Consider the following 114941-nt stretch of genomic DNA (forward strand, 5'->3'; position numbering starts at 1 on the left):
GCCCACTGTTATAACTGACCATCAGACTCCCAATAATAGGTGTTGCCTAAACCCCTATAAGAGTCGGACAGTGAATTTTACAGAAAGCGTATAGGAATCAAGCTCTCGCAAGCTTACGCGCGATAATTCTGAAAACGTCGGGTGATATTCCAAGGCCCAGATGTGTGGCGCCAACTTCGATGTTGTCAGCCCCGGGCGTGTGTCTGTCGATGCTCGCCTGCCAGCCGACTATACCGTCTCTTTTCGAGTAGATAGAGGCGACGGGCACAGTGATCGGAGTGTTCTCGCGAGCGGCAATGGTGGCCTCGATGGCATCGACGTCTATACCGCGCCGCTTATACATATTGCCAAATACTGTGTATTTGGGGCCTCCCACTACCGGGCTGCCCATGGTGACCACTTGCCGCACGATGCCAGGATTCTCTCGGGCCACTTCTCGTGCGAGGACGCCGCCCAGACTCCAGCCTACGACGTTTACCTTGCTACCGGTTTGCTGGTGAACCTGACGGACCTGGGCGGCTACCAATGGCAAGAGTTGCTCCACGTTGCCACTGTTACGTCCCAGTTCCCAGCCTTGCACCTGATACCCAAGCCAGGACAGATAACTGCGCAGCAAAATTGTTGATCTGTTACTGGCCCCCAAACCGGGCAGCACAATTACCTGCTGGCCGCTGCCCCGGGTCTGTAAGGCCAGGGCGGGGGCGGCGGCAAAGAGTCGGGTGAATTCAAACGGCGTCAGGCTTTCTCTGGCGATAGCGCTGAACGGAGGAGTAACGGGTTGGTTCATTGTCTTTCGACCTCTATGACCCCGCTAGCGGCGGGTTGTGTTGGAGTAGTCCAAACCGTTCCAATTGGTCTGCGATGTACGCCAATTCTGGTTGGCGTACATCCGCCAGAAAATCTGTATTGTTCCTGAAATAGCGATAGGGCGTGTGAGATCGTAACCTGTGGCGTCCCAGCGCCCTTGCTATCAGTGCTTACCCTGCACCCTCGCTACCAGAAAGTCCACTGCGGCTTTTACTTTCGGCACTAAATAGCGCTGCTTCTGATAGAGCAAATAGACCGCAAGATCGGAGTTCTGAGTAATGTGTAGCACCCGGTCAAAGAGCAGTTCCTGCAAGTCTCCAGACTCAATATAGGAGGTTACAGCCCACCGAGCTGCCATCATTATTCCCTGTCCGGCGACGGCCTTCTCCACCAGCCAGCGGCCACTATTTGATACTGCCACTATCGTGCCTGATACATCGTGCCATTGGCCGTCGATACTACAGAGCCAGGGTGAGGGGCCATTGGGGGTGCGAAAATACAGGCCCTTGTGATGGCGCAGTTCCATGACATTTTCGGGAGTTCCCATTTCTGCCAGGTACTTGGGGGCGGCGACAGGGATAAATTCATTGTCCATCAGCCGTATCGCCAGCACTCGCTCGTTAGGCGCATAGCCACCGCGAATGGCTATATCGACATCATCCCGACCTAGTGTCGATAGTTCATCACTCAAGCTCACATCCAGAACAATCTCGGGGTATAGTTCACTGAATTCGCCCAGCAAGGGCATCAGTATGCGTTCTCCAAACCCAACCATAGAACTGATGCGTAGTTGTCCCATGGGTTTTGCCTGATAGCTGCGCACTGTCTCGCTGCTTTGCTCTATCTGATTGAGTATATCTTCAACCTGACTGTAGTAGATTTGACCTACTTCGGTCAGCTTTACCACCCGGGTTGAGCGTATCAATAAAGTGGCCCCCAGGTGTTTCTCCAAGTCGGCTACCCTGCGCGACAAGGATGAGGGCGGTACCGCAAAAATACTGGCGGCTTTGGTAAAACTGCCGGTTTCTGCCACCTTGCTGAAGTAGCGCATTGCGCGAAGTTGGTCCATTGGCACTCCCTGTCCTGTTGCTTTTGGCTGTAGCTTAACATTATTGCTTTTATGACAATAATGATCGCCACTTTACCTCATATATCTCTACATATAATCCGTTAATAATCCCTCCACTTTTACCGACGCAGTGCCTAATTCAAAACTGGAGAGACAACCATGATTACCTTGCACGGATTTGCCGCCAGCAACTATTACAACCTGGTAAAACACGTACTACTGTACAAAGAGGTGCCCTTTCAGGAGAACCTGATCTACAGCGGGTCGGACGAGTTGCTGGCGATAAGCCCTGCGGGGAAAGTGCCGGCAATTACAACCGCTGATGGGCAGCACTTATCCGAATCCAGCGTGATTTGTGATTTTATCGAGGAGGCCTATCCCGAGAAGCCGCTCTATCCCTCTGATCCCGGTGAGCGCGCAGCAGTGCGACAGATTATGAAGGTGTCGGAACTTTACATGGAACTGCCCAGCCGGCGCTTTATCCCCTATGCGCTGGCGGGCAAAGGCGCCCCCGATCCCGTTAAGGCCGAGGTGCGTCAGGTGTTAGAGCGTGCGGTGGGTGCCATGCAGCGTTTGTGTACGTTTTCTCCCTGGATTGCGGGCGATCAACAGACGATGGCTGACATCTATGTCTATTACGTCAACACGATTGTCACTTCTTATGGCTCCAGGCTACTCGATTGGGATGTTCTCGCTGAGATACCCGGTATGAATGCGTGGAGTGACTCAATGGGCCAGTCCACTATCGCCCAAAACGTGGAGGCAGGCCGAGTGGCCAACACCCCCGATTTTGTAGCCTACATAAAAGCACGGCTAGCAGCAGCGCAGGCCTGATCAGATTTGATTAACCCATTTACCTTTTTGCAGGAGCAAAGAAATGTCAGATACCAACATCCAACTCACTTCAACCATCACCGAAGACAACAAGCTGGAGCTTGCCCTGCGCGAGATTGAAATCCCCCAACCTGGCGAAAATGAAGTGGTAGTACGAATGGAAGCGGTTCCCCTCAACCCCTCTGACCTGGGCGTCATGTTTAGCGTGGCTGATATGACTACCGCTAGCCAATCTGGCAGTGCGGAGCGCCCGGTAATCAGTGCCGATGTTCCGGCCAAATTTATGGCCGCTGTGAAAGCGCGCGTTGGCAAAGCCATACCGGTGGGCAATGAAGGTGCCGGTACCGTTGTCGCAGCGGGTTCCTCGCCTGCCGCGCAAAGCCTGATGGGCAAAACCGTTGCTGTGATTGGCGGTGGCACCTATCGTCAATACCTCTGTGCCAACGTTCAAAGTTGTCTGGAACTCACGCCGGGTACTACTGCAACAGAAGGCGCCTCCAGCTTTGTTAATCCGCTGACGGCATTAGCGATGGTAGAAACCATGCGCGCTGAAGGCCATAAGGCTATTGTGCACGCCGCAGCTGCCTCTAACCTAGGTCAAATGCTCAACCGCATCTGCATTGCCGATGGTGTTGATCTCGTCAATATTGTACGTAAGCCAGAACAGGAAGCCCTGTTGCGTGAGCTGGGTGCCAAGTACATCGTCAACTCTACGAGCGATAGCTTTTACGCCGACCTGACCGCAGCCCTGATCGAAACCGGCGCAACCATCGCGTTCGATCCGATCGGTGGCGGCAAATTGGCCAGCGACATTCTCACTTGTATGGAGGCAGCCGCTTCGCGCAACATGACCGAGCACAGTGTGTATGGCTCCGATACTTACAAGCAGGTTTACATTTATGGCGCGCTCGACCGCGGCCCAATCACTCTGAACCGTAGCTTTGGCTTTGCCTGGGGCGTCAACGGCTTCCTGCTGTTTAACGTGTTGGGGAAACTGGGTACAGAGATCAATGTCGCCATGCGTAAACGCGTTGCCGACGAGATAACAACCACGTTCGCCAGCCACTACACCCACGAGGTGTCGCTGGCCGGTGCGCTGCAACTGGATGCTATCTCTGTTTACGCGAAACAGGCGACTGGAGAAAAGTACCTGATTAAGCCACAGGTATAATGCGTAGTATCTGGCCGTAAGGTTAGTCGAGGAGGTCGGCGCCAGTTTGGCGTTGACCTCCTGCGCCTTACGTCGCCACTATGCTTTAGAGCAGAGTCACAGTGATACCGAAACGTTTTTGCCGAGTTGGAGATTGTCATGTCCAGAGACGCTTCGATTCTGTTACCCAAAGCCCTCGGTGCGCAATGAGACAGGCTTCGCAACAAGTTTGCGTTCGCCTTGAATTTGACCGGTATTTCACTAAGAATAAAGCAATAATTTCCAGTGCTGTTTGAAAGCACAGATTGGGCTTCACAGAATCATTCAAATGCCAAATAAAAGGCAATCTGATTCGCCTGTATGATGTCCAGGTTCTCTAGAGGTAAAACAATGTATTTGCGACTCATCCAAGGCGTGACACTGATGTCGCTGCTTGCTGCATGCTCCCATCCGCTGGAGATTGTGGGCGAGGGCGACATTGTGTCCTCCGATGGGTTACACGATTGCTCGCTGGCAGAACAGCCCTGCGATAACTACGTGATAGACGAGTACAATGTCACTTACTCGGCACAGCCGCACGCCGGCTCAACATTTGTCCGGTGGGACAACTGCGATTCACAATATCCGGATTGCGCTATCCATGTGCCCGCGGCAACTGTTTACAATTATTGGGGCGAGACAGCACCTCCGCTGAGGGCCATATTTACGCAGGACAACTATGGTCTCACCGCCACACCTTACACGGCCCTACAGCAGGTCTGGGCTCCCAAAGAGCCTTCACAGGCAGTGCGCGATTCGATACTGAATCAAACGTTCACCGTGTACGATTTTGATCAGTACGCATCAAATGGGCTAGGTGCGGAATTAAAGGCCGGTATTCCCTGGGTCGAGCAGACGGAATTGGCGCCGAATTTCCCGGGTGAGGGGGAGCTGCGCCGCAGTCTCGCGTACATCTGGGTAGTGGCTGATCCACAACTTATCGATGAAGAGTCGCCCATCAGGCTGGACCGTTATGCCAATGACTACCGCCCTCACGGCCCGCTCACACCCCATGTGTTCGAAGCGCACGTTCGAACAGCACGGCGTATCAGCGATTTAAGTAGCAGGCCTTTTGATTTCACTGTCATCGCAGGCGACCTGACCGATACCAGCCAGAAAAATGAACTCCAGTGGCTGATACAAACACTCAATGGCGGGATAGTTGACCCTGATTCAGGTATAGACGATGACCCTGTTCCCGGTCCGAACAACGATTACAACGATCCTTTTGTGTCGATTGGTATCCAGTCACCCTGGTATGCGGCATTGGGGAATCACGATGTTCTGCACATCGGTGGCTTCGGGCCTATCGACGAGGCTTTGCGCGCCGGCGCAGTGGGTGATCATCTGTACAAGGGCTCTGTGCTCAGTAATATTTTTGCAGGAAGTGTTGCCGGCGACACTGTTGATCGGCAGCTTATTCTATCGCCTGAGGTCTACATTCCAGCAGATGCCAACCGCCTGCCACTGTATCAGGCAGAAGTGATACAAACGCTCCACGATGCGCCTGGAGAGCCTGTCGGACATGGTTTTACGCAGAGCGATGTAGACAACAACAGAGGCTATTACAGTACTTTTCCTGACCCTGCAAAGCCGATAAAAATGATTGTATTGGATACCACCGATGCTAATAACGCCACCATCGGCATTGCCCACTTGGGTTCCATGGATAGTGTGCAGTTTGCGTGGCTGCAAGAGGAATTGGCCGCCGCAGCGACGCAAAAGGAATTGGTTATCGTTGTCTCCCACCATCGATTGGGTGATTTTCACGATCAGAGCGAAGTACCTGCGGCCAATGTTAAGGCGCTGTTAAGCAGCTCAGAAAACGTCATCCTGTACCTCACTGGACACGGACACGGCAACCGCAAGGCGCTGAAGACAGTCAGTGGCAGTAACGGCTATTGGGAGCTGATGACAGCTTCCACCGTGGACTTTCCTTTGCAGAGCAGGGCGGTAGAACTGGTGGACGAGGGCAATGGTCACCTCTCTATTTATGTGACCAACTTTGATCACAACTCACAGGACAATACACTCGCCAGTGAAGCGCGCCAGTTGGCGGCAGGCAGGAAAGTGTTTGGTACGAATGGTACCTACCGTGACATAGCCGCGGTATGGGCAGTTGATAGTCAGGCTCAAAACCTGCTGTTACGAGTTGAGTTACCTGCCGATCTTAGTCAGAACTTACAAGATTACACGTGGCCAACGACTGTAGAATCTGTTGAAACACTGAATAATTTTTGATTCAGCCATAGCTTTGCCAGAACCTCACAGTGAATGGGGCGCTGACATTCGCTACGGTTGGAGCGTGCTTGAGTGTGGTCGCGGACTTACCCCATATAGTTTTCCTGTGCTATAAGGCATAAGCTGCACATAGCAGGTGTCATGGCTAGCACCCATTCACGGCAGCGTCCCCAACGAGGATCCAGATGCGCGCTATCACAGAATCCCAACTTGCACCGTGTATTATTGGCACCGCTCGCAGAACCTGGCACGACAGCACCGAGGTGTTGGAGCCATTGGATATGTGGGAAGAAGTTGCCAGGTCTGCCGCAGACGACGTCGGCGTGCAGCGAGATATTATCGGATCTATTGACCATCTCGGCCTGGTGCACTGCCAATCGTGGGCTTACGACGAGCCGGTTAGGCGGCTCGCAGAACGCCTTGCAACCGACGGTATCTATTTCAGTGAGTCCATACTGGCGGGCACCTCGCCCCAACGTCTGCTTGATGAAGCCGCTGAGCGCATGCTTCGCGGTGAGTGCTCGGTCGCACTCGTGGTTGGCGGTGAGGCGCTTGCAACCCGCAGTGCGATGCAGCGAGGTGGAGAAACACCCAACTGGAGCAATCCCCATCCGTCGCCGCCGGTCCTACCTATCGATTTCGACGAGTGGTACCTGCCTACCGAAAAGGCCCACGGGGTTCTGCCTGCCTGGCTGACGTTTGCCATGCTGGAGCAGGCTAGATGGGCGGCGCGAGGGGCGACTTGCGAGGATCGCAACGAACTCGGCGAAGTAATGGCTAGGCTCAGCACTGTGGCTGCGGCTAACCCTGACGCTTGGTTTCGCACTGTCCGATCAGCATCAGAGATAACGCAGCCATCTATATCGAACAGGATGATCGCAAGCCCTTACACCAAGCTCATGACATCCTTCATGGGCGTCGATATGGCTGCGGCGAACCTCATGGTGACCCGTCGTACCGCCGATGCTTGGGGCGTCCCCGAAGACCGGCGAGCCTACCTTCGAGGTTGGGGGTTCGCGCGAGATGCTATCCATCTAGGAGCTCGCAACGACCTATCATCATCCCAGGCCATGACAGTTGCTACGCAGACTGCTTGCGCTATGGCGTCCATGTCAGTGAGTGACATCGACGTCTTCGATCTATACAGCTGCTTCGGGTCTGCTGTGCAGTTCGCTCGAGATGCTCTCGGACTTCGTCACGATGACCCGAGGCCAATCTCACTCACCGGCGGTCTGCCCTACCACGGTGGCCCCAGCAGCAACTACATGGGACATTCTATTAGTCACCTAGTCGACCACTTGAGGGCAAATTCCTTGCACGCGGGCATGGTGACCGGCGTCGGTATGCACATGACAAAGCACGTTGCGGCGATCTACTCGCCGATTCCCGGACCGATTCTGTGGAAGGGAGATGAACGTTCGACACAGCAGTGGCGCGCACCGTCGACCTCGCCCGATGTCACTGTCGTGGACCACGCCGATGAACGCTGCGTCATTCGTGCCGCAACTGTCGTGTATGCACGTGACGGTTCGCCCGGCCATGCTATCGCACTCTGCGAACTCCCTGATGGCAACCGCTGCTACGCGCGCAGTGACCGGCCGGCAACGATTAGCGCAGTGATGGACGGTTCCTGGGCGACTGCAGAAGCGGCAGTGACACCTGGCGAGAACGGCCAGAATGACTTCGAGCTCTGAGTGGCCGGGATGCATTCAAAATCCAGAATCGTATCTAGCCACGTGAGCTTACTGCTTACACTATTTGTCACTAATCAAATAGCGACAAAAAAGATCATCCAGTTGGTCGATTATAGCGGGATCATCTAGGCGCTTCGGCTCCACCTCAATAATGCGTTGATAGTAGCCTGTTGCCAAATCCATTAGGAATACAGTGGCTGCTTCAATGTCATCTACTCGCAAACGATGTCGATGCGTATTGAGCAAAGTGACCATCCACTCGCAACCTTCGTCGCGCCAGGAGTGTTGATTCTCCGGGTTCTCTCGAAGGGTGAAATCGAACTGTCGATGGTATGCGGCGAAAAATCCACCATGCAGCGACAGCAACTCGCGGTAAAAGCGGTTTGTCAGCACCGCCACTTCATGAATATCTTCTTCCAGAGTGCCGGATAACGAAACGCTGGATGCTGGATCTTGCATAAACTTATCCAGATTGGCGAGCTCTTCATTATAAATATCAGTGAATATGGCTTGTTTGTTGGGGTAGTACCGATACAGCGAGCCAGGGCTGATGCCTGCGCGTTCTGCGATTTTCACCGTAGTTACCGCATCCGCACCCAACTCTGCGATGAGTGCCAGCGTTGCCTCGCGGACTGATTGCATCAGTATCCGCGATCGTGACTGCTTGGCCTGACGCAAGGGTTGCGGTGCTTCGTTTTGCATTTCCGACATCATTCAAACCCGAATAAGAGTCTTTGCGCTCCAGACAGTAATCAATATTACCTGTAGAAACAACACGTTATTCAACTCCAGCCGCATCGGCTAACTGGAATAGTTTGCACTGCGGCTATCGTGACAAAGTGTACGCACTGTATGAACAGCGAAAGAGCAGACGCTCAACACATACTGTTCAAATTCAACCAACGAGACTTTATCGACTATGCATGCAAATACTAGCGACCTGAACCCCTCATCGATCCTCGCGGAGGCATCCGCACGCGCCGGTGGACTTACAGATCTGGGTGACTTGCCGTTTACGGACGGGCTTGAACGCGTAATAGACTCATTGACTACTGAGGCACGTTTGAATGAGATGGGCGTGATCATCGCCCGCGAACGCCTGCTTGGCCATGCGGTTAACCGTTTTCAGTATGTTCACGATAGAAAGCAATTTCCGAGTATTGAGCACGAGGAAATAGCGAGCCCCGTTTTTATCGTAGGCAACCCGAGAACCGGCACAACAATTCTTCACGACATTTTGGCCCAGGATCCTGACAGCCGCGTGCCGAATACCTGGGAGTGTATGTACCCCTCGCCGCCGCCTGAAGAGGAGACCTTTTACACTGACCCGCGTATTGCGCAGTGCCAGTCCATCTACGACGCTATCGGTAATCAGCCTGACGGCTTCAAGGCGATACACCCAATGGGAGCGCAGCTGGGTCAGGAATGTATCTTGTTGTTTGCAGACTCCATGGTGAGCCCGCTATTCCACAATCAATTCAGAGTGCCTGGTTATGAGGACTGGGTTGATAACGGCGCCGACTACGCGGGCGTGTATGAATTCCATTACCGGCAATTACAACATTTGCAATCTCGTTGTGCCAGAGATCGGTGGGTGTTGAAGACGGGTGGGCACAACTGGGCACTGCAAAATTTACTGGCGCAGTATCCTGATGCCAGAATTGTTTTTACCCACCGCGATCCGGTCAAATCAATGACGTCGTACGCAAGCCTTACCGACCAGGTAAGACGAATAAGTAGCGATGAAGTAGACCCGATTGAGATCGCAGCTGATTGGATCCCGCGTCTGGCGCAGATCGCCAATCGCAGTGTGGGCGTCCGCGACGCAAAAATGAGTCCTGACGCAAAAATCTACGATATGTTTTTCCCCCATTTTGTAGAGGATCAGTTTAAGGAAATAGAACGCATCTATGAGGCTCTGGGTTTGGAAATGACCGGCGCAGGAGCCGATGGGATGCGTCGTTATATAAAGAACAACCCCAAAGGGGTGCATGGCGTCCACACTTATACAGCCGAGGATTATGGCATTGATCCCGATAAAGTGCGTGAGCAGTTTGCGCAATACATTGAGTATTTTGATTTGAAACCCGAGTAGGTTTCAGCCCTTAACTACTAAGCGACAAAGGTAAGAGTTATGACGAATGGAAAAGGAACAATGCGAGCCTGGCGTACACACGCGTACGGTCAACCTCTGGAAGCGTTGAAACTGGATACTGTCGATATTCCTGAGCCTGAAGCGGGTGAAGTGAGGGTAAAGGTACAAGGGATCCCCCTGAACCTGGCTGACATGGAGCGCGTTACAGGCGGCAATATGTTCATCAGGCCGGAGTTGCCCTACAGTCCAGGCATGGAAGTGATGGGGGTTGTGGACAGTTGTGGCGAAGGGGCCGATAAGTGGCAAGGCGAGCGAGTCGTCGCAATCACCAAGGGTGCGCACGGGGGATATGCGGAGTATTGCATCTGTCCAACCGCATCTCTCTTTACCATGCCAGACAGCATACCGTTGCCGGGTGCCGCCGCTTTGTATTTTCCTTTTCATCTGGCGTGGCTGGGCTTGTATGAACGGGCAAAAATTCAGGCCGGAGAGACTGTACTGGTAAACGGTGCGGCTGGTGGCGTGGGAGCAGCCGCCGTGCAGTTGGCAGTTGCCGCCGGTGCGCGGGTCATTGCTGTAGCTGGTAGCGATGACAAACTGGCGTACTGCAAGCAGCTCGGCGCAGAAATTACGGTGAATCACAACACCGAAGATTTTGTTGCCGTCGTCAGGGAGGCTACCAATCATAAAGGCGTTGACATCATCTTTGACAATATTGGCGAAGAAGTACTTGAACAATGCCTTGCGAGCGTAGCCTACGATGGCCGCTATGTCGTGATGGGGTTTTCGTCTGACAAATCCGTCGCAGACGAGAAGTTTTATGTGCCTCGAAGATTGGCAATGGCCAATGTCAGCTTGTGCTGCATCATGCTTTATTATGCGGAAGAGCCGATGCTTACCGCGATGAAGGACGGTGCCGGCTTGAACTTTGTGCCGACTGAAATTGGTCGTGAACTTCATGCAAAGTTGGTAGAGATGGTTGAACAGGGGGCCCTCGTTCCTGTGGTCGGGGAGGTGATAGATTTTGAGGATGTTCCTCAGGGTTTGGACGATCTACTTCACAGGAAAACATTGGGCAGGACAATTGTTAAGCTATTTGACTAGGCTGCCCGATGCAGTAACAAGGCGAGGTTAGCCGCGCTAATCCGAACACCTCAGTGTTTGGATTGATGAACTTGGAATCGAAGTGCAGAGAATAAGCTGCGCGCAACAAAATGGGTCTTGGTGCACAGGAACAAGGACGTGACTATGCACCATTTTTAGCTCTCATCACAACCCTCGAAATGAATGGCAAACAAAACGTGGATGACTTAGCAATGTCGATACAACTTTTATGCCATGAGAAAAACTGCATGGCTAAAGGTTAGTGACCCGCTAACCGACTGTAGCCAAAAGCATGCAGGCGGCCTGCAGTAAAACCCGAATAGACGCTCGCTTGTGTGATATAAACAGAAATATTTTCAGTAGAAACAGACTGTTACCCGTCCCCGCTACAATTTGATAACCGGAATAGATTGCCAGCGGGCAATCATGGCAATGTATATACACAATTCGAATTGGGACGAACACTGCGCGAGATTAACGCGCTGAATATAGCCGAGGGGAGAGCCAAACACTGTTGCTGTTCTCTCCCTTTGCGCAAAGCGCTCGTTAGCTCTGAAGAGCGTACTTTAACTATAAGATTAGTAATGTCGCGAAGCTTGCGAAAGCGGCCCGCGACTCCAGGAGAACCGTCATGTCACGAATGAACTTCAGCCTTCGTTTACTCGGCATTGCAGTTATAGGGTTTACTGTTGCCAGTGCCCAGGGTCAAGAACTCGTGCTGGAAGAGGTTATCGTAACGGCGCAGAAAAAAGCAGAGACCCTCGCCGAAGCGCCCCTGACGGTGAATGTGATTACTGGTGAAGAAATCCGGGACTTCAGCATGTTCGACGCCACTGACTTGGGAAAGATAACTTCCGGTGTCGAAGTGCGCAATGAGGGCGATTCCAATACAGGCATGGCAATTCGTGGCGTGGGCACTCTGACACAGCAGACAGTACCGTCGCGCGTTGGTGTCTATGTGGATGACTGGTATGGAGGTGCTCAGACCCAGTTTGCGTACCAGCAAATGTTCGACTTATCCCGGGTGCAGATACTACGCGGCCCACAGGGCACACTGTACGGGCAGCCTTCTCCCGCTGGAGCCATGTTGATCGAAACGGCTCAACCAAACCTCAGCGAGATTGACGGCTATATTTCAAGTACCTACCAGAATCCTAGCGGATATAATATACAGGGAGGCGTGTCGATTCCTCTGATCAAGGACGAGTTGGGGCTACGTATCTCGGGGCTAACGGATGATCGAGACACTGGGCTTGATAATGTAATCCGTGACGAGAACAACAAGATCAACAGCCGCGGTTTCCGGATCAAGGCGCTGTGGATGCCCAACGATGAGTTCTCTGGCAGATTGGGATGGACTTACATGAAGATGGATAACTCCGATACTTATCGGGCGCTGGAATCGATAACCAGTACTGCCACATACCAACTGGACGCCAATGATCGAAACTCTATTCAAGATGCGCCGGACAAGGTGAACAAACGAGAAGATGATTTATACACGCTGCATCTGGATTGGAACCCCGGCCCTGTCGAAGTTAACTTCTTTGCGGCGTATCACAAGCCCAAGGTCGAGAGTGTCAGTGATGAGGATGGCACGGAGCAGCCCGAGCAGACAGTAGCTGTATCCGGCGAAGGTACGGAAGGGCAGCAATACGAGTTGCGTCTGCTGGCGCAGCCATTCGACTGGTGGGATGGACAGATAGGCGCCTATTACGCAGAGACGGGGAACGATGCCACTGCCAACGTTCTCGCAGCGGGGCCCGGCTTAGTGGCGGCGATTGAAATATTTATCCCGACTGACGATAAGGTTACGGCATTTTTCACCCACAATGATTTCTACGTTACGGAATCGATCACTATTACTGCGGGCTTACGCTACAACAAATTCGATAACACGCTTCCCAACAGCCAAACCACAGAATTGTGGCTGGGCTCAGACATGCTGCCCGGTGGTGGCGCCACAATGCCTGACTCAGTCCTGGCAGTGCCCTGCGCAGATGGCAGTGCGCCACCTTGCGTCACAAACTCGGGAGTGAAGGTGGAGGAGTGGACCGGTACGATCAAGGTGTCGTATGCCATCAATGACGACTATAACCTTTACGCAACCTACGATCGGGGCTACCGACCGGGTGCAGCCAATTTCGACATCTCCGGTTCAGTCGGAGGCGAACTACTCTCGTTTGAGGGAGAAAGCGTGGACAGTGGGGAAATAGGTTTGAAGGGCATGCTGATGGGTGGCCGGGCGCAGTACACCTTGGCAGCGTTCTACGCTGTCTATGAAGATTATCAGGTCGACCCGAGCTTCGCGCACTGGAGTCCCAACTCTGGTGGGCCAGAGGACATCAATGTTGTCTACGTGAATGTGGACGAGGCTGAGCAGTACGGGGTGGAGGGCGAGTTCACCATGCTACTTGCAAAGAACTGGAGTGTGTTCACTGCTCTGGGCTGGAACAACGTGGAGTTCACCGATGGTGTAATACCCTGTACTGATCCCGCTCAGCCAGCTCTGAGTCCCACCAATCCCTATAACGTCTGTGATGCGAAAGGCGAACCCGCCGGCAGTCAGCCCAAGTGGTCTTGGGTGTTGCAGAGCGAATACTGGCAACCGCTGGAGATAATCGGTGGCGAGTGGTTTGTTAATGGCTTGTTTAATTATCGTGGCAAAGCCGATGTTCCCGGTGACCCTGACAAGCGCCTTTCGACCGATGACTACACGCAGTTAGATCTCTTTGCTGGTATCCGCAATGATAACTGGACCGCTCGGGTATTTGTTAAGAATGCGTTTGATGAATCCGACATAGTGAGCAAGCGAGCTAAGGGCGACGACTACAACGACCTCACACTCGTCGCGCCACGGACGACTGGGATTACTGTGGATTATCGATTCTAGAGTGAGGCGATCAGGGGTAGGGAGTGAGGGGGGCGTGAGTTCAACTCAATCAGGCAGCACAAGTCCATGAGATTAAGTTACTCGTCAGTACCCTTGCCGGCAGTATAACGCTCCACCAATCCGGAGACCCGACGCAGCAGCCACTTGGGTGTGGCGCGTCCCGCCATCGTCGCCGCGAGATTGATGGCCCCGGGCACGCAGATCACCTCGCCCTTAATGCAAGCCTGATAACCCTGCTCCGCTACCTCGTCGACAGCGCCGATAATAAAACCTGGCAGATTCAGCCCTTCGCTCTTTTGCTGAGCTGAACTCAGCATATTGGTGGCCGTAACCCCGGGGCACAGCGCCGTGATAGTGACCCCGGTACCCTTAAGTTCTTCCGAGAGTGATTCAGTGAGCGAAAGTACATAGGCCTTGCTGGCTGCATACACTGCGAGGCTGGGGACAGGCTGGAATGAGGCAATAGAAGCGACATTAAGCACCCGCCCTGCGCCGCGCTTTACCATGCCCGGCAAAAACACATCCAGCATAGAGGTCAGCCCGGTGATATTGAGATCAATCATCTGCTGATGCGAAGCAGCACCGTTGTCTACAAAATGACCATGCTCCAGCACACCTGCGCAGTTCACCAGTACATCAAGTTCGATATTCTGCGCGTTCAGGCTGGCCGCCAGTTTCTTGGGCGCCCCTCGCTTGGACAGATCCGCTGGCAGCACCGACACCTTCACCGAATGCTGCTTTTGAAGCTGCTTGGCCAGCGTTTTCAGCTTGTCTTCAGAGCGTGCCACCAGGACGAGGTTGGAGCCGCCCTTCGCGAAATGTCCAGCCAGTGATTCGCCTATGCCAGATGATGCGCCTGTGATCAGGGTTGTTTGCATGGGGTGTCTCCGAAATAGAAGCTGAAGCACAGGGTACTCCAACTACGAGTCAAATTCCCGCTGGATATATCCCTGGGTTCAGTCTGCAAGATTGGTCGAAAATCAACAGGGTCATAGCCTGAACTAAAAAGCTCGAGCAATGCTACGCACGGGCACCGAATTGTTGGATATACAGCAGAGCGCTTGGCCACCCGCACGTTTGCTGACAACTACTCAGATAGAAACCGGATAAACGGGGATAGCGTAAGAAACAGAACTGTTGCACTGAGGAGACTGAAAAAAATCACAGTTAGTGGTGATCGCTTGAAGCGGTCACCAAACGTTTCAGGCGGCGCATCGGCCTTCAGTTGTTCAAAATAGTGATAACGCTCAAGTTGGTAAGCGTCGATAAGCCCACGAGCTTTGGTTTTGTCACTTTCATTGACTAACCACAGGCCTGCAACTGACACACCCCAGCGCCCGGCCGATGTCTCATAACTGTCCAGCGCATTGTCCGCCAACAAGTCGCGAACATCCTGCGCTTCCTCATCAGACACGCCATTTAAACGAAAAATGAGTACCGCCATTGCATCGCTCCAGATGGTGGGAGTGGGACGCCTTCCGGCCTTCCAGAGCGCCCTGCTGTCAACCTATTGCTGTGGTGGCTTTTGAGCAACTCTCCAGCTCGGTAAAGCCAATCAAAGTTAGCGAGTTGTCGCAGTAGCCAGTATCGAAACAGGCTGCTATGACTGTGGCGAAGTTATCAGACTCTTGTGCCCGTTGCACTCGCGTGTACTGCCGAGTTAGGTTTCAAAACTCGAATACCCCTTTTACTGCTCCTGCCAGCAGTACCACAAAACCGCCAATCTCTGCGGCAGCCAGCATCCACATAAAGACCATCATCTGCGCATTCGGGATGGTAGAGCGGCCAAGCACATGCGGTTTCTGAAGCTGATTATCTGTGTCGCGCAGGTAGCCGTGTAGAGCATAGGCAAACACTGCCGCTGCAAAGAACACGATCGGTGCGAGTGTGGCCCAGAAATTGACTACAGCAGACCACACCGATAGCTCCACAAACTTGGCCAGGACCAGGCAGGCAAAACTGTACATCAATGAAGCGCGGTGGCAGACATCGACATAAACGGGTGCCTGTGCCGTGTCGCTGCGGGCGATACAGCTGTATTTCCATAGACCCGTAAGCAGGCCTGTGAGAAAGAATATGCCGCAGGAAACAATGGCGAGTTTGAGTGCCGGTTCCATGGAATCTCCACATCGAACATAAGTTGCGCACACACTACAATAGTATTCAGGCCGCGTCCTGACTTGAGTCGACTCTGACTATCTCTTCTTTCTCGGTCTCCTCTGGATGACTGGATCAGCTTGCGCTCGCCGAGCCGTGTTATCGGGATGAAAATTCTACCTTAGGATTTTTATAATGATACCGAGCGCGTTTCATCAGAGGAGACGCCTATCCAGTGCCCGCAAGAGGGCACTGCCAGGTCAGCGCGTCTGTGTCGATACGAAGAGGCTGGCGAGTGCAGATATGCCGCCGGTCAAAAAGACCGTGGCAGCCTCAATATCCGCCTCTAGCTGCAGCGGGTTGTCGTCCCAGTTTGCATTTTGGGACGCAGCGCCTGACATGTTGAGTGCGATGAACTGAAAGCAGAGGTCCAGTTGCTGCTCGTTAGCGCCGGGGAAAAGCGCCGCCAGATGGGGCGCAAAACGCCGCCGCATTGGATAGACGCCTTTTTCGAAGATTTCCGCAGAGAGACTGTGTTGTTCAACAAGGAAGCGAGCTATCAGTTTGGCATAGGCGCTGCCGTATCTGGTGGCGGAAAAACGGATATGCGGCTCGATGAAGGCCCTGATCAATGATTTCAGGGAGATGATCTCGCCGTCAGCATCTGCGACCAATCGGTCCAGTGCCCCGTAACGGGTCTGGTTCAGTTGTTCCAGATACCGCATTATCACCGCAGAATAGAGTGCGTACTTGGAGCCGAAATAGTAGTGTCCGGCGGCCACATTTGCGCCGGCCGAGGTGACAATTTTCCGAATCGAGGCGCCCTCAAATCCCTGCTCTGCGAAGACGACCAGTGCTGCATCCAGAATGCGATCTTTTGTTGGTCGATCATCTGGCGCTTCGTTATCAATAGGTGTGGCTATCATGGCTGCGGTCACTCCGCCCGGATAATGGTGTTGCGCAGAATACCGATCTTTTCAATCTCCAGCTCTATCACGTCGCCTTCATTGAGAAAGCGCTGGTGCTCAAGACCGCAGCCATTACCGACTGTTCCAGAGCCGATAATTTCGCCCGGATACAGCGTCTCACCCAGGCTGATACGTTCTATCAGTTCCTCAAAGGACCAGTGCATGTCCGAGGAATTCCCCTCTCCCCATATTTCACCATTCACGCTTGCCTTCATTTTCAGCTCATACGGATCACCGATTTCATCGGCGGTGACAAGACAGGGGCCGAAGACATTGGCGTTGTCGAAGTCCTTGCCTTTTGCGGGCCCGAGCAGCCCATCCATCTCAGCGGCCTGGGCATCCCGAGCCGACAGGTCATTGAGCACCATAAAGCCGAAAATGTGATCAGTGGCATCTGCCTTGGCGATATCGCGTCCGCCTTTTCCTATGACACAGGCCAGCTCAAGCTCGAAATCCATCAGAAGGCTATAGCGGGGCCAGATAATTGTCTGGTCCGGGTGGCCGACGGCGAAACGGTTGCCTTTGTAATAAACCGGGAGCTCGTGATGGACCTCCGGGACTTCGAAAGTGGCTGCAGCGGCTTCGGCGCTGGCAATGGCCGCGGGATCTCCGGAGAACTTTGCCTTCAGGATAGCCCCGGCGGGAAAGCTCTGGCGAATGTGTTGATGGAAAACCATGGCATCCCGGTATTGCGGCGGCAGGGGGACCGGTGCGCGCAAGGTGACCGTATCCCTTGCGTGCAATGGCCCGGTGGCGCTTTGTACAAGTGCGTTGGCATCGTCCCAGGCGCTGGGGCCTGCCTCAATCAGCGACAGCATTGAGGGCCATTTTGCATTGCCCTGATCGTCGATGAACTCCAGAACCTGGTCATTGACGAGCGCGCCTATGCAGTCCTGCTGCTGGCCGAGATGGCGGAAAGTTACTAGTTTCATAGAAAGCTCCTTAAAGCAGGAAACATATCCGATCCTCTTTTCCAAATCAATAAAACATTTGATTAAAACAAGTGATTTGATTTAGTATTGCTGTCAGACTCGCCCAGCGGGCGGTTTATATGGAGAAATTTGCGATGTCACGTCTAAGTATTGCCCCCGATGAGGTCCTGCGAGAAAACGAACAAATGTTGTCGCTGGCTGAAGCGGCGATGGGTTTCACTCCGAATTCTTTGAAAATCATGGCCCGTAAGCCGGAGCTGCTGACCGGTTTTCTGATGCTTTCCGGCGCATTACTGGGGTCAGAAGCATCACTGTCACCGGGGCTACGCCAGATGATCGCCCATATCACCAGTGCAGCGGCTGGTTGCCGGTATTGTCAGGCGCACACGGCGCACGGTGCCGAGCGTCAGGGGGTGTCGGCAGAAAAAATCGAAGCGATCTGGCAGTACGAAACCAGCGACCTTTTTACAGAAGCCGAGCGAGCAGCACTGGCTTTGGCGAGATCGGCCGGTTCAGTCCCTAATGATGCCAGTGACGAACAGTTTGATGAGTTGAAAAAGCACTTCTCAGAAGACGAGATTACCGAGATAGTCGGTGTGATCGCCTATTTTGGCTTTCTTAACCGCTGGAACGATACGTTGGCAACGCCGCTGGAGGAAAGTCCACTGGCGTTTGCGCAAGCTCATCTTGAACAACACGGATGGATGGCGAGTAAGCATGGCTGAACAATGGAGGTATACCAAGGGCCTTAAAGATATTGGCAACGGTCAGTTTGCTTACCTGCAGCCAGATGGTGGCTGGGGCTGGTCAAATGCGGGCCTGATCGTGGATGGGGAGGCCTCACTGCTGGTCGATACCCTGTTTGATATGCAGCTGACGGATGAAATGTTGCGCATCATGAAGGATGCAGCCGGTGTGGCTGGGCCGGATATCAGGACCGTGGTCAACACCCACGCCAATGGAGACCACACCCATGGGAATGGGTGCTGCAAGAACGCGGAAATTATTTCCTCGAAAGCCAGTCTGTCAGAAATGGAAGCGCTCTCTGCCAGCGAGCTGGCTGAGATAGTGAAGCTGGCACCGTCTCTGGGGGATGTGGGTACTTACTTCATAGATATCTTTGGCCAGTTTGATTTTGCCGGTGTGGAAGAGCGGTTGCCGACCAGAACCTTTTCTGGCCAGCTGGATCTTCAGGTCGGTGATCGCACTGTGGAGCTAATTGAAGTGGGGCCGGCCCACACCAACGGTGACGTGCTGGTGCACGTGCCCGATACGAAAACGGTCTACACCGGCGATATTCTGTTTATTGAATCAACCCCGATCATGTGGGCGGGTCCGGTCTCTAACTGGATTGAGGCCTGTGACAAGATCATCGCGATGAATGCCGACGTTATCGTCCCCGGCCACGGGCCAATTGCAACGAATGACAATGTGCGTGCGGTGCAGGACTACCTGCGGTATATCGACCAGGAAGCGCGCAAACGCCATACCGCTGGAATGTCGGTCAGCGAAGCGGCCCATGATATTGCATTGGGCGACTATTCGAGTTGGGGTGATGCAGAGAGAATCGCGGTGAATGTGATGTCGCTCTACCGGGAGTATGACGGCCAGCTCGATCTAGCACCCAGCCCGCTGGACGCCTTTCAGCTGATGGCCGATGTGCGGCGTGCCCAGCGCGCGGCCTCCTGAATTCCAGCGGCCCATGTTCTAGATGCCCATATTACTGAGTGCATTGATGACTTGGCGGACGATAGCCGCTGCTTGCGGGTAGTCTTCCTCAACTTCCTCGAGCAGGATTTCCGCAGATTCTACAACGCTGGGCGGGGTCGGTTCCGCCTTATCGATATCGTGTGCGTAATTGTGCAGTTGTTGCAGCAACGCCTGTTGCTGCGTGCTGGTTGCGTCATCACCAAAGCTGTCATGTAGATCCTGTATCAGGGATTTGAGATTGTCGATTGGCATAGTGCTGCTCCGCTATACTGGTTGATTGCGCGACGATGATGGCCGTAGCTGAGGATAGCGATGGCCAAGTTCAGAAGTATAACAACGGATGGGGCCGGTATCGCCGAATGGGGTGCGATTTGTGCCGGCAAGCTAATGAATTACAACATAACGGGGTTGGGTGTCACCTATCTGCACGGAATAGTCGGAGGTGCCAAGTGCATATGTCCTGTGGATTGTATGTGAAATGGCGGGCCTAGAAGGGCTCGAACGTGCGAAGCGTTATATGGTCCCGTCGTTAATGTTGAAGCGCATTGTAGTGGCCCACAGACCATTCGAAAAATCGCAGCACTTTGATACGCTGGTGGCCGTAGAAAAGTGCTGGCAGGATAGTAGGCTACTGGCACAATTTTTCTGACCCATACCGGTCCCTTCCGCGTATACACCTCTGCAACAAGAGGTAAGGGTAATGAATTCACTCTCACAATCCAACGATGACCAAGGGCTGGACTGGTTGTTTGCTCGGGCACGCGAATATCCACTGCTGACTTCTATCGAGGAACACGATACCGACGCGAGAAAATGGCAGGCGCGGGATGCATTGCTGGAATTTTTTCTCGCTGATGCTTGCGGCCGGAGATTTTTAGGGCATTGGGTCAGTAATCTGCTGAACCACCCGCCCAGTTTGAAGGACTTTCAGAAACAGGAGTACTACTATCTTTTGCGTCGCGAGCAGGATGAACTGTTGAAGGACGGCAAAAAAGCTGCGCTCTTGAAGAGACTGCTCAAGCAATTGGCCCAGTCCGACAGCGCCAGTGCACGAAGCGCTGGACTGCATACTCTATCGCAATTGAACCTGACGCCGCTGCTGGTCACTGGCTTGGCGGAAGTGCTGCTGGATAGCAAAGAGGCCGCAGAGATTACCACTGCACTGCGCTACTGGCGACAATTCTGGGATGCGTCGATTGAACTCAATACCTGTGAACCACGGGTCACCGAGGTCCATCGCGAAGCATTGCATCGCCAGATACGGGTCTATTTGGCCGCGCGGGATACGCTCGTGAATCACAACCTACGCCTGGTGTTTTCCATCGCCGGTAAACTGCAGAGTGCGACAGTGCCATATTCGGATCGCGTGCAAAGCGGGGTGCTTGGGTTGATAAGGGCTGCTGAGAAATTTGACTACCGAACGGGCCACCGCTTCAGCACTTACGCCTATAACTGGATCAACCAGTCAGCGCGCCGGATGCTGGAAGACCAGCGCGCTATCGTGCGCTTACCCGCCGGAGTCAATGAGCAGGTTAACCGACTGTACCGCGAACGTTTATCGTACCTGAATATCAACGGTGAAGAAGCCGGCGTACAAGTGCTGGCTGATCGCCTGCAAATGGAGCCCGAGGAGGTCAAGCGTCTGCAGCAAATCGGCAATCTTTCGGTTTCGCTCGACAGCACGGTCAATGACGACCCCAGTGAGCCGACACTGGGCGACAAGCTCAGCGGTTGGACGTATTCACCCCCGGCAGCCAGGGCAGAGCAACTGTCTCTCAACCGCTGCCTGATGACGAGCCTGAAAGATTTGACCCCACAGGAACAGAGGGTTATCGCGCTGCGCTGGGGGCTGGACAATTCGCAGCCCCTAAGCCGTCGGGAAATGGCCGACAATCTCAGTGTCTCTACCGAGCGCATTCGTCAGCTTGAAGCGTCAGCACTGCGAAAACTCCGCGATGACGAGAAGGTGGCCCAGGCCTTCCGGGATTATCAAGGTGATCACGCACACGATTGAGTTCGTGGGAAAAACTAACCAAACATACAACCCCCGTATAAACGCGGTAAACATAACTAGGCAAGAGGAATTCCTATGCTACTGGACAGCGAGGCTATTGCGGCCATGACCACGCGCAGGCGCGCGGCCTTCGTCAACTCCCTCAGCGGGTTCAAGTCGGCCAATCTTGTCGGTACTGTCGATGCCAGTGGTGGCACCAATCTGGCCATCATGAGTTCTGCCGTGCACCTTGGCTCCCATCCACCCCTATTGGCTTTGGTGATCAGGCCGGGAGGGGATGATCGACACACGCTGGCCAATGTTCTGCATACTGGTTGCTTCACGCTTAACCATGTGAACACTGCCATTATTGAAGCCGCACATCAGACAGCTGCTCGTTACCCACGGGATATTTCTGAATTTGACGCCACCGGGCTCACCCCGCAGTGGCAGCCAAATTTCAATGCGCCGATGGTGGCTGAAGCGACGGTAAAGCTGGGTCTGCGTTTGCGCGAACACCAGGAACTGGCTATTAATCGAACTCACCTGCTTATCGGTGAAATCGTGCTGTCTGAAGTCCCCGAGGCCCAGATCAACGCGGACGGTAGTCTCGACCTTGCTGGTTCTGACACCGTGGCATTGGCGGGACTGGACACGTATTACAGATCCGTTCCCGTAAAACGCATGGCCTATGCAAAGCCCGACCTGCCGCCGAGAGCGGTCAATAGCGATCCGGTTTAACCAACGGCTAGCGATTAATCACCTCGCCTCTTGGAGGTTCCGGTTATCGCGTGTTGAATTAGTGTGGTCGTTTGCTCTGCCCGGTTGATATGCCCGCCCTGCGAGGTTGCTAGCGTCGCAGTACGGCTAACCAGCGGCCCAGGTTGAGCAGACTCGCCAGGGAAGCTGCGACATAGGTTAGGGCAGCGGCTCGCAGAATGCGGTTGGCATGCGGGAGGTCGCCCTCGTGCAGGTAGTTCCCGGCCTGTAGCAGAGGCAGTGCCTTGTTAAAACTGGCGTCAAACTCCACCGGTAATGTAGAAAGATGGACCAGTGTACCCACCAGCATGGATGCAATGGCGGCGCCGAGAAAGAGAAATGTCATACCCGGAGCCCGGGTAATCAGCATCACTACCGGCGCAGCAATCATGAGCACGCTGCCGATTTTCTGGCCGTGTGCGGCAAACGCTGCCAGTCGCTGCCTGTTGCGGAACAGCGCTTCATTGCGAGCATCCTGTATGGCGTGGCCGACTTCATGCGCCGCCACAGTGATTGCGGTGAGTGAGCAGCCATCGTATTTATCCTGCGTAAGCCTTACCGCTTTTGCCTGTGGATCATAATGGTCACCCGCGGGTGTTACTTCAACGGCAATCTGCTGCAGATCAAGCTGGTCCAGCAGGTGACGAGCAAGTTCGGCGCCGGAGCCCTGCTGCCGGTACCGATCGGCGGGCTCACTGTACTTCTTCAGCACGTGCTTCACCCACACGCCAGGCAACGCAATGACGACGAGCAGAAGTACAATGAGGACAATTGCAAGCACGCGCTAAGTACGCCTGTTATGTCGGTAGCGCACTGCCATTAGTAGACGCTGCTCCAGATATATTGAGACTGCAGCCCCAGTGGTATGCCAAGCCCCCAGTACGCCAGCAAAAACGCCGTCCAGACGATGATGAAGGTGATGGAATAGGGCAACATCATTGCGGTGACTGTGCCGATACCAGCCTTTGCTACATACCGCTGGCAGTACACTACCACCAATGGAAAATAGGGCATCAAGGGTGTGATGATGTTGGTAGTTGAGTCACCCACACGATAGGCGGCCTGTGTCAGGTCAGGCGAGATGCCTAGCCCCATTAGCATCGGCACGAAGATGGGGGCCAGTAGCGCCCACTTCGCCGAAGCCGAGCCCACGAACAGGTTGAGAAGCGCAGTGAGTAGCACGATGCCGGTGATTGTCAGCGGTGCCGGCAGACCCATTGTTTGCAGCGCCGCAGCACCCTCCAGCGCCAACAGCACACCCAGGTTAGATTGGGAAAAAGCGTAGATAAACTGCGCGATGAAAAACATGATGACCAGATAGTAGGCCATACTGCCCATTGCCTTGGTCATCCCGGCGATGATATCGCTGCTACTTTTCACCGTGCCGGCTGCCACGCCATAGACCACGCCTGGCAACAGAAACAGAATAAAGATCAGCGGCACGATGGATGCCATCAGCGGCGCGCCGCTCTCTGTCAGTGAACCATTTGCGCCACGCCAGGCAGAATCGACTGGCCAGGCAGACCAGACCATCAGGGCGCTCGCGACGACCACGCTGCCCAGCGCGTAAAACAGAGCGGCCCGTTCGCGCGGTGCAAGTGCGTTCATTTTGGTCGGCCCTGCGATGTCCTTGTCTATCTCTGTCGCGCGTAACCTTGGCTCCACCACGCGATCTGTAATCAGCCAGCCAAGTGCGATGATCAGTGCCGACGAGGTAGCAGTGAAAAAGAAATTATTGAGCGGATTGAGAGTCACATCCGGTGCAATAATCTGGGCTGCTGACTGCGATATTCCTTGCAGCATAGGATCAATGGCCGAGGGTATGAAGTTGGCAGAGAAGCCACCCGAAACGCCGGCGAAAGCAGCGGCGATACCGGCTAGTGGGTGTCGGCCTGCCGCATGAAAAATAATGCCTCCCAGCGGGATGACAAGCACATAGCCGGCATCTGCCGCCGTGTGACTGACGATTCCGACGAGAATAATCATAGGTGTTAGTAGCCACTGCGCAGTGACTCCCAGCATGGCCCGCAGGCCACTGTTGATAAACCCGGTGTGCTCGGCAACGCCAATCCCCATCATTGCCACCAGCACGACACCTATCGGATGAAAGTGGGCGAAGGTGCTGACCATGGAAGACAGGAACTGTGTCATGGCGCCAGCCGACAATTGATTGACAATGACCAGCGGCTCCTGGGTGCGGGGGTCGATCAGGTCATAACTGAACTGGGACATCAGCCAGGACAAAATCCATACGGCCAGCAGCAGTACGATGAAGAGCATCGCTGGGTCCGGCAGCGCATTGCCGATGCGCTCGACAGCAGCTAACGCGCCGCGTCCCTGCTGCCCGGGCCGTGTATTGGATGTAGCCATCCTGGGAACCTCGATAGGAATATGACAATAGTCTACGTTTGTGTATCCGCAGGTACAAATGCGCGCTTGCCTCAATACCCGGCAGTGTGGGTTGGCGTTCGCCGGTCAGCTGCGGCGCGCGTCGTACTCTACGCTGTCCGGCTCTACCCTCGCTTCAATGTCAGCCACCGGGACATCGAAGATACTGTCGATACCTGTATTAGATAATGCCTGTACAGAGATTATCTGGCCCCCGCTGCGTTGAGTATCGCTGCGGGAATCTCGCTCTTGTCCTGGATAATATGATTGTTCTCGTAGCTCAGGTTAACGGGATAGGAGATGCCGTCTTCCGTAAAGGGGCAGATATCGAAAAACGTGAGGTCTGCCAGGTAGTTCTCCTGATACACGATGTCACCGTAGGTCTGGCAGCCGCCGGTTTCATTGCCGTAGTGGCCTTTGTCCAACACGGCATTGGGCGGGTAGGGTAGCGGATCGCCGCTTTTCGATGGCGGGCCAAAATCCAGAAATCCTATGGGGTTGTCGTAGGAGACATTATTTTTCAGGATCACGTAGCGGCTGCCGCCATCGGTATAGAACGTATTTCCACCTGCAGCAGCGCGTTTGTTAATCGCGACATTTCCCTCAATCAGCAGGGCGTCATCCATGGAGGTGCCTTGCTGGCCGGTGGTATAGATCGCACCGCCATCCCAGACCTGTCCCAGGAACCGCTCGATGCGATTATTCACAATGCGGTTGCCACTGTTTTGAGTCGAGGTAGTGTAAACACCCCACTGGCCTCTTGTGGCTCCGGGTAGCCCGGGAAACATGCCGGGGTCCAGCAGTCCCCAGCCCCAGCCTATGGCGATACCTGTCCAGGGAACATCCGAGATGGTGTTCTGGCTGATCAGCGTGCGCCGTGTGAAGCCGACATAGATACCGGCGGCATCGACAAACTCGCGCCCTACATTGTCGATGTGATTTCCCGAAATGACATTGTCCTGAGTGAACTGTGATTCCATCTGCGGGTGGCTGTCGATGGGGCTTGTCCCACCGAGCTGGATGGCTGCCGAGGAGATGTCGGTAAACATATTGTCCTGCACGGTATTTTGCTGGCTGCCTGTATTGAAATCGAGCCCTACGGCACCGAGGTGCTGGAAGCGGTTGTTTTGGAAGCGAATGTTGTGGGCATAGCGAAAGCGTATACTGCCGGGCGTACGAGTCACATCCTGCACATGCCCGATAGTGTTTGGCGTGTGCCCCGGCCCTACCAGATGAAAGCCGCTCTGGTCACTGACATACCCGTTGTCGCTACTCGGCCCGAGCCAGGTTACATAGGCGAAGGTAAGCCCCTCGAACACCAGATGAGAGAGTGGCTCGTCCTCATCCCCAGCGCCCTCGATCAGCGATTCCAGCACCGGCAGCTGCACCGCCGCAGTATAGATATCTTCATCCTCACGGGGAATGTAGCACACGACACCCTCCCGACTATCCAGATACCACTCGCCCGGTTCATCCAGAAACTGGTAGGCATTCTCAAAGCGGGTCACTTCCCAGAAACTCCACAGGCCGGGCTGGTCCGCTGGCTTGGCCACAAACGAATTGGCGTTACTCCAGGCGGGTTCCTGCAACGTGATAAGCCCTGTCTGGCCGCCCGCAGGCAGCTCGGGCGCGGGGAGAAATACCGGCGGCGTGGTGTGTGTCGGATAGGGGATGACCGATTGCAGTGGCACGGTCATCATTTTCCACTGGGTGATGAGCACAGCCTCAATATCTTCAACATTAGTCCAGCTGGACGGGTCGTTCCAGTGCGCTGGGTTGAGCTCAGTGGGAATAAACTCAATACCCTCGGGTTGCGCTACCCCATCGGCATAGTAAAAAGCCGGTCGGAATCCCGAGGGGTAGGGCGACGTTTGTGCCCGGGTTGCGCGGCGTCCGTTCACATACAGTTGTCGCGAGTGCTGGACATCGACCGGCGCTTTGTAGATACCCAGTGTCTGGTCGTGTAGGATCCAGCCGTCTATGTGCTTCCCGCCGGAAATGATTACCTCCTCGCTCGATGCCGCGCGGTAGGTGATGGGCCTGTCGACACAGCCGCTGTCGCGCCCATCAAGTACCAGCGGTTCAGTGAGCGTGTAGACCCCTCCACGGATATGGATGGTCACCCCCTGGCACCTTTGCTCCGCAGAGAGAGTGCGCACAGTGTTTCGCGCTTGAGCGAGTGTTAGAAAGGGATCATCCGCACTACCGGTGGCGCCGCTGTCGCCGTCAGTTGACACCCAGTATTCAACCCCGCCGCCATGGGTGTTGCTGGAATCACTACAGCCAGGCAGTAACACCAACGACAGCATCGCGACAATAATTGAACAGCCATATAGCCGTTCCCTGGAATTTTGCAATATCATCATAAAACGGTTTCACACGCTTGAAGGAAAGGGCCAGTTTACTGATGGAAAAATGGGACGCATTTATTTCTACGTTTACTCTTTCGTGCTTTTGTCAGGAAACAAAAGCTTTCAAATAACCGCGTACCGGCTTCTCGCTTCTACTGTCATCTCGCTGACGCACTGCATAAGATTACTATGCGTCTCGCGCGATAATCCGCCAGATATGCGTATCCCCCGATTCCTGATATCGCTTGGGTGATCTTTAACAAAATCAACTGTGTTTCAAAGCATCGCAAGCAGGCCTCTGACGATCATGACGGTGAGTACAATACTGCTGATGAGAAACAGCGTAAAACGCACCAGCACGTTATTGACAGTGGCGTGCACCAAGCTATGGATGATACGTAATATGACATAAGCCCATGCCAGTGTGACATTCAGTCCGCTGCCCTGTCCGATCAGCACCAGCAAAAATACGGTGGCGTAAAATAGGGTCGGCTGCTCCATCAAGTGATTGTAGTTGTCCGCTTTCCACTGCACCTGCGCAGGCAGCGCTGTGCCGAGGTCCTGGGTGCGCGGATACTTCTGCGGGTGCATCTTCAATTTACTCATGGTTGGCAGTCGGGTGATTGCCAGCCAGACCAGCATCGCCAGCGTCCAGCAGATCAGTACCGCTACCGGCAGCAGGATAGCTGTGTTCTCCAGGATATTCATCGCGTGTACCCTCAGTCGATCAATTTAGAGTCTACCCAGTTTTCTGTGTGCCTATTTAAGCTGGGATTTGAAATAGTGTCTATAACTGGGCCCCAGCTTTAACCATTCTCAGACTGACTCTATCAGCAACCGGGCCGGCTCGCAGGGATGGAGCTGGCGCGCCTCAATGGCAGACAATATCTTGGTATCGGCTCGCTTCAATGCCATTGGCCGAATTTCTTGTCCCATCAAAGCCAGCGCCTGAGCCCGCTCACTCCGTTATGCCATCGCGAATAACTTTGGTTATCATGGATGATCAATCCACCACAGGGATATTCGACGATGTCTGATAGCAGTAGCGAGAAGTTAGACCAGCAGGGCATTCTGGATGGCAGCCTTTGGGCCGAGTTCTGTGATGAACTGAAAGCAGCCGGCGACGTCGTCCTGCGTGCGCAAACACCGCCAGACCTGTTCAATCGTGCGGAAGGCTTTCGCTACCTCACCCGGTTGCTGCGCGCGGGGCTCGATAGCTATGTGGAGTCCAGCGACCCGCGTTTCCCGCGCTTTTTCCAACTGGCCAATGAGACCATCAAGATCGGCAACGACAACCCGGACAATATCTACCACAACGCCAATGTGGACGGCACGCTGGAGTACAAACTCAAAGGCAACCGCGGCACAGTCGACTACCTGAGCTTTGGCACCAAGGCCGGCAGCTACGCCACCACAGGTTCCATGGAGCCCACCGGGCAACTGGATGCAGCTGATCTGGAGCTAGATGACAATGGTGATTTTGAGATCATACTCAGCAGCCGACCCCACACCGGCAACTGGCTACCCATGAGCGAGGACAGTGAGAGCCTGATCGTGCGACAGACCTTTGGCGATCGCAGCAAGGAGATCGCCGCCACCTATTCCATCGAGTGTATCAGCGCCCGGGGCGACGACAGCCTCGACCCGGCGGCCTTCGCCGGACAATTGTTGCGCAGCGCCGGGTTCGTCAAGAATACCGCAGGCATGTTTGCTCGGTGGATGGACCGCTACAGTACCCATATCAACGCACTCCCCTCCGATGATCAGGCACGCTGCCAGCGCGCCGGCGGGGACGCTGCCATTCACTACCTGCAAAGTTACTGGAAGCTGGCACCGGACGAGGCGCTACTGATCCACGCGCGCGAGGTGCCAAACTGCAAAACCTGGAACTTTCAACTGTCCAACTACTGGATGGAATCGCTGGACTACCGCTACCATCGCATCAGCGTGAACAAACACACAGCGGCCTATAACCGTGATGGGTCTGTCACCGTGGTCGTCGCCCACACTGATCCGGGCGCCGGCTTCCCCAACTGGCTGACGACTACCGGCCATGATCAGGGTGGGATGCTGTGGCGCTGGGTGGAGGCCGATACGCACCCGCCGGTAGATTGTCGCGTAGTGAAGTTCGCTGAACTGCAGGCGGAATAGGAAAGGCACCGTTACCGACAGCGCTCAGGGTTTTAGCGAAATTGACGTGGGTAGTGTTGAGAGGTAATACAACCCTCACCGCTGATAACGCCTGAGCATCCCCTCCAAGCCATTCAGCTTCACCTCATAAATCAGGGCGAGTTGCGTACCCAATTTCCCCTTGGGAAACCCCTTGCTGTGATACCAGACCAAATAGGGCTCAGGAAGGTCGAGCAGTTGCCTGCCCTTGTACTTGCCGTAGGGCATCACCTGATTGATGGCTTCTAACAGATCGTCGCTATCCATGCAGTGTATCAGGCCTCCTTCGCTGATTGTGCCGCAGTCACATTAACCTTGTCGAGAAAAGCCTCGGGCACAGGGACCACGCAGCTCTTCTGATAATCGAAGAATAACAGTGTCGTCACCACCCGAGCCATCTCGCAATCCCTACTCTGGTTGCTGATGCGGTAAACCAGCTCGAAGCTCTTCTCGCGCAAATTACTCATTGCCAGCTCAACCAATAGCTCGTCACCGTATTTCGCCTCGGCCAGGTACTGCACTTCTGAATAGCCCATGATCAGGCCTGCGTCCTCGAATGATGTGGCGTTGTCATAGCCCAGATGGTTGATGAATCGCAGCTGGGTTTCCATCGCGATGGGGAGCACCCGGTCGGCGCCGAGGTGATTGACGGAGTTCACATCTGAATATAGAACCCTGTATTGGCTGGAGAAAATAAACGTCGGTGGCAGTGCTATGGTCTTTCGGGTCATGGATATCGCTTTGGTGTTTGATAGGTTCAGGGTTGAGCGGGAACGGGAAAGCGCTCGGACAGGTAGTCGATGATGTCACTGGACTCATACATCCACTGCGTTTTCCCCTCGTCATCGTCGATGCGCAGGCAAGGTACCTTGAGCACGCCTCCGCCGACCAGCAGTTCTTCGCGTGCATCTAATACCCGCTTCACGTCCCGGGTATCTATCTTCAGCGCCTTACGCTTCATTGACCGACGCACTTTTACACAGAACGGGCAGGCCGCGTACTGGTACAGGGTGAGGTTGGCGGTCTGCAGGTCAATCTGTGCCTGCTGTGCGAGATCCCGCTTGACGCTCCCGGGTGGAAAAACCCAGTCGTAGAATAAAATGAGTCTGCCGAGAATGAAGCGGATGATGGCCATAGTGTATTCCAGTGAGTTGTCGTGATTGAGTCGCCGTCGTCACGATGTTGGGTGTCATCGGTGTTCCCCGGAGGAATCGCTTGCTCAGCGCAGCGATAACCCCATGAAAACTATAAATAATGATAGGGTTCGAAGGATTTGGCTGGATCAGCTGGGCCTTCGGCCTGCAGCTTTAGCGGCGCGACGAGGGTACCGAACTTGGGCTGAAAGTTGAAGGAGAGTAATGAATATTTTCGTCCCTTTCCGGTCTACCCTCTTCAGAATAAGGCCCACGGGGACATAGCGATGTCGTCACGGCTTATTCGTACACCTCTGAGACACAGGCGCTTTAGTAGCTGTGCTCTCTTGGTCGCAAGATGTTGCTGTCTCGTCCCAGCGTCGCTGAGCAGCGTGATCCGTTGATGGCTGCAGAGTGCAGGAGCGAAATGGATAGTTAGCCGTTCTCGTTGCCCTAATTGGTCAATGTGTGATGGAAGAATTTTGGAAAAGCCGGCCAACCTGATTTCAACCGCTTTATCAATTGTCGTTATAGACGGGCGTGCGCCGCTCCATGAAGGCCAGCATTGCCTCTTGCGTGTCGGCGGTTTGAGAACAGAGAATCTGGTTGCGATCTTCCAGCGCAATGGCTGCCTCCAGGCTGCCTATGTCGATATTAATATTCAGTGCTTCTTTTGACAGTCGCAAGCCCAGTGGTGAATTGGTCAGCATCATCTGAATGTCCTCTTCTGCGGCAGCCTCCAGCTGCCCCGGTTCAGCGAGCTGCGATACCAGGCCAACAGCCAGTGCTCGTTCTGCACTGATGAACTTGCCAGTGAGAATCAGTTCCGACGCCAGTGATGCGCCCACCAATCTTGGCAAAAAATAGGATGAGCCCATGTCGCACCCGCCGAGGCCAATACGGATATAGGCGCAGTTCATTCTCGCGGTAGTGTCCGCAATTCGGATATCGGACGCCATGGCGAGCGAAAACCCACCGCCACACGCGGCGCCGTTGATCAGGGAGATGATGGGTTGTGGGCAGCGGCGCATGGCGAGATAAATCTCCGCGATGTTGCGCTGCGAGATCAAGCCTCCCTGCACGCTGGCCATGGAGAGAGACTCCTTGGGCTTGTCGATCGCCTTGAGATCCAGACCGGCGCAGAATGCACGCCCAGCTGCTTTCAGTACCACGATGCGGCGATCCTGGCGGTCAGCGAGGTCGCGAAAATAGGATCTGAGCTCCGACACCATGGTTGGGTTCAGGGCATTGAGTGAGTCGGGACGATTCAGCGTCAGCCAGTCCACCGGGCCGCGTTCCTCCAGCAACAGCGTTTCGAATTGATGGGTACGGGCGTTTGGCATTGGATGTTCTCCTGATGTAGATGTGCCGGGCGAGTCGAATCTATGTCCTGGTCAGGTTTTCCAGTAGGGTAGGCGCAGGCTTTTTCCCAGACCATCGCCCGAGGAGGTTAAGTATAGGGTATATAGATAGGCAGTTCTGCACTGAATCTGCATCGCGCCCAGGAACTATGGATACGGCCTGGGGCATTGCTCGTCCACTGCGGTTCCCAAGCCAATTTGGTATTCGATACAAACCGAATGTCAGCCAATGGCAAAAACCACGAAGTCGGTTCTTTGCATTGAGAACACCGAAAGTCGCGCATTGGTGGTATCACGGTTCATTCAAAGCAGAATATTCGGGAGAATCACATGTCAGGCAGCTCATCCAGGTTCGGTCGCCTAATACCCGGGCAATGGGCACGACGATGCTGGTAGTATTTCTGGTGTCAAAGCCACGGTGCGCGCGCGAGCTGATCACGGTTTGTAATTTTGCTTTGCGGCTCTGGGCTGGTTGGGTCAATTTTGGGCGTAGATCAACAGCCTGCTAGGACTCTTCCGACGTGAAACCCTTGCCCGGACGACGGCCGTGCATTGAATCTAGCTTGGACTGTTGCTCCGAGGTGAGTACCGCGCGAATATCCTCTCGTGAGCCGCCTTCCTGACGAATCTTCTGAATCTCTGTCATCTGCTGCTCCGTTAAACCCAGTGCCTGCTGCATCTGTGCTCCGCGCTCACCTTTGTTTTCTTTGCGCAACTGTGCTGCCTGAGCCTGCTGTTCGGGGGTGAGTACAGCACGCATGTCTTCCATGCTGCCACCGCTCTCGCGGATTTCACGCATTTTCTGCACCTGCTCATCACTCAGGCCCAGTTTGTTCTCCATGCGAGCGAGGTTAGAGAGTTTGCCGCTGGTGGTGGATGTGCCCTCGGTCTCTGCCAGTGCGAGACCGGAAGCAAGTGCCAAAGCGAGTATCATAATTCGTGTTTTCATCTGACATCTCCTTGTTTGCCTGTCGATACCATTCGAACACACCACAGCGTTAACAAGGGCAGAGAAACGTAAAGACTTGTAAATGCAGCTCGAAGAACTGGTCTCTTGTGCGCGTCACTACACAATTCACCCAGTTTTATCAGGGAAATTAACGCTGGACGATCCCGCGAATCTGCGGTTAACTAAACAAAGGTAATATAGGGATATATTTTAGCGATAACAGGGGGAAACCATGCAGAACACCAGACGCCAAGGATCCAGATTAGTCCAGTCGATTTTGACCGGTAGTGTGCTGTTTTTGGGTGCAGTTGCCGCTCAGGCCGGGCCCGGCACCGGGAGCATTACCTTTTCACCGTTGGCTGGCGCGCAATCGATACCTGTGCTCGGTAGCACTATGCTGATTTTACTGGCGGCGCTGCTCGCATTCATTGCGTTTATTTCACTGAGGAAACAAAAGAGTGGTATTGCGCCCGTGGTCGCCGGGGCGCTGGTGCTGGCTTCGCTGGCTAGTGCCGGTGGTGGGGTCAGTTTGCTGCATAAGGCCTATGCGGGCGCTGGGACGGTAATAACGAACCCCGCCGGGGAAACGCTGCCAATATTTGGCGGTAATTATAATAGCTACTTCAATGATTCCGGTGTCGATTTGAGAGTAGGGTCCCTGTCCCTGCCTGAAGGTGAGTGCCCGCTAGACACACTGGAGCGACCCAATGCCTGCAATAGTGGTGATGTACTCGGTGACGGAACCTCATGTAACATCGATTGCTATGAGCGGGAAGAGTGATAGGCCGCCAACGGGGGCTTCTCCCGCCTGTATGCTCGACCTTTAGTATTTGTGTGGATGGTGGTGGTGCAGCAAGGGGCCGGTGTGTTGCGGTGTGAAACGCACCGCATGACACGCCCCCAGACTGGGCCAATCAGCCACTGAGATAGACGTTGTCCAACCAGATAATACTTGCTCCGTCACACGCCAATCCGCTACTCGCCTATCTGATCGACCAGCAGGCGCTTGTACTGTTGGTGTGCACTTTTGGTGGGATGTTGTTATTCATGATGATGGAGCAGCTGTGGCCAAGGCGCCACAGTGAAAAAGTACCCATCGCGCACTGGCTGACCAACTGGTTTTTGGCAAGCCTCAATTTTTTCGTGCTGTTTTGGGTGACCCTGCAGCTGGGGCAATCGGCCCTGATACGATCCTTTTTTCCCGATCCTGGGCTCTACCAGCAACTGCACCCCATGTTGGCGATCTCGATAATGGTAGTGTTGGTCGAATTTACCCAGTACTGGGCACATCGTGCATTCCATCGCGTTGACCTGCTCTGGCGTTTGCACGCGGTGCACCATGTGGATACGACTGTGGATGTGACGACCTCTCACCGGCACCACACAGTAGAGGTGATAATCAATACAATGATCTTACTGCCGGTATTCCTGTTCTTCGGCGCACCAACACTGGTATTGATGGTCTACCAGTTGCTGCGTGTGCTGGCCGTACTGTTCAACCATAGCGATCTTCGGCTGCCGGATGCACTGGACAGCGCTCTGAGCAAAGTTATTGTCACGCCAAACTTCCATCTGGTGCACCACAGCGCTAATTCACAATTCACCAATAGCAATTACGGCACTGTTGTGCCCTGGTTTGACTACCTGTTCGGCACAGCGCGCAGCGTGCCGGCTGCGGAGTCGGATACCATGCGTCTCGGCCTCGAATATCTGCGGGAGGCCCGTGATTCGCGCCCGGATCGACTACTGCTGCTGCCGTTGATGTGGCGACGCTGGGGGCCTTCGGGCGACAGCTAGCCAGATGGAGTCAGCGTGGTAATATCCCTCGCTCTATAAACTCGTAGAGGTAGCCAGTGACACGGTTTGTTATTGTTTTCGTACTCACCTTGGTGAGCCTGTTCGTCGTTGAGATGCTGGTGCCGGTACAGGAACATGTCATCGTTCCGTTCACTAACGGTCTGGCTCGTATCAGCGCAGCTATTATTATGCCCTTTGATAGCTCCGTGCTCGCCTACGGTAAGATCCTGCAAATGAAGGACACGGGTTTTGCCGTGTCTATCGAGGCCGGTTGTAACGGGGTTGAGGCAGCTATCGTCCTGACGGCCGGCATTGTCGCTTTCCCTGCGAGCTGGACGGTGCGCTGTATCGCTATCGTACTCGGCTTTCTGACGATTCAGGCGATGAATATCGCTCGTATCATCAGCCTGCTGTACCTGGGTAACTGGAATATGGAGCTTTTTACCTGGGTACATCTGTACCTGTGGCCCGCACTGATTATGCTGGATGTTCTGATCGTATTTCTTGTCTACCTACGTTATCTTGGCGGCACTGCACCGCTTGCACAGGAAGCTCATGGCCAGTAACCCCCATCTGCGACAGTTCCTGCTGCTCGTTTTCGTTCTACTAGTGCCCTGTTTCGTGCTGTGGAGTATGATCAGCAGCGTGCTGGCATTACCTGCAGTGAGTAGCGTTAACTTCGCGCTGACCCACTGGTTCCCCGATGTCGTCCACAGTTTCTATATACAGGGTAACAATGCTCTGTTGATGACACAGTTCAGTGAGATGAACGGACAGCCCGCGCCATTGTCGGGCGCAGATTACCGCCTCGGGTTTGAAGTAAATACGCGAATTCTGTCGTACTCACTGCCCTTCTTCACCGCGCTGCATTTCGCGACGCCAAGAGAAGATTACCTGTACGACTATCTAATTGGTTTACTGTTGCTCTATCCGCTATTCGCGATAGGGTTGGTGTTTCTGTGCATGAAGGTATTGATGGCTGCCCTGGGGCAACTCTTTCTGGACCAGCCCGGTGTATTCGTCCCCGATGCAAATGTGATTGGTTTGCTGTACCAGTTTAGCGTGCTTATTGTGCCGACGCTGGCGCCGGCCATCGTCTGGTTGTGGCAGAGTCGAAATACGCCGCTTTTACGCTTGGCTGTGGTTGGCAAGAGTGCGTGACTTCTCCGACCCCCAGGCTCTTCAACAGGCAAATATAGTCCCCTGGTGTTTTTTGCACACGTAATTTACTTCCCGAGCCTCTTCCAGAGTGCCATTCTCGGCTGGGTGGCCATATCAAAGTTCAAAAACCCCAGTAGGAGTTGTATTCCAATAACAATTGGCAATGCCGCTAGCATTATCGTTCCTGCGGTTGCCGGGATGCCTGTCTGGATACTCTCCATCCATGCACTGACGCCAAAAATTGCGCCAAATATGAGGCACGGTATAGAGCATAGAAAGAACACGCTGGCGAGGCTGAAGTTTCTGAGGAAATAGCTATAGAAGATTCGCCTGAAAAACAATTTTATGTGGCCTGTGGAAAATTCAACCAGACTTGCTTTCACGCTGAGGTTACTTTTCTCGGAGCGGTAGAGGCTTGGTATGGGTATGTCTTGTACTATTGCTTCTACAGTGCCTAACCAAAACAGCATGTCTGTTTCAAAGAAAAATCGTTGTTCAATGCGATCCACTGGCAGCCAATCGAGTAAGCCTAGATGAAAGGCAGTGTATCCATTGGTAGGGTCCATAATATGCCACTGGCCCGTCGAAACCTTGCTGATGAATGAAAGCGCAGCGTTACCTACGAGCCGCTTTTTTGGCATTTCTATCAGATAACTGGGACGAAAAAAACGGTTTCCCTTGGTATAGTCTGCGGCGCCCGAAGCTATCGGAGCAAGTAGCGCGGGGATCTGTTTTGGATCCATCTGCCCATCGCCATCAACTTTTACTGCTATCTCGAATCCAGCATCACGGGCAGCCGAATACCCTGTAAGAACGGCTCCACCCACTCCCGTGTTGGTCTGATGAAAGAGAACTGTAACCTGTTCGGACTTGCCTATCGAGTCGATCAAATACTGGCCGGACTTTTCCGGGCACGCATCATCGACAACAAAAATATGGTCGACGTAACGTCCTAGCCCCTCTACAACATCAACAATATGATTTCTAACTTTGTATGAGGGTATAACTGCACATGTTTTCATGAGTTCGCCGTGGTTATCAATTTTTTGAGAACACAAAATATTTTGAAAGCAAGTAATTGCAAATAACGACCAGCAGCATGGTCAATATCTTCGCAAAATAGGGTTCGCGGAATGCCTCATTCAAAAACAGTAGGGAATAGTGAGCAAGCAGGAGATTCGTCAGGAATACCGAGAAATAGCGTAGAAACATCGCAGCTGAGCTTGCGGCTCTGATTTGAAACGTCAGGTTTTTGTGGAGGAAGAAACCACCAATAAAACCTGATGTCATGCCAATAACATTAGCCGCAGCTAATCCAACACCGGAAGCGTAAAAAACGCTGAAAAAGCCAAAATCGAGCGATGCAGCTACCAGCCCATTGGCCACAAAACGAATGGATTGCTTTAGATCAATCACTGGGGGGGGTGCCAGTATTGGCGTGAGATGTTAACAGCAAACAGTATGCTGTCAGCAGCGTAGCGCAAAAAACAGATGAGTACAGGTAGCGAAAATCACATGCAATGCTCACCACCAGAAAGCTGGATACATGGATTGTCGTGCACAGGCCATACAGGGATGCGACATAATCTCTACGATAGGCCAGATATGCAGTAGCGAAAATAGTCACAAGTGCATAGAACCAATGAGCGTATAGTGGGTAGTCAACAAAACCGGCGGCGAAGTCTATAATGATTCCTGAATGAGTATTGCTTGTTTCCGCGTATCCCAGATAACTTGAAAGCTCGATTCCAAGCTTAGCGTGGTGATGTTCTGTAATGCCAGCATAAATTGGCAAACATAATCTCCGTTCTCGAATCCCTAAAAGGTATGCAAAGTGATCCAGCCGATGATGTAAGTATGGGACTGGATTATCCAATACCGTAGCGAACCACACACCGCCCAATTCATAGATGGGTAGCGCCCATATCTGTGAAGCTGGTGTGGTAATTGTGTCAATTCGGTAGGGAGAATACACTGTCGCATCAGCGGCAATCTCTCCTCTCATAACGGGCAGAAACTTCCCGGAAAGATGGCCTCCTTTGTTGACGATGCCCGCCAAATCAAACCGGATAAGGTTGCGCAAACCTACTTCACTGCCATTTACACCCTCTCTTGGTGTGATGGTTTTCTGCGTCACTCCGGTAATAAGGAGCACAACAATTACGGTAATTATGAACGCAATTGGTTTCAATGCGTTTCTAATAGGAAGCAGGCACGCCAAGGCTACCGCTGCAGGAAGGAAGTAGAATATGCCCTGCTGACGACTACCCAATGTGATGCACATCAACACAATGGAGAGTGCTGCCGCGCAATAGAACCCTGTAGTCCTGAACCGGTTCAACGAGGCCAGCAGCAGAAATAGGCAGCCTGCTGTATGAGCCAGCAACACATCCTTCCAAACGATGCCCGTATACAACATTACCAGGGGGTTCATGAGTATCAGGAAGGCGAGTGCAAGACGCAGCGAGCTTGGCGAGGGAGAGCGCCTTAAGACTAGCCAGATTGTGAATGATGCTATAGCCTGCATCAATACGACAAATACTGTAGGCGGGCTTCCAATAAGGGAGAACCAGGCCAGCAGTGCCGACATCAATGGCGGGTTAAAGGATATCGACTGGCGAGTATCCGCTTCATAAAGCTGGATGAGTGAATCGGCGCTCAGGTGTCCTGGAAGGCCTAGGGTTAACGCAATTCCTGCCTGAAGAACTATGAACCCTATTATCCAGTAGATTTTTAGGTCAATCTGGGCGGCCCGCAAATTGAGTTGCCTAAGCATTACGAGCGTTTTGTTGTGGGTAAGTTGACAATTGTTTGGCGTGTTTCGGCGCTTGGCAGGCTATTATTGGAGTTGTCGGATTATAAGCCTCAGTGCTATAAATAGCGAGGTAACGTAGGCCTCTTATAGCCTCCGGCTAAAGTAGTCGGGTGGATCGCCTGATCTCGAAGCAGTTGTTGGATGGCCTGGCAAAGGTGAGTTGCAAATACCATACATAACACTAAATTCTGGAGTAAACCCGGTGCCCGGCTGTTGTTCGGCGACAGAACGATGTGGACGTTTACTCGTTTGGATAGGGCTGTTGCCATATGCCTGGTGATACTTCCCGTCTACCTTCTCCGCGCGAAAGCGGTATTGGGTCGCATCCGGAATTGCTGTCCGCCCATGCCCTGCCTGGACTTACCGGCCTTCGAGGTCTGGCTGCCCTGTGGGTATTGATTTATCACGCCTGGGTGTACGCAACACCACGCGAAATACTGCTCCCTATGCTGGGTATAGAGTTCAGGGCACATGTGTTATTTTCGCTGGGTTGGGCGGGTGTTCAGATATTCTTCCTGCTGTCCGCATTTTTGCTAACCATCCCCTATGCCAGGGCTAATGCAGGCCTCGGTCCAAGCCAGCAGGTGATGCCATTTTTGACACGGCGTTTTGCACGGGTGTTTCCCGCTTACTGGGTTCAGCTCTTTGTGCTCGTCCTGCTCACGTGGTTTGCAACGAGGCAATGGATTGTTCAACCTTCTAATGCGCTCGCCTACCTTCTCATGGACTTTGTGCCGCCCCCGATTGGTATAGGGCCGCCACACGCGGTAAATGGCGTGTGGTGGACACTGCCAATAGAGCTTTCGTTTTATCTGTTGCTCCCCTTGATAGGATGGCTTGCCTGTTGGCGCCGTATGAAAACCCTATTATTACTGTCCTTAGCCGCGATGGTCAGTTGGCGCTATATCGTGTTTGCGATACTGGACCCTGCAAAGCATGTGCCTGAGTGGGCTTACCAGCTACCCGGGTCGATGGACTCATTCGGGTTGGGAATGATTGGGGCCGTAGCCTTTGTCCAGTTTTCCGCCACGGGCAAAGATGCCACTACATATAAGCGGTTTTTAACTATTGCGCTCTGCTGTACGCCAATCGTTTTTCTCGGACTTGGTATGTGGATGGATAAGAGCTACCAAAGCTATTGGAGTCTTTCCTGGATAACCTTTCTGTGGACGCCCCTTTTTAATGTCGCAGTACTGGTGGTCGTCCTGAGCTGTGCGCATGGAAACTTCGCTGTCCTGAATGTGCTGGGTAGCAGAGTGCTGTTCTATCTGGGCACGATTAGCTACGGTATTTATCTATGGCACGCGCCAGTAGGCAATTGGCTGTTGAAATCCTCCTTCATTAGCGATTTTTCGGGATACCAGTTCCCCCGCCTGGCACTGTCAATGTTCCTGATCAGCGTGGTTATTGCGAGCCTGTCATGGTTTTTGATTGAAGCCCCGGCAATTGCACTGGGAAAACGCAAAACCTGAGTGAGCAGACGAGGACTGTAGGATGGTGATAATGCCAAATTGGATAGAGTCGGCGCATAAATCCCTTTAAGCGCGATTGATTACCACCCGACACCTGATCCCAAGCATCCCAGTCCAGTAGCATTGGCGTGCCTTTGCTGAAGACTGGCATGGGGCGCCCCTGGAACGTCAGCCAGCCAGCATATCTGTTAATGGTGTCACCTTTATGACGGGAAATCCTGCCGGAGCGCGGTCTTCGGCGGCGTTGCATATTCCCTTATCAAGCGCTGCCTTCTGGCGGTATTATCACTCCGCAGTGTCCAGACCCGGCACTGTTTCGAATGAAGACAATACGGTGATATAAGGCTCAGATGATTGAACATATTACGGAAAGGCTGTTTTCGGTCGCACCCCAAAACACGCTGTACCATTACTCTTCACTCGCCGGTGTGTTGGGTATTGTCAGTAGCGGAGAGTTGCGTGCGAGTGACATACGTTACATGAATGACTCTGCAGAACTACGGCATACCCTGGATATCCTGCGTAACTACATCACCAAGCGTGTCATCTCCGGGTCCGACAACCCCGTACTTCTCAACGAGCTACTGGAATGGCTCTCACATCGGATCGTCAGCGGCCCCATGGTATTCGGTGCTTCTTTTCGAGCCAACGGTAATTTACTCAGCCAGTGGCGGGGTTACAGCGTTCACGGCAAGGGCGTCAGTCTCGGCTTTAACCCCATCAGGATCCAGGCGTGTGCTCGGCGTCAGCAATTTCAGGTGGGTAAATGTGTTTACGACCCATCAGAGCAAACAGCTTTGATGGAAGAACTCGTCAACGCCCTCGAGACCAGGGCCGATGCTTCTGGCCCCCCTGCAGCCAAACGAGCCAAGCGCTATAGCTGGCATCATCTCTTCGAGGAGATCGAAGGCGATCTGCTGCGTATCGCTGCTGTCCTGAAGCACCCGTCCTTCGAAGAGGAGCAGGAATGGCGCATCGTTTCGCCTGTGTTAAGCCGCAATGAAAACGAGCGCATTCGCTTTCGCGAGGGCGCATCGATGCTGGTGCCCTACTATGCATTCGAACTGGGCTCAGTGGACGATGAGCCCATGGTCCTAGATCACGTTTATCTGGGCCCCACCAGCAATATGGAGCTTTCCATGACTTCGCTGGAGCTCTTTCTGGGTCAGCAGAACGTCCTGCCCGAGAGAGGAATCAGCTATTGCGACATCCCCTACAGACAACGCTGAACTCTTATTGTGCAGGCCTGAGCAGTTTGCCTCCGTCGTTATGTCAGCGCCGATGACTCAGTACTGTAGTTTTTCCAGCGCCCAGAAAGCCAGATAGTACTGTTACGGGAAGCTTTTTAGCGGCGTTTTCCATAGTGCTTTTCTCTTTGTTCCAACTGGTTTTTTACTTCTGTGCAGTATTCTGCCGTGGGTCGTATCAGCAGGCGCGGGATGCCTATTGGCTCACCGCTGGCTAAACAGTATCCATAGTCGCCACTGCGAATACGCTCGAGCGCGGTATCAACTTTTCGCAACAGCCTTGTTTCCCGGTCGACAATGCGCAGCGCCATACGTGATTCCTCCTCGTACTGAGCTAAATCGGCCTCGTCCTTTAGCTCTGTTCTTCTCGAGAGGTTTTTTCGTGCGAGGTGGATGTGGTTCAGGGTTTTTTCTTTCAGGGCGAGCAATCTGTCGGAGAAGAACGCAAGTTGATCCGCGCTCATGTACGGCTTTGCTGCCACGCTTGCGGGCAGGTGAGTGTGGCCCATTTGTTGATTCATTGTGTATCCATGAATGGGGGTCTATAATATTTCAATTGAAATGATACAACATATCATAAATGTATTGCCGGAGTGGGGCAAGCACTGGCTATCAATACGATCAGGTGAGGGGAAGCGCGCTATGGGAGACTCAACCATGAAACGAAAAACTGTCATAGTCTATCTGTTGGCGCTATGTGTCCTGCCTGCATCAACGCACTCCATCGCCTGCGGAGCGCATATGTATCTCAATTCCCAGGACATGAGCTTTTTTGGAAGAGCCGCTGCGAGAATGGTCGGCCTGTCGGTCTCAGAGCGGGTATTCAAGGTCAGCCACTCACCCACAGCCCTGGTCAATGTCGGGGAGGATGTGGAAATTCAGGTAGAGTATTCACGGCCCTTCTTTGCAAAGGACGCGCGTATTGAGTTGTCCGGTTCGAAGAATGTTGTGTTTTCAGAGGACGAGCTGTCGCTCGATGATCGTACGGGTTTCGTCACTATTCGTTTCCAGATTAAAGAGAAGGGATACAACACCATCAAGCTAACAGTTCTGGGAGAGTACAGGGATGAGCTTGTCAGCGAACACAGTAGTATTTATGTGGGTTCCAGGGTGAAGCCAGCCTGACGCCCGGTGACCGATAATTGGAACAGCCCGCGATAATGATTCTTCTACCGGTTTCGGGTTGCATCGAATACTGAGCCAACTTCCTCGAAGATTCGCATATTCGACGGACGCACCAAGGCATGAGAGTTTCCGGTTCTTGCAGGGCGCTCCTGGAGTTCGACTTGTCGTTCATTCAGGGTGTGCCATACTGCATTGAGCCTGGCAGGCGAGCCAGAGTGATAGCCGCAAAATGTGCGTCGGATTTCGTGCTATTCAGGGATGCACAGCAGGAGGTGATATGTCCCTTACGCAGCTTCCCAAGGACCAGCAGAAGGAATTTGAAAACACCGGGAAGATCAGTAGCCCTGGGTTTCTGGCTTCTGCGACGCATGATGTCCGCGATTTTCCGTTCAACCCTTACGACTACCAGAAGCTGCTTTCAAGTGGCAAGATCGGTACGGTTCCCAAGAAGGCGCTAGGTACTCGCATCGCAGTTATAGGCGCGGGTGCTGCCGGGCTGTGTGCAGCCTATGAATTGATGAAGATCGGTTTGGAGCCGGTGATCTACGAAGCGTCAGGCCGCATCGGCGGGCGTATCTTTTCCTACTCCATACCAGCTGATCCCGCCAGCGTCCTCGAGTTGGGCGCCATGCGGGTACCGACGGAGCAGGAGGTCTTCGCTTACTACCAGCAGTTATTCAAGATCAATACTGAGCCCTTTCCCAATCCAGGCAAGGTCGACACCATGCTGTGGTGGGAGGACAAGCAGTACCGTTGGGATGAGGGTACGGCGCCGCCACAGATCATCACTGACGTCCAGGGTAAGTTTGTAAAATTCCTGACTGACGCGATGAAGGGGGCGAGTGGAGGCGGTGGCGTCGGCCACCAGGAAAAACGCGATATCTGGGACAATCTGGTAAAGCAGTTCGAAAACCAGAACCTTCTCGGCGCGCTCACCAGCACAGGGACCTGGAGCTACGAGGAATTGAACATACTCGGTATTCTTGGTTTGGGTACAGGCGGCCTCGCCGCGCAACTGCAGGTGGCTGCACTTGAGATGTTTCGAGCCGCGATAGGCGGATGGATATCCGATCAGTTAATCCTTGGCAATGACTACGGAGTAGGGCTGGAGTCGCTGACCAATACGTTCTGGTGTGAGGAGGTAACTACGCCTTGCGGGCTGAGTAGCCTGAAGGAAATGCAGGACAAGGAGATTTGTAGGCCGGGTGTTGTCGCCATTCGCTCTACTGCCAGCAGAAAGGGTGTGGTGGTCGAGGACGCCAGCGGTAGATGCGAGACCTTCGCCGCAACTCTTTTGACCTGTACCACACGGGCGGCGCAACTGGGTATCCACATCGAGGAATCGCTGCTGTCTAATGAGGTTTGGGGGGCGTTGCGCCGCGTACACTACATGAGTTCAACCAAGATAATGTGCAGTTCCAGCACAAAATTTTGGCAGGATGAAAAACTCCCCGTTGTCACGCTCACCGATCGTCCGACGCGATCGACCTACTTTATGGATTACGGCGCAAATGCGACGGGCGGTTCACTGTTGCTTTCCTACACTTGGGGAGACGACTCCAATAAACTTCTGGCGTTGTCTGACGACCAGCTGCGTGCCATGTGCGAGAACGTGCTCGGCGAGCTCTACGGCCCGGCCTTCAGCAAGCAGCAACTGTCGGACTTCCGCGTAATCTCCTGGCAGCAGGAAGCCGGCTACAATGGGGCTTTCCGCTTGAGTTACGCGGGCCAGTACCAGGATCACAATGCCCTGTTCAATCAGGCTCGTAGCAGCGTGAAGTCGGGTAGTAATGACGGCTTCTTCCTCGCGGGTGAGGGAGCGTCATGGGAAGGTGGCTGGATTGAGGGCGGCCTGCAAAGTGGACTGGATGCGGCGTGCTGTACTATTCGCCTTCTAGGGGGAGCGATCAACGCATGATTGCTGTATCGCGGGTCGAATAACAGGATGACCACACCCAGCCATGGCTGTTGACCCAATACTTTGCGCGGGATGCGGCGTCGAGCTTCCTCCGGAAGCAAATTTCTGCCCGAACTGTGGCTGTAAAGTGGATGCACTGGCAGTGAGTCCTCCGGAGCAGAAGACTTCCGGTCCCGAGCAAATGCTCGCTTCGACCGGCAGGGGTGAGCGTCGCCAGATCACCGTGATGTTCTGTGACCTGGTTGATTCCACCGCACTATCGGATCGACTGGATCCGGAGGATGAGCGAGAAACACTCCGGCAGTATCACGCGCATGCTGAGACAGTGGTCGAGTCTTTCGGAGGACTCGTCGCCCAGTATCGCGGTGATGGAGTGCAGGTATATTTTGGGGCCTTGCACGCCAATGAAGATGATGCAGAGCGGGCGATACTGGCTGCGCTGGCGATACTTGACGGTATGCCACAGGTCAATGAGCGCCTCGCGCGATCCATCCCCGAGCTGGTGTCGGATCCCATCCGTGTTCGCATAGGTGTGCATACCGGGCCGGTGGTGGTCGACGGTGCGCATGTCGGTGATCGCCAGGACAGACTTGCCTGGGGCGTGACCATCAACGTCACTAGCCGTCTGGAGGCCGTGGCACCCGCGGGTACGTGTGTCATCAGCAGTGACACACACAAACTTGTAGAGGGCCTGTTTGAGCTGGAACCCCTTGGCTTAAAGGAGCTCAAAGGCCTGGACCGGCCCCTCGAGGTGTACCAGGTCCTGTCTCCCATCAGTCCCCATCTTCGTCGCAGCGATGCGAGCGTTCATCGCGTGCAGGCTTTTATTGGTCGGCGGGATGAGCTGGACCACTTGTTGTCTCTGTGGAGAGAGACAATCAGCGGACGTGGTTGTGCATTGCGGATCACAGGTGAGCCCGGAATGGGCAAGTCCCGATTGATGGAGAGCCTGAAAGCGGAATTAAGGGAGCCCTATGGGTGGGTTGATATGCACTGCTCTCCCAGCCACAGCTTTAGTCCATTTTTCCCAGTGGTTGAGGCCATACGCCACGTGCTCAGATTCCGCGCGGGCGATAGCGCCCAAACTCAACTTGGTGCGCTCAATAGGGCAATCGCACACCAGGCCCTGTCTGTTGACGATCAGGAGACCCGAAATCTGATCGCTGCGCTGCTGGGAATCCCGTTGCCGGAAGGCTCGCCCACCATGGCGGGTGACTCTGAGTTACTTCGCAAGAAGACCATGCGCGCGCTCTGCGAATGGATACAGACGTTCTCGCTACAGCGGCCGCTTGTTTTGCTGGTTGAAGATATCCAGTGGATCGACGCCTCGACACAGGAACTGCTCGAGACACTGGTCGATGGCATTGCGCAGACACGGATACTGCTCATTAGTACCCATCGCAGCGACTACACGCCAGGTGCGTCTTGCTGGACAGGTCTTCCGGAGTTGCGACTTACCGCGTTAAGCCCGGCGGATATCACTGATATTGTGCGCGATGTCAGGGGTGCTGAGCAGTTATCCGAATCTGTGCTGAAAGGCATCGTCGCGCGCAGCGACGGCGTACCGCTGTATGCCGAGGAGTTTACGCGCAGCGTGCTCGAAGCGGGCGCTCATGCTGAAGATGCCGACGTTGATGTGCGCATCCCCGCTACACTGCAGGACTCGCTCACCGCGCGTCTTGATCGTTTGGGAGATGCGAAAGAGGTGGCGCAGCAAGCTGCAGTACTCGGCCGCCGCTTCAGGCTTGATCATCTGGCTGCACTCACATCAATTGGAAGCGACTCGCTCTCGAAAAGCCTCGAAAAACTGGTTGCTGCCCAGTTGTTGCAGCCATTGGACGGTGCGGAGCACGATAGTTTCTTCTTCCGACACGCACTGATTCAGCAAGTGGCTTACGACGCGCTTCTCAGGCGCCAGCGGAGTGAACTGCATACCCGGATCGTCCGCATACTGGAAGAGCAGTTTCCTGCGGTCCTGCAGCTTACGCCGGAGGTGGCCGCACGCCACTGTGAGTCCGGCGGCCTCCACGAGGCAGCGCTCGGCTACTGGCGTAACGCCGCCGACCTTGCGCGCATGCGCATGGCACAAACTGAGGAGATCGACCACTTGCGGCGCGCGATATCGATTTTGCAGGCGCATATTCCCGAGAGCAACGAACGTGACGAGCAGGAGTTGGAACTGCGGCTCGCCCTGGTCGTACAGTTACTGAGTTCCTCCGGTATCGCGTCCACCGAGGTGGAGCAACAATCAATGCGGGCCAGGAAACTCTGCGAGAAGCTGGATTCGCCGGACAAGCTCTTCATCGCCCTGCTCGGCCGGGCGCTGGTGGATCTCGGCAGGGGGCGGAGTCGCGCTGCTTTGCAGCTATCGCGAGAGCTCGTCAATATCGCCTCCCGCATAGGCTCGGCGGATGTCAAAGCTCAGGCAGCCCTGCCATTGGGTGGTGCGCTGGGCATGTTGGGAGATCCGAACGCAGCGCTGCAGGAGCTGGAGTCAGGTATTGCCGCTGCCAAGGAGGCTGCCGGGCACGGTGTCGATCGCGATATTGTGGACGGGGTGCTTATCACCTGTATGACCTGGGCCGCCGATAACCTCTGGTTGATCGGCATGCCGGATCGAGCGCTCGCCGTGAGCGAGCAGGCTCTCGCAGCGTCGCTATCAAACGACATCCCTCCACCCATCCGTGCCCAGGCTCTTGTCGGCGCGTCCACCATTGCTGTGCTGCGCGGTGAGAGCGAACAGGCGGCTGAGTACGCGGATCAACTCATTGCGATCTCCGAGCAACATGACCTGCCTTTTGGTATTGCACATGGAACCATAAGCGCGGGTTGGGCCCAGACACAGCGGGGCCGTGCGCGCGAAGGTATCTGCGCAATGCAGAATGGACTGGATCGACTGGCGGAGGTTGGTACCGGCATGAAGCGCAGCTTTTATTTATGCCTACTCGCCGACGCGAGTATCGAAGCGGGTATGCTGGACACGTGCGAGGCAGCACTGCGAGAAGCTGCTGACTACGCGCGGGAGTATGAAGAGGTATTCTTTCTCGCGGAGATACAGCGTCTGAGTGGCGGACTGGCTCGAGCTCATGGGTACGAGGAAGAGGCCAGACGATTGTGTGAGCAGGCCATCGAGACTGCAGCGCAGCAAGGCGCAGTGATGTTGCAGCAGCGAGTTACTACGTTTTCAGTGTGGGCCACACATACCTCAGTGTCATAGTGACTGTCGTGCGTGGTGCAATTGCCCTGGTGTTTCTCGCAGATGGTCTATACTTAATCGGTCTTGCGCGAGCTAGCTGAACAGGGAGGGGAAAGACATGGCAGGGATAGAAGCTATGGAGGGTATTGGCAGGCTTTCACCAGAAGGTGTCAACAAGATTGCCGACTGCTTTCGTGATGACCAATTGAGCGATAGCGCAATGGCGGATCTCAAGCAGCAACCGGGCACCACTTTGCAGCCGCTTTTCGACTTGAGTGATGGCGAAGTGAAGATGTTGAATGCAATGCCGCCTGAGAGCATTGAGACGCTACTGCATGTTTGCTCCCGCGCAGTGACATCGGGGGGCAAGATCGAATATGAGCGCTTTGACACCGGCGGGCCCAAAATGGAGGTCGGCTACACCGAGCATATTGATCACAAGCCTGCCGGTGGTGGTCCTGCCAATGCGGTCAGCCACGCCAAGATAAGGTGCTTCAAGTAACCCAATATCGCATTCTCCTGCGAGCGAGCATCTTTGCAGACCATAGCAATGTTGTGATGGGCCGAATTGGTTCAAGCGAGTCGCGCACCGTGCCAGGGTAGCAGCAACAGGCGAGCATGGCGTCGGCCTGCTCCGTGACCCCTCCGCGAATTTTTCCACCCGTGCGTGCCCGGTTGGTGGAATACAATATTATCCTTGGTTGGGCCACCCCAACAGACGCTCTATCTTCTCGTTAAGCAACGGCAGTGACTCCTCGTTGCACCAAGAGCAATGAGTATCATTCGCGCCAATGGTCACGCCGTCCTGTATTTTCTGGCCGAGTGAAGAACCCTCCTTCAACACGGTTACGGTTATGTCGTGAATTTTCTGCCCGTAGTCGCGAGCCTTGTCACTTATGGTCCTCTGGTCATCCGCAGCAAGTGTGCACATGGAAGTCTCCGTTTCGCCCGCGCTTAGTGGCCTGTTGGTAGGTCTCCTCTCAGCCCATATTGCTAGGGTAGAGCGACTAGCGTCCCCTTTGTATTAACGTATCCATCTCTTATCCAGATATTACATATATAAACAAGGTTGACATTTTTAGTAACATTACTATTATTGTCATATATCCACTATTAGTGTAATAAGTATGTATCGTTTTCGCTATCAACCAAGTCCCCGGAACATTCTGCTCGACCTGATGGGAGTGCACCCGGAGCACCAATTGGCCACCGGCCTGTTGGGTGTTATTTCAGATGCGTTCGACCTGTCAGTTAACAATCTGCGTGTCACGCTCAGCCGGTTGGCGGCGGCGGATTTCGTGCGCAGTAACGAACGGGGTGTTTACTCCCTGACGGAGAAAGCACTGGCCAAGCGGAGCTTCATGGATCGCTGGAAAGAATCCTCGCTCACTATTCCCGAGTGGGAGGGCAACTGGTTGGCGTGTCACCTGCCCAAAGGGGAAGAGCGCGGCGCCCGCAAAAAAACATGCCAGGCGCTGGAGTTGAATGGCTTTAAAGTCGGCCTCGACCAGCTTTGGGTAAGACCGGACAACTTGACCACGCCGCTGCCTGAACTGCGACAGCGTTTGGGAGGGCTTGGGCTCGAAGACGGCGCCAGTTGTTTCGTGATACATGCAATTGAAGACCGCGTAGCGAGTGAGTGGGCTGCAAGCCTTTGGCCAGTGGCGACACTAAACCGGGAATACGAAGAACTGATCAGTTTGTTGCATCAAAGTGAGGACGAACTCACCGGTAAATCCTCCGGGGCGTCGCTGGCTGAAACCTGCCGCCTTGGCGGCGAGGCCATATACCGGCTGGCTATCGACCCACTGTTGCCGGAGGCCATCCGCCCAGGGAACTGCTATGAAAAACTGCAGGAGTCTGCACGGCGCTACGATTGCATCGGTCGGGAAATCTGGCTTGAGCAACTACAAGCACTCGGCGTTGCCTCCTAAACGCGCATCACGATACCTATTTTGAGGTGAAAGCAATGGACATCCCAATCACACGAGAAGAACTGAAACCCTTCCTGCAGCGCAGTGACGCCAAGGGCTTTCGTATTGTCGTCACCGCTTGGTTTGGCGTGGTTCTCGTGTTCGTGTTTGCCGCCCTGCTCCCTCACTGGATAACCTATGTAGTCGCGGTATTTCTGCTGGCAGGGCGCCAACAAGCGCTGGCTGCCATCATGCACGAAAGCGCCCACAACACCTTGTTCGCGACCAGGAAGTACAACGAATTTGTCACGACCTGGCTGAGTTCTCCATTTCTGCTCATGGATGGAAAGACCTACATTAAGGGGCACCTCGAACACCACCGCAACGCTGGTACAAAAGACGACCCCGATCTGCCCAACTACCAGAACTACCCGATAAGCAAAGGCAGTATCGCCAGAAAGTTTCTTCGCGATTTGACCGGCATCACAGGTATCAAGGCCAATCTTTATCTATTCCTCAGCGGGAACGATCTGCTTACGCGCGAAAAGCGCGCGCCGTGGGCACTCACTCGCGGTCTGTTCGTCAACGGACTGATGTTTGCCAGCCTCTGGGGCTTTGGCGTGCCCGAGCTTTATGCGCTATGGGTTGCTGCCTATCTCACTGTTTACATGGCAATCATTCGCATGCGACAGATTTCTGAACACGCCGGCGTCCCGGACCTGTATGCACCGGAACCAAAGTACAATACGCGCTCCCTGCCACGTGGCATTCTGGGCCTGCTGTTTTTCTCTCCGACCGACGGGCTGAGCTATCATTGTGAACACCATGCCTACATGGCGGTGCCCACCTACCACCTGCGTGCCCTGCATCAACTGCTGCGCGTGCGCGGCTACTACGATGACATCGACACGGTAGGCAGCTATACCGGGGTATTTCGACAGGCTGTACGCTGAGCAAATTCAGGTATCATGGGTTGTCACGACAATAAAAGGAGTAATCCATGCGCACACTAATCAGTGGTCTATTGGCCGTCACCTCCCTGTCAGCCATCGCCGGCGACAAGCAGTTACTCTGGGGTGACACGCACCTGCACACCAGTTATTCCTTCGACGCCTACACAAACAACAATTTTACCGCCGACCCAAACACGGCCTATAACTACGCCAAGGGCCGTCCGGTTATCCATCCCTTCAATCGCACGCGTGTCCAAATTGGTACGCCACTGGATTTCCTGGTGGTTTCAGACCACGCGGAATACTTGGGTGTCATCCGCGAGATTCACAGCGGCGACGGGGTGGACACCCGTGACATGGGGTTGTGGGATAGCCTTAAGGCGAAAGCCGCAGCCTGGTATCTGAGTTACCGGCTGGATGAGGGCACGGCACTGGAGTTGTTTCGCGATATACTGCCACCGCCGCTGCCCGTGCGCGAGGCAGCAAAAAGCGTACAACTGGGAGGCGACGCGAACATCTTTCCGGACATGATGGATGTACAGATCAATGCCTGGCACTCCTTGACCAATATCGCCGATGAACACAACCAACCTGGTCAATTCACCGCATTTATCGGCTGGGAGTGGAGCTCTATTCCAGGGGGTGCCAACCTGCACCGCGTCGTGATGACCGATGGTAATGCACAACAGGCGCAACAGTTCCAGCCTATGAGTCTGTTGATGAGCCAGTACCCCGAGGACCTGTGGTCCTGGCTGGAGGAAACTGCGCCCGCTGTGGGAGCCAACTTTCTCGCCATTCCACACAACTCCAACCTGTCCAAGGGCTTTATGTTCGATGACACGAGGCTGCGAGGAACGCCCTTTGATGCAGCCTACATAGCGCTGCGGATGAAGTGGGAGCCCATCGCAGAGATCACCCAGCTTAAAGGTGATGCTGAAACCCATCCCTCCCTGTCGCCGGAAGACGAATTTGCTGACTTTGAGGAATTTCCCTATTACCTGCAAAGCACTTACAGCGAGTACAAGCCAAAGCCAGGTGACTTTATTCGCTCTGCGCTGAAGCGAGGCCTGTCGCTGGAGCAGGAGTTTGGCCAGAATCCCTACCAGTTCGGTGTGATTGGCTCTACGGATGCGCACACAGGCCTGGCTACGGCGGAAGAGGATAACTTCTGGGGCAAGATGGCTACCGACTCTATTCCAGAGAACAAGAACAGTCAGTGGGACGAAGACGAACCCGCTCCCAACGGTTGGGCGTTCTCCGCAGCCGGGCTGGCCGCAGTCTGGGCCGAAGAAAATACGCGGGAATCCATTCTTGCTGCGATGCAACGCCGGGAGACTTACGCCACCAGCGGCCCGCGGATAAGCCTGCAGTTCTTCGCCGTCCCGAGAATTGATGAAGGGGAGCTTCCTGAGACTGACCTCTACACCCAAGCCAGAGTCAACGGTGTGCCCATGGGCGGTGAACTGCGCGCCAGCGAATACTCGCCGGTGTTCCTGGTGCTTAGCAGCAAGGATCCAAAGGGCGCAAACCTCGATCGCATACAGATAGTAAAGGGCTGGCTGGACGACAAAGGAGAGCAGCAGGAAAAAGTGTTCAATGTCGCCTGGTCGGGTGATCGCAAGCTGGGGAGCAATGGCAAACTTCCCCCTGTTGGCGATACTGTAGACCGGGCCAACGGGAAAGTCGTCAACAAGATAGGCGCGCCCCAGCTCAGCGCAAACTGGCAGGACCCAGAATACCAGGCTGATCAAAATGCCTTTTATTATGCTCGTGTTCTGCAGATTCCCACAGCGCGACATTCATACCTGGACGCATTGGCGCTCGGTCAGGATAAAGCGGCCCACCATCCGGATGTTATTCAGGAACGTGCCTACTCCTCGCCGATCTGGATCAAGCCGTAACTGCGGTGCTGGCCTGGAGCGAGCTATTCAATGGCTTAAGCTGCAACAGGTTGCTTGCCCTGAGAGCAGTTTGTGAAGAAAGTGCGTAAGCGCGCGAATAAATCACAACCCGACAACAAAAAGATACTTGAGAGGTACTCCTGATGCTGTTTAGTCAAACCAGGCCGGGTTGCGCTAATTTCTTGCTACTTCTTTGCACTTCACTGGTATTGGCGGGTTGCAGCAATAGTGACAACAATCATCCCGACCAGTATGTCCCGCGGGTAGTAAGTATAGATCCGGATGATGATAGCTGCTTGCCTGCAGATACACGCTATGCCAGTTGCGCCGATGCGTGTGAAATGGAGCCGCTAAATTGTGCAGCTGATATATTGCAGCATATTGAGAGCGAGGGGTTCGTAGCGCGACGCGCTCTGAACCCCGGCTTGTCTGATTCAGGTGAGGTAACTGATGGTGTTGAACAGAAGCCGAACCTCCAGACGCCCATGCATGGATTGTTTGTGCCGATATGGAATAACCCTCAGTTGAACAATGCCATCATCGCAGAGTTAGACAAATCAATGCCCGAAATGCCATTTGTGGCGCCGGACTGGTCGATCTCAGCGAAATTGAATAATGCGGTCGACCCAATAAACCAGAGTCCCTCGGAACTGGAGTGGTCTACTGTCATGTACAAAATTCCTGGGTACTGCCCCGAGCGGATATTTCCTGATGATCCCGACGCCGCTTGCCTGGGTGGCGAGTGGTTCTGGTTTCTCAATAGAGGCGGCTTTTTGAGCTTTGACTTCGATCCGGCAGACGACAGCAGTGTGCCGGCGTTTGGCAAAGCGACTGATTTTTGTCTCGATTGTCATGGGGCAGTGGCCGACGCTGATTGGCTGTGGCTCACGCACGACCTGATACGTCGTAAGCAGCAGTTGGCGAACAATGGCTTTAGTGATGGCCACTCGCCAGGTACTACAGGCGCTGCGCTTTGCGATGATGTTACCGCACTTAGCCCGCAACGACCGGCTGATGTGTTGTTTGACCCTGGTTCCCTGCCCAACGCTGAACAGAGAAACAGAATGTTCAACTGCTATGCATGGAAGACGTTTGTCGGGATGTTCTGGCCTGCCAGTTCCACTGAGCGCGGTATTCCCGATACCGGGCGCAGCATTGCCGATAGCGGGGCACGTGTCTGGGGTACCTATAAGCAAACTTACGAGATTTTCCAGCCAGGTGACCCCAATTGGACGCTGGAAGACAAACAGTGGAATGACCCGCAACCTCTCCCTGAGGTTTGTCGTGGCGCACTGGAGACCGCCGGGCTCTCCACGGAAACTCCCACATTCCAGATTCTGAACGAAACCCATCAGGCTTTTGGTAGCCAGTTCAATAACCTGGTGGATCAGAATAATAATATCGTGCACTACAACGTGCGCGTAAACCGCGATGAATTTGAATCGATCAAAGCGCATGGCTATGCAGATACAGGCGCCTATGATTTCAATGGCCCGCTGGGTATCGATAAAATGCAGTTCCAGATGCCCGATAATACCGTGGGCGCAACCGGTGAAGGTGCGACCGAGGTAAAATCTGCCTGGAAGATTCTCTGCACCGACCCCCAGACCTGTAAGCAAGTGGACGATCCTGCACGCTACTACACCGAAACGGCGCTGGTGTATTCGCCGCCGGAAACTAAAGTGATAAACGCGCTGGACCCCTCGGTTGTTCCGCAGGAAACCATCACCAAGCCTGCAACCTGTGAGGTTGCTGATGTCGGTTTGGTGGGATTCCATATCGGCGTAAAAACCTTCTGGGCTCCCCAGTGGATCTGGCCAACCTTTGAGCACATTGACAACGTGCCTGGAAATACCTCCAGCGATGAGCCTGCGCCAACACAATTCAGCTTCCATAACACCAGTTGCGCGAATGTGGATTTGATGCAATGTGTACAGCAGAGGCCAGGCGTTGTACCGCAGTCTCTTCTGGATTCCCCGGAGCTTGCCTGTTGCACCAACCAGATGCAGATTACTAATGCACATGGAGATCCTGCAGTTTCTGAATCCGACCTCATTGGCCTTGTGCCACAGCAGTTGGTTCCTATCCAGGTGGGTCGACTCGATGCCATTGGTCAGGACAACCCCAACCAGGTTTCGGTGCAGGAACTCAACGCGTTGTTTCGAGGCCTGTTGAGGGCCGAGGGCTCGCCGCTGCAGAATTACATATTGGTGAATACCCAGTGGCCGGCCAATGGCCGTTCATCAACCGAGGTTGATCCGCCACACATTGTTCATACACGTCTCTGTCTCGAAGGTGACAAGCCGTCGCAGTGCTTTACCCTGGCACCAAATAATCTGCGTCTGAGAAACTCTGTTATTGAAACGTATGATATGGCGTACTGTCAGCCGACCGATGAAAATATCAGTAATGATGGTGGGCCGGAGTGTGTAGCGAGTGATGTCAGTGAAAACCCCCATCAGTACAGCAGTGGCGGCTGTATGAACTGCCACTTCAGTTCTGGTACTGATTCAAGTTTCATTTGGGCAGATGGAATCGAAGAGCAGGTTCCGCTTAGATTCTAGGTCGCGCGTGCTCTTTCACTGAGACATTCATCGGGGTCGATGTTACCGGAATCAAAAGCGCGGTATTCTCGCAAGTCGTCCAGACCGACATGATGTGGCTGTTTGATAATCTTATCTACGTTGGTGGCTGAGATGCCCGCTCTCTCAAACCCTTACGTCCGTTGCTCGCCCCTCTCGCTAGCGTCTTTGGAGTCCGCTTTAGACACCGGTTAATGTCTCGGTAGGCTTTACTATCAGATAAACTGCAACGTATAGTTCAGTTTCAAAGAATAAATGACAGGATATCCTCTTTGAACCCTGCCTGGTGTAGAAAAGGAGTTTCTATAGTGTCGATCACAGGCACTACCGAATTTGGAAGGAGGCCGGTCAGTATGTGTTCGACTACATTCTCGTCACGGATGCGAATAGTATGAAAATATCTCTTATTACCTTAGTGTTTACGGTCGTTCTTAGTTGTATGCCCGTTCATGCCATGCCAATTGTCGGTACCGTGGTGGTTGAAGGGAAGGAATGGGCGCAGCCTGCAGATTTCGTTAATCTATCCTGGGAACAGATCAATACGGAATGTCCCGCTGGAACCTGTGCTGTAGGTAGCGAGCTCAATGGCTTTTCCCTAACGGGATGGATGTGGGCCGACCAAGTTGCGGTTCGGGATTTGTTTAATTCTTACCTTGAAGATGCTGGCGTACCCGAAGTTGACTGGTTGGTCGACTACAATACCGTGCTTGGTGCTGGTAGCACATGGGCTCCTGCGTTTTTTGATGACTTCAGCCCCACCTCTATATCTTCGACCGGAAACCTGAATCGTGGATGGATGGCCGATCCAACCGTTACCAATTATTTTCTCGGTGCACAGATAGAAATGGCTTTCTTTGGGTCAATGTATGACGCCAACGATTCAACCACTGATGACTATGTTATAGCGGAGGGTGGTGGGCTTCCGAGTTTATTGGTGACTCCAACTATAGGAGCGTGGTTCTACCGTGAAGAGCGGGCAGCCCCTGTCCCCATTCCATCCACTTTGTTTCTATTGGCTTTGGGCCTGTTTAGCCTTCGGCTGGGAAGTCGACGGACGGCCTAACAGGGCCTATCCAGTATCGCCAGACAGTAAGTGATCGACAAACCCCGCCGTGCGATTAAACACGCAGGTTCGGATCTCGAACTATTCTGCTGGAGATGGGCGTAGGTAGTCTCGTAAACAGCAGACTCAAACATCACCTTGATAGGACTGGGAGCTGCATTGCATGCGAGGCCTTCTGCGATGATTTTTGCCAGCACCACTGTTTAGCTGTCTCTACAAGAACCGTGAGGGCTTCACGGTCTGTTCAACATTACCGCTGACAGCTGTTCCCGGAACCAGGCATGTGCAAGATCATTATTGAAACGGTTTGCCCAAATCAAATACATCGGTAACTCAGGCGCAGACAGCGGCAGCGGGTAGATCGTTAAAGGATAGTGCATAGCGAACCACTCAGCGAGCCGTTTCGGCATTGTACAAAAGTAATCGGTGTTGAGTATCACCGGAATCATGCCGCTGAACTGATTAACCTTAGCCCCTACCTTACGTTCTACCGTTTGGTCGCTCACAAAAAGTTCAAGGTGACTGGTATTGTCCGTTACTGGCATTAACGTCACATGCTTCTCCTGATAATAGATTCTGGAGGTGAGATTGCGCCTGATTCTCGGGTGATTACGCCGCGTAACAACAACCAGCTGGTCACCCAGAATGTGTTTGAACTGCAAGCTATGATCACCGGGTTTCACATAGTGGATTGCCATATCCACTTCCCCTTGCCTTAACAGCTGTGTTGCTTTCATCACCTCAACAGGCTTCACTTCACTGGTGATATCAGGCGCTGCTGCATTTACTCGGTTTAGCAATGGACCGTAAAAAAGTATCTCCATATAGTCGCCCCCCATCACTGAAAAATGACGCTGGCATTGTTTCGGGACGAATTGCTTGCCGCTTTGTAGTTCATTCCGTATTAGATCCAACGATGCCTGTACTGTGTTATAAATTTCTCGCGCACGGGGTGTGGGCGACAATCCTGCGCGATATCGAAGGAACAATTCGTCATTCAAGGTTAACCGTAATCGTGTCAGTGCTGCACTCATTGCTGGCTGGCTCATGCCCAACTGCTCGCCAGCACGCGAGAGTTGCCCCGTCTCCATAATGGCCTCAAATACTGTAAGCAGATTAAGATCGACAGATTTTAAATTCAGCTTCATGGATATAACTCATATTATTTATTGATTTGAATTATGTAATGGTAGTCGCTAGCCTTCAGCTTAACCAGTGATGACCAGCACCCATTCAGCACAATAACGAAGGAGTAGCGAATCAATGGGTATCAAACTCAAGCAGGCGGCCGCTTCTGAACGGGGTATCGGCGATCTAATCTGTATGCTCGGAGCACTGTTGGTATTTATTACCCTGCCGGCCCGAGCGTCACTGATTGAAGTTGTATTTGATGTGCCCGATGGGTATGAGCTGTCTCTGAACGGCTCGGCTGCAGCGCCCAGTGGGCGAGTCGTTGCCACGGCCTATCTGGATAATACGACACCGAATCGAATCCCCAATTTGGGACCAGATTATGGAGACTTCGCTGTTGATCAAATCTTTCTGACCATAGAAGGTTTTAATATTTTCCATCAGCAGGTAATTCCTCAGGATGAGAATTACCCCTCACTGTATGCCTATCCTGGTGGCTTCCACTTAAAAATGTCTGGACTTTTCGATGGAATTGGCTGGAACGGCTACTCACCGAGCTCCGCTGCACTCATGACTGACCCAAGCGATTTGACGAGCTTGCCGATTGGCACCACAGCAGCTTTTGTATCTAGTTTCTTTGGTGGGCCACTGCAGCTGGCATCCGGTGCTGAGATTACCGGGGGTATCGGCGCCAATGGCCCGGATGGCATTTTCACTGTGAACGCATCACCCGTACCGCTACCGGCTACCTTATCCTTGTTCGCTTTGGCAATCGCTATTCTGATAGGGCTGGGAAGGCGAAACGGAAATGCCCGGCATGCCTTGCCGAATGCAGGGCGGTCATTCGGGTAAGTCAGCGCACAAAACCCACTATCCGGTGACCACTAGGCGACCTCCCCCAACTAGAGGTGGCTGCGCTGTCTACGATTGTCCGACTACTGTTTTGTAAGCAACAAACAAGCACCGACAGATCAATTGCTAGCGTCGACAGCTCCCGCATTTGCGCGTCAGGTACTTGGAATCATAAACGCCAGAGTGCCCGAAATTTTCTATCGACGCCGGAACACCCTTTGCAATAATTTGGGAGTTGCCAGTTTAACTCCCCGAAACGGATAAAACCGGCTCTTGAGTACTTATAGGCGCCATCGATTCTCCTGAACAGCCATCTTGGCCATCTCTTTCTGCCGAGGTGGCTTCACCACTTTTTTGCCATAGCCTCCTTGACGATCTCCGCCTCCAATTTACTCTCCGCATAGATCCTCTTAAGAAGATGGTTCTCTTCCTCCAACTCCTCCTTGGGTTGGCCAGCATATGGGTTAGTCGCCGGGGGGGGCTCCAACAGAAGTGTCGAGGCTGCAAACTAGGGTGCAGACTATCCCAATACCAGGGTGTGCGTCCGGTTATGGGCTATACTTTCTTCCTACCGGCTTTGCGTCGGCAAGCTCAATTTTAGGAGATTAATAATGAGAGTACACCGGCCATGGAAACGCCCGCAGATTTTGCCAGTTTGTGTTTTGCTTTTCCTGCTGTTGCCAAACCATGCAGCGGCGACGTTGATCGGTGATCAGGTAGACTGCTCATTCGACTCAGTTGACGATTTTGGTTTCAATTTTAGTGGTCCGTGCTCCACTTCCAGTAGTGATCTTGTTCTAGGTCCCGCCACCGTGGATGATAACGGCCTGGCGAACCCGGAATTCCACCTCGGTGCGCTGTTGAACTTTGGTAACGAAAAACGTTTTATACCCGGTGCAGATATCGATATCGGCGCTAACTCAATTATACTTGTACCCCGAGGCATACTCACGCTGCCTGGCCTTTTCGGTAGTTTTTGGGTCGAGGTAGTGTCACTGGACTGGCAAGATACACCCGACGCGTTTATCTCACGCACCACCACGTCGGCGGAGAACGTGGATATCAATTCCCTAACCGTCACACATACCGATCATTCAGTCATGATAGCCATGCAGGATTCGGCTCTGTAACCAGATAGCCGGATTCGCATTGACCTCATTACATCGCAGTCTGTTTCTGCACCTATTAGTCCAAGCCTTTTTGTTCTCGGTCTGGGAATGCTCTGGTTGCAGAGAAAAATCTTGCAAGATGGCTTCGGGCTTACATGAAGAGCTCAACATCACCGTGACCTTAGGGTAAGTGCGTTTACAGCGTAGAGTAGGGCGATGCCTGAGGGTCGGAAGCCTACACTCATGCAAGCTCACTACGCTGCTCGTCGCTGCGAATAGCGAAACGCGAGTCCCACGATCAGGGCAACCAGGAACAACAGCGCCCACTGTGGCAGAGTAGGAATGGCAGCGGCACCCATTGGCGCAGCAGTAAGCGCAGCAGACCATATGCCTGTCAATCCAAGACCACTCCAGGTTCCGTCCAAGCTACCCGGGCCTGTCACCGAGCCCGAAAATGTTGCAGTTCCCAGACCGCTGACGCCAACACCTATGGTAAGCGCACTACCATTGATCGTTCCTGTGATCCCGCCACTAAAGCCAGGGCAGGGTCCACTGACCGGCGTGAGTGATGCCGTCCCTGAAAATGGCCCTGGGTTACCGCTTGACTGCACCAGCTCCAGGTCACCTGTCCAAACACAATCATCTGCGCCTGGGTTCTGGCTCACACTGAGCGTGTAAATGCCCGATACATCCTGTGCATAGAGTGCCGATGAGGAGATTATCGCCCACAGAAATACTAAACTACTTAATACCTTTATCACGCATCGCTCCTTGAATGATCGTCAAATGGGTGACCAATTCGACGAGGTCATCCGTTACTGGCCAAGTACATGCATGCCAGTATGGCAGCCTGTGTCGACGACAAATATTGCCATTTTGAGACAGGCTTGAGAACCCGAGTACAAGTACTCATATCTTCCTCAGTGGAAAGCGAGGTACACGTGTATGCAATTCTCCAGACGGTATCGCCAAGTTAACTCGCCGGAATGAGATGATCTGGCGATGAATACCTATAAGTGCCACCGATTTCCGCCAGGTATCATCAGCTACGCAGTGTGGCTGTATTATAGATTCAACCTGAGCCACCGCGATATCGAAGATCTCCTCGCCTAGCGCAGCATCACTGTTACCCGCGAAGCGGTTTTTCAAGCAATGACTACGATCCTATAGCGGCGAGCCCAGGAAGATTGTCACCGATAAGCTACGCAGTTAACTGGTGGCGCACCGAGAACTGATTCCTGAGGCGGTTCACTCAACCGAGCATCATGAAATTAATCGGGCAGAGCAAAGCCACGAGCAGACTAGGGTGAGGGAGCGAGGGATGCGCGGCTTCAAATCAGTGAGACAAGCCCTGCGATTCGTGACTGCCCATGCTGCTGTTCAGAATCTATTCAATCTGAGCAGGCATTTGGTTCGTGCTCAACATTACCGGGATCTGAGGGGAGCTGCGTTCGATGGGTGGAGCATGGCAGTTGCCTGAGGCCTGAGCTGAAATTCCTCAGATCTCAGAAAGTTAATTTGTAAGTACCCGCAATCAAGTTAAGCGGACATTAGTGATGATCTTATAGTGTCAGATTTCTTTACAATTTCATTTCCAAAGACGCATTCCCACCCGCTGAAAGTCACTCTAGACAAGCCTTTCATTATACTGGCATAAATATTGCGTATCCGCGTGGGCCCCCTACCAATATCCAATGCTCAACCTGCGCGGTAGATAAGTGCGCCATGTAAGGGCATTAGTATGTTTAGAGAAAATCTAGGAGACAAAATGCGTTTATCGAAACTGGCGATGATTCCACTATTGCTTGGAGTAACAATCAGCTCCGCTCACGCGAGTTTGATCGGAGTGGCGGCAGATTACAATGTACTTGTTTTTGGTGACTTCACTAGCTCCAATTCAGATACTGAAGGGAATTTAGCGGCAGGTGGTAACGTGAACCTGCAAAATTATTCAGTAGCTAGCAACATTTCCGGTAACTCGGCGCGATTAGTGGCATCCGGTAACGTAACGGCCTCGAATGGCGGTGTAGGCAATGGTCAAAACGGTACTATTTATACTGATGGAAGCTCTAACCTGACCAGCTTTACTGCGACAGGTGGTATTTTTCCGCAAAGCCTGGTGGATTTTTCCCAGGAGCAGAGTCTAGCTCAAATCCTATCTACAAGTTGGGGAAGCTTGGCTGCGAACGGTTCCACTACCAATAATTATGGCACACTAAACTTGAGCGGTTCGGATAGCGTGTTGAATGTATTTACGGTTAGCGGTATCGAGTTGACTAACACCAATGCCGTCAACATCAATGTTACTGGAGGCTCAACTGTTTTGATCAACGTCACAGGGTCCGGACAAATATTCCAGAACGGCCAAGTGACCTTAACCGGCACTGATGCTGCGCATGTTCTCTATAATTTTAGCGAGTCTACCGCTGTAACCCTGGCGGGCAGTAAAAACCCATTTGGCTCGCTGTTTGCTCCTTTTGCTGACGTGACAGGCGGTTATGGTGCGCTAGACGGCCAATTAATTGCACAGTCATTTTCTGGAAATACCGAATTTCACAATTCTCTGTTTGCCGGTAATCTGCCATCTGGTACTGAGGTGCCAGTACCGGCGACAGCGTGGCTATTCGTCTCTGCATTAGTGTTGTTAGGCAGTGCAGGAAGGAAAAAACGTCTGTTGTAATAAATATCGGGGGCAGTTTGAGCTTCCCTCGATACCATCTAAATTCCAAAATATCTTTTACATTTTTAGATACCAAGCGATTCGCATCACTCCACCACACTCGCTTTCACTGGGTTTGTTGGTTTTGGCCTAAATCCTGTATGCGGGATGTAGGTCGTGGTGACTCAAATTAAGTGCAATGCCGCGCACGTTTTCACACGAAGAGTTATTATCTAAACGAGAGGAAATTTTTATGCTTCGACATGTCTTTCAGTCAACAATCCTCATCCTGACCACATGTTTGAGTAGTGCTGCAGCTAATGCTGCTCTAATGCTGGATATTACTGGTGGCGCAGCGACTCCGTGCGGCGGGTGTCCTGCTGCCGGTATCACTAGCGGATGGGCCTTTACCACCACTTCAGCGATCACAGTGGATGGGATTGGAGTATGGGATGCAGGAGCAGATGGTATCGGCCCTGATGTATCAGTAGGTCTATGGATCGACAATGGGGCTCTCTTGGCGTCCGCGGCAATATCGAGCAGTAGCTTACTGGTGCCTTCTACCGCTGCTGGAGGCTGGCGATTTGAAGATATTGCACAAATTATTTTGGCACCTGGGAGCTATGTTATCGGGTCTGTTTTTTTTGCGGACACCCCTACAGCTCAGCTTGGAGCAGTAAGCTCCCCGATTGCCGGAGTGAGTTTGACCGGAGGTAGACTTACTATAAACAGCACTGGACTTTCTAGACCAGATACGGTCTATCAACAGGAGGAATTGTTTGGGCCAAACCTGCGCCTGGCAGAGAACGCTATCCCGGCACCTGCCACGCTCGCGTTATTCGGTTTTGGACTCGCTGGCCTTGGCTGGTCGAGGAGAATCAGCCGCCTCCATGATCCGGCTCCTGCCTTAAACACAGCGCGATTTTCAACGTCTGACTAAACTATAAGCGCGATAAACGGTGTTGCCAACTTAACTGCCTGAAATTGAAAGAATCGTAGGACGAATACCTACAAACGGCATCGATTCCCTTCAGATATCATCAGCCACGCAGTATGGCTGTACTACCGTTTCAATCTCAGCCATTGAGATATCGAAGACCTCCTAGCTGAACGCGGCATCACGGTCAGCCGCGAATCAATTCGCCTCTGGTGTATCAAGTTCGGTGCCATTTATTTGCGCCGGTTGAAGCGAAGACACCGAGGCTATGGCGCCACCTTCTTCATCGACGAGGTTTTCGTCAAGATCAATGGTAAGCAGCACTAGCTATGGCGGGCTGTGGATCAGGATGACGAGGTTGTTGATGTGTTTCTACAGGCAAATCGAGATGGGGCTGCTGCAAAGCGTTTCTTCAAGCGACTTATGTGCAGTCATGGCGGCCAACCGAGGAAGCTCGTGGCGGACGAGTTACGCAGCTATGGTGTTGCGCATCGGGAAACGATTCCTGGGACGATTCACAGCACTAAGCAGTATCAGAACAATCGCGCGCAGCAATCGCACGAAGCGATCAGGGTGCGAGAACAAGGGATGCCGAAGTTCAAGTTGATGAGACAGGCACAGGGATTTCTGGGTCCCCATGCTGCGGTGTCCAACTTGTTTAATCTGGGTAGACATAAAGTCGGCACCCAGCATTGCCGTGATCTCAGGACGAGTGCGTTTGGAGAATGGGGTAGAGCTTTTGCTTGTGATCAGGATGTAGTTGCCTTTGACCTCAAAAAGCTAAGTTGTCGATACCCAATTGGTCTATAATGATCTAAAAAACCACCTTGAGTTTCCTTGCGGGCACCATTTTACCGCGCTGCTCTCTAGCAGAATGGCTTCAAAAAGGAAAAATATAAAAGGGAAAAATATGTCTATCATCCACTCCCTGAAGTGCCTTATTTGTTGCCTGACCATAGGCTCGACCGTCACAGGCTGCGATTGGATCAGTCGCGTGAACACGACTGCAGACGGTGCTAACGGCGCTCCTTCAGAGGGTAATTGGGGGGCCAATAGCATCACGTTGTCTGAAGATGGCAGATACGCTGTATTTGCTTCCGCCGATGCGAACCTGGTGCCTGGCGACACTAACGGTTACCAGGATGTCTTTCGAAAGGACACCCGAACTGGCGCAATTATCCGCGTGAATGTTGCCTCTGACGGAACACAAGCAGATAGGCCTGGTTCCCGCCCCAGCGTGTCGGCTGATGGCCGCTACGTGCTCTTCTCGTCAAGGGCGACCAATCTTGTTTCGAATGACTACAACGGGGTTCAAGATGTATTTCTCCACGACACGCTAACAGGAATAACTACCCGGGAAAGCGTTGCTACCGATGGCAGTGAGGGGTCAGAAGACTCTAACTGCCACTATCAACAAGGTCTTAGCGCTGACGGGCGATGGATTGCTTTTCACTCTGAATCACCGGAATTGGCACCGCTGGAATTTGATGACCTTAGAGACAGGGTCTTTCTTCGGGACAGAGTCAGCGGGTCGACAATCGCTTTAGGGCTGAACGGAGCAGACACCGAAGCGCCGATCGTACCGCCTGGAGCCAATGTAATCGACAGCTATACGTTTGTCTCGGGCGGGAAAATGAGCTCCGATGGACGATACATTCTGGTTAACGCAGGAGCAGTCAAGGTCATTGCGACAGGTGGGTATCCCATGACCGCCAATATCAATAACTACCAGCAGTACGTCTATGATCATCAGGCGCAAGAGATGACTTCTATCAACAGCATGATTGCTGACGGAGAGCTCCCGGAAGAAGCCTACCACACTACTTACACGCTTTCGCCGGATGGGAAGTTTCTGCTGCTCAGCATACTCCACCTGGAACCTGGCAGAGTCCTGGGATTGCTAAGTGTACAAACAGGTACTATCGAGATTGTTAGCCAGGTACCTCCTGGCACAACCTACAATACTTCTAGTGACCCCATCATTTCTGCGGACAATCGCTACGTAATGTTCTCTGGACGCAATGAGACTGGGTTTGACCAGGCGTATGTACGAGACACCCATCAGAACAAGACATCTCTAGTAGGAGCTTCTGCCTCTGGAACACCAGGGTCAACACCCCAGATAAGCTACTCCTTCTCAGCAGATGGTCGGTATACCGGTTTTTGTACTTACTTCGGTGATACGATAATTCCCGGCAATATTCCTTCGACTAACTCCTGTTACATTCGCTCTTTCCCTGGTTTGGCTATCAGCGCTGTAACGCCGAGCCATCTTCCAATCGGTGCAGTCAGTCAAGTTACCATCACCGGTGACAACTTTCTAACCGGAGCGGTGCCACGCATTGAAGGCGTCGTCATTAGCAACATCGTGAATGTAGACGAAAGTACCATCACGGCTGAGATTCATGTGCCACCCCATGCGTCCCCGGGCAATCAGTCACTGCAAGTGATTTTAGTGGGCACTGGCCCAGGTGCCATTGCGGGTTCGACCGCTGCGTGTCCTGACTGCGTGACCTTCTTTTAACGTAAAATCTAGCATCGATGCCATCTAAGTATTACAGCCTGAATCGATTTTGGCGGCGGCCCTTGTTTGGCTTCCAGCAAAGCTGAGCTTAGTTCGTTCAAGCTCGACTGCTGACGAAAATCTCGGCAACCGGGTGATTCTTCACTATCAAGACCAGCTTCGATAGCTCCCATTCTCCGAGGTCATTCGTAAGGCGATCTAAACTGTGGGAAGTCCAGCCTGCAATTCATGTTCCCGCCAGCCGCGTGTGTCGGTTTTTTTTACACTCTCTCCGCCAACACTGGTTTGTCAATGAAAGTGCCGGTTGCTGCCCTTGCCAAGTACTTGAAATATTAGCCTTTCTCAGTTCTGGCTCTAATCTTGTATATCAAGCGATTATAGTTATCGCATCAGTGTCCGGGAGTGTGTAATTCCCGTCCTCTGAGCAGTAAGGACCACAATTGCATCAAGGAGAAGCCAAGTGGCTTTAGGTCGTAAAACGACAATGGCAGCGATGGGGCTGGCGCTAGCATTCACTTTGGGGGTCGCTACCGGCGCCCGAGCGACCACCATCGTTCTTTACGACAGCGCGTTGGGTGGTCTGCCGAGCGATCAGGGCATGGTTTTTGGCAGTTTTCCGTCAGGCCAAGTGGTACCCAACGTAATAGGCGGCGCGACTAACCTGAACACTACAGGTATGAATCTACTGCAGGCTGGATTTGGAACGATCAGTCCCCTGGCACTGGACAGCACATTCGGTTATGCACTCGAATTCAGCGCTGAGGTCGTGGCTGAAAGCCATTCCGGTAACCAGGTACGCGCCGGATTTAGCGTGCTTATGGTCGGTGCCAACCCCACCTCCAGTATTGAAATCGGATTTCAGGATGGCAGGCTGTTCGCGCAGAATGACGCCCCGCTGTTTGGCAATCCGCCGGCTGATGAGAACTCCGGTTTCAATCCGGTGGGCATGGGGTTTGTCGACTATAGCCTAGCCATACTGGGAAGCTCTTACACCCTGTGGGCAGACAGTGCTGCGGTACTCAGTGGTAGCTTGCGGGACTATACCGGGTTTGGTCTGCCGCCTTATATCCTGCCAGGCACCATCTTCCTGGGAGATAATACAAGCTCAGCCCAGGCCGATGTGAATATTTCACGCGTGGCGCTGGTTGCCCCGGTTGCCGCGGTTCCAGAGCCAGGCACACAGTTTCTCCTGGCCCTGGGTATTGCAGGTATTGCGTTCTATAGCAGGCGCGGAGGTGCTGCCAAGTTAAGTCGCCGAACTTGGTAGAATCCTCTTCATGAATACCTATAAGCGCCACCGATTCCCGCCAGATATCATCAGCTACGCAGTTATCCGGTTGCGCACCGAGAGGTGATTCCTGAGACGGTTCACTCAACCGAGCATCATGAAAATAATCGGGCAGAGCAAAGCCACGAGGAGACTAGGGTGAGGGAGCGAGGGATACGCAGATTCAAATCAGTGAGACAAGCCCAGCGATTCGTGACTGCCCATGCTGCCGTTCAGAATCTATTCAATCTGAGCAGGCATTTGATCCGTGCTCAACATAACCGGGATCTGAGGGTAGCTGCGTTCGATGAGTGGAGCGTGGTAGTTGCCTGCGCCCGGTTTTATGACGTCGCACCCCAAAGCAGGCCTCTAAGCAGCTAGGGCGTGGGAGACTGCCGTCACCTCGGAGTGGACCAAACTTTCGTTTATTGAAATACCCCATCGCTTTATAAATACTATCGATACGCGGCCAAGGAAGGCTGCATTTCTAACAAAGCGGATGGGGCTAAGGATGAGTGTAGTGAATTTCATGATGGCTGTTGTGATCACCGCGTTTATGCTCCTTGTCTCTCTTGTTTTTGTACTCTCCTCGATCATTTTTTCTCCAAGGGCTATATTCCGGATTAAGTATCTTTGTCGGGCTTGATACGGGCTGAACACCTCCCTGGTTATCTCTTTGTGAACTCCCGGTGAGTATGAATACAGCTATCAGACACCTCGTCCTGGCGCTCGCAGGCCTTGGATTTTTGAGACGTAAGAACGCTTAAACTAAACCACATTCGAAGCCACCTATGGCAATGAAAAATCCTGTAGCTGACAATTTTCAGGTGTACCGAATGCGCCCCGGGCTATGCAGTCGGCCGTATAGGTATTGGACAGCTGTCAGGCAGTTCCGCTAGAGTCATGTCCTCTCCAACACGGCAACAGAAGCGTGCTCTATGACCAGCTTGAACTATGTTTCTGCCGCAGAAGCGGTACAAAATATCCAGTCCGGTGAGCGTGTGTTTTTGCACAGCGCGGCGGCGACGCCACAGTTGCTGGTGGACGCCATGACCGCGCGCGGTGATGAGTTGCGCTCGGTAGAGCTGGTTAGTATTCACACAGAGGGCTCTGCTCCCTATCTGGACCCGCGCTACGAGGGCGTTTTTCACCTGAACACGTTTTTCGTCGGGGCGAATACCCGCGAGGCAGTGGGCAACGGGATGGCAAGCTATGTGCCGGTATTCCTGAGCGAAATACCGAAGCTGTTCCGTTCCGGCATTATGCCGCTGGATGTGGCGATGGTGCAGGTGAGTCCGCCGGATAAGCACGGCTACTGTTCCGTCGGTGTCTCGGTGGATATCACCAATGCCGCAATCGAGACGGCAAAGCACGTTATTGCCCAGGTCAATAGAAATATGCCCCGGGTGCATGGTGACGGCATAATCCACGTGTCGGCCATTGACGCGCTGGTCGAATGTAATGAACCCATCTTTGAGATTCCACCGCCGGCACCTACCGCGACAGATGAAAAAATTGGCGGGTTTATCGCCGGGCTGGTTGAGGATGGTGCAACCCTGCAAACGGGCATAGGCGGCGTTCCCGATGCGGCCCTACGCGCGCTGCGGGGGCATCGTAACCTGGGGATGCACAGCGAGATGTTCTCAGACGGTGTCATGGAGCTGGTCGAATGTGGAGCCCTGAACGGGCACAACAAGGTGCGGCAGTGGGGCAAGATTGTGAGCGGGTTTTGTATTGGCTCGCGGGCATTGTACGATTGTATCGATGACAACCCGATGATCGAGATGCGCGATATCTCCTACGTGAATGATACCGCAGTCATTCGCACCAATCCGAAGGTGACTGCGATCAACAGTGCGCTTGAGGTGGATATCACCGGACAAGTGTGCGCGGATTCACTCGGCAGCAGGCAGTACTCAGGTGTGGGCGGCCAGGTGGATTTTATCCGCGGTGCTGCGCTTTCGGAAGGAGGGAAGCCAATCATCGCGTTGAACTCGGTCACCAGCCGCGGGCAGTCCCGAATTGTGACCCAGCTGAAGCCCGGCGCCAGCGTTACTGCCAGTAGGGCGCATGTGCACTACGTGGTCACCGAGTATGGAGTCGCCTATTTATATGGTAAAAACCTGCGACAGCGCGCCTCAGCCCTGATAGCGATCGCCCATCCCGACCATCGTGAACAGTTGGAGCGGGAAGCGTTTGATATATTCCATCGGCACTAGGCTTTAGCCGGTGTGCAGGACTATTTGCATCAGGAGTAGACGGCACAACCTTGCGCTGTGCGACGGTTGTCAGCAGATGGAGGAGAAGATGGTTGGTATATTTTCTACGACATCAACCTACCCTGACGCAGTCCTGAGTTGAATAACTTCGTGTATATCTTCAGGAGATTTAGACCGTGAATAGCCCAGTAAAAAGCGAGTTGCCGTTTAGCGAAATCGTCAGGGTAAGGTTTAGCGACCTGGATGCTCAGGGACACCTCTACTTTGCTAACTACATGATCTACGCAGACGAGGTGCTCGGTGCTTATATGGAACAACTTGGGTTTGTTGCTTTGAACCCGCTTAAAGCGCCCTGCCTAATCTTTACTGTCAACATTCGCTGCGAGTACCTCAGCGAGATAGCTGGGAATGGCGAGGTCAATGTCTGTGTGGGCTATTCCCGCCTGGGGAATTCAAGTGCCGATGCCGTTTTCGAGCTTTACAATAATACCAGTGGCGTACTTTTAGCCAAGGGCGGATTGACGCAAGTCTTTGTCGACCATGAATCTCGAAAATCTATACCCATCCCGCCATTTTTCAGGGCAGGTATCGTCGAGCAGCAGCCGGAACTGGGCTAATAGTAAGCCGCCGCAGCATAGGACAAGCGGCGTGCTGGCTGCAGTCGAGCGTACCGGCAACGCCCTGCCGGACCCGGCGATACTCTTCATTGTGCTGCTGGCGCTAGATGAGGCGACTCGGGTGGAAGCGTATGGGAGCCGCTTTAATAGGCTACATCCAGTTTGCGATGGTCCCAGCTCATCACCTTCTGCGGCCTCACCCGGATCACGGTTTTCTTCTTGCTCATCTCCCGGGTGAATTCCTCGGCCTGCTCCGGGGTAACACCGGGCTGGTTGCGCACCACCACATCCACGTGCAGTGCGTGGACTGTATCGTAGTCTTCCACCAGCTCCGCCTCGCAGTTGATCGACACGCCGCGCAATGCGTTATAGGTGTCGCCATCCTCCAGCAGTACGGCCATCTGCGGGTTGCGCTTCAGGTTGACGATTTTTTGGGACTTGGTGAAAGTCTCCAGCACGATGGCACCGTCGCGCACGGCGAACCACATCACGGTCAGATGCGGTGTGCCGTCCTTATTGAGGGTGCACACCTGGATGCTTTTTTGGGTTTCAATAAAATCCCACATTTCCTGTTCGCTCATGGCGATCATTTCACGGCGGCTGGGCATAGCTATTACTCCATTGGTTATTATCCGGTTGGGCGATAGACTATAGAGTATCCGGCCCGCGACTTGGCCGCCACCAGAGTCTGTTACAGGCGGTGCTGAGTCAATGGACACCCGAGGTGCCGGGTGTGTACCTGGTCTATCCCAGCATTTTGCCCGCATACGCAATCAGGAGTGCGGTTTTCGCGCCGTGATGCGCAAACAATCTACTACTTGTTGCATAAACCGGAGGTTCGGGTATTGCTTGAAGCACTCCATGAGCTGTACTGTGCTGAAACATATGTATAGTAAAAATGCGTGGAAGAATACTCCCCAATCCCCGTAGCTGTTAGTTGAGATGAAATTGAACAATCCTGAAGCGTCTGCACTGTCATTGCCTCCTGTTAACCGACAGGCCTTGTGGCTCTATGTTGTCACAGCGATTGGCTTTGTCGCATCGATTTCATTTACCCCTTACCCAGGGTCGATGATATTGAAGGCTGTGCCAATAATCACACTGATGTTTATAGTGTGGGAAACCCTTAGCGGGACACTGCGGGCTGCGATGTTAGTGGCCTTGTTGTTCTCTGCAGTTGGGGATGTCTCTTTGGAAATGGGCTTTTTTGTCGCCGGGCTGAGCACATTCCTGGTGGCTCAACTGACCTATGCGTGGGTTTTTATTCCTAGGCGTAACATCAATACACGATCATTGATTCAAGCCACAGTGCTTGTGTCGACGCTGATCCTGATCAGCGGCTATGTTCTGGCCCACACGGGAGACATGAAAATCCCTGTAGCGATTTACATGACAGCCATCGCCTTAATGGGACTGGGCGCCGCGTTGCATGCGAGGCCTTCAGCGATGATTTTTGCTGGCGCGGTCTTGTTTATCACATCGGACAGCCTCATTGGTATCAATCGGTTCGTGCATCCCGTAGAGAATGCTCGTGAATGGATTATGGTGACGTACTATCTAGCCCAATTCCTGCTGGTGTATGGTGTTATCTTCCATCAAGAAGCACAAAAGACAACAAGGAGCTAAGACGTTTGGTGCTGTTTCCGCAATCTTGGGCGCTGGCTAACTGGCCCGCATAATTAGCAGTTCTAACCCAAATTCCCTACGCAAAAAAATACAGAGTTGAAGGCGAACAATGTTAGGTTTTTTTAGAGTAGCAAGTTTACTAGAGGGTATTTCCTTCCTTCTGATACTGAGTGTATCACTGGGTTTTATCCCAAGAGAGCTCGTGTATCCCATCGGCATGGCACATGGTGTTCTATTTCTCCTGTACCTGGTGTTGTCGCTGCTATCATCACACCGGCAAGGCTGGTCGATAATTGTCTGGTTGCTGATCGCACTGGCCTCAATTACGCCATTTGCGTTTATAGCTGTTGAGCTATTCATAGAAAAAGAGCTGAAGAAGAGCGCTTCATAGCTCATCGTCGTATGGCTTGGTCAGCATGCCTGCCGGCCACCGACGCAGTGAGTGCGTTCAGCGCTTGGAGCATGGCGGATGCTTGAGCCACACGGGGAGATTTTGCTGTTGTCTGCGTGAGTTAAGTTGCCGGAAATTGCCAGTACCTTGTGATTGCCTGCAAGTGGTGTTTTAGTTCCGGAAAAGGCTATTCATGTTTCCGCACAAACTCCCCAATATGTCGATATACCTTAGCGCAAGCATCCGGCACCAGCGATTCCAGGTTTAGAAAGGTGTGAATCATGTCCTCGAGATGGAGGGTTTCCAGTGGGACATTTACCTCTCGTAGTTTTTTCCCGTAGGCAATACCCTCATCACGCAGCGGACAGAACTCTGCTGTAATCATCAGAGTTGACGGCAGGTTTTTAGTAAACTCTCCGTGCAGCGGCGAACAACTTAATCGATTCTCGGCGCCCTGAAAATTATTGTCGAAGTACCAGTCGATTTTGTCCTTCTCCAATAGATAGCCAGACCCGTTTTCCACGATAGAAGGCATTGACAGGGTGTAGTCGAGGCTGGGGTAAATGAGCACCTGTGCGGTAATATTGTGTTGTTCGTGCTGTAGGAGTCTGGTAACGGCGGCTGTGATGGCGCCGCCCCCGGAATCACCCATCAGAATCCAGCGATTTTGGTGCGCGACAGATTTTCTGTCCAGCGCAGGTCCCAGACCACGCACTACTGCCATCAGGTCTTCAACCCCGGCTGGATGTGGATTTTCCGGTGAGCGCCGATAATCCACAGAAACCAGATTACGCGCGCAGGCGTCCGCTATGCGGCGACAAATGGGGTCGTAAACGGAGACGCTACCAGACATCTGGCCTCCGCCGTGGCAAAAAATTATCGTGGAATCCGTTGCTGCATTTTCAGGCAAGTAGATCCGCACCGGCACATTGTACTTATTGCCAGAAACCAGTGTCTCGCTAGCAGGCATCTCCGGGCCCGGCTCGACATACGTGCGCGTGAGATTGGCGAGACCTTCGCGCGCGCTGATAGGGGTAGCTTCAAACCCCTGTGCTTTGTGTAGCGCTACCTGTTCATTAACAGTTTCCAGCCATTCGCTCAGATTTACGTTCAACTGGCGCATTGTCCACCTCTATTCTATATCGACTATTCGGGAGAAGGGGCTGTAGAAACAATCGCTTGCACGCACTGCCGCCCCTGAGATATAGCTTACCGTAAATACCGGGGAGATGGCTCATTACATTAGTAACAGGGGTATTGCCAAATTAACTCACCTTAATGAGATAATCTGGCGATGAATACTTATAGAACGTCACCGATTCCCGCCAGATATCATCAGCTACGCCGTTTGGCTCTATTACAGATTTAATCTCAGCCATCGAGATATCGAAGACCTGCTGGCAGAACGAGGTCTTACTGTCAGCCGCGAATCGATCCGCCTTTGGTGCCCAAAAAACTCGCTGCGCTCGCGGGGCAGGCTCTGTATCAAATTCGGTGCCCTCTACGCCAGAAGATTGAAACGCAGCTGCCGAGGATACGGAGAGACTTTCTATGTCGACGAAGTATTCGCCGGTGTGGCGGACCATTCAGATCAATGGCAGGCAGCACTACCTGTGGAGAGCCGTCGACCAGGAGAGCCTGCCCCACGAAGTGCTTTGGGTATGGCGAAGTGGTTGATGTTTACCTGCAAGCCAAGCGCGATGGGGCAGCGGCAAAGTGTTTCTTCAAGCGGCTATTGCGATCCCACGGAGACGAGCCCAGGAAGATCGTGACTGACAAGCTTCGTAGCTATGGTGTCGCCCATCGAGAATTGGTTCCTGAAGCAATCCACAGTACCCGACAGTATGAAAATAATCAGGCTGAGCAGTCGCAGAGTCTGCCCCGCTTTATGGGTATGAATCTACCAGGGTTCGTGAGCGAGGGATGCGACGGTTCAAGTCCGTGAAACAGGCCCAGCGATTCGTAACTGCACACGCCGCTGTATCGAATCTCTTCAATCTGGGAAGGCACCTAATCGGAGCTGAACACTACCGGAATCTCAGGATCAGTGCGTTCAGTGAATGGAGTAGGTCAGTTGCTTGAGTCCGGCACGAAAAATATTCTCGGTCTGGATGAGTTAACTTGTCGATACCGATCTTCGATATCACGGTGGCTCAGGTTGAATCTGTGGTAGAGCCATCCGGCGTAGCTGACGATATCGGGAGAAAATCGATGGCGCTTGAAAGTAATCATCTGACGATTCTACCAATATCGGTAAGTTAACTTGGCAGTACACCTATGAATGCTAGCGCAAGAATATTCCCTAAACGGTCCCTGATTTCTTTCGTCTCACGGTGGTCGCCAGACAGCTAGCGCAATGCCATCGCAGTAAGACGAGACCCAAGCCCATGAGGTAGATTGATGCTGGTATCGGCACCTGCCCGCCCATCAATGTCCATACGGCATAAACGCTGCCGTCGTGAAGCGCTGTATCGAGCGTGGTGTTCAGAAAGTTATGGCCAGCGAGATTGTCAACCGCGCAACAACGGAAATTTACCGCGGCACGGTACCCGGGGACACCCGTTGTAGCGAATACTGCATACGCGCTTATCGCCCAGCAAGAAGACGGACGGGTACATCCGTACGTAAGAGCGGGATTTGAATCAAACTGTGTTTCGGGGCTGAAGCTATCGAGAAATACAAAATCCAGAAGCGCCTGACTGGCCGCTTCAGCTTCATTGGCGGTCTTTAAAGTGTACATTCCATTGCTATCGCACGAGCCATAAATATCAGCACAGGTACCTTCCACAAATTCAACTGAATAAGTCCTGCCGAGGAACTCAACACCACTGGCACCCCGCAAGTGACCATCGGGAGAAATGTTTAAAATTGGCAGTGCCTGTACCCCGGTGGCGATACCGAGCCATATTGTCGCAATAACGATCGCCATCGTTTTTTTTATTATGCTCATGCCTGAAAATCCTCAAAGTTATAGAGTAGGCGAAAAAGATAGGCGGGAGCCATATTCTCAGCATTGGTTTAAGCGACATGCAAGATTCAAACCAAATAGAAAAATGCCCCAATATTAGGCAACTTTATCGCAGGTGTACAAGTGCACTCATGGGCTATTGTAAAGAATTCCGACACTAGTATGTGACTTCACCCTCACCGGTTCCCACCAGATATCATCAGCCACGCAGTGTGGCTGTATTATAGATTCAACCTGAGCCACCGCGATATCGAAGATCTCCTTGCCGAGCGCGGGATTATCGTCACACGAGAATCGATCCGCTTGTGGTACCCAAAGAACTCGCTGCGCTCGCGGGGCAGGCTCTGCATCAAGTTCGGAGCCCTCTACGCCAGAAGACTGAAATGCAAACATCGTGGGTATGGCGATACGTTCTTTATCGATGAAGTCTTTGTCAAAATCAATGGCAAGCAGCTTTACCTGTGGCGAGCCGTGGATCAGGATGACGATGTCGTTGATGAATACCTTCAGGCCAAGCGGGATAGGGCTGCAGCTAAGCGCTTTTTCAGACGCCTATTGCGGAGCCATGGGTGTGAGCCTAGGAAGATCGTGACAGACAAACTTCGCAGCTATGGTGTCGCTCAACGGGAATTGATCCCTGAGATGATCCACAGCACTAAGCAGTATGAGAATAATCGGGCCGAACAATCCCACGAGGCGACCAGTGTGAGAGAGCGTGGGATGCGGAAGCTTAAGTTAATGAAGCAGGCGCAGAGATTTTTGGGAGCCCATGCAGTGGTCAGTAGTTTTTTCAATCATGGCAGGCATCTGGTCAGGCCGAGCCCATCTTTTTCGCCCACTGAAAGTCGCTGCTAACTGGCGGGGTTAGCCTTGAGTTTGACTTTTCCGGCGGCTGAAGCCAAGACCGGCGAGGCCCAGGCCGAGCAGTAGTGCTGTTGCCGGAGCCGCAACCGGTTCTCTGGGCTCCTCCTGGCGTTTATACACTGCTAGTGTGAGTCGCGGGTTAGACCAGGATGAAACAGTTGGGTTTAACGAAACAAGGTACTCGTTGATCCATTCGTACCCGTTCAGCGTTGCCAATATGTCCCCGTCAATGTAAAGGTAGCCCCAGAACCAGCTATAGGATGAGGGCATAAAAATGTCGCAGCGATTGGGCCGGTCACCCTCGGGGTTATATTCGCACCCTGCAATATCGGTATTGATTACGCTCAAGCTATTGAGTGCGGCGGCCGTCGCCACCGACACGGCGTTGCTTTCCGTTGCGCGTGCCGCGTCGAATGTGACGTCCGCATAAACGTCCTTGACGATGCCATCACCGAACATCACATCGTACAATATGCCGTCGACATCGACACCGGTGAGCAAGCTGCCATCGGGCGATAGCATTGGAGTCGCCCACGATGATGCAGCGTGGAACAGTATGGAGAGTGTGAAAAGCCTCAATCTATTTTTCATAGTTCTACTCACAAAATGGGCTAGTTCGTTAAGACTGATGGGGTCAGAGTAAAAATACATGTGGTTGATTTATTGTGATTTTAATCACCCCAATAACGGCGCTCTGAATCCTTGAACCCTCTCCAGTTCTAGCGGAAAGTAATCCGCCTAGAGTACTAACATTGAACATGACGAAAGACTGTAGCCAAGCCAGTTTTTTGCTTCTGGCATAGCCACAAAGTGTACATGGTTGGGCATAAGACGATACGTCCAAATATCAACACCTGCATCTACCTTGGCATCCTCGTCATACTGCGTTACTCGGTGTCGTCCTTGACACCTTCAGACTAGTCGCAATACTGATTAAAGCAAACTGTCCCCGGAACCCGCTAGCTGTTCTTGCCTTTTCCACGCACCAAGAGTAAATAACCGCCCTCCCAAGAGATGGTCCCGTTCAAATCAGGAAAGGCGGATCATTAACTCCATGATCAATTATTTCGCATTCTTACGTCTTGTCCATACAAGGCCAGCATATCCCATCCCAAATAAGGCAAGCGTAGAGGGGCTGGGGACTTTATAGAACCATGCCCCGTAGTTCTCATAGGGTATATCTCTTCCGAAGGACTGCGGAAGCCTTGCAGTATCTGCCCGAAACGTTCCTTGAGTGGCAAAAATTACTGCTTCGTCATAGTCAATTATTGTTGCCTGGTAATATCGATAAGCATTGACCTCAGTGGAGAGCATTCCTCTGGTGTACCTCTGACCCTCCATGTAGGAAGCGGTTTGCACCCAGCCGTCGTCGTAAAACGCAGGCGCCCAACTCGAACTGTGCTCATCCAGAATATCACCGTACCCCGCTATGTATTCGATGGGTGAACCGATGTAATAGGCAAAGAGATTTTGAATATCTGCTAACGATGCCCATCGCCAACCTTCCATGTCAAACCCGTTGAGGGTAGCTGCAGTACAAGTTCCAGAGGGACAGACTTGATTAACTTCATTCCACGACAGGCTGGAAAACAGGCCGACCTGTGCCCAGGTTTTGCCATCCACGGTCACCGTATCAGTGATTGGCAATGCCTCGACGCTCAGCGTCCATCCCGCAAGTGTCAGTACAGCCAGTACTCTTGTTCTTATATTCATCTGAACTTTCTCCCTGACTATCTATGTGTTGACTTGCATTTCAAACCACCCCCCACTGCCTGACTATCCACTCTTTAGTCCATTGCGGTGGGTCACTATAGCACGCCAGACTCAGCTCAATTTGGATCAGTACTCAATGCAATTCAACACGTTCTGTTCCTTCTTCTGGTTCCAGGGACAGTTAACCTAACTCCTCCTTTTCGGCCCCGGCGTCTTCCGCCCGATTTCTCCCTCTGTTAGTGATTCCAGCGTTGCCAAAAATACCCTCCTCAACGGCTGGCTGACCGCTAGTTGCTGCGCGCCGAATGGGGTCGACCTCCGCTGGGGTTTGGGCTTGCGACAGATAGCCGCACCAGTTCAGAACACGGTATCGCCAACTTAACTGGCCCAAATTGCTAGAATCAGCCCATGAATATCTACAAACGTCTCCAATTCCCATCCGGCATCATCAGCTACGCTGTCTGGCTCTACTATCGCTTCAACTTGAGCCATCGGGATATCGAAGATCTGCTCGCCGATCGAGGCATTACAGTCACTCGCGAATCTATTCGTCTGTGGTGCATAAAATTCGGTGCCATTTATTCCCGCCGGTTGAAGCGAAAGCACCGAGGCTATGGCGATATGTTCTACATCGATGAAGTATTCATCAAAATCAACGGCAAGCAACTCTATTTGTGGCGAGCAGTGGATCAAGACGGTGAGGTGGTGGATGTGCATCTCCAGAGAAAGCGTGATGGTGCTGCTGCAAAGCGCTTCTTCAGGCGTTTATTGCGATCACTGTTGATTTGCACCGAAATTTGACCCGCCTTTTGCACTGAAAATTGACCCGGGCAAGGCACACAGACCCACCGGAAGATGTATATTTGTGGCCAGCGAAGTGGGTCAGCACAACCTGCAAATAGTCGGCTGAAATGGTTCAGATTTCAGTGCAAATCAACAGAAAGGCAACAGATAGTGGATGTCGAACACTTTATCAAAACTTATCCGCGCCTCTACCACATGGCGGAGTGCGGGAGTTGGGAAAGTATTCGTAAGCATGGCTTGTGCAGTACCTCTGCCTTGTTGGACTACTTCGGCATAAGTGGCGAAAAACGAAACGCGATTGAAAGCAAGCATCGTCCGGAAATCCTAAAGATCACCAGCCCGAAGAAGGGAAACGCGAATATTAGGGATCAGAAGCCAATGGATGACGCCGGTCTGAATCGCGCACTTGCGGGCTCAAATATGACACCACAGGATTGGTACCGATGCCTGAACTCAAAGGTCTTCTTTTGGACATCAAAACAGAGGCTACACCGATTACTGAATGCGAGAGCCTACATGGATTCGGAACACGATGTCCTGACCATAAACACGCGTACTTTGGTAGACGCACTCGAGGACAGTATTCTCCTTTGCCCAATCAATAGTGGATGTACCAAGCCGAACGCTGCACCAAGGGGGCCAGGCACGTTTACTACAATAGTAGATTATCCATGGGAGTATTGGCACAAAATAAAGCGACGGCCAGAATGGGACGCTGTAGTAGAAGTTTGCGTCGAGGGTGGCATTCCCGATATCGAAAGTCATATTGTCTCTGTTTATCGCATGAAGGGTAGTGATCCGACAGCCACGATCCTACCGCCACCTGAAAATAGGTAATCGGCAGTCTGTGGCCCCATTCGTAAGCTTCACCATCGGACAGACAGGACAGAACTAGAGCCTTCTGTCAAAAGGCCCAGTCAAAGAACACAGTCAGTTTACCGAGTTCCAGGCAAATTTCGGCCAATGAGTTTCCGGTGACTCGCGTTGCCACCCATCCCCCCGACATAGTCGGATGCTCAAAAATTTATAACTCTATGAAAATTATTGACCATATCGGCACATAGGTTGCAGTTTATACCGGGCACATAGGTTACACAATTGAGCATTTGGAGGAGGACTCCAGATGCCTTGGAAAGAGTGTAACCGTATGGATGAGCGCCTCAGATTTGTCGCCAAACTCCTGGATGGCGAGAAAATGTCAGCAGTTTGCCGAGAGTTTGGAATCTCTCGTAAGACCGGCTACAAGATATTTAATCGCTATAAAGACTTCGGCCTTCGGGGCCTGGAAGATAGAACCAGAAGCCCGTATCGACACCCGAACGAAACCCCATTCCAGGTCGAGAAGGCCATCTTGCAGATCAAGCGAGAGCACGATAGCTGGGGCGCTCCAAAAATTCGAGACAAGCTGATCAAGGTGCTGCCCATTATCAGTCCGCCGGCTGTAAGCACCATCCACTCAATCCTTGACCACCATGGTTTGGTCAAGCGACGCAAGCGCCGGCGCTACAAGGCCAAGGGTACGGGCCTGAGCACTGCGACCGCTCCTAACGCGCTGTGGTGTGCCGACTACAAGGGCCCGTTCATGCTGGGGAATAAGCGCTACTGCTATCCGCTGACGGTCACAGACCAATTCTCGCGCTACCTGCTGGCCTGTGAAGGCCTGGAATCTGTGAAGGAATCAGGCGCTTTCCCGGTATTTGAGCGTGTGTTTAAGGAATTTGGGCTGCCTGCAGCCATTCGCACTGATAACGGCGTTCCCTTTGCCTCCGCTCATGCGTTGTTTGGATTGAGCCGTCTTGCTGTTTGGTGGCTACGCTTGGGCATTGGCATTGAAAGAATCAAGCCAGGTCGCCCACAGCAGAATGGTCGGCATGAGCGCATGCACCTAACGCTGAAAAAGGAAGCGACCAAGCCCCCCAGTTACAACTTCCTGCAGCAGCAATCTCGCTTCGAAGAGTTTATCGAGGGTTACAATAATGACCGCCCCCATCAATCCCTGCAGGGCCGCTATCCCGGCGAGGTGTATACACCTTCAGCTCGAGAGTACTTCCATCCAGAGCCGCCTGAGTACCCGTTTCATGACCGTTCAATTCAGGTCACACAGTGTGGCAGGATATGTATCGGGCGACGGAAAGTGAACTCCAGTACGGTGTTTGCAGGCCAGTATGTAGGCATCAGAGAGATCGCTGACCAGATCTGGCTTGTCAGTTTCATGGATTATGATCTAGGATTCTTCGATCAGGACGTAAACAAGGTGGAGCCAGTGGGTGAAAACCCCTTTGCTCCAAAACTGTTACCTATGTCCTCGGAATGAACTGTTACCTATGTGCCCGGAAAGGACAGATGAAAAATGGTGGGCCCAGAAGGACTCGAACCTTCGACCTGCCGATTATGAGTCGGATGCTCTAACCAACTGAGCTATGGGCCCCCGTGAGGAGGTGCGCATTATAGATAAGAATGGCGCTCTGTCCCAGCCCCGGATGCCTTCTTTTCTCTCGGGCCGATTCACTATAGTGTGTGAAGCCCACGCAGGCATACTAAGGCGGCGCCAAGGGGCCGGAAGATTCCATGGAAGCGGTTTTTCAGCATGTATTCAATGTCGTTTTGCCGATATTGCTGTGTATTTCCGCCGGATTCGCGCTGGCGAAGCTGAAGCAGCCGTTTGATAACAAAATGGTCACCAGTGTGATGGCCAATGTGGGCTATCCCACGTTGATACTCTCTCATTTGCTGGGGCATCCGGTGAATCTACCGGTTTTTCTGCAGATGATGGCGGCGGCCTTGGCTGCTGTCGTGTGCCTCGGTGTCATTTGGGCGTGTTTGCTGCGTGTCTTCGGCTTGTCGATAAAGGTGTTTCTCTCGACATTGAGCCTGAATAATGTCGGGAACGTGGGCCTGCCGGTCTGTGTATTGGCGGTGGGCGCAGGGGGTATCACTTACGGCCTTGCGTTTGTGGTGGTTACGATCGTGACGACATTTACTGTGAGCCAGTGGGTCACCTCAGGCAATTATTCGATCCGCAAAGTGCTGACGAGTCCGGTGGTATACGCCTCGATTCTTGCGGTTGTCATGTTGCTGAACGGGCTGTCGTTTCCCAAGCCCATCATGGACAGCCTGAACATTATGGGTGGGCTGGCGATTCCATTGATGCTGCTGACATTGGGTGTCAGTTTGGCAACGTTGCAGATCGGTCGACTCGGTCTGGCGGTGAAGTTGTCGCTGTTGCATATTCTGGTGGCTGCCATGGTGGCGTATGCGCTGGTGACGTTATTCGGCTTCACTGGCGTCGCGCGCAGTGTGTTTATTCTGCAGTGTATGATGCCGGCGTCGGCGGCCACCTATTTGTGGGTAGAGATGTACTGCCCTGACGATGCACCTGCGGTCGCAGGCGTGATTTTGGTAACAACCCTGTTGACGATTGTCGTGCTACCGCTGGTGTTGGCTTACTGGATATAGGCCTGCGCGGAAGGCCTTAACTGTGCGACCCGAGGCCGTTCCAGCAGGAACGAGCCTCGGGTATAAGGCAGCTGTCTATCAGGTTTCGTCGAGGAAACTGCGCAGGTAATCGGAGCGCGTGGGGTGGCGCAACTTGCGCAGTGCCTTGGCTTCGATCTGGCGGATACGCTCGCGGGTCACATCAAACTGCTTGCCGACTTCCTCAAGGGTGTGGTCGGTGTTCATATCGATACCGAAACGCATACGCAGTACTTTGGCTTCTCTGGCGGTGAGGCCTGCCAGCACTTCCTTGGTGGCTTCCTGCAGGCCCTGGCCGGTGGCGGCATCCACGGGTGAGTGGATGGTGTGGTCTTCGATGAAGTCGCCGAGATGGGAATCTTCGTCGTCGCCGATGGGCGTCTCCATGGAGATGGGTTCCTTGGCGATCTTCAGCACCTTGCGCACTTTGTCTTCCGGCATGTCCATGCGTTCGCCCAGTTCCTCGGGCGTGGGCTCACGGCCCATTTCCTGCAGCATCTGGCGTGAGATACGGTTGAGCTTGTTGATGGTCTCAATCATATGCACGGGAATACGGATGGTGCGCGCCTGGTCGGCGATGGAGCGGGTGATCGCCTGGCGAATCCACCATGTGGCGTAGGTGGAGAACTTGTAGCCACGGCGGTATTCAAATTTGTCGACCGCTTTCATCAGGCCGATATTGCCTTCCTGAATAAGGTCGAGGAATTGCAGGCCGCGGTTGGTGTACTTCTTGGCGATGGAGATAACAAGGCGCAGGTTGGCTTCCACCATCTCTTTCTTGGCGCGCCGGGCACGGGCCTCGCCCATGGACATGGCGCGGTTGATCTCCTTGATCTCGGTGACGGTCAGCCCGCACTTCTCTTCTATCTGGGCGATGCGGCGCTGCAGGCGCTGGATCTCGTCTTTCTCAGCGGCCAGTTTGGTACCGTAGTCTTTTTTACGTGTGAAGCGGCTAACCCAGCGCGGATCGGTTTCTGAGCCCCGGAACGAGGCGATGAATTCCTTGCGCGGCATGCCGCAGACACGGATTGCCAGACGCATAATCTCGCGCTCCTGGTCGCGCACGGCGAGCAGGATATTGCGCGGTGAGTCGGTCAGCGGGTCGGATATGCGCGGTGTGAACTTGAAGTACTTGAACAGTTCGCCCAGCTTCTCCATTTCCTTGATCGAGGTTTTGTCCAGGCGGCCCTTGGCGGCGATCGCCTTTTCAGTTTTGTTGTACTGGCGGCGAAGTGCGGTGAAGCGCTTTTTGGCTTCGACTGGATCGGGCCCGGTATCGGCCTCTTCGTCATCATCGTCGCTGGCTGAAGGGGCGGCCGCTTCGGCGGCTTCTGCGACTTCTGCGGCGGAGGGTACGTGCTCTGCCGGGTCCAGATAGCCCACCATGATGTCGGCCAGGCGGCGCTCTTCCTTGGCGACAAGGTCATATTCGTCGAGAACGGTTTTTACTGCGCCGGGGTACAGGGCGACAGCAGCGAGCATCTCGCGGATGCCCTCTTCGATGCGCTTGGCGATAACGATTTCGCCCTCGCGCGTGAGCAGTTCCACGGTGCCCATTTCGCGCATATACATGCGCACCGGATCTGTGGTGCGCCCGGCTTCTGTTTCAACGGCAGCCAGTGCGGCGGCGGCCTCAGCGGCAGCGATATCGTCGGCGGAGGAATCGCCCTCCGTCATCAGCAGTTCATCGGCATCAGGGGCAGATTCGAACACCTGTATGCCCATGTCGTTGATCATCTGGATGATGTCTTCAACCTGGTCCGGATCGGAGATATCCTGCGGCAGGTGGTCGTTTACCTCAGAATAGGTCAGGTAGCCCTGCTCCTTGCCCTTGGCTATGAGGTCCTTGAGGCGTGACTGTTGTTTCGCGACGTTTGTCATTGAGGAGAAACCCTGAAAAGTGGGGGAAAAAATTTAGCCGGCGATTATACCCAGAAAGCCGCGACTTACCTACAAAAAGTCGCGAAAATTCCGGATTCTGAGGTCATTTGACCCGCAAACACCCAGAAAGTTGCAAACATTATATGGGGTTGCCCCGGGTATTTTTCAACCCGGGCGAAGTGAGGGAAAAGGGAGGGTCTCCCGCCCTGCGGCAGCCGGTGTTGCTCACTCCCGCGGTTTGTTGCGTTGTGTGTCGCGCTGCAGTTTTTCCTGCAGAAGCTCCCGGAGTCGCTGTTTTTCCGATTCACTCACCTCAGCGTAGTTGGTGAGTTTCAGTTTGTCGACTTGGGCACTCAATTTAGATTGGTGTGGCAGGCGCGCCAATGCGTGGATGGTGTCCATGAACTCGTTTTCAATGCCGGTGGCGGGAATGAGGCGCTCCTGTCCGGCCAGCCGGTTGAGCAGTTTGCCTTCATCGGTGCCGTACCAGTGGCCCAGCAGCATCGCGGTGCTGGAATCGGGCCTGCGGTGTAACAGTAGCAGCAATTCGCGCAGCAACTGACCGTCCTCGCCTTCAATCTCCTCCAGTAGCTCGGTGCTCACCAGGCGAGCGATATCCGGCTGGTGCAGCAGCAGGGCGATGGCCGCCTGCGCGAGGTTGGAGTAGCCCCGGGCAGGTACCTTGTGCTTGAAATGCTGTTCTCGTCGGGGCGGCGGCGCCTGCGGTTCCAGCTCGGCCGGTCCGTCGTAACCGTCGTAATCGGGCGGGGGCTCATAGTCGGGCTCCGTCCCATAATCTGGCTCCGGGATAGGGGGTGGCTCCGGCGGCGGTGTCTCCAGTTGCATCAGGCTGTTCAATTCAAGGCCGGTGCGCTGCGCCAGCGCCTGAAACATCAACTGGCGATAGACTCCCTCGGGCAGCTGCCGGATATGCGGTAGGGCCAGTTTGCTCATGCGCGCGCGGCCGTCGAGGCTGCTCATGTCCAGCCCGCGCTGAACGGATTCAAACAGAAAGGTTTCCAGCGGCACCGCCTCGCCCAACAGGGCCTCGAACTGCGCCTGGCCGCCGGCGCGCACCGCGTCGTCCGGGTCCTGACCCTCGGGCAGGAACAGAAATCTGGCCTGTCGACCATCTTCCATGCTGGGCAGGGCAGCCTCCAGCGCCCGAAAAGCCGCCTTGCGGCCTGCCTCGTCGCCGTCAAAGCAGAACACCACCTCCGGGCAGAAGCGGTAGACCCGGTCGAGGTGGGTGTTGCTGGTAGCCGTACCCAGTGTGGCCGTGGCGTAGGTAATGCCGTGTTGGGCCAGCGCGATCACGTCCATATAGCCCTCAACCACCACAATGCGCTCCAGTTTGCGGGTCGACTGGCGCGCCTCGTAAAAGCCATACAGTTCGCGCCCCTTGTGGAATATCTCGGTTTCCGGGGAGTTCAGGTACTTTGGTTTGTCATCGCCCAATACCCTGCCGCCAAAAGCGATCACGCGGCCACGGCGGTCCCGAATTGGGAACATGATGCGGTCGCGAAACCGGTCGTAGATTCTGCCGTTCTCATTTTTCACCAACATGCCGGCCTTGATCAGCAATTCGCGCAGCGCATCGCCACCGCCCAGTGCCGTGTGCAGGTTGTCCCAGCCCGGCGGCGCATAGCCCAGGCCGAAAGTCTTGGCGATCTGCCCTGAGAGGCCTCGCCCCTTGAGGTAGTCCACCGCGCGCGATGCCTGTGGGTGGCTGCGCAACTGTTGTTGGTAATACTTCGCCGCCTGTTCCATCAGTGTATACAGCGGCTTGTTACTCTCCTCCCGCTGCGCCGGGTCGCGGCCGCCGCGACTGGGCTCGCGTGGCACTTCCATGCCGGCGCTGCTGGCCAGCGCGTCCACCGCCTGGGGGAACTCCACGTTCTCGTATTCCATCAGGAAAGTGAGCGCGTTGCCCCCCGCGCCGCAGCCGAAGCAATAATAAAACTGTTTGTCGGGGTTTACGCTGAACGAGGGTGTGCGCTCCTCGTGGAAGGGGCAGCACGCCGAGTAATTTTTGCCGGTCTTTTTCAGTTTGACGCGCCGGTCTATCACATCGACGATATCGACGCGATCTAGCAAGTCATCCAGAAAAGCTTGGGGTATCCGTCCGGCCATACGTGATTTCTTGGTGGCGTGGTGGGGTATTGAACCACGCTCTGGGTTAAAAGTTTAGGTTCGTTGTGTCGTGATTCTTAATCCGTATTACTAGTGGCAATTTGATAACCACGCTGACGGCATGCAGGGACCGGGTGAACCCCGTACGCTCAGAGGGCTAAGATATTCGCTACGGGATTCACCCGGTCCCTGCATGCCTCTTTCTGAGTGAGCCCGGACATTTGGCGCTGTAACGGGAAGTTTGTTTGGGGAATACGATGCGGTGTTTGGCGTCGCTATCGGGTGCTTCTCCGCGCTCTGATACGCGCAACACGGTGCCTCCCAACTCTGCCTAGCTGGACGGCAGTGAAGTCGTTACATAAAACGTTCCAGGCTTTTTCCAGCAGTATGGCAGGATCTCTGAGGGCTTGGTGCGGACGGTCCCCCGAAGCGAATATCTCAGCCCTCTGAGCGCAGGGGGACCGTCCGCACCAAGCCCCGGCACGCCCCAATCTCACAAAACTAAAAGGTAATTCTAACTAACCGGCACTAAGCCGCTGCTTGACCAACTTGCTGACTGCCCCAACATCAGCCCGCCCCTGCACCTGCGGCTTGAGCTGTCCCATCACCGCACCCATGGCGGCCATGCCCTGGGCATCGCTGGCGGCGATGGCGGCGTCTATCATGGCGTCGAGTTCGGCGTCGGAGAGTTGCGCGGGCAGGAATTCCTGAATGACCTCGATCTCAGCATTTTCCACGTCAGCCAGTTCCTGGCGGCCGGCGTCGGTATACTGGGTGGCGGAATCGCGGCGCTGTTTGACCATTTTATCCAGCACGGCCAGTGCTCGGGCGTCATCGACTTCGATGCGCTCGTCAACTTCTATGCGTTTGAATTCAGACAGAATCAGCCGGATGGTGGACAGGCGATCTTTGTCTTTGGATCTCATGGCGGCCTTCATGGCCGCCTTGATGGTTTGCGCGAGTGTTTCTTCGCTCATTAGGCAGGGATGCTCTAAAGCGCAGGTGCTAGTAGAGACGTACGCGTTTGCGGTTCTCGCGGGAGAGCTTCTTCAGGTGGCGCTTGACGGCAGCAGCACCGGCACGTTTGCGCACAGTAGTCGGCTTTTCATAGTGTTCGCGCTTGCGTACTTCGGCCAGTACACCGGCTTTTTCACAGGAGCGTTTGAAACGTCGAAGGGCTACGTCGAAGGGCTCGTTTTCCTTGATCTTGATATGGGGCATGTATTACCAACCTCGGTTACTGTTTTGGGACACCGGGCGCGTGAGCGGGTACCAGTGGCATTAAAGGGCGCGCATTCTATCTCGATAGCGGCGCTTTTGCAAAGTCCCGCAAAGTGGTAATTTGGGCCGTGGTCGCGAAACTGCGGCTGATCGGGCCAGGGTATGAGCTGGAGGGCCACTCTGGCATCTCGCCTGTTTTTTAGTACCATGCGCCCCCTGTTTTAATGGGATACCACCGATGTTAGTTCTGGGCCTGGAAACCTCCTGCGATGAAACCGGGGTCGCACTCTATGACACGACGCGCGGTCTGCTCGCTCACGCGCTGTTTTCCCAGGTGGATGTGCACGTGGAGTACGGCGGCGTGGTACCGGAGCTGGCCTCGCGTGATCACGTGCGCAAGGCGCTGCCGCTGGTGGAAGAGGTGCTGGCGGAATCCGGCTGCGCTGCCGGTGATATCGATGCGGTGGCCTATACTGCGGGCCCCGGCCTGGCGGGCGCGCTGATGGTGGGGGCCACGCTGGCGCGGGCGCTGGCCCTGGGGTGGGGAGTACCGGTTCTGGGTGTACACCATATGGAAGGCCATCTGCTGGCGCCGATGTTGGAGGAGGATGCCCCCGCGTTCCCGTTTGTCGCACTACTGGTATCTGGTGGCCACACGCAATTGGTGCGGGTGGATGGCATTGGCCAGTACCGCCTGCTGGGAGAATCGCTGGATGATGCGGCCGGTGAGGCCTTCGACAAGGTGGCGAAAATGCTGGGCCTGCCATACCCCGGCGGGCCGCACATCGGGCGCATGGCCGAGCGCGGCGATGCGGGCCGGTTCGATTTTCCACGCCCGATGGTCAATCGCCCGGGTCTGGATTTCAGTTTCAGCGGCCTCAAAACCTACACCATGAACACGATTGCGGACTGCCGCGAGGGCGACAGGACACTCACGGAGCAGGATCGCTGCGATATTGCGCGCGCATTCGAGGAGGCGGTGGTCGCTACACTGGTGATCAAGTGCCGCCGGGCGCTGGAACAGGAATCGCTGAAAACCCTCGTCATCGCCGGTGGGGTCAGCGCCAATACTCGATTGCGCGAGGCTCTGGATAAAGCATTGGCTAAACTCGGTGGCCGGGTATTCTATCCGGCGCCGATGTTCTGTACCGACAATGGCGCGATGATTGCCTATGCCGGGGCCCAGCGGCTGCAGGCCGGGCAGGTGGATGACGCCGATACACGGGTCCGCCCGCGCTGGCCGATGGAAGAGCTGCCGCCGCTGTCGGGCGCAGCGCAGACAGGGGCGCCGCAGTGAATATCGTCTATATCAAGGGCTTGCGAGCTGAAGCTGTGATCGGCGTCTATGACTGGGAGCGCGATATTCGCCAGCCACTGGTGCTCGATCTGGAAATGGCCAGCGATACTGCCAAGGCGGCGGCCAGCGACGACATCGCGCACGCGCTGGATTACGCCGCCATTTCACAACATGTGATAGCGCTGGTGGAGGGCAGTGAGTACCAGTTGCTTGAATCCCTCGCCGCCGCCGTAGCCGAGCTGATCCAGCGCGACTTCCATGTCCCCTGGCTGCGCCTGCGTCTGGGCAAACCGGGGGCGGTGTCGGAGGCGGATGACGTCGGCGTGATTATCGAAGCAGGCGAGCGGCCCTGAACATGGCGTTGGTCTATCTGGGCATTGGCAGCAATATCGAGCGCGAGCGCTATATCACAGCGGGTCTGGACGCGCTGCAGGGGCTGTTTCACGAGCTGGCGCTGTCTTCTGTTTACGACAGTGCGGCTGTCGGGTTTGAGGGCAAGCCTTTCCTCAATCTGGTGGCGGGGGTGCACACAGCGCTGCCGCTGGCATCGCTGGCTAAGCAATTGCGGCATATAGAGGTGGAGCACGGACGTCCGGCCAATGCCACGCGCTTCAGTCCCCGCCATCTGGATATCGACATTCTCACTTACGATGACATCGTGGGTACTGTAGAGGGTGTGCAATTGCCGCGCGATGAAATTCTGGAAAATGCGTTTGTGCTGTGTCCGCTGGCGGAGCTGGCGCCTGAGCAGGTGCATCCCGTTGTGCAGCGCAATTACCAGTCATTGTGGGCCGCCTACACCCGTGCCGACCAACCGCTGAGCAAGGTGGATTTCAGCTGGCGTGGCCGCCTGATTTCCACCGCGGACTGACGTTACGTCGGGTGGTGCCATACTGGGAGCGGTGTGGCGTCAGCGTGGGCGCAGTGCCTCAAGCAGTTTCACGCGCTGGCCGGCAATCGCATCACCAAGCGCCTTGCCAGTCACGCCACTATCCTTGAATTGTTCGGCGTTGACACTCTGTGCTACTTCACGTGCCCGTCGCAGATAATCGGCCTGGGGGTAGTCGCGCTTCTCAAAGCCGAGCCTGCCCCGAGCATCGGCTTCACAGGCCAGCAGGAAACTCTCGAAGCGGTCGGGGCGGCGCAGGGCATCGGTGGCATTTAATAGTTTCAGTATCGTCTTGCCGCGCAGTTCCAGTGCGCGGTGGCAGAGCGTGTGTTGTGCGCACACGGTGCGGGCCAGCTCGCTGTGGCGTTTTGGCACGCGCAGGCGTTTACAGGCCTGCTCTATGAGCGCAATACCGCGCTCCTCGTGGCGGATATGGCGCGGCCACTCCTCAGGCGGTGTCGCGGCCTTGCCCAGATCGTGCATCAACACGGCAAAGCGTACTTCAGTGTCTTCGCTCAGCACAGCCGCTTGTTGCAGTGTCATCAGTACGTGTTCGCCGGTGTCGATTTCGGGGTGATGCGCGGGTGGTTGCGGCACTCCGAACAGCGCGTCGACTTCGGGCAGTAGCGCCGCCAGTGCGCCGCAGTCACGCAATACCTGTATAAACACCTCCGGATTGCGTTCACCCAGTGCTTTCTCTGTTTCCACCCACACGCGCTCGGACGGCAGGTGGGCCAGTTCGCCCTGCGCGACGATGTCTGCCATCAGTGCCAGCGTCTCTGGTGCCACGGTGAATTGCAGGTGGGCATAGCGCGCGGCGAAGCGAGCAGTGCGCAGCACGCGCAGTGGGTCCTCAACAAAAGCATCAGAGACGTGACGCAGCACCCGCTGGTCCAGATCGGCTTTACCGCCGCAGGGGTCGATGAGGGTGCCATCTTGATCGCGGGCGATGGCGTTGATGGTGAGGTCGCGTCGCTGCAGGTCGTCTTCCAGCGTTACGGTGGGATCGTAATCCACCGCGAAGCCGGTATAGCCGTGTCCCTGCTTGCGCTCGGTTCGCGCCAGCGCATACTCTTCCTTGGTTTGCGGGTGCAGGAATACGGGAAAGTCCTTGCCGACCTGTTGATAGCCCTGTTGCTCCAGCTCTTCCGGGCGGGCACCGACCACGACCCAGTCGCGTTCGTGCACCGGGTAATCGAGCAATGCGTCACGCACAGCGCCGCCAACCAGATAAATTTTCATGCGGGCAGTTTACCGCTGCTTGCTCGCGGCGTCATGATTGGCGGCTGGTCGATGGGTCCTGACAGCGCCCGTCCTGGCAGGCGCAGCGCGTCCAGGTCTCACTCTCCAGATGGTAGAGCGACATCGCGCCGTTCCAGACACAGCCGGTATCCAGTGCGATTGCATTGGGTTCGCCGGATGCCCCGGCAAGTGTCGCCCAGTGGCCGAACAGGATGCGTTCGTTGGCGCTTTTGCGCTGCGGGTGGCTGAACCATGCGGCGACTTTCTGGTTTGCGAGATTCGCCACACCCGGTGTCGGGCTGCTGTCCTTGCTGATCAAATCCAGCGTGCCGTCGGCTGTGCAATAGCGCATGCGCGTGAGGTAGTTGGTGATGCACCGCAGCCGTTCCATACCGCGCAGATCGTCGGACCAGCGCGCCGGTTCGTTGCCATACATGGCTTTGAGAAACGCCACGCAGTCTGCGCTGCGCAGTGCGGCTTCCACCTCACTGGCATACCCCAGCGCCTCCAGCACCGTCCACTGCGGTGGAATGCCCGCGTGTACGAGGGTGTGGCCGTGCTCGTGGTGTATCAGCGGTTGCTGCACCAGCCAGTTCAGCAACTCCTCGCGGTCGGGGGCCTCCAGTATCTTGTCCAACGTATCGGAGCGGCTGGGATTGCGCACACCGGCAGCAACCGCCAGCAGGTGCAGGTCGTGATTGCCCAATACCACCACCAGGCTGTCTCGCATTTTGTACAGAAAGCGCAAGGTCTTTAGCGATTTCGGGCCGCGGTTAACGAGATCGCCCACCGACCACAGCACATCCTTGGCAGGATCGAACTCAACCGCGCGCAGCAGGCATTTCAGCGGTTGCAGACAGCCCTGGATATCTCCAACGACATAGGTGCTCACGGCTTGTCCTTCACGAATCTAATTGAGCGCTGTCGGCGTGTGCAGGGAAAACATACGCACCGGCACCTCGAAGGTGGGAAGCTCGGCTGGGTCAATTTCCATCGGCTCGCGCACGACCATAGAGTAACTGCCCTCCATGCATCCCACCGGCGTGGTCAGCGTAGCGCCACTGGTGTAGCGAAACGAGGAACCGGGCTGTATCACGGGCTGCTCCCCGACCACGCCTTCGCCGCGCACCTCCTGCACGTCGTTGTCGGCGTCGGTGATAATCCAGTGGCGCGATAGCAGTTGCACCGGAAAATCCGATTCATTGCCAATGGTGATGGTGTAGGCGAATGTGTACTGATTGTCCTCCGGGCTTGAGTGGCTCGGCAGGTAGGTGGTGAGGACGCTGACACTCACCAGGGACGGATCAAACGGCATTCTGGGCATGGAGGGCGTTGGATATCTCTATAAATTGTGGCAGTTCCAGGGTCTCGGCACGGGCGCCGGGGTCGATGCCCAGCGCTTCCAGCCGAGGACTAGATATAATCTCTTTCAGGTTGTTACGCAAGGTTTTGCGACGGTGCGCAAAAGCCGCCTTGACCAGCGCGCGCAGATGCGCCTCATCGCACGCTGGCCAGGGGGACTCCGCCCACGGTGTCAGCCGCACAATGGCGGACTGTACTTTGGGCTCTGGACGAAAAGCCGTGGGCGGCACATCAAACAAGTGCTCTACCTGACAGTGATACTGCGCCATGATGCCGAGTCGGCCCCAGTGTTTGGACCCCGGTGTGGCCGCCAGGCGCTCCACGACCTCGCGCTGCAGCATAAAGTGCATATCTGCAATGATGGCGCAGTTCTGCAGCAGTTTGAAAATCAGTGGTGTCGAGATGTTATACGGCAGGTTGCCCACTACCCTCAGCGTGCTGTTGTCGCCGGTCCCCTCCCGGGCTTTATTGAGTAGCGCATTGAAGTCAAAATCCAGCGCATCGGCATTGTGCAGCGTAAAGCCGGGCTTGGTGCAGAAGGCTGCCAGTAACCCCGGTACCAGATCCCTGTCCAGCTCAATCACATCCAGTTTGCAGCCGCTGCTGATCAGGGATTCTGTCAGTGCGCCCTGTCCCGGGCCAATTTCCACCAAATGCTGTTCAGGGCGGGGCTGCACAGCCGCCGTGATGGCATCGATAATCGACGCATCGTGGAGGAAGTTCTGTCCGAAACGCTTGCGCGCGCGATGTTTTTGCTGAGGCCGGTTCATGTCTGCCATTGTAACGGTTGATGCAGGCTTGTGAACTGTGCACTGGTTCAATTGCGCTGGTTTTTGTTACACTCAGCCACCTTTCGAATACTAAGACAGGACTGTCTCCCCCTTCATGTCCTTTACACAATATTTACGTCTGGCCGATACAATGGCCCGCATGGCGCTCAGAGCCGACGCTGCCCGCTATTTTCTCGGCTATATATGGTGGGTGCTCGAACCCCTATTGTGGGTAGGCGTGTTTTATCTGGTCTTCGTGGTGTTGCTGGGTTCGCGCGAACCGAACTTCCTGATATTTCTCGCTACCGGTAAGTTGGCCTTCGTCTGGTTTTCAAAAACAGTGTCGCAAGCTTCCAACAGCATCATCAACGGTCGGGGGCTTGTCGGCAAAATCAACGTGCCAATGACGCTGTTTCCGATGGCGGTTGTGCAGGAGGGCCTGTACCGCCAGATATCCGTGTTTATCATGCTCGCAGCACTGCTATTGAATGACGGTTATGCCATCACACCCACCTGGTGGTATCTGGCACCGCTGTTGCTCGTCTATTACATTTTGATTGTCGCCTGCTCGTTTGTCGGTGCCTGCCTCGTGTGTATTGCGCGCGACTTCAGCCAGCTGATCACACTGGGTGTGATGTTCCTGCTGTTCATGTCGGGTATATTCTGGGATGTGCGCAATTTGGAACCGGACAAGGCTCAGATGGTGATGGACTTTAACCCGCTGGCTTTTATTCTGGATGCATTCCGTCAGATCATGATGCATGACACCCCGCCAGACATGGTACATCTGGCGACGATAGGCGTCGGCTTTGGTGCCCTGCTCTGTCTGATGGTGCTGCTCATGCGTGGCGGTAGCCATTATCTCGCATTGAAGGCGCTGACTTCATGAGCAACGAAAACAAACCCGTTCCGGCTGTGCCCGATGACGACATACCGGCTGTGGCCGATGGGGCCGTTGAACCGGATCCCGTCGACAGGCTCGCCATGCTCGAGCTGGATAATGTTTCGCTGAGCTACCACGCGAAGAAACAGTCGTTCGACCATGGCACACATCACGTATTGAACGAGGTGACGCTGCAACTTTACGAGGGTGAAACCCTGGGTATTATCGGTCGCAATGGCGTGGGCAAAACCACGTTGCTGCGCCTGATGGCAGGTATTATCGGCCCCACCCACGGCAAGGTGCGTATACATCCCGGCAAGTCGGCGTCGTTGCTGACGCTCGGCCTCGGCTTCAAGGCGGATTTATCGGGCCGCGACAATGCGCTGCTGGCGGCTATGCTGCAGGGGTCCTCGCGCAAAGAAGCTAAATCCTTTCTGCCGAACATCAAGGAATTCTCGGAGTTGGGTGACTCCTTCTACGAGCCGGTAAAAGACTACTCTTCGGGCATGCGCGCCAGGCTGGCGTTCACCACCGCACTGATGACGCATGTCGACATTTTGTTGATCGATGAAATTCTGAGTGTGGGCGATGCGCATTTCAGGGAGAAGGCAGAGAATGCGATGAAAGGCCGTATCACCGGTGGCCAGACTGTGGTTTTTGTGTCGCATATGGCCGAGCAGGTCAAAAAATTGTGCACCCGGGTGGTCTGGCTGGATAAGGGCCGGGTTGTCGCTATGGGTCCTGCGGCAGAGGTGGTTGACGCCTACGTCGCGCATATCAAAGAGGCGCGTCTGGCAGCGAAAGAGAAAAACGTTATCGCCAATAATTAGCGCGTGATATTCCGGCTCATTTGGCAGGCGATAGTGAGTGCCTGCTCCAGGCTCTGCCAGTCAGCTTTGCCGGTACCGGCCAGATCCAGCGCCGTTCCATGATCCACTGATGTGCGGATGATGGGCAGCCCCAGCGTAATATTGATCGCCCTGCCAAAGCCGGAGTACTTCAAGACCGGCAGCCCCTGATCGTGATACATCGCAAATACGGCATCGCAGTTATCCAGCACTTTTGGATTGAAAGCGGTATCTGCCGGTAGCGGCCCCTGCAGCTGAATGCCCTGTGCGCGCAGTTGCTCCAGCACCGGAATCACGATTTCGATTTCCTCGCGCCCCATGTGGCCGCCTTCCCCTGCGTGGGGGTTGAGGCCCAGCACCGCGATGCGCGGTTGCGGGATGCCGAATTTATCCTGCAGATCACGGTGCAAAATAGTTAGCGTCTGCAGCAGTAGTTCCGGTGTAATGGCCGCGGGCACATCCCTGAGCGCGAGGTGAGTGGTGGCCAGCGCGACCCGCAGTTCCTGCGTCGCCAGCATCATCACTACCTGATCTGTTGCCGTCTCCTCTGCGAGCAATTCGGTGTGCCCGATAAAAGGGATGCCCGCGTCATTGATGACGGACTTTTGCACAGGACCGGTTACCATCGCCTGCCAGATGCCCTGCATACAGCCCCGTACAGCCTGCTGCAATGTGGCGATGACATAGGCGGCGTTGGCCGGATTGAGTGTGCCTGCGATCGCCGGTGTGGACAGCGACACCGGGTGGACTTTCAGTGTGCCGGCGCGCTGTGCCTGTGCCGGTTGATCCGGTATCCAGGGCTGCAGATCTATGGGGATTTGCAGGGCCTGCGCGCGTTGTTGTAACAGTGCGGGGTCGGCGATCACCACCAGTTCGGCATCCCAATCCTGCTGTGCTGCGCGCAATACGATATCTGGGCCGATCCCCGCCGGTTCACCACTGGTGATGACGATGCTGGGAACGGTCATTCGCAGTCTGCCTATTTGATATCGACGAACGCTTCATCGCGGATCTGGCGCAGCCAGGCGTCCAGCTCCTCCTGATACTTGCGATTGTGCACATGGTCCATGGCTTTGGCGCGCGAGGCCTCGTTGGTCATATCCTCGTCCCGACGGCCCTCTACCTTGATGATATGCCAGCCGAACTGCGTGCGCACAGGTTGCGAGATCTGGTCGACGGCGGTGTCGTCCATCGCCACTTGAAATTCCGGTACCATTTGTCCGGGCGTTGTCCATCCAAGTTCGCCGCCTTCCTGTGCAGAACCGATATCTTCGGAATACTCCCGGGCGAGCTCGCCGAAATCATCACCTGCCAGCGCCCGCGAGCGCAGCTGTGCCACCAGTTCGCGCGCCTGTTCGTCTGTCATGATTTCTGAGGGTTTTACCAGAATGTGACGCGCTTTGGTCTGGGTGACGACCTGATCCATACCGCGTTCGCCCTCCAGATAAATAATGTGGAACCCGCTCTCCGAGCGCACCGGATCAGCGGTTTGCCCGGGTTTCAGTCCGGGCACAATGTCGATGAATAGCGAGGGCAGGTCATCCAGTTTGCGCCAGCCCAGATCACCGCCGCTGAAAATATAGGGCTGATTGCTGGACTGCACCACTTTCTGGAAACTTTCCCCTCTGCGAATGCGGCTCATAACCGCGTCGACCTGGGCGGTAGCGGCGGCGATGGTTCGGTCGGAGGCGTCGGCATCGATTGGCATCAACGCGTGCAGCACGTGAAATTCAGGTTGGTTCAGCGCCTGGCCTTCCTTGGTGGTGAGGAAATTCCCCACTTCCTGCTCTGTGATCTGAATGCGTTGATTGACGTTACCGGCCTGTACACGCTGAATGATCATTTCCCGCCGCACCTGCTCGCGCACTGCCTCATAGGACTGCCCTTGTTGCCCAAGTACCTGCTGGAACTGATCCAGCGACATACGATTCTGGGCGGCAATGCGCTGCAGGGACTGGTTGAGCTGTTCGTCGGAGATGCGCACACCGGCGCGCGTGCCCATTTGGATCTGGATGCTTTCGAGTATCAGGCGGTTCAGGGTGTCGCGGATCAGTTGATCCTCTGGTGGCAGCTCCATCTTCCTGGCTTTGAGGTTGGCGCTCACGGCGTTGACGCGCTCGCGCAACTCGCTGGCCATAATCACGTCGTCATCGACAATGGCCACTACCTGATCCACGATCTCCGTTGCCGCCTGCAGGCTGGGCGCGATAAGCATGGCACCTGTCAGGGCGGCAGATAGTAGTAGTGTCCTAATATTCACGATCGCTGAAACCTCGAATCATTTCTTGCATGACATTGGTAATCCGGTTGCCAAAGCCCCCCATGCCTTTCAGCAATATTTGAAACTGTATGGATTTTTGTCGTTCCAGATCGGGGTCGCTGAAGTCAATGAACGCGGCACCGTTCACGTTATTGTAGTAGCGCAGGTGTACCAGGCGCATTCTCCAGCAGCAGCTATCATATTCGACACCGACCAAATCCTCCACGCTGAGGTCATCCTCCAACGAGTAGTTGATCGAGCCAAAAATACTCCAGTTGTTGTTCAGAGGCAGATAAGTGCTTGCGTTGACTTCGTCTGTCTGCGGTTGCGCCTCCGAAACCAGGTTACGGCGATAGGCATAGCCCAGGTTGAAGAGGGCGTCATTGTCTGTCTTGTAGCTGGCGATAATAAAGCCGGACTCCGCATTGTTCTCGCGGTGATCCCAGACCAGGCTGGAGCGTATGCCAAAGTTCTCATTGGGAATAAAGCTCAGCTCTCCGGCAATGCCTGAGCTGGAATCGGTTTCCGGTTCTGTATTAAATCCCAGCAGGACCTCGCGATCTTCGAAATAGTAAATCTGGCCGATACTGGCACTCAGCAGGTCGCGGCCTGTCTCAGGGTCGATGTAACGGGTGGTCACGCCAAGTGAGACCTGGTTGGCGTCATCGATCCTATCGTGCCCGGAAAAGCGGGTGTCGCGATACAGCGATGAATAACTGAATGTGAGGTCTGCGGTGTCGAAATCTGGCTGGCCAAGTTGTTCTTCTTTTTCGCTGTAGAGGTAGTACAGCCGGGGCTCCAGTGTTTGTATAAGGCCTTTCCCGACAATGCTGGTTTCGCGTTCGAACACCAGCCCACCATCCAGGCTGAACAGCGGTGCGCCGGCTGAGGGGCTGTCGTCGGGGTACCGATTTTCGTTCCTGTCGTCGCTCAGATCGTAGTTTACCTGTCTGTATTTTGTGGTTGGCGTGAGGAAGCCGAACGCCCACAGCATGGGGTAGCTCATTCCGGCCTCAGCGTACAGGCGCTCACCGGTGACCACATTTTCGTCGGAGCCGAAATTGGAGTACTGCGTGAGGAAAATTGGCTGCAGCTCGAACGGGGTGCCAGAGGCCCGGTACATTGTCGTGAGTTGCGGCAGTTCCTCGTAGTCGTTGTTGATGTCGTCGGCCAGTGACTGGAACTGCTGAGCGCGCAATGTGGTCAGCCAGTTGTCGCCCAGATAATCCATAGAGGCCATCTGCAGCAGGCTGGTTTTGCGCTGCGCGGTTATATTGGCGGTGTCCAGATCCTTCATATAATCGGCATCGCTGGCCTTGCTGTAATCGATTTGCGAGCGCCAGCGCTCCTGAAACAGGCCGTTCTGCTTCAGAATACCCAGCCACCGGTCGGCGCTCTTATTGTCCGGGATGTCATCGGCATATAGCGAATCGTCGTTCAGGTAGGCACCTGCGGCCAGCCACTGGCCAACCAACGGGTTCAGGTAGCGCAACTGCAATTCGTGGTCCAGCCCGCGCTCCTGAATATAGCGGGGGGCGTAGAGCGCGTCGTAATTCGGTGCCAGGTTCAAATAGAGCGGTACGCTGATGTCGAGGCCACCGTCACTATCGTTGCCAAAATCCGGCCACAGCAGCCCGGTACGGCGCCGGTCATCCAGTGGCAGGCGCAGCCAGGGCGTATAGAAAACAGGTACACCCTCCACTTCCAGCGTGGCGTTGTGGGCGGTAGCCAGGCCCTCCTCGAGGTCAACTTCCAAATCATCAGACCGCACGGCCCAATCGTGTTCGCCCGGTGGGCAATACGTGAACTTGCCATCGTGAACATGGATGATATCGTCATCGTCTCTTTCCAGGATGTCAGCGTTGCCCCGCAGGTGAGACTCATAAAACACGAACTCGGCGTCGTACATCACCGCTTCGCCAGTTCTGGAGTATATCTTGGCTTTGTCGCCCAGCAGCAAAATGCCCGGCTCGCGCATTGTGATATTGCCGATTAGTGTGGCGGTTTCATCCTTCTTGTCGAAGATGGCCTCATCACTGCGCATCTGGCGGTAACCCTGAATGGCAGTCACGTCACCGGTCAGTATCGCCTCATCTTCACGCATTTCACTGGTGTCCGCGCGGGCGTGGATATCGTTTTCTTCCGGCGCTGTGCGTTTGCTTTCCGATGCCAGCGGGTCGATGTAGCGGCCCTCGCATATCAGGCATTCGCGGTCGCGCAGGTCTTCCGGCACGGATTCCAGCGGATACCAGTCAAATGCCAAAGCCGGCACAATGGCGGCAGCCTTCTCTTCCGTGTCGCAGGCGACAGGCCTGTCGGTTTTATTGTTGGCGGAACAGTACTCTGCATTGTTATCCTGTGCCTGAGCTATCGCTGAGAGCGACAGGAGCAATCCCAGTGCAATGGCTGATGGCCGCGCCAGAGCGCGGGCAGGATTAAAATGAGGAAGGGCGTGAAAAAGTGTCATTAATCTCTGGTTGGTTCAGCAAGTCAGAGGCGAAGTCTAAAGCATCCCCTCGCTAATGTCCGTCAAATTTTGAAGCAGGAGGATAGTGTGTCACCGCGCCCGGCGCCTGAGCAACTATTACCCTGGGCGCTGTCAGTGCTCAGTATATCCGATATCGATGCCTCGTCAGCCCTCGCAGCAGTGGCTGGAGACGCCAGCGCGCGGCGCTATTTTCGTTTTGTAGCCCAGGGGCGCAACTATGTGTTGGCAGAGGCGCCGCCGGCGACAGAGAAAAATGAGGCGTTTGTCAGTGTGGCCGAGCTGTTGCGTGCTGCCGGGGTCAGGGTGCCGGCTGTGGTGGGCGTAGATTTTCAGCGAGGTTTCCTGTTACTGGAGGATCTGGGTGACCAGGTGCTATTGCCTCTACTGGACAACCATACCGCCGATAGCTACTACCAGCAGGCTTTTGAGGTTCTGGCGCTCATGGCGGCGGTGCAGGCCCCGGACGCGGGTCTGGGTAGCTACGACCGGGCACTGCTGGGCGAAGAACTGGGCCGTTTTCAGACGTGGTTCGTGCAGGAACTACTCGGCTATACCCTCGATGCGCCCGAGCAGGTGCTGCTGGATAATTTGCATACAGCGCTGATCGACAGTGCTCTGGCGCAACCGCAGGTGCTGGTGCACCGAGACTTCCACAGCCGCAACCTGATGCTCACCGGCGCCAACGAGTTGGCGGTGATCGATTTTCAGGATGCGGTGCTGGGGCCGATAACCTACGATCTCGTGTCCTTGCTGCGCGACTGCTATATTCAATGGCCTGCTGCGCAGGTGCGGAACTGGGCACTGGCCTACCGTGAACTGCTGTATTCACGTGGCCTTGCGACAGATATCGAACCTCAGCAATTCCTGCGCTGGTTCGACTGGATGGGCCTGCAGCGGCATATCAAGGTGTTGGGTACCTTTGCGCGCTTGTATCTGCGCGATGGCAAGTCTGCTTACCTCAAAGATCTACCTCTGGTGATTCATTACGTGGTGGAAATGTCGCAAAAATACGCCGATGAAGAGCCTGTATTCGCGGAATTCTACAACTGGTTCTGCCTGCGACTGACGCCGCTTATCGCGCAACAGGCATGGAGTAGAGCCGCGTGAAAGCCATGATACTGGCAGCCGGCCTGGGTGAGCGAATGCGCCCGCTGACTGACCGTACCCCCAAACCACTCCTGCGCATCGCCGGTACGCCGCTGCTGGAGCACCATATCCGTCGGCTGGCGGCAGCGGGCGTGAATGAGCTGGTGATTAACGTCTCACACCTCGCCGAGCAGATCATCGCATACTGCGGCGATGGCCGGGCCTGGGGCGTCAGTATCGAGTATTCGCAGGAGGAAATGCCACTGGAAACCGCCGGCGGCATTATCCAAGCGCTGCCCCTGTTGGGGGATGAGCCCTTTTTGGTCGTGAACGGCGATATCTGGATAGACTACCCGTTTGAGCGCCTGCTGCGGTATGCCCTGAGGCCGGACGAAACGGCCCATCTGGTGATGGTAGAGAATCCGCCGCAGCACCCGGCGGGAGACTTCGCGCTGGATGGCGGGCAGTGGGTAAGAGTGCTGCCACCCGCGGCTACGGGTTGGACCTACAGCGGTGTCGGGCTGTATTCCCCGGCGTTTTTTGCCGCAACACCCCCGGGTAAGATGCCGTTGCGGCCGCTGCTGGATGCGGCGATCGCCCGGGGCTTGTTGGGTGGTGAATCCTACTGCGGCCAGTGGCAGGATGTGGGTACGCCTGAGCGCCTGCAAGCGCTCGATCGTGCGGTGCGCGAGCAGGCCTGATGGCAGCAGCGCTGCGCCGCGCTCGATCATTGCCGATATCCAGGTGTGCAGGCGGCGTTTAGCCGCTAGAATAGCGCGCTCTAAATAGTGCCCAGCAAACTGTACGGAGTCACCGATGCCCGAATACCTGATAGCCCCCTCTATTCTCTCTGCCGATTTCGCCCGCCTGGGAGAAGAGGTGGACAACGTGCTTGCCGCCGGCGCCGACATCGTGCATTTCGATGTGATGGACAACCACTACGTCCCCAACCTGACCATCGGGCCGATGGTGTGTGCTGCGTTGCGCAACCACGGCATCACCGCCGATATCGATGTGCACCTGATGGTGAGCCCCGTCGACCAGCTTATCGGCGATTTCGCCAAAGCCGGTGCCAGCTATATCACCTTTCACCCGGATGCCTCCACACACGTTGATCGTTCGCTGCAGTTGATCCGCGATGCGGGCTGCAAATCCGGTCTGGTGTTCAATCCGCACCAGGGGCTGGATGCGCTGCGCTACGTGCTCGACAAGGTGGATATGGTGCTGCTGATGTCCGTTAACCCGGGGTTTGGCGGGCAGTCTTTCATTCCCTCGACACTGGAGAAGCTGCGCGAAGCGCGCGCGATGATCGATGCCAGTGGGCGTGATATTCGCCTGGAAGTCGACGGTGGCGTTACCCCTGCGAACATTGCAGAGATTGCGACGGCCGGTGCGGATACCTTTGTCGCCGGGTCGGCGATTTTTAATCAGCCGGATTATGCGGCGGTGATTGCCAAAATGCGGGAAGAGTTGGGGACTGTTGCGGGGCGTTGACCGGTTCTGGGACGACTGTGGGGCATGGGCGCTGTTGTCGGGCTCGATACCCCGAAGGGCCCGATCGCTCAGAGGGCTGAGATATTCGCGCTCGGACCCTTCGGGGTATCGAACCCTGGAGCTACGCGTGATTCTGGTCAAGTGCGTTTGTTCAGATGTACTCGGATCGAGTTGGGTGCGGTTCTGGGGTGTAGTCTGAGAGCGAATATCTTAGCCTTCTGAGTGAACAGGCTACACCCCAGAAGCGTACCCAACGGCCCGCAACGGCCATTTCGCCAGCTCAAGTCCGAATTACCGCTTGCCCATCCTGTCGTTATAGGAACGTGAGACTGGCTGAGAATGACGGCGCTGTTGTCGGGCTCGATACCCCGCAGGGCCCGATCGCTCAGAGGGCTGAGATATTCGCGCTCGGACCCTGCGGGGTATCGAGCCCTGGAAACTGTGCGAGATTCTGGTCAAGTACGTTTGTTCAGGTGTACTCGGATCGAGTTGGGTGCGGGTCTGTGTGTAGTCTGAGAGCGAATATCTTAGCCTTCTGAGCGAACAGGCTACACACAGACCCGTACCCAACGTCACTCAATCGCTCCCCGCAGCAAACTTCCAACAGACCCAGCAGGGCAATAATGTCGCCCCCACGCGTTGCCAACTGCCCCTCGATATGTAAAATAGACACCCCCACATCCTGGAGAACGCTGTGAAAACAGCAATGCGTAATAGCATCGGCCTGCTGTCGATGCGTGAGGTCACCCGCTGGCGATGGTAGCCAGGGCTTTTTCACGACTTTTTTACGTACCGTAGTTCTTCGAGGACCTCCCATGAAACAGCAGGATTTTGCTGCGCTTGCAGCGCAAGATTACAACCGTATCCCCGTTAGCCGCGAAGTGTTGGCTGATATCGAAACGCCGCTCAGCGCCTATTGCAAGGTCGCAGAAGGGCCCTATTCCTATTTCTTTGAGTCGGTGCACGGCGGTGAGAAATGGGGCCGTTACTCCATCATAGGCTTGCCTTGCCGCACGATGCTCAAGGTGTTTGGGCACCGCGCTGAAATCTGGGTGGATGGTGTGCTGACGGAGAGTGAGGAGGTCGCTGATCCGCTGGCGTACGCCGAGGCGTTCCAGCAGCGTTATCGCAGTGCGCCGCGCGATGATCTCCCCGTGTTTCACGGTGGTCTGGTGGGCTATTTTGGCTACGATACGGTGCGCTATGTGGAGCCGCGCCTGATGGCGGGGATGCCGCCGGATCGGCTGGGAACGCCGGATATCCTGCTGATGGTGTCCGAGGAAGTGCTTGTATTCGACAATTTGTCGGGCTCCATTCGCCTGATTGTGAACGTGGATACAGCACAGGATAACGCGCTGGAAGCAGCTGAAGCACGCCTGTCGGCGCTGGTGGCACGCCTTCGCGAGCCGATGCCGCCTTTGCCGGAAATCGCGTTGGGCGCGGCGGACAGCGTGACACTGGAGCAGCAGGCGGAATCGGATTTTACGCAGGAGATGTACGAGGCCAGCGTGGAAAAGGTCAAGGAGTATGTGCTTGCCGGTGATGTGATGCAGGTGGTGCCGTCACAGCGTATGAGTATTCCCTTCGACGCCCCGCCTCTGAATCTTTACCGCGCACTGCGCAATCTCAACCCCTCGCCGTATATGTTCTTTCTCGATCTGGAGGATTTCCACATTGTGGGATCGTCCCCGGAAATACTGGCCAGACTCGAGAAAGGCGTGGTAACGGTGCGTCCCATTGCCGGTACGCGGCGACGCGGACACACGGAAGAGGAAGACCAGGCCATGGAGGAGGAGTTGCTGGCCGATCCCAAGGAGATTGCCGAGCACCTGATGCTGATTGATCTGGGGCGCAATGATGTAGGCCGCATAGCTCAGACTGGTTCAGTGGAACTCACCGACTCGATGGTGGTGGAGCGCTATTCTCATGTGATGCACATCGTCTCCAATGTGACCGGTAAGCTGAATCCCGGCAAGTCGGCCATCGATGTGTTGCGTGCCACGCTGCCTGCGGGAACCCTGAGCGGTGCGCCCAAGATTCGCGCGATGGAAATTATCGATGAACTGGAACCAGTGAAGCGCGGTGTCTACGGCGGTGCGGTGGGGTATATTGCCTGGGCGGGAGATATGGATACCGCCATCGCTATCCGCACAGCCGTGATCAAGGACAAAAAGCTGTACGTACAGGCCGGCGGTGGCGTAGTGGCCGATTCCATTCCCGCACTGGAGTGGAAGGAGACCCACAACAAGGCCCGCGCACTGTTCCGTGCGGCTTCTATGGCTCAGGCGGGGAGGGGTGACCATGCTTCTGATGATTGATAACTACGACTCCTTCACCTACAACGTTGTGCAGTACCTCGGTGAACTCGGCGCCGACGTGCATGTGGTGCGCAATGATCAGATCACCGTGGCCGATATCGAGGCACTGGCACCGGAGAAAATTGTGGTATCACCCGGCCCCTGTACGCCGAATGAAGCGGGCATCTCCATGGAGGTGATCCGCCAGTATGCCGGCGTGGTGCCGTTGCTGGGTATCTGCCTGGGCCACCAGAGTATCGGTCAGGTATTCGGTGGCAAAGTAGTGCGCGCACGCCAGGTGATGCACGGCAAAACCTCGGCCATCTACCACAATGGCCAAGGCGTTTTTCGCGATCTTAGCCGGCCGTTCGAGGCAACGCGCTACCACAGTCTGGTAGTGGAGCGGGACAGCCTGCCGGATTGCCTCGAAGTGACCGCCTGGACACAGACAGAGTCCGGTGAGGTCGATGAAATCATGGGGCTCAGGCACCGTGAACTGGCGGTCGAGGGGGTGCAGTTTCACCCCGAGTCCATACTCACAGCGCACGGCCACGATTTGTTGCGCAATTTTCTGGAACAGTAGGGGGTCGTCATGGATATACAACAAGCCCTGGGCAAGGTCGTGGATCACATCGATCTCAGCCGCGAGGAAATGCAGGATGTCATGCGTCAGATCATGACCGGAGACGCGACCGAAGCACAGATCGGCGGCTTTCTGGTGGGCCTGCGTATGAAGGGTGAAACCACCCAGGAGATTGCCGGTGCCGCCCATGTGATGCGTGAGCTGGCCATTCCGGTGACTGTTGAGAGCCCCAATCTGGTGGATCTTGTGGGCACCGGCGGCGACGGTGCAAACCTGTTCAATGTGTCGACAGGCGCCTGTTTTGTTGCGGCGGCAGCCGGAGCCGTGGTGGCCAAGCATGGCAACCGCGCAGCCTCCAGTTCCAGCGGCATGTCGGATGTGCTGGAAGCCTTTGGTATGCCGCTGGATCTAACGCCTGATGAAGTCGCGCGATCGATCAACGAAGTGGGGCTGGGATTTATGTTTGCGCCAGTGCACCACAGTGCGATGCGTCACGCTATCGGCCCGCGCCGTGAACTGGGGATGCGAACCGTGTTCAATATCCTCGGGCCTCTCACCAACCCCGCCGGGGTTAAGCAGCAGGTGATCGGCGTCTACTCCGCCCATCTGTGTCAGCCGATGGCAGAAGTACTCAAGATGCTCGGCGCCGAACACGTGATGATCGTGCACTCCGAAGACGGACTGGACGAAATTTCCATTGCTGCCAGCACTCAGGTGACCGAACTCTGCGACGGCAATATCGAGAGCTACCAGGTTTGTCCCGAAGATTTTTCACTGCCGCGCTCCAATCTCGATGGCCTGAGCGTAACGAGTGCGACCGCCTCCGCGGAGTTGATTCGCCAGGCGCTGGCTGGCGAAGAGAACGAGGCGGCGCAGAAAGCCGCCGGCATGCTTGCCCTGAATGCCGGCGCCACCATTTACGTTAGCGGTATCGCAGCTACCCTCGCCGACGGCGTGGCCATGGCCGAAGATGCACTGGCGAGCCGTCTGGCACAGGAAAAGCTGAAGCAGTTTATTGATTTCACACAGTTGATGCGCGGGCAGGGCTGAATCGATGGCACGCAAGCCCCCGACTATTCTGCGCGAAATTCTGGCGCGCAAAGCCGAAGAGGTTGCCGAGCGCCGCTCTGCACAGCCGATGAGCAGTCTTGAAAGCCGTATCAGCGAACAGAGCGCCGCTCGCGGATTTTGCGCCGCCTTGCAGCAGCGCACCAGCCAGGGTGAGCCCGCCGTCATCGCCGAAGTCAAAAAGGCCTCGCCCAGCAAAGGCATCATCCGTGAGGATTTCCATCCCGCGCAAATCGCTGTGAGCTATCAAGACGGCGGCGCCAGTTGCCTCTCCGTGCTCACAGATAAGGATTTTTTCCAGGGCAGCGAAGCTTATCTGCAGCAGGCGCGTGAGGCCTGCGAACTGCCAGTGTTGCGCAAGGACTTCACCATCGATCCCTATCAGGTCATCGAGGCCCGAGCGATAGGCGCCGATGCCGTACTGCTGATCGTCGCCGCGCTGGCGGATGACCAGATGCAGGAGTTGATGCATGCCGCCACCGAAGTCGGCGTCGATGTTTTGGTAGAAGTTCATGATCGGGCCGAACTGGAGAGGGCCCTCGAGTTGCCGACCTCGCTGATCGGTATCAACAACCGAAACCTGCACACCTTCGAAACCTCTCTCTCAACGACCCTGGATCTACTGCCGCATATTCCCGATGATCGACTCGTCGTGACGGAAAGCGGTATTCACACTCCGAGTGATGTCGCGCTGATGCGCGATGCGAATGTGTTGTCGTTTCTGGTAGGTGAGGCGTTTATGCGGGCGCCGGAGCCGGGTGAGAAATTGCGGGAGCTGTTTTTCTAATCTCTGTTGCTTGATTTGCGGATTTGGACTTGGTGTTGTTTGCTGGCCGTTGGGTGCGGCTCTGCGGTGTAGCCTGTTCGCTCAGAGGGCTAAGATATTCGCTCCCAGACTACACCCCAGACCCGCACCCAACTCGATCCGAGTACATCTGAACAAACGTACTTGCCTGGAATCTCGCACAGTTTCCAGGGCTCGATACCCTGAAGGGTCCGAGCGCGAATATCTCAGCCCTCTGAGCGATCGGGCCCTTCAGGGTATCGGGCCCCACAACAGCACCGCGATAATCATTTTGCTCGTTTTTGAAAAGGTACAGACAAACAGGAATGCGAGAGATTGGTGTGTGGGCTGGCCGTTGGGTGCGGCTCTGTGTGTAGCCTGTTCGCTCAGAGGGCTAAGATATTCGCTCTCAGACTACACACAGACCCGCCCCCAACTCGATCCGAGCACACCTGAGCAAACGTACTTGCCTGGAATCTCGCAAAGTTTCCAGGGTATCGGGCCCGACAACAGCATCGCGATCCACGCCTTTCTCAGGAACTGGAAAGAAGGTTTCGCTAGCGGGTACCGAAAACCACCATGGTTTTGCCGGATACCGAAACCAGCCCATCCTGTTCCAGCGTCTTGAGTACACGACCGGCCATCTCGCGAGAGCAGCCAACGATTTTACCCAGCTCTTGTCGCGTTATCTTGATCTGCATGCCATCCGGGTGCGTCATCGCGTCGGGCTCGCGACACAAATCCAGTAGTGTGTGAGCGATGCGTCCGGAGACATCCACGAAAGCCAGGTCGCTCAGCTTGCGAGTAGTCTGTCTCAGCCGCGTACCCAGTTGTCTGGATACTGCGTATAGGATGTCGGGAAATTGACCGCGTATCTGGTGGAAGCGCTCGTAACTAATTTCCGCCACCTCACACTGCGTTTTGGCGACAACCATAGCGCTTCGAACCGATTGTTCGGCATCGAAAAGCCCCATCTCCCCGACAAAATCGCCAGGGTTCAAATACGCTACTACTAGCATATGGCCGGGCTCAGATTCGTCCTCTACCATCACAGAAACGGAACCGTCGAGGATAAGGTAAAGAGAGCTCCCCAACTCCCCCTGTTTGAGCACGACGCTCTTGGCCCGATAATCCTTGCGCTGACAGTGTCGCAAGAAATTTTCTACGTTGGGTAGATTTTTGGTTATATGTGGCTTGAGCAAGTGACTAACCTCCTATAATGCCATTTATTTTGCCTCATACTAACCTTATCGCGCGCTAAGTAAAATGTAACTTGTTGTGCTAAGCTGCGGCGGCTTTTTTAAGAGGAAAGGTCGGTCAATGAAAGCGACAGTAAAGTGGACAGATGGCGCGATGTTCGTCGGTGAATCCGGCAGTGGACATACAGTGGTGATGGATGGCCCGGAAGATCTCGGTGGCCGTAACCTGGCAGCAAGGCCGATGGAGATGCTGCTGTTGGGCACAGGTGGGTGTTCTATTTACGATGTCCTGAGTATGCTAAAAAAATCGCGGCAGCAGGTGGTCGACTGTCGCGTAGAGATCGACGCAGAGCGGGCCGATGCAGTACCGGCAGTGTTTACCCGTATCAACATGCACTTTATCGTCACCGGGGTCGCGCTTAAGGAAAGCCACGTTAAACGGGCGGTGGAACTCTCTGCAGAAAAATACTGCTCGGCCTCCATCATGCTGGGTGCAGCCGGCGTGGAAATAACCCACAGTCACGAGATCGTCGAGTTCACGACTTCGCTCTGAAGTTTTCCGCGGTGCCCGTCAACAGCCCTGCACTTCACTGCAGTTCCCAATCCAGACTAAAGCACCATCATGGTGCGCGGCTGCTTGCCAAATCTGCTGCGATTTTTATTGGGGTGGGAGTCATGGCTTAGTTTATTTCTGGCCGTTGGGCGCGGGTCTGCGGTGTAGCCTGTTCACTCAGCGGGCCAAGATATTCGCTCTCAGACTACACCGCAGACCCGCACCCAACTCGATCCGAGTAAACCGGAACGAACGCACGGCAGTGGAATCACGCGCAGTTTCCAGGGCTCGATACGCCGAAGGGTCCGAGCGCGAATATCTCAGCCTTCTGAGTGATCGGGCCCTTCGGGGTAGCGGGCCCGATAACAGCGCGACACTCCGCATCAGTTCCTTACCCAGACAAAAGTACCATCATGGTGCGCTGCTGCTTGCCAAACATGTTGCGATTTAACTACGGGTAGGAGTCATGCCTTTGTTTTTGCTGGGCGCGGGTCTGCGGTGTAGCCTGTTCGCTCAGCGGGCCAAGATATTCGCTCTCAGACTACACCGCAGACCCGCACCCAACTCGATCCGAGTAAACCGGAACGAACGCACGGCAGTGGAATCACGCGCAGTTTCCAGGGCTCGATACGCCGAAGGGTCCGAGCGCGAATATCTCAGCCTTCTGAGTGATCGGGCCCTTCGGCGTAGCGGGCCCGACAACAGCGCGACGCTCCGCATCAGTTCCTTACCCAGACAAAAGTACCATCATGGTGCGCTGCTGCTTGCCAAACATGTTGCGATTTAACTACGGGTGGGAGTTGTGGCTTTGTTTTTGCTGGCCGTTGGACGCGGGTCTGCGGTGTAGCCTGTTCGCTCAGCGGGCCAAGATATTCGCTCTCAGACTACACCGCAGACCCGCACCCAACTCGATCCGAGTAAACCGGAACGAATGCACGGCAGTGGAAGCACGCGCAGTTTCCAGGGCTCGATACGCCGAAGGGTCCGGGCGCGAATATCTCAGCCCTCTGAGTGATCGGACCCTTCGGGGTAGCGGGCCCGACAATGGCATCACCAGCCCGCCAGCTACACAAATTCACCGCCAGAAAAACGCCAGGGACAGAGAGCGTCAGATCTTGTAACTGGTGCGCGTCATAAACTTGGAGACTTTACTCATCGCTTCTTTCGCGCGAAGCGGAAAGTCGGTACCTCCAGCCGCCAGTGCTTTTTCGCCATGCCGCTGCTCGTCCACCAGCATTTGCTGCAGGATCAACTGGGACTTGCGGTCCTCGTCGGGCAATTGCTTGAGGTGGTCGTGGAGGTGGCTGCAGACTTGCTCTTCTGTGGCGGCAACAAAGCCGAGGCTGACCTTGTCACTGATGGCGCCAGCGATGGCGCCGAGCGCGAAAGACATACCGTACCAGGCCGGGTTCAGGTAGCTGGTGTGGCTGCCCAACTCGCGCAGGCGTTGCTCGCACCACACCAGATGGTCAATCTCTTCCTGCGCGGCCTCCGACATTTCCTTGCGTACGGTGGGTAGCTTGGCCGTCAGTGCCTGGCCCTGGTACAGCGCCTGCGCACAGACTTCCCCTGTGTGGTTGACCCGCATCAGGCCCGCTATGTGTTTGCGTTCAGATTCCGAGAGCTCAGCATCGGTATGGTCTTGTGCCGGTGAGGGCCGGCGCGCGTGGTGGCCGCGGTTGGTGATGGTTTTCATCACTGAGTCCGCTTCGCTGATCAGTTTGTCCAGCAGGGAGAGGCGGCGCTTTGGCATAGTGTGGCTCCTGCGCGAGTCCTTGTATTGACGATTGCGACCCTAACTATAGCGCGCTATAGCTCGCCAACCAATGTCCCGCCGTAGGGTCATACCATCCCAACTGATTTTGTCCGCAGCGCGGTAACAGGCGGCCTGGGCACTGGCGATGTCACTGCCCAACGCCGTCACACACAGTACGCGGCCGCCGCTGGTGACGATGTCATCCCCGGAGCGAGCGGTGCCGGCGTGGAACACCTTGATCGCTTTATCCTGCTCGGCGTCCAGCCCATGTATCGGCAAGCCCTTGGCGTAGTCGCCTGGGTAGCCGCCGGCGGCCAGCACCACACCAATGGCGCAGCGCTCATCCCACTGCGCTTCAACCTGATCCAGTGTGCCGTCCAGTGCGCTGTTGCATAGGCTCACCAGATCAGACTGCAGGCGCATCATGATGGGCTGGGTTTCGGGATCGCCAAAGCGACAATTGTACTCGATAACGCGCGGCTGACCCTCGGCATCTATCATCAGGCCGGCATACAGGAACCCGGTGTAGTCATTGCCTTCGGCAGCCATGCCGGCCACCGTCGGCAGAATCACCTGATCCATGACCCGCTGGTGTACAGCGGCATCGACCACTGGCGCCGGGGAATAGGCGCCCATGCCGCCAGTGTTGGGGCCAGTATCGCCTTCACCGATACGCTTGTGATCCTGGCTGGTGGCCATCGCGAGGACATTTTTACCGTCAACGATCACGATGAAGCTGGCCTCCTCTCCCGGCAGGAATTCCTCGATAACAACCCGGCATCCCGCCTTGCCAAAGGCGTTGCCAGACAGCATATCGGTGACGGCCGCTTCTGCCTGTTCCAGTGTCACTGCCACAATCACACCTTTGCCGGCGGCCAGGCCATCGGCTTTTACAACGATGGGAGCACCTTGCTCGCGCAGGTAATCCAGCGCCGGTTGCAGTTCTGTAAAATTGGCATAGCTGCCGGTGGGAATATTGTGGCGCGCGAGAAAGTCCTTGGTGAAAGCCTTGGAGCCCTCCAGTTGTGCAGCACCCTTACTGGGTCCGAAGCAACGCAGGCCGCGTGCCTGGAAAAAATCGACAACACCTTCCACCAGCGGCGTCTCCGGCCCGACAATCGTCAGGCCCACCGCATTCTTCTCGGCAAAATCCGCCAGCGCCGAAAAGTCCATCGCGTCGATGGCCACATTTTCCAGTCCGGCATCTCCCGCAGTGCCGGCGTTTCCGGGTGCGACGTAAACCGTTTCAACGTTTACCGATTGCGCGGCTTTCCAGGCAAGCGCGTGCTCGCGCCCGCCGCTGCCGATGATCAATACATTCATACTAATCCCCTGTTATGAACGGCACTCAATTTCTCTCGATAGTGGTGAGGAGGCTGTTGCGTGGTTTTGGCCCGTTGGGACCGAGCGAGGCAGGAAGCCGGGGGCGGCCTCCCGCAGCTCGAGCCCCCATGGAGGGCCCGCCCCTGTTTATGGGCATGGGTTTACGGCGTGTCCCGCTGTGACACAGCCACGCATCTGCCGGGCATCCAGCAAGAGTAGACACCACAATCCTTAATGTCGGAAATGGCGCATGCCGGTAAACACCATCGCCATGCCATGCTCATCTGCCGCCGCAATAACCTCTTCATCGCGAATCGACCCACCCGGCTGAATCACCGCTGCGATACCTGATTCGCCGGCACTGTCGATACCGTCGCGAAATGGGAAGAAGGCATCGGATGCCATCACCGAACCCTTCACCTGCAACCCGGCATGATCAGCCTTGATAGCCGCAATACGGGCTGAATTGATACGGCTCATTTGTCCTGCGCCGACACCGACAGTCTGGCCGTTAGCCGCATAAACAATGGCGTTGGATTTAACGAACTTGGCAACCTTCCAGGCAAACAGGAGGTCCTGCCACTGCTGCTCGGTGGGTTGCAGTTTGCTGACCACGCGCAAGTCCTCGCGGGTAATCATGCCGAGATCGCGATCCTGCACCAGCAGGCCGCCGTTGACCCGCTTATAGTCCAGTGCCGGGCTGCTCGCCGTCCACTCGCCACAGGCCAGCAGGCGGACATTCTTCTTGTCCGCGACCAGTGCAGCGGCCTCATCGCTTACGCTCGGAGCGATAATCACTTCGACAAACTGGCGCTCGACAATACTCTTGGCCGTCTCGGCGTCCAGTTCACGGTTGAATGCGATGATCCCGCCAAAAGCAGATTCCGTATCGGTGGCAAAAGCCAGGTCATATGCCCGGCTGATAGTCTCGGCAACCGCCACACCACAGGGGTTGGCGTGCTTGACGATCACACAGGCTGGCTGCTCAAAGTTTTTGACGCACTCCAGTGCCGCATCGGTATCGGCGACATTGTTATAGGACAGTTCCTTACCCTGAATCTGGCGGGCGGTGGCGATACCGGCCTCAGTGGGGTTAGCTTCCACATAGAATGCGGCCTGCTGATGCGGGTTCTCGCCGTAGCGCATTTCCTGCATCTTGTGAAACTGGGTATTGAAGGTGCGCGGAAAGCTGGCTGAGCCGCCGGGTACCAATGTGCCGAAGTGGTTGGCGATAGCACCATCGTAGGCTGCCGTGTGCTCATAGGCCTTTATCGCCAGATCAAAGCGGGTTGCCAGAGAGGTGCTGCCGTCATTGGCCTGCATTTCAGCGAGGATGCCGCTGTAATCGGTAGCGTTGACGACGATATTGACGAAGCGGTGGTTCTTGGCCGCCGCGCGCACCATGGTGGGGCCGCCGATATCGATATTCTCGATGGCATCTTCCAGCGTGCAGTCGGGTTTGGCGACGGTGGCTGCGAAGGGGTAGAGGTTGACCACGACCATGTCGATGGCGGCGATACCGTGCTCTGCCATCACGCTGTCATCCTGCCCTCTGCGACCGAGTATGCCGCCGTGCACTTTGGGGTGCAGGGTTTTTACGCGGCCATCCATCATTTCGGGGAAACCGGTATAGTCCGCCACTTCGGTGACGTCCAACCCGGCCTCCTGCAGCAGGCGATAGGTGCCGCCGGTGGAGAGCAGTTCTACGCCCATCTCGCGCAAGGCAGTAGCGAATTCGGTTATGCCCGATTTGTCGGAGACGCTGATAAGGGCGCGATTGATCTTTACCAAATCATGTTCGTTCATTGCAATATCTACCCTAGTTCCGTTCGGAGATCAGGTTGTACTGCTTGAGTTTTTTGCGCAGCGTACCGCGGTTCAGGCCCAGCATGATCGATGCTCGGGTCTGGTTGTTGCGGGTGTAGGCCATGATCTCTTCCAGCAGCGGTGCTTCAACTTCCGCCAGAACCATCTGGTATACGTCGCTGGACAGTTGGCCGTCCAGCTGCTCCAGATACTCGCGCACTGCTGATGTCACGGCCTCGCGCAAGTTGCTGGCTGCCGGTGTCGGCGGTGTGTTGATATCGTTGGCGGCGGTCAATTCGCCAGCCGCGCTGGTTTGGAGGGATTCGGCCCTGATCATGCTGCGAGTTCCTTTTCGTATTCGATTTCTGACAGCTGTTGTATGAAGTGTAGCTGCTCTTGTGGATATGCAAGTCGATTGAACTGTTTTCGCTGTGAAAGTGCGTCGCCTCTGGCATTCAGGTACCAGCTGACATGCTTGCGCGCGATACGTACGCCCATGAAATCACCATAGAATTTATGGAGCTCAGTGACGTGGCGGTGGAGAATTCTCATCTGCTCATCAGCGCTGGGCGCCGCTGGTGTTGTGCCAGACTCCAGGTACGTCGCAATCTGACCGCACAACCAGGGCCTGCCCTGGGCGGCCCGACCTATCATCACTCCGGCCGCGCCGGTATGTGAGATGACAGCTGCGGCCATCTCGGGCGAATCGATATCGCCATTGGCGAATACCGGAATATCGGCGGTGGCAACGATCTTTGCGATGGTGTCGTATTCCACCTCGCCGGTGAAGGCACAGGCGCGGGTTCGACCGTGCACAGCCAACGCCGCGATACCGGCATCTTCTGCAATACGGGCGATGGTCGGGCCGTTTCTGTGAGCGGGCGAACTGCCGGTGCGGATCTTTAGCGTGACAGGCACGTCTACCGCAGCGGTAACCGCTTGCAGGATGGATGCCACCAGCGACTCATCTGCCAGTAGGGCAGAGCCGGCAGCTTTGCGGCAGACCTTCTTGGCCGGGCAGCCCATGTTGATATCGATAATCTGTGCGCCGTGTTCAACATTGTAGCGGGCGGCCTCGGCCATCTGCATTGGATCGTTGCCGGCGATCTGTACTGATCGCGGTGCGATTTCATTATCGTGTTGGCTGCGCCATTGGGTCTTGGGCGAATTGCGCAGGCGGGGATTGGCGCTGATCATTTCCGACACTACCAGGCCCGCACCGAATTCGGCACACAGCCGACGAAACGGCAAATCGGAAACACCCGCCATCGGCGCCAGAGCGACGCGATTGGGCAATGTGTAAGGTCCGATACTGAGCATTGGATGCCATCTGAAGAAGGTAATGAAAAAGAGGCGGTATGATACTCGCTCGCGGGAAAGTGTGGAAGGAAAGCCGCATAAAAAACCAGCGGAGCAGGGTATAGAGCGCTGCCTGGTATATGAATACGCCCAGCCGTCGCGGCGGTGGTCAGTTTGAAATGGCGGCTGTCGCGTCCGGTTTCTGTATTAGTAGGGGATTACTGTCCCGGGTATATCCCGCGCAGGCACACCCAGCCATCCTTTTCTGCAACGATGGCAATGGGCATACGATCAGCGTAGTGCTCGCACAGCACCTGCGCCTGATTTTTCAGCAGGCCAGAGAGCAGTAAGGTGCCGCCCGGCTGTAGAAAATTGATCAGCGTTCCCGAAAGTTCCATCAGCGGGCCGGCCAGGATATTGGCAATCACCAATTCGGCCTTTCCTGTCCAGTGCGCCTGGTTCACATCCTGTGGCAGCTTTACCGTCAGTCGCTGCGCGGCAATCGCATTGCGGGCAGCATTGTCGGCACATGCCGTCAGTGCCTGGGGGTCATTGTCGACGCACAGTGCGCGTGCGGCGCCCAGTTTGAGTGCGGCGGCCGCGAGTATGCCGGAGCCGCAACCGTAGTCAACGATAGTCTGGTTCTGGAGGGACATACCCTCGAGCTGAGCGAGACACAGGGCGGTGGTGGGGTGTGTGCCGGTGCCGAAGGCGAGGCCGGGATCCAGCATCAGGTTGACTGCGCCGGGCTCTGGTGGCTCCAGCCAACTGGGGCACACCCAGAGGCGCTCGCCAAACTGCATGGGCTGGTAGCGCTGCATCCACTCCCGTTCCCAATCTTTGTCCTCCAGGATCTCCACGCGCGCGTTTCCGGTTTTGCGCAGGTGTTCGGGGAGTGCCTGCAGGACACGTTTCATATCGGAGTCTGCAGGGTAGAGGCCGGTGATGCGGGTCAGATTCCACAGGGGCGTTTCACCCACACCTGGTTCCAACAGTGGCTGATCGGCATTGTCCTCCAGTGTGACGGCCACGGCGCCGCTGGCGAGCAGCTCATCTTCCCATTCGGAGATCTCGGCGCGCTGCGCGTCCACGCGCAATTGCAGCCACGTCACAATGGCGCTCGCAGCGTATGCGAGAGACAGACGACAATTATGGTGCTACTCCTGTAAACGCTTTTCGAGATAGTGGATACTCACTCCGCCTGCCATAAATGCCGGATCACGCACCAACTCGCCGTGCAGAGGGGTGTTGGTGCGAATCCCTTCCACCACTAACTCGTCCAGTGCCTGGCGCATTTTTGCCAGCGCGGTCGCACGGTCATTGCCGTAGCAAATAATTTTGGCAATCAGTGAGTCGTAGTAGGGTGGCACGGTGTAGCCGTCGTA

Annotated in this window: 103 protein-coding genes, 1 tRNA gene and 9 pseudogenes (1 of these 113 cut by a window edge); 61 read left to right on the forward strand and 52 right to left on the reverse strand. The window is 54.8% G+C overall.

The features are described from left to right. Positions 1–97: 97 nt before the first annotated feature. Both AC0L6S_RS19845 and AC0L6S_RS19850 read right to left on the reverse strand, forming a co-directional pair. Complete coding sequence (locus tag AC0L6S_RS19845) at positions 98–787, reverse strand: alpha/beta hydrolase (protein WP_473425854.1); 690 nt, start codon at positions 785–787, stop codon at positions 98–100. A gap of 183 nt (positions 788–970) precedes the next feature. After that, a complete protein-coding gene (locus tag AC0L6S_RS19850) occupies positions 971–1876 on the reverse strand; it encodes a LysR family transcriptional regulator (RefSeq protein WP_473425855.1) in 906 nt (301 codons plus the stop codon). A 159-nt stretch (positions 1877–2035) separates the two neighbouring features. Between AC0L6S_RS19850 and AC0L6S_RS19855 the strand changes: the two genes are divergently transcribed. The 4 genes from AC0L6S_RS19855 (at position 2036) to AC0L6S_RS19870 (ending at position 7834) form a co-directional block, all read left to right on the forward strand. Continuing rightward, the gene (locus AC0L6S_RS19855) at positions 2036–2710 is read left to right on the forward strand and encodes a glutathione S-transferase family protein (protein WP_473425856.1); all 675 of its coding nucleotides are present in this window, start codon (positions 2036–2038) and stop codon (positions 2708–2710) included. 43 nt (positions 2711–2753) lie between these two features. Continuing rightward, positions 2754–3881, forward strand: a complete 1128-nt coding sequence (locus AC0L6S_RS19860) for a zinc-binding dehydrogenase (protein WP_473425857.1) — start codon at positions 2754–2756, stop codon at positions 3879–3881. Positions 3882–4250: 369 nt separating this feature from the next. Continuing rightward, positions 4251–6140, forward strand: a complete 1890-nt coding sequence (locus AC0L6S_RS19865; protein WP_473425858.1) for a metallophosphoesterase — start codon at positions 4251–4253, stop codon at positions 6138–6140. A gap of 185 nt (positions 6141–6325) precedes the next feature. Next, positions 6326–7834, forward strand: coding sequence for a hypothetical protein (locus AC0L6S_RS19870; RefSeq protein WP_473425859.1), 1509 nt, complete (start codon positions 6326–6328; stop codon positions 7832–7834). A gap of 60 nt (positions 7835–7894) precedes the next feature. On the opposite strand, the gene AC0L6S_RS19875 is transcribed toward AC0L6S_RS19870, so the two are convergent. Continuing rightward, positions 7895–8536, reverse strand: coding sequence for a TetR/AcrR family transcriptional regulator (locus AC0L6S_RS19875; protein WP_473425860.1), 642 nt, complete (start codon positions 8534–8536; stop codon positions 7895–7897). Between the two features lie 217 nt (positions 8537–8753). On the opposite strand from AC0L6S_RS19875, the gene AC0L6S_RS19880 reads away from it, so the two are divergent. The 3 genes from AC0L6S_RS19880 (at position 8754) to AC0L6S_RS19890 (ending at position 13926) form a co-directional block, all read left to right on the forward strand. Then, positions 8754–9929, forward strand: coding sequence for a sulfotransferase family protein (locus AC0L6S_RS19880; RefSeq protein ID WP_473425861.1), 1176 nt, complete (start codon positions 8754–8756; stop codon positions 9927–9929). Positions 9930–10034: 105 nt separating this feature from the next. Further along, the gene (locus tag AC0L6S_RS19885) at positions 10035–11033 is read left to right on the forward strand and encodes a quinone oxidoreductase family protein (RefSeq protein ID WP_473425862.1); all 999 of its coding nucleotides are present in this window, start codon (positions 10035–10037) and stop codon (positions 11031–11033) included. A gap of 631 nt (positions 11034–11664) precedes the next feature. After that, the gene (locus tag AC0L6S_RS19890; protein WP_473425863.1) at positions 11665–13926 is read left to right on the forward strand and encodes a TonB-dependent receptor; all 2262 of its coding nucleotides are present in this window, start codon (positions 11665–11667) and stop codon (positions 13924–13926) included. A gap of 77 nt (positions 13927–14003) precedes the next feature. Here the strand turns inward: AC0L6S_RS19890 and AC0L6S_RS19895 are convergent, their stop codons facing one another. From AC0L6S_RS19895 to AC0L6S_RS19915, 5 genes are all read right to left on the reverse strand, one after another. Continuing rightward, positions 14004–14804: an SDR family NAD(P)-dependent oxidoreductase gene (locus AC0L6S_RS19895; protein WP_159168060.1), complete on the reverse strand. Its 801-nt coding sequence runs from the start codon at positions 14802–14804 to the stop codon at positions 14004–14006. A 209-nt stretch (positions 14805–15013) separates the two neighbouring features. Then, positions 15014–15370, reverse strand: coding sequence for a DUF6164 family protein (locus tag AC0L6S_RS19900; protein ID WP_473425864.1), 357 nt, complete (start codon positions 15368–15370; stop codon positions 15014–15016). Between the two features lie 223 nt (positions 15371–15593). Beyond that, positions 15594–16043: a hypothetical protein gene (locus tag AC0L6S_RS19905; protein ID WP_473425865.1), complete on the reverse strand. Its 450-nt coding sequence runs from the start codon at positions 16041–16043 to the stop codon at positions 15594–15596. Positions 16044–16283: 240 nt separating this feature from the next. Continuing rightward, entirely contained in the window at positions 16284–16949 is a 666-nt protein-coding gene (locus AC0L6S_RS19910) for a TetR/AcrR family transcriptional regulator (protein ID WP_473425866.1), read from the reverse strand. Between the two features lie 8 nt (positions 16950–16957). Then, positions 16958–17923 carry a fumarylacetoacetate hydrolase family protein gene (locus tag AC0L6S_RS19915; RefSeq protein WP_473425867.1) on the reverse strand — a complete coding sequence of 322 codons (966 nt, stop codon included), beginning with the start codon at positions 17921–17923 and terminating at the stop codon, positions 16958–16960. Positions 17924–18057: 134 nt separating this feature from the next. Between AC0L6S_RS19915 and AC0L6S_RS19920 the strand changes: the two genes are divergently transcribed. Both AC0L6S_RS19920 and AC0L6S_RS19925 read left to right on the forward strand, forming a co-directional pair. Further along, positions 18058–18648: a carboxymuconolactone decarboxylase family protein gene (locus AC0L6S_RS19920; RefSeq protein WP_473425868.1), complete on the forward strand. Its 591-nt coding sequence runs from the start codon at positions 18058–18060 to the stop codon at positions 18646–18648. Further along, on the forward strand, positions 18641–19612 hold the full coding sequence (locus AC0L6S_RS19925; RefSeq protein WP_473425869.1) for an MBL fold metallo-hydrolase: 972 nt from the start codon (positions 18641–18643) through the stop codon (positions 19610–19612). The genes AC0L6S_RS19920 and AC0L6S_RS19925 overlap by 8 nt, the downstream gene beginning before the upstream one ends. Positions 19613–19630: 18 nt before the next feature. Here the strand turns inward: AC0L6S_RS19925 and AC0L6S_RS19930 are convergent, their stop codons facing one another. After that, on the reverse strand, positions 19631–19885 hold the full coding sequence (locus AC0L6S_RS19930; RefSeq protein ID WP_473425870.1) for a DUF4404 family protein: 255 nt from the start codon (positions 19883–19885) through the stop codon (positions 19631–19633). A 448-nt stretch (positions 19886–20333) separates the two neighbouring features. Between AC0L6S_RS19930 and AC0L6S_RS19935 the strand changes: the two genes are divergently transcribed. Next, positions 20334–21647, forward strand: a complete 1314-nt coding sequence (locus AC0L6S_RS19935) for a sigma-70 family RNA polymerase sigma factor (protein ID WP_473425871.1) — start codon at positions 20334–20336, stop codon at positions 21645–21647. A gap of 75 nt (positions 21648–21722) precedes the next feature. Next, positions 21723–22367 (forward strand): flavin reductase family protein, encoded by a 645-nt coding sequence (locus AC0L6S_RS19940; RefSeq protein ID WP_473425872.1) that lies wholly within the window; start codon positions 21723–21725, stop codon positions 22365–22367. Positions 22368–22476: 109 nt separating this feature from the next. On the opposite strand, the gene AC0L6S_RS19945 is transcribed toward AC0L6S_RS19940, so the two are convergent. The 4 genes from AC0L6S_RS19945 to AC0L6S_RS19960 form a co-directional block, all read right to left on the reverse strand. After that, a complete protein-coding gene (locus AC0L6S_RS19945; RefSeq protein WP_473425873.1) occupies positions 22477–23166 on the reverse strand; it encodes a zinc metallopeptidase in 690 nt (229 codons plus the stop codon). Positions 23167–23204: 38 nt separating this feature from the next. Next, positions 23205–24755: an AbgT family transporter gene (locus tag AC0L6S_RS19950; RefSeq protein ID WP_473425874.1), complete on the reverse strand. Its 1551-nt coding sequence runs from the start codon at positions 24753–24755 to the stop codon at positions 23205–23207. 221 nt (positions 24756–24976) lie between these two features. Then, a complete protein-coding gene (locus AC0L6S_RS19955) occupies positions 24977–27139 on the reverse strand; it encodes a right-handed parallel beta-helix repeat-containing protein (protein WP_473425875.1) in 2163 nt (720 codons plus the stop codon). A 261-nt stretch (positions 27140–27400) separates the two neighbouring features. Beyond that, positions 27401–27832 carry an MAPEG family protein gene (locus AC0L6S_RS19960; protein ID WP_473425876.1) on the reverse strand — a complete coding sequence of 144 codons (432 nt, stop codon included), beginning with the start codon at positions 27830–27832 and terminating at the stop codon, positions 27401–27403. 321 nt (positions 27833–28153) lie between these two features. Between AC0L6S_RS19960 and AC0L6S_RS19965 the strand changes: the two genes are divergently transcribed. Beyond that, on the forward strand, positions 28154–29275 hold the full coding sequence (locus AC0L6S_RS19965; RefSeq protein WP_473425877.1) for a DUF1214 domain-containing protein: 1122 nt from the start codon (positions 28154–28156) through the stop codon (positions 29273–29275). A 75-nt stretch (positions 29276–29350) separates the two neighbouring features. Here AC0L6S_RS19965 and AC0L6S_RS19970 read toward each other — a convergent pair whose 3' ends face one another. From AC0L6S_RS19970 to AC0L6S_RS19990, 5 genes are all read right to left on the reverse strand, one after another. Beyond that, a complete protein-coding gene (locus AC0L6S_RS19970) occupies positions 29351–29560 on the reverse strand; it encodes a DUF3820 family protein (protein WP_473425878.1) in 210 nt (69 codons plus the stop codon). Positions 29561–29568: 8 nt separating this feature from the next. Next, on the reverse strand, positions 29569–30024 hold the full coding sequence (locus tag AC0L6S_RS19975; RefSeq protein WP_473425879.1) for a thioesterase family protein: 456 nt from the start codon (positions 30022–30024) through the stop codon (positions 29569–29571). A 26-nt stretch (positions 30025–30050) separates the two neighbouring features. Beyond that, on the reverse strand, positions 30051–30428 hold the full coding sequence (locus tag AC0L6S_RS19980; RefSeq protein WP_473425880.1) for a glutaredoxin family protein: 378 nt from the start codon (positions 30426–30428) through the stop codon (positions 30051–30053). Positions 30429–30944: 516 nt separating this feature from the next. Then, positions 30945–31769 (reverse strand): enoyl-CoA hydratase/isomerase family protein, encoded by an 825-nt coding sequence (locus AC0L6S_RS19985; protein ID WP_473425881.1) that lies wholly within the window; start codon positions 31767–31769, stop codon positions 30945–30947. Between the two features lie 523 nt (positions 31770–32292). Beyond that, the gene (locus tag AC0L6S_RS19990) at positions 32293–32736 is read right to left on the reverse strand and encodes a hypothetical protein (protein ID WP_473425882.1); all 444 of its coding nucleotides are present in this window, start codon (positions 32734–32736) and stop codon (positions 32293–32295) included. Positions 32737–32968: 232 nt separating this feature from the next. On the opposite strand from AC0L6S_RS19990, the gene AC0L6S_RS19995 reads away from it, so the two are divergent. From AC0L6S_RS19995 to AC0L6S_RS20010, 4 genes are all read left to right on the forward strand, one after another. Next, on the forward strand, positions 32969–33517 hold the full coding sequence (locus AC0L6S_RS19995) for a midcut-by-XrtH protein (protein ID WP_473425883.1): 549 nt from the start codon (positions 32969–32971) through the stop codon (positions 33515–33517). 152 nt (positions 33518–33669) lie between these two features. Next, on the forward strand, positions 33670–34533 hold the full coding sequence (locus tag AC0L6S_RS20000; RefSeq protein WP_473425884.1) for a sterol desaturase family protein: 864 nt from the start codon (positions 33670–33672) through the stop codon (positions 34531–34533). Between the two features lie 56 nt (positions 34534–34589). Then, on the forward strand, positions 34590–35099 hold the full coding sequence (xrtH, locus tag AC0L6S_RS20005) for an exosortase H (RefSeq protein WP_473425885.1): 510 nt from the start codon (positions 34590–34592) through the stop codon (positions 35097–35099). Continuing rightward, entirely contained in the window at positions 35089–35694 is a 606-nt protein-coding gene (locus AC0L6S_RS20010) for an exosortase H-associated membrane protein (protein ID WP_473425886.1), read from the forward strand. Before xrtH ends, AC0L6S_RS20010 begins: the two co-directional genes overlap by 11 nt. A gap of 65 nt (positions 35695–35759) precedes the next feature. Here the strand turns inward: AC0L6S_RS20010 and AC0L6S_RS20015 are convergent, their stop codons facing one another. The 3 genes from AC0L6S_RS20015 to AC0L6S_RS20025 are packed head-to-tail and all read right to left on the reverse strand — an operon-like array spanning position 35760 to position 38470. Continuing rightward, entirely contained in the window at positions 35760–36716 is a 957-nt protein-coding gene (locus AC0L6S_RS20015) for a glycosyltransferase family 2 protein (RefSeq protein WP_473425887.1), read from the reverse strand. A 16-nt stretch (positions 36717–36732) separates the two neighbouring features. Continuing rightward, entirely contained in the window at positions 36733–37110 is a 378-nt protein-coding gene (locus AC0L6S_RS20020) for a GtrA family protein (protein ID WP_473425888.1), read from the reverse strand. Continuing rightward, a complete protein-coding gene (locus tag AC0L6S_RS20025; RefSeq protein ID WP_473425889.1) occupies positions 37103–38470 on the reverse strand; it encodes a hypothetical protein in 1368 nt (455 codons plus the stop codon). The genes AC0L6S_RS20020 and AC0L6S_RS20025 overlap by 8 nt, the downstream gene beginning before the upstream one ends. Before the next feature lie 308 nt (positions 38471–38778). Between AC0L6S_RS20025 and AC0L6S_RS20030 the strand changes: the two genes are divergently transcribed. Further along, positions 38779–39981: an acyltransferase family protein gene (locus tag AC0L6S_RS20030; protein WP_473425890.1), complete on the forward strand. Its 1203-nt coding sequence runs from the start codon at positions 38779–38781 to the stop codon at positions 39979–39981. A 350-nt stretch (positions 39982–40331) separates the two neighbouring features. Beyond that, positions 40332–41210, forward strand: a complete 879-nt coding sequence (locus AC0L6S_RS20035; RefSeq protein WP_473425891.1) for a DUF2971 domain-containing protein — start codon at positions 40332–40334, stop codon at positions 41208–41210. Positions 41211–41262: 52 nt separating this feature from the next. On the opposite strand, the pseudogene AC0L6S_RS20040 reads toward AC0L6S_RS20035, so the two are convergent. Next, positions 41263–41343: pseudogene (locus AC0L6S_RS20040) on the reverse strand (GTP-binding protein); the annotation flags it as partial. Then, positions 41327–41749: a TraR/DksA family transcriptional regulator gene (locus tag AC0L6S_RS20045; RefSeq protein ID WP_473425892.1), complete on the reverse strand. Its 423-nt coding sequence runs from the start codon at positions 41747–41749 to the stop codon at positions 41327–41329. The pseudogene AC0L6S_RS20040 and the gene AC0L6S_RS20045, both read right to left, overlap by 17 nt. Before the next feature lie 136 nt (positions 41750–41885). Here AC0L6S_RS20045 and AC0L6S_RS20050 point away from each other — a divergent pair, with 136 nt between their 5' ends. From AC0L6S_RS20050 to AC0L6S_RS20090, 9 genes are all read left to right on the forward strand, one after another. Next, a complete protein-coding gene (locus AC0L6S_RS20050) occupies positions 41886–42353 on the forward strand; it encodes a hypothetical protein (protein ID WP_473425893.1) in 468 nt (155 codons plus the stop codon). A gap of 277 nt (positions 42354–42630) precedes the next feature. Beyond that, entirely contained in the window at positions 42631–44271 is a 1641-nt protein-coding gene (locus tag AC0L6S_RS20055; RefSeq protein WP_473425894.1) for a flavin monoamine oxidase family protein, read from the forward strand. A gap of 43 nt (positions 44272–44314) precedes the next feature. Beyond that, positions 44315–47488 (forward strand): AAA family ATPase, encoded by a 3174-nt coding sequence (locus AC0L6S_RS20060; protein WP_473425895.1) that lies wholly within the window; start codon positions 44315–44317, stop codon positions 47486–47488. Positions 47489–47585: 97 nt separating this feature from the next. Then, the gene (locus AC0L6S_RS20065; RefSeq protein ID WP_473425896.1) at positions 47586–47969 is read left to right on the forward strand and encodes a hypothetical protein; all 384 of its coding nucleotides are present in this window, start codon (positions 47586–47588) and stop codon (positions 47967–47969) included. Between the two features lie 625 nt (positions 47970–48594). Continuing rightward, on the forward strand, positions 48595–49401 hold the full coding sequence (locus tag AC0L6S_RS20070) for a hypothetical protein (RefSeq protein ID WP_473425897.1): 807 nt from the start codon (positions 48595–48597) through the stop codon (positions 49399–49401). Between the two features lie 35 nt (positions 49402–49436). Then, positions 49437–50333, forward strand: coding sequence for a fatty acid desaturase family protein (locus AC0L6S_RS20075; protein ID WP_473425898.1), 897 nt, complete (start codon positions 49437–49439; stop codon positions 50331–50333). 47 nt (positions 50334–50380) lie between these two features. Then, positions 50381–52234 (forward strand): DUF3604 domain-containing protein, encoded by a 1854-nt coding sequence (locus AC0L6S_RS20080; protein ID WP_473425899.1) that lies wholly within the window; start codon positions 50381–50383, stop codon positions 52232–52234. A gap of 296 nt (positions 52235–52530) precedes the next feature. Then, the gene (locus AC0L6S_RS20085; protein WP_473425900.1) at positions 52531–54798 is read left to right on the forward strand and encodes a hypothetical protein; all 2268 of its coding nucleotides are present in this window, start codon (positions 52531–52533) and stop codon (positions 54796–54798) included. A gap of 373 nt (positions 54799–55171) precedes the next feature. Next, positions 55172–55879: a hypothetical protein gene (locus AC0L6S_RS20090; RefSeq protein ID WP_473425901.1), complete on the forward strand. Its 708-nt coding sequence runs from the start codon at positions 55172–55174 to the stop codon at positions 55877–55879. Positions 55880–56112: 233 nt separating this feature from the next. Here AC0L6S_RS20090 and AC0L6S_RS20095 read toward each other — a convergent pair whose 3' ends face one another. Next, a complete protein-coding gene (locus AC0L6S_RS20095) occupies positions 56113–57027 on the reverse strand; it encodes a LysR substrate-binding domain-containing protein (protein ID WP_473425902.1) in 915 nt (304 codons plus the stop codon). 115 nt (positions 57028–57142) lie between these two features. Here AC0L6S_RS20095 and AC0L6S_RS20100 point away from each other — a divergent pair, with 115 nt between their 5' ends. Continuing rightward, positions 57143–57862, forward strand: a complete 720-nt coding sequence (locus AC0L6S_RS20100) for a hypothetical protein (protein ID WP_473425903.1) — start codon at positions 57143–57145, stop codon at positions 57860–57862. 305 nt (positions 57863–58167) lie between these two features. Here the strand turns inward: AC0L6S_RS20100 and AC0L6S_RS20105 are convergent. Next, positions 58168–58304: pseudogene (locus tag AC0L6S_RS20105) on the reverse strand (IS3 family transposase); the annotation flags it as partial. Between the two features lie 169 nt (positions 58305–58473). Here AC0L6S_RS20105 and AC0L6S_RS20110 point away from each other — a divergent pair. Beyond that, positions 58474–58992, forward strand: a complete 519-nt coding sequence (locus AC0L6S_RS20110) for a hypothetical protein (RefSeq protein ID WP_473425904.1) — start codon at positions 58474–58476, stop codon at positions 58990–58992. A 233-nt stretch (positions 58993–59225) separates the two neighbouring features. On the opposite strand, the gene AC0L6S_RS20115 is transcribed toward AC0L6S_RS20110, so the two are convergent. Next, positions 59226–59732: an IPTL-CTERM sorting domain-containing protein gene (locus AC0L6S_RS20115; protein WP_473425905.1), complete on the reverse strand. Its 507-nt coding sequence runs from the start codon at positions 59730–59732 to the stop codon at positions 59226–59228. Between the two features lie 241 nt (positions 59733–59973). On the opposite strand from AC0L6S_RS20115, the pseudogene AC0L6S_RS20120 reads away from it, so the two are divergent. From AC0L6S_RS20120 to AC0L6S_RS20170, 11 genes and pseudogenes are all read left to right on the forward strand, one after another. Then, positions 59974–60081, forward strand: a pseudogene (locus tag AC0L6S_RS20120) (IS6 family transposase); the annotation flags it as partial. Between the two features lie 106 nt (positions 60082–60187). Then, entirely contained in the window at positions 60188–60451 is a 264-nt protein-coding gene (locus tag AC0L6S_RS20125; protein WP_473425906.1) for a DDE-type integrase/transposase/recombinase, read from the forward strand. 288 nt (positions 60452–60739) lie between these two features. Further along, entirely contained in the window at positions 60740–61651 is a 912-nt protein-coding gene (locus AC0L6S_RS20130; RefSeq protein WP_473425907.1) for a choice-of-anchor A family protein, read from the forward strand. Between the two features lie 326 nt (positions 61652–61977). Further along, positions 61978–62121, forward strand: a complete 144-nt coding sequence (locus tag AC0L6S_RS20135) for a hypothetical protein (protein WP_473428684.1) — start codon at positions 61978–61980, stop codon at positions 62119–62121. A gap of 206 nt (positions 62122–62327) precedes the next feature. Next, the gene (locus tag AC0L6S_RS20140; protein WP_473428650.1) at positions 62328–62570 is read left to right on the forward strand and encodes a PEP-CTERM sorting domain-containing protein; all 243 of its coding nucleotides are present in this window, start codon (positions 62328–62330) and stop codon (positions 62568–62570) included. A gap of 96 nt (positions 62571–62666) precedes the next feature. Further along, positions 62667–63311: pseudogene (locus AC0L6S_RS20145) on the forward strand (IS6 family transposase); the annotation flags it as partial. Between the two features lie 55 nt (positions 63312–63366). Next, positions 63367–65091, forward strand: a complete 1725-nt coding sequence (locus AC0L6S_RS20150) for an IPT/TIG domain-containing protein (protein ID WP_473425908.1) — start codon at positions 63367–63369, stop codon at positions 65089–65091. A 460-nt stretch (positions 65092–65551) separates the two neighbouring features. Continuing rightward, positions 65552–66358 carry a choice-of-anchor Y domain-containing protein gene (locus AC0L6S_RS20155; protein WP_473425909.1) on the forward strand — a complete coding sequence of 269 codons (807 nt, stop codon included), beginning with the start codon at positions 65552–65554 and terminating at the stop codon, positions 66356–66358. Positions 66359–66409: 51 nt separating this feature from the next. Next, positions 66410–66739 (forward strand): annotated as a pseudogene (locus AC0L6S_RS20160) (DDE-type integrase/transposase/recombinase); the annotation flags it as partial. Between the two features lie 557 nt (positions 66740–67296). Beyond that, positions 67297–68577 (forward strand): acetyl-CoA hydrolase/transferase family protein, encoded by a 1281-nt coding sequence (locus tag AC0L6S_RS20165; protein ID WP_473425910.1) that lies wholly within the window; start codon positions 67297–67299, stop codon positions 68575–68577. Between the two features lie 176 nt (positions 68578–68753). Continuing rightward, on the forward strand, positions 68754–69194 hold the full coding sequence (locus AC0L6S_RS20170; protein ID WP_473425911.1) for an acyl-CoA thioesterase: 441 nt from the start codon (positions 68754–68756) through the stop codon (positions 69192–69194). A 143-nt stretch (positions 69195–69337) separates the two neighbouring features. Here the strand turns inward: AC0L6S_RS20170 and AC0L6S_RS20175 are convergent, their stop codons facing one another. After that, complete coding sequence (locus AC0L6S_RS20175; RefSeq protein ID WP_473425912.1) at positions 69338–69802, reverse strand: pyridoxamine 5'-phosphate oxidase family protein; 465 nt, start codon at positions 69800–69802, stop codon at positions 69338–69340. 334 nt (positions 69803–70136) lie between these two features. On the opposite strand from AC0L6S_RS20175, the gene AC0L6S_RS20180 reads away from it, so the two are divergent. Further along, the gene (locus AC0L6S_RS20180) at positions 70137–70820 is read left to right on the forward strand and encodes a lysoplasmalogenase (protein WP_473425913.1); all 684 of its coding nucleotides are present in this window, start codon (positions 70137–70139) and stop codon (positions 70818–70820) included. 109 nt (positions 70821–70929) lie between these two features. Beyond that, on the forward strand, positions 70930–71211 hold the full coding sequence (locus AC0L6S_RS20185) for a DUF3817 domain-containing protein (RefSeq protein WP_473425914.1): 282 nt from the start codon (positions 70930–70932) through the stop codon (positions 71209–71211). A gap of 187 nt (positions 71212–71398) precedes the next feature. Here AC0L6S_RS20185 and AC0L6S_RS20190 read toward each other — a convergent pair whose 3' ends face one another. Continuing rightward, positions 71399–72334 carry an alpha/beta hydrolase gene (locus AC0L6S_RS20190; protein WP_473425915.1) on the reverse strand — a complete coding sequence of 312 codons (936 nt, stop codon included), beginning with the start codon at positions 72332–72334 and terminating at the stop codon, positions 71399–71401. 175 nt (positions 72335–72509) lie between these two features. On the opposite strand from AC0L6S_RS20190, the pseudogene AC0L6S_RS20195 reads away from it, so the two are divergent. Beyond that, a pseudogene (locus AC0L6S_RS20195) lies at positions 72510–73293 on the forward strand (IS6 family transposase). A gap of 51 nt (positions 73294–73344) precedes the next feature. On the opposite strand, the pseudogene AC0L6S_RS20200 reads toward AC0L6S_RS20195, so the two are convergent. Then, positions 73345–73443: pseudogene (locus AC0L6S_RS20200) on the reverse strand (IS6 family transposase); the annotation flags it as partial. A 70-nt stretch (positions 73444–73513) separates the two neighbouring features. Then, on the reverse strand, positions 73514–74161 hold the full coding sequence (locus AC0L6S_RS20205; protein ID WP_473425916.1) for a hypothetical protein: 648 nt from the start codon (positions 74159–74161) through the stop codon (positions 73514–73516). Between the two features lie 195 nt (positions 74162–74356). On the opposite strand from AC0L6S_RS20205, the pseudogene AC0L6S_RS20210 reads away from it, so the two are divergent. After that, positions 74357–75034 (forward strand): annotated as a pseudogene (locus AC0L6S_RS20210) (IS6 family transposase); the annotation flags it as partial. A 9-nt stretch (positions 75035–75043) separates the two neighbouring features. On the opposite strand, the gene AC0L6S_RS20215 reads toward AC0L6S_RS20210, so the two are convergent. Beyond that, on the reverse strand, positions 75044–75634 hold the full coding sequence (locus tag AC0L6S_RS20215) for a PEP-CTERM sorting domain-containing protein (protein ID WP_473425917.1): 591 nt from the start codon (positions 75632–75634) through the stop codon (positions 75044–75046). 471 nt (positions 75635–76105) lie between these two features. Next, the gene (locus AC0L6S_RS20220; protein ID WP_473425918.1) at positions 76106–76756 is read right to left on the reverse strand and encodes a PEP-CTERM sorting domain-containing protein; all 651 of its coding nucleotides are present in this window, start codon (positions 76754–76756) and stop codon (positions 76106–76108) included. 408 nt (positions 76757–77164) lie between these two features. Between AC0L6S_RS20220 and AC0L6S_RS20225 the strand changes: the two are divergent. The 3 genes and pseudogenes from AC0L6S_RS20225 to AC0L6S_RS20235 all read left to right on the forward strand — a co-directional run. Next, positions 77165–77533: pseudogene (locus tag AC0L6S_RS20225) on the forward strand (IS6 family transposase); the annotation flags it as partial. A gap of 78 nt (positions 77534–77611) precedes the next feature. Next, positions 77612–78397, forward strand: a complete 786-nt coding sequence (locus AC0L6S_RS20230) for a DUF7002 family protein (protein WP_473425919.1) — start codon at positions 77612–77614, stop codon at positions 78395–78397. 286 nt (positions 78398–78683) lie between these two features. After that, the gene (locus AC0L6S_RS20235; protein ID WP_473425920.1) at positions 78684–79874 is read left to right on the forward strand and encodes an integrase core domain-containing protein; all 1191 of its coding nucleotides are present in this window, start codon (positions 78684–78686) and stop codon (positions 79872–79874) included. Between the two features lie 37 nt (positions 79875–79911). On the opposite strand, the gene AC0L6S_RS20240 is transcribed toward AC0L6S_RS20235, so the two are convergent. After that, a tRNA-Ile gene (locus AC0L6S_RS20240) sits at positions 79912–79988 on the reverse strand. Positions 79989–80128: 140 nt separating this feature from the next. Between AC0L6S_RS20240 and AC0L6S_RS20245 the strand changes: the two genes are divergently transcribed. After that, positions 80129–81016 carry an AEC family transporter gene (locus tag AC0L6S_RS20245; protein WP_473425921.1) on the forward strand — a complete coding sequence of 296 codons (888 nt, stop codon included), beginning with the start codon at positions 80129–80131 and terminating at the stop codon, positions 81014–81016. 78 nt (positions 81017–81094) lie between these two features. On the opposite strand, the gene rpoD is transcribed toward AC0L6S_RS20245, so the two are convergent. The 4 genes from rpoD to rpsU form a co-directional block, all read right to left on the reverse strand. Further along, positions 81095–82915 (reverse strand): RNA polymerase sigma factor RpoD, encoded by a 1821-nt coding sequence (gene rpoD, locus AC0L6S_RS20250; RefSeq protein ID WP_473425922.1) that lies wholly within the window; start codon positions 82913–82915, stop codon positions 81095–81097. A 225-nt stretch (positions 82916–83140) separates the two neighbouring features. Beyond that, positions 83141–85048, reverse strand: coding sequence for a DNA primase (gene dnaG / locus AC0L6S_RS20255; protein WP_473425923.1), 1908 nt, complete (start codon positions 85046–85048; stop codon positions 83141–83143). A gap of 518 nt (positions 85049–85566) precedes the next feature. Beyond that, on the reverse strand, positions 85567–86025 hold the full coding sequence (locus AC0L6S_RS20260; RefSeq protein WP_473425924.1) for a GatB/YqeY domain-containing protein: 459 nt from the start codon (positions 86023–86025) through the stop codon (positions 85567–85569). 28 nt (positions 86026–86053) lie between these two features. Beyond that, positions 86054–86269, reverse strand: a complete 216-nt coding sequence (gene rpsU / locus AC0L6S_RS20265) for a 30S ribosomal protein S21 (RefSeq protein ID WP_007228251.1) — start codon at positions 86267–86269, stop codon at positions 86054–86056. A 238-nt stretch (positions 86270–86507) separates the two neighbouring features. On the opposite strand from rpsU, the gene tsaD reads away from it, so the two are divergent. The 3 genes from tsaD to folK are packed head-to-tail and all read left to right on the forward strand — an operon-like array spanning position 86508 to position 88437. Next, positions 86508–87566 carry a tRNA (adenosine(37)-N6)-threonylcarbamoyltransferase complex transferase subunit TsaD gene (gene tsaD, locus AC0L6S_RS20270; RefSeq protein ID WP_473425925.1) on the forward strand — a complete coding sequence of 353 codons (1059 nt, stop codon included), beginning with the start codon at positions 86508–86510 and terminating at the stop codon, positions 87564–87566. Beyond that, positions 87563–87919 carry a dihydroneopterin aldolase gene (gene folB, locus AC0L6S_RS20275; protein ID WP_473425926.1) on the forward strand — a complete coding sequence of 119 codons (357 nt, stop codon included), beginning with the start codon at positions 87563–87565 and terminating at the stop codon, positions 87917–87919. Before tsaD ends, folB begins: the two co-directional genes overlap by 4 nt. Before the next feature lie 2 nt (positions 87920–87921). After that, the gene (gene folK / locus AC0L6S_RS20280) at positions 87922–88437 is read left to right on the forward strand and encodes a 2-amino-4-hydroxy-6-hydroxymethyldihydropteridine diphosphokinase (RefSeq protein WP_473425927.1); all 516 of its coding nucleotides are present in this window, start codon (positions 87922–87924) and stop codon (positions 88435–88437) included. Positions 88438–88476: 39 nt separating this feature from the next. Here the strand turns inward: folK and AC0L6S_RS20285 are convergent, their stop codons facing one another. The 4 genes from AC0L6S_RS20285 to rsmA are packed head-to-tail and all read right to left on the reverse strand — an operon-like array spanning position 88477 to position 91829. Beyond that, the gene (locus AC0L6S_RS20285; RefSeq protein WP_473425928.1) at positions 88477–89697 is read right to left on the reverse strand and encodes a multifunctional CCA addition/repair protein; all 1221 of its coding nucleotides are present in this window, start codon (positions 89695–89697) and stop codon (positions 88477–88479) included. Positions 89698–89728: 31 nt separating this feature from the next. Beyond that, positions 89729–90589: a symmetrical bis(5'-nucleosyl)-tetraphosphatase gene (locus AC0L6S_RS20290; RefSeq protein WP_473425929.1), complete on the reverse strand. Its 861-nt coding sequence runs from the start codon at positions 90587–90589 to the stop codon at positions 89729–89731. Positions 90590–90607: 18 nt separating this feature from the next. Next, positions 90608–91021 (reverse strand): Co2+/Mg2+ efflux protein ApaG, encoded by a 414-nt coding sequence (gene apaG / locus AC0L6S_RS20295; protein ID WP_473425930.1) that lies wholly within the window; start codon positions 91019–91021, stop codon positions 90608–90610. Continuing rightward, positions 91002–91829 (reverse strand): 16S rRNA (adenine(1518)-N(6)/adenine(1519)-N(6))-dimethyltransferase RsmA, encoded by an 828-nt coding sequence (gene rsmA / locus AC0L6S_RS20300; protein ID WP_473428653.1) that lies wholly within the window; start codon positions 91827–91829, stop codon positions 91002–91004. The genes apaG and rsmA overlap by 20 nt, the downstream gene beginning before the upstream one ends. A 115-nt stretch (positions 91830–91944) precedes the next feature. On the opposite strand from rsmA, the gene AC0L6S_RS20305 reads away from it, so the two are divergent. Further along, positions 91945–92718: an ABC transporter permease gene (locus AC0L6S_RS20305; RefSeq protein ID WP_473425931.1), complete on the forward strand. Its 774-nt coding sequence runs from the start codon at positions 91945–91947 to the stop codon at positions 92716–92718. Further along, positions 92715–93542, forward strand: a complete 828-nt coding sequence (locus tag AC0L6S_RS20310; protein WP_473425932.1) for an ABC transporter ATP-binding protein — start codon at positions 92715–92717, stop codon at positions 93540–93542. Before AC0L6S_RS20305 ends, AC0L6S_RS20310 begins: the two co-directional genes overlap by 4 nt. Here AC0L6S_RS20310 and pdxA read toward each other — a convergent pair. Genes pdxA through AC0L6S_RS20325 form a run of 3 tightly spaced genes read right to left on the reverse strand, consistent with a single transcriptional unit; the run spans position 93539 to position 98287 of the window. Beyond that, a complete protein-coding gene (gene pdxA, locus AC0L6S_RS20315) occupies positions 93539–94528 on the reverse strand; it encodes a 4-hydroxythreonine-4-phosphate dehydrogenase PdxA (protein WP_473425933.1) in 990 nt (329 codons plus the stop codon). The genes AC0L6S_RS20310 and pdxA overlap by 4 nt on opposite strands. A gap of 11 nt (positions 94529–94539) precedes the next feature. Continuing rightward, a complete protein-coding gene (locus AC0L6S_RS20320) occupies positions 94540–95820 on the reverse strand; it encodes a peptidylprolyl isomerase (RefSeq protein ID WP_473425934.1) in 1281 nt (426 codons plus the stop codon). After that, positions 95810–98287, reverse strand: a complete 2478-nt coding sequence (locus AC0L6S_RS20325) for an LPS-assembly protein LptD (protein WP_473425935.1) — start codon at positions 98285–98287, stop codon at positions 95810–95812. Before AC0L6S_RS20325 ends, AC0L6S_RS20320 begins: the two co-directional genes overlap by 11 nt. A gap of 87 nt (positions 98288–98374) precedes the next feature. Here AC0L6S_RS20325 and AC0L6S_RS20330 point away from each other — a divergent pair, with 87 nt between their 5' ends. The 7 genes from AC0L6S_RS20330 (at position 98375) to trpC (ending at position 105623) form a co-directional block, all read left to right on the forward strand. Next, a complete protein-coding gene (locus tag AC0L6S_RS20330; RefSeq protein ID WP_473425936.1) occupies positions 98375–99415 on the forward strand; it encodes an aminoglycoside phosphotransferase family protein in 1041 nt (346 codons plus the stop codon). Between the two features lie 5 nt (positions 99416–99420). Continuing rightward, complete coding sequence (gene murU, locus AC0L6S_RS20335) at positions 99421–100095, forward strand: N-acetylmuramate alpha-1-phosphate uridylyltransferase MurU (RefSeq protein ID WP_473428656.1); 675 nt, start codon at positions 99421–99423, stop codon at positions 100093–100095. 115 nt (positions 100096–100210) lie between these two features. Continuing rightward, the gene (gene rpe / locus AC0L6S_RS20340) at positions 100211–100888 is read left to right on the forward strand and encodes a ribulose-phosphate 3-epimerase (protein WP_473425937.1); all 678 of its coding nucleotides are present in this window, start codon (positions 100211–100213) and stop codon (positions 100886–100888) included. 815 nt (positions 100889–101703) lie between these two features. Continuing rightward, entirely contained in the window at positions 101704–103206 is a 1503-nt protein-coding gene (gene trpE / locus AC0L6S_RS20345; protein ID WP_473425938.1) for an anthranilate synthase component I, read from the forward strand. Continuing rightward, entirely contained in the window at positions 103190–103768 is a 579-nt protein-coding gene (locus AC0L6S_RS20350) for an anthranilate synthase component II (protein WP_473425939.1), read from the forward strand. Before trpE ends, AC0L6S_RS20350 begins: the two co-directional genes overlap by 17 nt. A 9-nt stretch (positions 103769–103777) precedes the next feature. After that, complete coding sequence (trpD, locus tag AC0L6S_RS20355) at positions 103778–104818, forward strand: anthranilate phosphoribosyltransferase (protein ID WP_473425940.1); 1041 nt, start codon at positions 103778–103780, stop codon at positions 104816–104818. A 4-nt stretch (positions 104819–104822) separates the two neighbouring features. Next, entirely contained in the window at positions 104823–105623 is an 801-nt protein-coding gene (trpC, locus tag AC0L6S_RS20360) for an indole-3-glycerol phosphate synthase TrpC (RefSeq protein ID WP_473425941.1), read from the forward strand. 554 nt (positions 105624–106177) lie between these two features. Here trpC and crp read toward each other — a convergent pair. Next, on the reverse strand, positions 106178–106822 hold the full coding sequence (gene crp / locus AC0L6S_RS20365; protein WP_473425942.1) for a cAMP-activated global transcriptional regulator CRP: 645 nt from the start codon (positions 106820–106822) through the stop codon (positions 106178–106180). Between the two features lie 118 nt (positions 106823–106940). Between crp and AC0L6S_RS20370 the strand changes: the two genes are divergently transcribed. Further along, positions 106941–107372, forward strand: coding sequence for an OsmC family protein (locus AC0L6S_RS20370; RefSeq protein ID WP_473425943.1), 432 nt, complete (start codon positions 106941–106943; stop codon positions 107370–107372). A 1108-nt stretch (positions 107373–108480) separates the two neighbouring features. Here the strand turns inward: AC0L6S_RS20370 and coq7 are convergent. The 7 genes from coq7 to accC all read right to left on the reverse strand — a co-directional run. Next, complete coding sequence (coq7, locus tag AC0L6S_RS20375; protein ID WP_473425944.1) at positions 108481–109125, reverse strand: 2-polyprenyl-3-methyl-6-methoxy-1,4-benzoquinone monooxygenase; 645 nt, start codon at positions 109123–109125, stop codon at positions 108481–108483. A 42-nt stretch (positions 109126–109167) separates the two neighbouring features. Then, the gene (gene purD, locus AC0L6S_RS20380; protein ID WP_473425945.1) at positions 109168–110451 is read right to left on the reverse strand and encodes a phosphoribosylamine--glycine ligase; all 1284 of its coding nucleotides are present in this window, start codon (positions 110449–110451) and stop codon (positions 109168–109170) included. 231 nt (positions 110452–110682) lie between these two features. Continuing rightward, positions 110683–112257: a bifunctional phosphoribosylaminoimidazolecarboxamide formyltransferase/IMP cyclohydrolase gene (gene purH, locus AC0L6S_RS20385; protein WP_473425946.1), complete on the reverse strand. Its 1575-nt coding sequence runs from the start codon at positions 112255–112257 to the stop codon at positions 110683–110685. 13 nt (positions 112258–112270) lie between these two features. Next, complete coding sequence (gene fis, locus AC0L6S_RS20390) at positions 112271–112594, reverse strand: DNA-binding transcriptional regulator Fis (protein ID WP_473425947.1); 324 nt, start codon at positions 112592–112594, stop codon at positions 112271–112273. After that, positions 112591–113577, reverse strand: coding sequence for a tRNA dihydrouridine synthase DusB (dusB, locus tag AC0L6S_RS20395; RefSeq protein ID WP_473425948.1), 987 nt, complete (start codon positions 113575–113577; stop codon positions 112591–112593). The genes fis and dusB overlap by 4 nt, the downstream gene beginning before the upstream one ends. A 197-nt stretch (positions 113578–113774) precedes the next feature. Beyond that, positions 113775–114668, reverse strand: a complete 894-nt coding sequence (prmA, locus tag AC0L6S_RS20400) for a 50S ribosomal protein L11 methyltransferase (RefSeq protein WP_473425949.1) — start codon at positions 114666–114668, stop codon at positions 113775–113777. A gap of 45 nt (positions 114669–114713) precedes the next feature. Continuing rightward, positions 114714–114941 carry the end of an acetyl-CoA carboxylase biotin carboxylase subunit gene (gene accC / locus AC0L6S_RS20405; protein WP_473428658.1) on the reverse strand. The gene runs 1113 nt beyond the window's last position, so 228 of the gene's 1341 nt are visible here — the last part of the coding sequence; its start codon lies beyond the right edge, outside the window — the gene reads right to left on this strand; its stop codon occupies positions 114714–114716.

This window comes from Halioglobus sp. D3-4, from assembly GCF_055809315.1.

What these genes read in the sequence shown, in the direction of transcription:
- AC0L6S_RS20370 (WP_473425943.1), top strand. Translation starts at nt 106,941, where the DNA reads ATGAAAGCGACAGTAAAGTGGACAGATGGCGCGATGTTCGTCGGTGAA.
- AC0L6S_RS19855 (WP_473425856.1), top strand. Translation starts at nt 2,036, where the DNA reads ATGATTACCTTGCACGGATTTGCCGCCAGCAACTATTACAACCTGGTA.
- AC0L6S_RS20065 (WP_473425896.1), top strand. Translation starts at nt 47,586, where the DNA reads ATGGCAGGGATAGAAGCTATGGAGGGTATTGGCAGGCTTTCACCAGAA.
- AC0L6S_RS20075 (WP_473425898.1), top strand. Translation starts at nt 49,437, where the DNA reads ATGGACATCCCAATCACACGAGAAGAACTGAAACCCTTCCTGCAGCGC.
- AC0L6S_RS19950 (WP_473425874.1), bottom strand. Translation starts at nt 24,755, where the DNA reads ATGGCTACATCCAATACACGGCCCGGGCAGCAGGGACGCGGCGCGTTA.
- AC0L6S_RS19860 (WP_473425857.1), top strand. Translation starts at nt 2,754, where the DNA reads ATGTCAGATACCAACATCCAACTCACTTCAACCATCACCGAAGACAAC.
- AC0L6S_RS20305 (WP_473425931.1), top strand. Translation starts at nt 91,945, where the DNA reads ATGTCCTTTACACAATATTTACGTCTGGCCGATACAATGGCCCGCATG.
- AC0L6S_RS20175 (WP_473425912.1), bottom strand. Translation starts at nt 69,802, where the DNA reads ATGCCCAGCCGCCGTGAAATGATCGCCATGAGCGAACAGGAAATGTGG.
- AC0L6S_RS20045 (WP_473425892.1), bottom strand. Translation starts at nt 41,749, where the DNA reads ATGAATCAACAAATGGGCCACACTCACCTGCCCGCAAGCGTGGCAGCA.
- fis (WP_473425947.1), bottom strand. Translation starts at nt 112,594, where the DNA reads ATGATCAGGGCCGAATCCCTCCAAACCAGCGCGGCTGGCGAATTGACC.
- AC0L6S_RS20230 (WP_473425919.1), top strand. Translation starts at nt 77,612, where the DNA reads ATGTATATTTGTGGCCAGCGAAGTGGGTCAGCACAACCTGCAAATAGT.
- trpC (WP_473425941.1), top strand. Translation starts at nt 104,823, where the DNA reads ATGGCACGCAAGCCCCCGACTATTCTGCGCGAAATTCTGGCGCGCAAA.
- AC0L6S_RS19880 (WP_473425861.1), top strand. Translation starts at nt 8,754, where the DNA reads ATGCATGCAAATACTAGCGACCTGAACCCCTCATCGATCCTCGCGGAG.
- AC0L6S_RS19915 (WP_473425867.1), bottom strand. Translation starts at nt 17,923, where the DNA reads ATGAAACTAGTAACTTTCCGCCATCTCGGCCAGCAGCAGGACTGCATA.
- AC0L6S_RS20220 (WP_473425918.1), bottom strand. Translation starts at nt 76,756, where the DNA reads ATGAATATAAGAACAAGAGTACTGGCTGTACTGACACTTGCGGGATGG.
- AC0L6S_RS19900 (WP_473425864.1), bottom strand. Translation starts at nt 15,370, where the DNA reads ATGGCGGTACTCATTTTTCGTTTAAATGGCGTGTCTGATGAGGAAGCG.
- trpD (WP_473425940.1), top strand. Translation starts at nt 103,778, where the DNA reads ATGGATATACAACAAGCCCTGGGCAAGGTCGTGGATCACATCGATCTC.
- AC0L6S_RS20215 (WP_473425917.1), bottom strand. Translation starts at nt 75,634, where the DNA reads ATGAAAAATAGATTGAGGCTTTTCACACTCTCCATACTGTTCCACGCT.
- AC0L6S_RS20080 (WP_473425899.1), top strand. Translation starts at nt 50,381, where the DNA reads ATGCGCACACTAATCAGTGGTCTATTGGCCGTCACCTCCCTGTCAGCC.
- pdxA (WP_473425933.1), bottom strand. Translation starts at nt 94,528, where the DNA reads ATGACCGTTCCCAGCATCGTCATCACCAGTGGTGAACCGGCGGGGATC.
- AC0L6S_RS20285 (WP_473425928.1), bottom strand. Translation starts at nt 89,697, where the DNA reads ATGAAAATTTATCTGGTTGGCGGCGCTGTGCGTGACGCATTGCTCGAT.
- AC0L6S_RS20350 (WP_473425939.1), top strand. Translation starts at nt 103,190, where the DNA reads ATGCTTCTGATGATTGATAACTACGACTCCTTCACCTACAACGTTGTG.
- AC0L6S_RS19965 (WP_473425877.1), top strand. Translation starts at nt 28,154, where the DNA reads ATGTCTGATAGCAGTAGCGAGAAGTTAGACCAGCAGGGCATTCTGGAT.
- AC0L6S_RS20165 (WP_473425910.1), top strand. Translation starts at nt 67,297, where the DNA reads ATGACCAGCTTGAACTATGTTTCTGCCGCAGAAGCGGTACAAAATATC.
- AC0L6S_RS20025 (WP_473425889.1), bottom strand. Translation starts at nt 38,470, where the DNA reads ATGCTTAGGCAACTCAATTTGCGGGCCGCCCAGATTGACCTAAAAATC.
- AC0L6S_RS20050 (WP_473425893.1), top strand. Translation starts at nt 41,886, where the DNA reads ATGAAACGAAAAACTGTCATAGTCTATCTGTTGGCGCTATGTGTCCTG.
- rpoD (WP_473425922.1), bottom strand. Translation starts at nt 82,915, where the DNA reads ATGACAAACGTCGCGAAACAACAGTCACGCCTCAAGGACCTCATAGCC.
- AC0L6S_RS20030 (WP_473425890.1), top strand. Translation starts at nt 38,779, where the DNA reads ATGCCTGGTGATACTTCCCGTCTACCTTCTCCGCGCGAAAGCGGTATT.
- AC0L6S_RS20185 (WP_473425914.1), top strand. Translation starts at nt 70,930, where the DNA reads ATGTTAGGTTTTTTTAGAGTAGCAAGTTTACTAGAGGGTATTTCCTTC.
- AC0L6S_RS19960 (WP_473425876.1), bottom strand. Translation starts at nt 27,832, where the DNA reads ATGAATATCCTGGAGAACACAGCTATCCTGCTGCCGGTAGCGGTACTG.
- AC0L6S_RS19875 (WP_473425860.1), bottom strand. Translation starts at nt 8,536, where the DNA reads ATGCAAAACGAAGCACCGCAACCCTTGCGTCAGGCCAAGCAGTCACGA.
- AC0L6S_RS20015 (WP_473425887.1), bottom strand. Translation starts at nt 36,716, where the DNA reads ATGAAAACATGTGCAGTTATACCCTCATACAAAGTTAGAAATCATATT.
- AC0L6S_RS19975 (WP_473425879.1), bottom strand. Translation starts at nt 30,024, where the DNA reads ATGACCCGAAAGACCATAGCACTGCCACCGACGTTTATTTTCTCCAGC.
- AC0L6S_RS20245 (WP_473425921.1), top strand. Translation starts at nt 80,129, where the DNA reads ATGGAAGCGGTTTTTCAGCATGTATTCAATGTCGTTTTGCCGATATTG.
- AC0L6S_RS19870 (WP_473425859.1), top strand. Translation starts at nt 6,326, where the DNA reads ATGCGCGCTATCACAGAATCCCAACTTGCACCGTGTATTATTGGCACC.
- AC0L6S_RS20055 (WP_473425894.1), top strand. Translation starts at nt 42,631, where the DNA reads ATGTCCCTTACGCAGCTTCCCAAGGACCAGCAGAAGGAATTTGAAAAC.
- AC0L6S_RS19970 (WP_473425878.1), bottom strand. Translation starts at nt 29,560, where the DNA reads ATGGATAGCGACGATCTGTTAGAAGCCATCAATCAGGTGATGCCCTAC.
- AC0L6S_RS20100 (WP_473425903.1), top strand. Translation starts at nt 57,143, where the DNA reads ATGGGTATCAAACTCAAGCAGGCGGCCGCTTCTGAACGGGGTATCGGC.
- purH (WP_473425946.1), bottom strand. Translation starts at nt 112,257, where the DNA reads ATGAACGAACATGATTTGGTAAAGATCAATCGCGCCCTTATCAGCGTC.
- dusB (WP_473425948.1), bottom strand. Translation starts at nt 113,577, where the DNA reads ATGCTCAGTATCGGACCTTACACATTGCCCAATCGCGTCGCTCTGGCG.
- AC0L6S_RS19995 (WP_473425883.1), top strand. Translation starts at nt 32,969, where the DNA reads ATGCAGAACACCAGACGCCAAGGATCCAGATTAGTCCAGTCGATTTTG.
- AC0L6S_RS20095 (WP_473425902.1), bottom strand. Translation starts at nt 57,027, where the DNA reads ATGAAGCTGAATTTAAAATCTGTCGATCTTAATCTGCTTACAGTATTT.
- rsmA (WP_473428653.1), bottom strand. Translation starts at nt 91,829, where the DNA reads ATGAACCGGCCTCAGCAAAAACATCGCGCGCGCAAGCGTTTCGGACAG.
- AC0L6S_RS20235 (WP_473425920.1), top strand. Translation starts at nt 78,684, where the DNA reads ATGCCTTGGAAAGAGTGTAACCGTATGGATGAGCGCCTCAGATTTGTC.
- AC0L6S_RS20310 (WP_473425932.1), top strand. Translation starts at nt 92,715, where the DNA reads ATGAGCAACGAAAACAAACCCGTTCCGGCTGTGCCCGATGACGACATA.
- apaG (WP_473425930.1), bottom strand. Translation starts at nt 91,021, where the DNA reads ATGCCCAGAATGCCGTTTGATCCGTCCCTGGTGAGTGTCAGCGTCCTC.
- purD (WP_473425945.1), bottom strand. Translation starts at nt 110,451, where the DNA reads ATGAATGTATTGATCATCGGCAGCGGCGGGCGCGAGCACGCGCTTGCC.
- rpe (WP_473425937.1), top strand. Translation starts at nt 100,211, where the DNA reads ATGCCCGAATACCTGATAGCCCCCTCTATTCTCTCTGCCGATTTCGCC.
- AC0L6S_RS19865 (WP_473425858.1), top strand. Translation starts at nt 4,251, where the DNA reads ATGTATTTGCGACTCATCCAAGGCGTGACACTGATGTCGCTGCTTGCT.
- AC0L6S_RS20070 (WP_473425897.1), top strand. Translation starts at nt 48,595, where the DNA reads ATGTATCGTTTTCGCTATCAACCAAGTCCCCGGAACATTCTGCTCGAC.
- AC0L6S_RS19850 (WP_473425855.1), bottom strand. Translation starts at nt 1,876, where the DNA reads ATGGACCAACTTCGCGCAATGCGCTACTTCAGCAAGGTGGCAGAAACC.
- AC0L6S_RS20130 (WP_473425907.1), top strand. Translation starts at nt 60,740, where the DNA reads ATGCGTTTATCGAAACTGGCGATGATTCCACTATTGCTTGGAGTAACA.
- AC0L6S_RS19925 (WP_473425869.1), top strand. Translation starts at nt 18,641, where the DNA reads ATGGCTGAACAATGGAGGTATACCAAGGGCCTTAAAGATATTGGCAAC.
- trpE (WP_473425938.1), top strand. Translation starts at nt 101,704, where the DNA reads ATGAAACAGCAGGATTTTGCTGCGCTTGCAGCGCAAGATTACAACCGT.
- AC0L6S_RS19955 (WP_473425875.1), bottom strand. Translation starts at nt 27,139, where the DNA reads ATGATGATATTGCAAAATTCCAGGGAACGGCTATATGGCTGTTCAATT.
- AC0L6S_RS19910 (WP_473425866.1), bottom strand. Translation starts at nt 16,949, where the DNA reads ATGATAGCCACACCTATTGATAACGAAGCGCCAGATGATCGACCAACA.
- AC0L6S_RS20110 (WP_473425904.1), top strand. Translation starts at nt 58,474, where the DNA reads ATGAGAGTACACCGGCCATGGAAACGCCCGCAGATTTTGCCAGTTTGT.
- dnaG (WP_473425923.1), bottom strand. Translation starts at nt 85,048, where the DNA reads ATGGCCGGACGGATACCCCAAGCTTTTCTGGATGACTTGCTAGATCGC.
- AC0L6S_RS19940 (WP_473425872.1), top strand. Translation starts at nt 21,723, where the DNA reads ATGCTACTGGACAGCGAGGCTATTGCGGCCATGACCACGCGCAGGCGC.
- AC0L6S_RS20325 (WP_473425935.1), bottom strand. Translation starts at nt 98,287, where the DNA reads ATGACACTTTTTCACGCCCTTCCTCATTTTAATCCTGCCCGCGCTCTG.
- AC0L6S_RS20260 (WP_473425924.1), bottom strand. Translation starts at nt 86,025, where the DNA reads ATGAGCGAAGAAACACTCGCGCAAACCATCAAGGCGGCCATGAAGGCC.
- AC0L6S_RS20205 (WP_473425916.1), bottom strand. Translation starts at nt 74,161, where the DNA reads ATGAGCATAATAAAAAAAACGATGGCGATCGTTATTGCGACAATATGG.
- murU (WP_473428656.1), top strand. Translation starts at nt 99,421, where the DNA reads ATGATACTGGCAGCCGGCCTGGGTGAGCGAATGCGCCCGCTGACTGAC.
- AC0L6S_RS20060 (WP_473425895.1), top strand. Translation starts at nt 44,315, where the DNA reads ATGGCTGTTGACCCAATACTTTGCGCGGGATGCGGCGTCGAGCTTCCT.
- AC0L6S_RS20190 (WP_473425915.1), bottom strand. Translation starts at nt 72,334, where the DNA reads ATGCGCCAGTTGAACGTAAATCTGAGCGAATGGCTGGAAACTGTTAAT.
- AC0L6S_RS19845 (WP_473425854.1), bottom strand. Translation starts at nt 787, where the DNA reads ATGAACCAACCCGTTACTCCTCCGTTCAGCGCTATCGCCAGAGAAAGC.
- AC0L6S_RS19980 (WP_473425880.1), bottom strand. Translation starts at nt 30,428, where the DNA reads ATGGCCATCATCCGCTTCATTCTCGGCAGACTCATTTTATTCTACGAC.
- AC0L6S_RS19905 (WP_473425865.1), bottom strand. Translation starts at nt 16,043, where the DNA reads ATGGAACCGGCACTCAAACTCGCCATTGTTTCCTGCGGCATATTCTTT.
- AC0L6S_RS19920 (WP_473425868.1), top strand. Translation starts at nt 18,058, where the DNA reads ATGTCACGTCTAAGTATTGCCCCCGATGAGGTCCTGCGAGAAAACGAA.
- AC0L6S_RS19890 (WP_473425863.1), top strand. Translation starts at nt 11,665, where the DNA reads ATGTCACGAATGAACTTCAGCCTTCGTTTACTCGGCATTGCAGTTATA.
- rpsU (WP_007228251.1), bottom strand. Translation starts at nt 86,269, where the DNA reads ATGCCCCATATCAAGATCAAGGAAAACGAGCCCTTCGACGTAGCCCTT.
- AC0L6S_RS19930 (WP_473425870.1), bottom strand. Translation starts at nt 19,885, where the DNA reads ATGCCAATCGACAATCTCAAATCCCTGATACAGGATCTACATGACAGC.
- AC0L6S_RS20180 (WP_473425913.1), top strand. Translation starts at nt 70,137, where the DNA reads ATGAAATTGAACAATCCTGAAGCGTCTGCACTGTCATTGCCTCCTGTT.
- AC0L6S_RS19935 (WP_473425871.1), top strand. Translation starts at nt 20,334, where the DNA reads ATGAATTCACTCTCACAATCCAACGATGACCAAGGGCTGGACTGGTTG.
- AC0L6S_RS20010 (WP_473425886.1), top strand. Translation starts at nt 35,089, where the DNA reads ATGGCCAGTAACCCCCATCTGCGACAGTTCCTGCTGCTCGTTTTCGTT.
- tsaD (WP_473425925.1), top strand. Translation starts at nt 86,508, where the DNA reads ATGTTAGTTCTGGGCCTGGAAACCTCCTGCGATGAAACCGGGGTCGCA.
- AC0L6S_RS19985 (WP_473425881.1), bottom strand. Translation starts at nt 31,769, where the DNA reads ATGCCAAACGCCCGTACCCATCAATTCGAAACGCTGTTGCTGGAGGAA.
- AC0L6S_RS19990 (WP_473425882.1), bottom strand. Translation starts at nt 32,736, where the DNA reads ATGAAAACACGAATTATGATACTCGCTTTGGCACTTGCTTCCGGTCTC.
- AC0L6S_RS19895 (WP_159168060.1), bottom strand. Translation starts at nt 14,804, where the DNA reads ATGCAAACAACCCTGATCACAGGCGCATCATCTGGCATAGGCGAATCA.
- AC0L6S_RS20035 (WP_473425891.1), top strand. Translation starts at nt 40,332, where the DNA reads ATGATTGAACATATTACGGAAAGGCTGTTTTCGGTCGCACCCCAAAAC.
- folK (WP_473425927.1), top strand. Translation starts at nt 87,922, where the DNA reads ATGGCGTTGGTCTATCTGGGCATTGGCAGCAATATCGAGCGCGAGCGC.
- coq7 (WP_473425944.1), bottom strand. Translation starts at nt 109,125, where the DNA reads ATGCCAAAGCGCCGCCTCTCCCTGCTGGACAAACTGATCAGCGAAGCG.